This is a genomic window from Rouxiella sp. WC2420 (genome assembly GCF_041200025.1).
GTDB lineage: Bacteria > Pseudomonadota > Gammaproteobacteria > Enterobacterales > Enterobacteriaceae > Rouxiella.
This window is the reverse complement of sequence record NZ_CP165628.1, coordinates 3,388,593-3,503,935: the sequence shown is the minus strand read 5'-3', so window position 1 is coordinate 3,503,935 and position 115,343 is coordinate 3,388,593. Positions and strand designations below refer to the sequence as shown.

The 115,343-nt window shown below is 49.6% G+C and carries 106 protein-coding genes, 2 tRNA genes, 1 other RNA gene and 1 other annotated feature (2 of these 110 cut by a window edge); of the genes, 57 read left to right on the top strand and 52 right to left on the bottom strand.

Annotation, left to right across the window (positions count from 1 at the left end; all coding sequences use genetic code 11):
* Positions 1 to 69, bottom strand: the beginning of a protein-coding gene (locus AB3G37_RS16160) for a Type 1 glutamine amidotransferase-like domain-containing protein (protein WP_369788467.1). It extends 648 nt beyond the left edge of the window; the window shows 69 of its 717 coding nt (coding positions 1-69); it begins with the start codon at positions 67 to 69; the stop codon falls past the left edge of the window.
* An 83-nt stretch (positions 70 to 152) separates the two neighbouring features.
* On the opposite strand from AB3G37_RS16160, the gene AB3G37_RS16155 reads away from it, so the two are divergent.
* Positions 153 to 851: an extensin family protein gene (locus tag AB3G37_RS16155; protein WP_369788466.1), complete on the top strand. Its 699-nt coding sequence runs from the start codon at positions 153 to 155 to the stop codon at positions 849 to 851.
* 11 nt (positions 852 to 862) lie between these two features.
* On the opposite strand, the gene AB3G37_RS16150 is transcribed toward AB3G37_RS16155, so the two are convergent.
* A complete protein-coding gene (locus AB3G37_RS16150; protein WP_369788465.1) occupies positions 863 to 2,041 on the bottom strand; it encodes a M20 aminoacylase family protein in 1,179 nt (392 codons plus the stop codon).
* A gap of 480 nt (positions 2,042 to 2,521) precedes the next feature.
* Between AB3G37_RS16150 and AB3G37_RS16145 the strand changes: the two genes are divergently transcribed.
* The 4 genes from AB3G37_RS16145 (at position 2,522) to AB3G37_RS16130 (ending at position 9,388) form a co-directional block, all read left to right on the top strand.
* On the top strand, positions 2,522 to 5,296 hold the full coding sequence (locus AB3G37_RS16145; protein WP_369788464.1) for a WG repeat-containing protein: 2,775 nt from the start codon (positions 2,522 to 2,524) through the stop codon (positions 5,294 to 5,296).
* Positions 5,293 to 8,193, top strand: a complete 2,901-nt coding sequence (locus tag AB3G37_RS16140) for a WG repeat-containing protein (RefSeq protein ID WP_369788463.1) — start codon at positions 5,293 to 5,295, stop codon at positions 8,191 to 8,193. Before AB3G37_RS16145 ends, AB3G37_RS16140 begins: the two co-directional genes overlap by 4 nt.
* A 67-nt stretch (positions 8,194 to 8,260) precedes the next feature.
* Positions 8,261 to 8,653: an ASCH domain-containing protein gene (locus AB3G37_RS16135; protein WP_009635851.1), complete on the top strand. Its 393-nt coding sequence runs from the start codon at positions 8,261 to 8,263 to the stop codon at positions 8,651 to 8,653.
* A gap of 57 nt (positions 8,654 to 8,710) precedes the next feature.
* Positions 8,711 to 9,388, top strand: coding sequence for a hypothetical protein (locus tag AB3G37_RS16130; RefSeq protein WP_369788462.1), 678 nt, complete (start codon positions 8,711 to 8,713; stop codon positions 9,386 to 9,388).
* On the opposite strand, the gene AB3G37_RS16125 is transcribed toward AB3G37_RS16130, so the two are convergent.
* The 3 genes from AB3G37_RS16125 to yebS form a co-directional block, all read right to left on the bottom strand.
* Positions 9,372 to 9,614, bottom strand: coding sequence for a DUF1480 family protein (locus AB3G37_RS16125; RefSeq protein ID WP_009635853.1), 243 nt, complete (start codon positions 9,612 to 9,614; stop codon positions 9,372 to 9,374). The genes AB3G37_RS16130 and AB3G37_RS16125 overlap by 17 nt on opposite strands.
* A gap of 259 nt (positions 9,615 to 9,873) precedes the next feature.
* On the bottom strand, positions 9,874 to 12,507 hold the full coding sequence (locus AB3G37_RS16120; RefSeq protein ID WP_369788461.1) for an MlaD family protein: 2,634 nt from the start codon (positions 12,505 to 12,507) through the stop codon (positions 9,874 to 9,876).
* The gene (gene yebS / locus AB3G37_RS16115; protein ID WP_369788460.1) at positions 12,473 to 13,723 is read right to left on the bottom strand and encodes a membrane integrity lipid transport subunit YebS; all 1,251 of its coding nucleotides are present in this window, start codon (positions 13,721 to 13,723) and stop codon (positions 12,473 to 12,475) included. The genes AB3G37_RS16120 and yebS overlap by 35 nt, the downstream gene beginning before the upstream one ends.
* Before the next feature lie 287 nt (positions 13,724 to 14,010).
* On the opposite strand from yebS, the gene AB3G37_RS16110 reads away from it, so the two are divergent.
* The 6 genes from AB3G37_RS16110 to htpX all read left to right on the top strand — a co-directional run bounded on the left by AB3G37_RS16110 (position 14,011) and on the right by htpX (position 19,730).
* Positions 14,011 to 14,508 carry a GAF domain-containing protein gene (locus AB3G37_RS16110; protein ID WP_369788459.1) on the top strand — a complete coding sequence of 166 codons (498 nt, stop codon included), beginning with the start codon at positions 14,011 to 14,013 and terminating at the stop codon, positions 14,506 to 14,508.
* A 95-nt stretch (positions 14,509 to 14,603) separates the two neighbouring features.
* Positions 14,604 to 15,293, top strand: coding sequence for an RNA chaperone ProQ (gene proQ, locus AB3G37_RS16105; protein ID WP_009635857.1), 690 nt, complete (start codon positions 14,604 to 14,606; stop codon positions 15,291 to 15,293).
* Between the two features lie 19 nt (positions 15,294 to 15,312).
* The gene (gene prc / locus AB3G37_RS16100; RefSeq protein ID WP_009635858.1) at positions 15,313 to 17,364 is read left to right on the top strand and encodes a carboxy terminal-processing peptidase; all 2,052 of its coding nucleotides are present in this window, start codon (positions 15,313 to 15,315) and stop codon (positions 17,362 to 17,364) included.
* 250 nt (positions 17,365 to 17,614) lie between these two features.
* A complete protein-coding gene (locus AB3G37_RS16095) occupies positions 17,615 to 17,839 on the top strand; it encodes an RHS repeat-associated core domain-containing protein (RefSeq protein ID WP_369788458.1) in 225 nt (74 codons plus the stop codon).
* Between the two features lie 59 nt (positions 17,840 to 17,898).
* Positions 17,899 to 18,537, top strand: a complete 639-nt coding sequence (locus AB3G37_RS16090) for a hypothetical protein (RefSeq protein WP_369788457.1) — start codon at positions 17,899 to 17,901, stop codon at positions 18,535 to 18,537.
* A gap of 311 nt (positions 18,538 to 18,848) precedes the next feature.
* Positions 18,849 to 19,730, top strand: a complete 882-nt coding sequence (gene htpX, locus AB3G37_RS16085) for a protease HtpX (RefSeq protein ID WP_369788456.1) — start codon at positions 18,849 to 18,851, stop codon at positions 19,728 to 19,730.
* Positions 19,731 to 19,800: 70 nt separating this feature from the next.
* Here htpX and AB3G37_RS16080 read toward each other — a convergent pair whose 3' ends face one another.
* On the bottom strand, positions 19,801 to 21,183 hold the full coding sequence (locus tag AB3G37_RS16080) for an MFS transporter (RefSeq protein ID WP_369788455.1): 1,383 nt from the start codon (positions 21,181 to 21,183) through the stop codon (positions 19,801 to 19,803).
* A 243-nt stretch (positions 21,184 to 21,426) separates the two neighbouring features.
* On the opposite strand from AB3G37_RS16080, the gene kdgR reads away from it, so the two are divergent.
* Entirely contained in the window at positions 21,427 to 22,218 is a 792-nt protein-coding gene (gene kdgR, locus AB3G37_RS16075; RefSeq protein ID WP_369788454.1) for a DNA-binding transcriptional regulator KdgR, read from the top strand.
* 70 nt (positions 22,219 to 22,288) lie between these two features.
* Here the strand turns inward: kdgR and AB3G37_RS16070 are convergent, their stop codons facing one another.
* From AB3G37_RS16070 to hxpB, 5 genes are all read right to left on the bottom strand, one after another.
* The gene (locus tag AB3G37_RS16070; RefSeq protein WP_369788453.1) at positions 22,289 to 23,680 is read right to left on the bottom strand and encodes an L-cystine transporter; all 1,392 of its coding nucleotides are present in this window, start codon (positions 23,678 to 23,680) and stop codon (positions 22,289 to 22,291) included.
* 382 nt (positions 23,681 to 24,062) lie between these two features.
* Positions 24,063 to 24,620 (bottom strand): metal-dependent hydrolase, encoded by a 558-nt coding sequence (locus AB3G37_RS16065; protein WP_369788452.1) that lies wholly within the window; start codon positions 24,618 to 24,620, stop codon positions 24,063 to 24,065.
* 149 nt (positions 24,621 to 24,769) lie between these two features.
* Complete coding sequence (kduD, locus tag AB3G37_RS16060; protein WP_369788451.1) at positions 24,770 to 25,531, bottom strand: 2-dehydro-3-deoxy-D-gluconate 5-dehydrogenase KduD; 762 nt, start codon at positions 25,529 to 25,531, stop codon at positions 24,770 to 24,772.
* Positions 25,532 to 25,566: 35 nt separating this feature from the next.
* Positions 25,567 to 26,403: a 5-dehydro-4-deoxy-D-glucuronate isomerase gene (gene kduI / locus AB3G37_RS16055; RefSeq protein WP_009635869.1), complete on the bottom strand. Its 837-nt coding sequence runs from the start codon at positions 26,401 to 26,403 to the stop codon at positions 25,567 to 25,569.
* 217 nt (positions 26,404 to 26,620) lie between these two features.
* A complete protein-coding gene (gene hxpB, locus AB3G37_RS16050; protein ID WP_369788450.1) occupies positions 26,621 to 27,289 on the bottom strand; it encodes a hexitol phosphatase HxpB in 669 nt (222 codons plus the stop codon).
* A 179-nt stretch (positions 27,290 to 27,468) separates the two neighbouring features.
* Between hxpB and AB3G37_RS16045 the strand changes: the two genes are divergently transcribed.
* A complete protein-coding gene (locus tag AB3G37_RS16045) occupies positions 27,469 to 28,020 on the top strand; it encodes a YniB family protein (protein WP_369788449.1) in 552 nt (183 codons plus the stop codon).
* Between the two features lie 108 nt (positions 28,021 to 28,128).
* Here the strand turns inward: AB3G37_RS16045 and AB3G37_RS16040 are convergent, their stop codons facing one another.
* Positions 28,129 to 28,992: a fructosamine kinase family protein gene (locus AB3G37_RS16040; protein ID WP_369788448.1), complete on the bottom strand. Its 864-nt coding sequence runs from the start codon at positions 28,990 to 28,992 to the stop codon at positions 28,129 to 28,131.
* A 322-nt stretch (positions 28,993 to 29,314) separates the two neighbouring features.
* Here AB3G37_RS16040 and AB3G37_RS16035 point away from each other — a divergent pair, with 322 nt between their 5' ends.
* From AB3G37_RS16035 to ihfA, 9 genes are all read left to right on the top strand, one after another.
* Positions 29,315 to 29,947: a transglycosylase SLT domain-containing protein gene (locus tag AB3G37_RS16035; RefSeq protein WP_083836214.1), complete on the top strand. Its 633-nt coding sequence runs from the start codon at positions 29,315 to 29,317 to the stop codon at positions 29,945 to 29,947.
* A gap of 359 nt (positions 29,948 to 30,306) precedes the next feature.
* The gene (gene thrS / locus AB3G37_RS16030) at positions 30,307 to 32,235 is read left to right on the top strand and encodes a threonine--tRNA ligase (RefSeq protein WP_369788447.1); all 1,929 of its coding nucleotides are present in this window, start codon (positions 30,307 to 30,309) and stop codon (positions 32,233 to 32,235) included.
* Between the two features lie 3 nt (positions 32,236 to 32,238).
* A complete protein-coding gene (infC, locus tag AB3G37_RS16025; RefSeq protein ID WP_071988410.1) occupies positions 32,239 to 32,790 on the top strand; it encodes a translation initiation factor IF-3 in 552 nt (183 codons plus the stop codon).
* A 100-nt stretch (positions 32,791 to 32,890) separates the two neighbouring features.
* Positions 32,891 to 33,088 (top strand): 50S ribosomal protein L35, encoded by a 198-nt coding sequence (gene rpmI / locus AB3G37_RS16020; RefSeq protein ID WP_055770082.1) that lies wholly within the window; start codon positions 32,891 to 32,893, stop codon positions 33,086 to 33,088.
* A 59-nt stretch (positions 33,089 to 33,147) separates the two neighbouring features.
* Positions 33,148 to 33,504 (top strand): 50S ribosomal protein L20, encoded by a 357-nt coding sequence (rplT, locus tag AB3G37_RS16015; protein ID WP_009635878.1) that lies wholly within the window; start codon positions 33,148 to 33,150, stop codon positions 33,502 to 33,504.
* Between the two features lie 88 nt (positions 33,505 to 33,592).
* Positions 33,593 to 33,717: a sequence feature (Phe leader region), on the top strand.
* Positions 33,598 to 33,642 (top strand): pheST operon leader peptide PheM, encoded by a 45-nt coding sequence (gene pheM / locus AB3G37_RS16010; RefSeq protein WP_106120997.1) that lies wholly within the window; start codon positions 33,598 to 33,600, stop codon positions 33,640 to 33,642. Its footprint overlaps the feature before it by 45 nt.
* A 77-nt stretch (positions 33,718 to 33,794) precedes the next feature.
* A complete protein-coding gene (pheS, locus tag AB3G37_RS16005; RefSeq protein WP_009635879.1) occupies positions 33,795 to 34,778 on the top strand; it encodes a phenylalanine--tRNA ligase subunit alpha in 984 nt (327 codons plus the stop codon).
* A 14-nt stretch (positions 34,779 to 34,792) separates the two neighbouring features.
* Positions 34,793 to 37,180: a phenylalanine--tRNA ligase subunit beta gene (pheT, locus tag AB3G37_RS16000; protein WP_369788446.1), complete on the top strand. Its 2,388-nt coding sequence runs from the start codon at positions 34,793 to 34,795 to the stop codon at positions 37,178 to 37,180.
* Between the two features lie 4 nt (positions 37,181 to 37,184).
* Positions 37,185 to 37,481: an integration host factor subunit alpha gene (ihfA, locus tag AB3G37_RS15995; RefSeq protein ID WP_004717732.1), complete on the top strand. Its 297-nt coding sequence runs from the start codon at positions 37,185 to 37,187 to the stop codon at positions 37,479 to 37,481.
* A gap of 411 nt (positions 37,482 to 37,892) precedes the next feature.
* Here the strand turns inward: ihfA and AB3G37_RS15990 are convergent, their stop codons facing one another.
* Complete coding sequence (locus AB3G37_RS15990) at positions 37,893 to 38,045, bottom strand: hypothetical protein (protein ID WP_009635881.1); 153 nt, start codon at positions 38,043 to 38,045, stop codon at positions 37,893 to 37,895.
* 284 nt (positions 38,046 to 38,329) lie between these two features.
* Between AB3G37_RS15990 and AB3G37_RS15985 the strand changes: the two genes are divergently transcribed.
* The 13 genes from AB3G37_RS15985 (at position 38,330) to AB3G37_RS15925 (ending at position 50,878) form a co-directional block, all read left to right on the top strand.
* A complete protein-coding gene (locus AB3G37_RS15985; RefSeq protein ID WP_369788445.1) occupies positions 38,330 to 38,719 on the top strand; it encodes a DUF2502 domain-containing protein in 390 nt (129 codons plus the stop codon).
* 165 nt (positions 38,720 to 38,884) lie between these two features.
* Positions 38,885 to 39,892 carry a vitamin B12 ABC transporter permease BtuC gene (gene btuC, locus AB3G37_RS15980; RefSeq protein ID WP_009635883.1) on the top strand — a complete coding sequence of 336 codons (1,008 nt, stop codon included), beginning with the start codon at positions 38,885 to 38,887 and terminating at the stop codon, positions 39,890 to 39,892.
* Positions 39,893 to 39,966: 74 nt separating this feature from the next.
* Complete coding sequence (locus AB3G37_RS15975) at positions 39,967 to 40,518, top strand: glutathione peroxidase (protein WP_369788444.1); 552 nt, start codon at positions 39,967 to 39,969, stop codon at positions 40,516 to 40,518.
* Positions 40,519 to 40,606: 88 nt separating this feature from the next.
* Positions 40,607 to 41,356 (top strand): vitamin B12 ABC transporter ATP-binding protein BtuD, encoded by a 750-nt coding sequence (gene btuD / locus AB3G37_RS15970; RefSeq protein ID WP_369788443.1) that lies wholly within the window; start codon positions 40,607 to 40,609, stop codon positions 41,354 to 41,356.
* Between the two features lie 364 nt (positions 41,357 to 41,720).
* Positions 41,721 to 42,863, top strand: a complete 1,143-nt coding sequence (arnB, locus tag AB3G37_RS15965; RefSeq protein ID WP_369788442.1) for a UDP-4-amino-4-deoxy-L-arabinose aminotransferase — start codon at positions 41,721 to 41,723, stop codon at positions 42,861 to 42,863.
* Positions 42,863 to 43,849 carry an undecaprenyl-phosphate 4-deoxy-4-formamido-L-arabinose transferase gene (gene arnC, locus AB3G37_RS15960; protein WP_009635887.1) on the top strand — a complete coding sequence of 329 codons (987 nt, stop codon included), beginning with the start codon at positions 42,863 to 42,865 and terminating at the stop codon, positions 43,847 to 43,849. The genes arnB and arnC overlap by 1 nt, the downstream gene beginning before the upstream one ends.
* Entirely contained in the window at positions 43,849 to 45,831 is a 1,983-nt protein-coding gene (arnA, locus tag AB3G37_RS15955) for a bifunctional UDP-4-amino-4-deoxy-L-arabinose formyltransferase/UDP-glucuronic acid oxidase ArnA (protein ID WP_369788441.1), read from the top strand. The genes arnC and arnA overlap by 1 nt, the downstream gene beginning before the upstream one ends.
* Before the next feature lie 13 nt (positions 45,832 to 45,844).
* Complete coding sequence (gene arnD / locus AB3G37_RS15950; RefSeq protein WP_369790977.1) at positions 45,845 to 46,744, top strand: 4-deoxy-4-formamido-L-arabinose-phosphoundecaprenol deformylase; 900 nt, start codon at positions 45,845 to 45,847, stop codon at positions 46,742 to 46,744.
* Positions 46,745 to 48,412, top strand: a complete 1,668-nt coding sequence (gene arnT / locus AB3G37_RS15945; protein ID WP_369788440.1) for a lipid IV(A) 4-amino-4-deoxy-L-arabinosyltransferase — start codon at positions 46,745 to 46,747, stop codon at positions 48,410 to 48,412.
* A complete protein-coding gene (gene arnE / locus AB3G37_RS15940) occupies positions 48,409 to 48,753 on the top strand; it encodes a 4-amino-4-deoxy-L-arabinose-phosphoundecaprenol flippase subunit ArnE (protein WP_369788439.1) in 345 nt (114 codons plus the stop codon). Before arnT ends, arnE begins: the two co-directional genes overlap by 4 nt.
* Positions 48,750 to 49,142 (top strand): 4-amino-4-deoxy-L-arabinose-phosphoundecaprenol flippase subunit ArnF, encoded by a 393-nt coding sequence (gene arnF / locus AB3G37_RS15935; RefSeq protein WP_369788438.1) that lies wholly within the window; start codon positions 48,750 to 48,752, stop codon positions 49,140 to 49,142. Before arnE ends, arnF begins: the two co-directional genes overlap by 4 nt.
* 184 nt (positions 49,143 to 49,326) lie before the next feature.
* Positions 49,327 to 49,806 (top strand): NlpC/P60 family protein, encoded by a 480-nt coding sequence (locus AB3G37_RS15930; RefSeq protein ID WP_009635893.1) that lies wholly within the window; start codon positions 49,327 to 49,329, stop codon positions 49,804 to 49,806.
* Positions 49,807 to 50,350: 544 nt separating this feature from the next.
* On the top strand, positions 50,351 to 50,878 hold the full coding sequence (locus tag AB3G37_RS15925) for a dihydrofolate reductase (protein WP_369788437.1): 528 nt from the start codon (positions 50,351 to 50,353) through the stop codon (positions 50,876 to 50,878).
* Positions 50,879 to 50,924: 46 nt separating this feature from the next.
* Here the strand turns inward: AB3G37_RS15925 and AB3G37_RS15920 are convergent, their stop codons facing one another.
* The 4 genes from AB3G37_RS15920 to AB3G37_RS15905 form a co-directional block, all read right to left on the bottom strand.
* Positions 50,925 to 51,146 (bottom strand): superinfection immunity protein, encoded by a 222-nt coding sequence (locus tag AB3G37_RS15920; protein WP_369788436.1) that lies wholly within the window; start codon positions 51,144 to 51,146, stop codon positions 50,925 to 50,927.
* Positions 51,147 to 51,326: 180 nt separating this feature from the next.
* A complete protein-coding gene (locus AB3G37_RS15915; RefSeq protein ID WP_369788435.1) occupies positions 51,327 to 52,733 on the bottom strand; it encodes an efflux transporter outer membrane subunit in 1,407 nt (468 codons plus the stop codon).
* Between the two features lie 6 nt (positions 52,734 to 52,739).
* Positions 52,740 to 54,299 carry a DHA2 family efflux MFS transporter permease subunit gene (locus tag AB3G37_RS15910; protein WP_369788434.1) on the bottom strand — a complete coding sequence of 520 codons (1,560 nt, stop codon included), beginning with the start codon at positions 54,297 to 54,299 and terminating at the stop codon, positions 52,740 to 52,742.
* A complete protein-coding gene (locus AB3G37_RS15905; protein WP_369788433.1) occupies positions 54,296 to 55,408 on the bottom strand; it encodes an HlyD family secretion protein in 1,113 nt (370 codons plus the stop codon). The genes AB3G37_RS15910 and AB3G37_RS15905 overlap by 4 nt, the downstream gene beginning before the upstream one ends.
* A gap of 132 nt (positions 55,409 to 55,540) precedes the next feature.
* On the opposite strand from AB3G37_RS15905, the gene AB3G37_RS15900 reads away from it, so the two are divergent.
* A complete protein-coding gene (locus AB3G37_RS15900; protein ID WP_009635899.1) occupies positions 55,541 to 56,242 on the top strand; it encodes a CerR family C-terminal domain-containing protein in 702 nt (233 codons plus the stop codon).
* Between the two features lie 10 nt (positions 56,243 to 56,252).
* Positions 56,253 to 57,695 carry a protein adenylyltransferase SelO gene (locus tag AB3G37_RS15895; protein WP_369788432.1) on the top strand — a complete coding sequence of 481 codons (1,443 nt, stop codon included), beginning with the start codon at positions 56,253 to 56,255 and terminating at the stop codon, positions 57,693 to 57,695.
* A gap of 92 nt (positions 57,696 to 57,787) precedes the next feature.
* Here the strand turns inward: AB3G37_RS15895 and AB3G37_RS15890 are convergent, their stop codons facing one another.
* From AB3G37_RS15890 to AB3G37_RS15865, 6 genes are all read right to left on the bottom strand, one after another.
* Positions 57,788 to 58,603 carry a heme ABC transporter ATP-binding protein gene (locus tag AB3G37_RS15890; protein ID WP_369788431.1) on the bottom strand — a complete coding sequence of 272 codons (816 nt, stop codon included), beginning with the start codon at positions 58,601 to 58,603 and terminating at the stop codon, positions 57,788 to 57,790.
* Positions 58,596 to 59,531 (bottom strand): iron ABC transporter permease, encoded by a 936-nt coding sequence (locus AB3G37_RS15885; RefSeq protein WP_237712986.1) that lies wholly within the window; start codon positions 59,529 to 59,531, stop codon positions 58,596 to 58,598. Before AB3G37_RS15885 ends, AB3G37_RS15890 begins: the two co-directional genes overlap by 8 nt.
* An 89-nt stretch (positions 59,532 to 59,620) precedes the next feature.
* Complete coding sequence (locus AB3G37_RS15880) at positions 59,621 to 60,451, bottom strand: hemin ABC transporter substrate-binding protein (protein ID WP_369788430.1); 831 nt, start codon at positions 60,449 to 60,451, stop codon at positions 59,621 to 59,623.
* On the bottom strand, positions 60,448 to 61,479 hold the full coding sequence (locus AB3G37_RS15875) for a hemin-degrading factor (RefSeq protein ID WP_369788429.1): 1,032 nt from the start codon (positions 61,477 to 61,479) through the stop codon (positions 60,448 to 60,450). Before AB3G37_RS15875 ends, AB3G37_RS15880 begins: the two co-directional genes overlap by 4 nt.
* Before the next feature lie 256 nt (positions 61,480 to 61,735).
* Positions 61,736 to 62,782 (bottom strand): 3-deoxy-7-phosphoheptulonate synthase, encoded by a 1,047-nt coding sequence (locus tag AB3G37_RS15870; RefSeq protein ID WP_369788428.1) that lies wholly within the window; start codon positions 62,780 to 62,782, stop codon positions 61,736 to 61,738.
* Between the two features lie 171 nt (positions 62,783 to 62,953).
* On the bottom strand, positions 62,954 to 63,775 hold the full coding sequence (locus tag AB3G37_RS15865; RefSeq protein WP_369788427.1) for a pyruvate, water dikinase regulatory protein: 822 nt from the start codon (positions 63,773 to 63,775) through the stop codon (positions 62,954 to 62,956).
* 555 nt (positions 63,776 to 64,330) lie between these two features.
* Here AB3G37_RS15865 and ppsA point away from each other — a divergent pair.
* Positions 64,331 to 66,709: a phosphoenolpyruvate synthase gene (gene ppsA / locus AB3G37_RS15860; RefSeq protein WP_369788426.1), complete on the top strand. Its 2,379-nt coding sequence runs from the start codon at positions 64,331 to 64,333 to the stop codon at positions 66,707 to 66,709.
* Positions 66,710 to 66,975: 266 nt separating this feature from the next.
* On the opposite strand, the gene rprA is transcribed toward ppsA, so the two are convergent.
* Both rprA and ydiK read right to left on the bottom strand, forming a co-directional pair.
* Positions 66,976 to 67,085, bottom strand: an RNA gene (rprA, locus tag AB3G37_RS15855) — antisense sRNA RprA.
* A 247-nt stretch (positions 67,086 to 67,332) separates the two neighbouring features.
* Positions 67,333 to 68,430 (bottom strand): AI-2E family transporter YdiK, encoded by a 1,098-nt coding sequence (gene ydiK / locus AB3G37_RS15850; protein WP_009635908.1) that lies wholly within the window; start codon positions 68,428 to 68,430, stop codon positions 67,333 to 67,335.
* 278 nt (positions 68,431 to 68,708) lie between these two features.
* Between ydiK and AB3G37_RS15845 the strand changes: the two genes are divergently transcribed.
* Together AB3G37_RS15845 and AB3G37_RS15840 are read left to right on the top strand one after the other, a co-directional pair.
* Positions 68,709 to 71,762 (top strand): FAD-binding and (Fe-S)-binding domain-containing protein, encoded by a 3,054-nt coding sequence (locus AB3G37_RS15845; protein ID WP_369788425.1) that lies wholly within the window; start codon positions 68,709 to 68,711, stop codon positions 71,760 to 71,762.
* Positions 71,763 to 71,847: 85 nt separating this feature from the next.
* Positions 71,848 to 72,207, top strand: a complete 360-nt coding sequence (locus tag AB3G37_RS15840) for a hotdog fold thioesterase (protein WP_369790976.1) — start codon at positions 71,848 to 71,850, stop codon at positions 72,205 to 72,207.
* Between the two features lie 187 nt (positions 72,208 to 72,394).
* Here AB3G37_RS15840 and AB3G37_RS15835 read toward each other — a convergent pair whose 3' ends face one another.
* Positions 72,395 to 72,799 (bottom strand): hypothetical protein, encoded by a 405-nt coding sequence (locus AB3G37_RS15835; protein WP_369788424.1) that lies wholly within the window; start codon positions 72,797 to 72,799, stop codon positions 72,395 to 72,397.
* Positions 72,800 to 73,257: 458 nt separating this feature from the next.
* Here AB3G37_RS15835 and sufA point away from each other — a divergent pair, with 458 nt between their 5' ends.
* From sufA to AB3G37_RS15800, 7 genes are all read left to right on the top strand, one after another.
* Positions 73,258 to 73,629 (top strand): Fe-S cluster assembly scaffold SufA, encoded by a 372-nt coding sequence (sufA, locus tag AB3G37_RS15830; protein ID WP_009635912.1) that lies wholly within the window; start codon positions 73,258 to 73,260, stop codon positions 73,627 to 73,629.
* Between the two features lie 30 nt (positions 73,630 to 73,659).
* A complete protein-coding gene (sufB, locus tag AB3G37_RS15825) occupies positions 73,660 to 75,180 on the top strand; it encodes a Fe-S cluster assembly protein SufB (RefSeq protein WP_369788423.1) in 1,521 nt (506 codons plus the stop codon).
* A gap of 96 nt (positions 75,181 to 75,276) precedes the next feature.
* The gene (gene sufC, locus AB3G37_RS15820; protein WP_009635914.1) at positions 75,277 to 76,023 is read left to right on the top strand and encodes a Fe-S cluster assembly ATPase SufC; all 747 of its coding nucleotides are present in this window, start codon (positions 75,277 to 75,279) and stop codon (positions 76,021 to 76,023) included.
* Positions 75,998 to 77,299 (top strand): Fe-S cluster assembly protein SufD, encoded by a 1,302-nt coding sequence (sufD, locus tag AB3G37_RS15815; RefSeq protein WP_369788422.1) that lies wholly within the window; start codon positions 75,998 to 76,000, stop codon positions 77,297 to 77,299. Before sufC ends, sufD begins: the two co-directional genes overlap by 26 nt.
* Positions 77,299 to 78,519, top strand: coding sequence for a cysteine desulfurase SufS (gene sufS / locus AB3G37_RS15810; RefSeq protein ID WP_369788421.1), 1,221 nt, complete (start codon positions 77,299 to 77,301; stop codon positions 78,517 to 78,519). The genes sufD and sufS overlap by 1 nt, the downstream gene beginning before the upstream one ends.
* A gap of 28 nt (positions 78,520 to 78,547) precedes the next feature.
* Entirely contained in the window at positions 78,548 to 78,964 is a 417-nt protein-coding gene (gene sufE, locus AB3G37_RS15805; RefSeq protein ID WP_009635917.1) for a cysteine desulfuration protein SufE, read from the top strand.
* A gap of 147 nt (positions 78,965 to 79,111) precedes the next feature.
* Entirely contained in the window at positions 79,112 to 80,089 is a 978-nt protein-coding gene (locus AB3G37_RS15800; RefSeq protein ID WP_369788420.1) for a L,D-transpeptidase family protein, read from the top strand.
* 263 nt (positions 80,090 to 80,352) lie between these two features.
* On the opposite strand, the gene AB3G37_RS15795 is transcribed toward AB3G37_RS15800, so the two are convergent.
* The 5 genes from AB3G37_RS15795 to AB3G37_RS15775 form a co-directional block, all read right to left on the bottom strand.
* Entirely contained in the window at positions 80,353 to 80,589 is a 237-nt protein-coding gene (locus AB3G37_RS15795; protein WP_009635919.1) for a major outer membrane lipoprotein, read from the bottom strand.
* Positions 80,590 to 80,882: 293 nt separating this feature from the next.
* Positions 80,883 to 82,295, bottom strand: coding sequence for a pyruvate kinase PykF (pykF, locus tag AB3G37_RS15790; RefSeq protein WP_009635920.1), 1,413 nt, complete (start codon positions 82,293 to 82,295; stop codon positions 80,883 to 80,885).
* A gap of 581 nt (positions 82,296 to 82,876) precedes the next feature.
* Positions 82,877 to 82,953, bottom strand: a tRNA-Val gene (locus AB3G37_RS15785).
* A 60-nt stretch (positions 82,954 to 83,013) separates the two neighbouring features.
* Positions 83,014 to 83,090, bottom strand: a tRNA-Val gene (locus tag AB3G37_RS15780).
* Between the two features lie 190 nt (positions 83,091 to 83,280).
* The gene (locus tag AB3G37_RS15775; RefSeq protein ID WP_369788419.1) at positions 83,281 to 84,654 is read right to left on the bottom strand and encodes an MATE family efflux transporter; all 1,374 of its coding nucleotides are present in this window, start codon (positions 84,652 to 84,654) and stop codon (positions 83,281 to 83,283) included.
* 304 nt (positions 84,655 to 84,958) lie between these two features.
* On the opposite strand from AB3G37_RS15775, the gene AB3G37_RS15770 reads away from it, so the two are divergent.
* Positions 84,959 to 85,627, top strand: a complete 669-nt coding sequence (locus tag AB3G37_RS15770) for a riboflavin synthase subunit alpha (RefSeq protein ID WP_369788418.1) — start codon at positions 84,959 to 84,961, stop codon at positions 85,625 to 85,627.
* A gap of 101 nt (positions 85,628 to 85,728) precedes the next feature.
* Here AB3G37_RS15770 and cfa read toward each other — a convergent pair whose 3' ends face one another.
* Positions 85,729 to 86,880: a cyclopropane fatty acyl phospholipid synthase gene (gene cfa, locus AB3G37_RS15765; RefSeq protein ID WP_009635923.1), complete on the bottom strand. Its 1,152-nt coding sequence runs from the start codon at positions 86,878 to 86,880 to the stop codon at positions 85,729 to 85,731.
* Positions 86,881 to 87,225: 345 nt separating this feature from the next.
* Entirely contained in the window at positions 87,226 to 88,425 is a 1,200-nt protein-coding gene (gene punC, locus AB3G37_RS15760; RefSeq protein WP_369788417.1) for a purine nucleoside transporter PunC, read from the bottom strand.
* A gap of 169 nt (positions 88,426 to 88,594) precedes the next feature.
* Between punC and punR the strand changes: the two genes are divergently transcribed.
* Positions 88,595 to 89,497, top strand: a complete 903-nt coding sequence (gene punR / locus AB3G37_RS15755) for a DNA-binding transcriptional activator PunR (protein WP_369788416.1) — start codon at positions 88,595 to 88,597, stop codon at positions 89,495 to 89,497.
* 45 nt (positions 89,498 to 89,542) lie between these two features.
* On the opposite strand, the gene purR is transcribed toward punR, so the two are convergent.
* Positions 89,543 to 90,568 (bottom strand): HTH-type transcriptional repressor PurR, encoded by a 1,026-nt coding sequence (gene purR / locus AB3G37_RS15750; RefSeq protein WP_009635926.1) that lies wholly within the window; start codon positions 90,566 to 90,568, stop codon positions 89,543 to 89,545.
* A 388-nt stretch (positions 90,569 to 90,956) separates the two neighbouring features.
* On the bottom strand, positions 90,957 to 91,868 hold the full coding sequence (locus AB3G37_RS15745; RefSeq protein WP_369788415.1) for a C40 family peptidase: 912 nt from the start codon (positions 91,866 to 91,868) through the stop codon (positions 90,957 to 90,959).
* Positions 91,869 to 92,285: 417 nt separating this feature from the next.
* Between AB3G37_RS15745 and AB3G37_RS15740 the strand changes: the two genes are divergently transcribed.
* Positions 92,286 to 92,633, top strand: a complete 348-nt coding sequence (locus AB3G37_RS15740; RefSeq protein WP_009635928.1) for a Grx4 family monothiol glutaredoxin — start codon at positions 92,286 to 92,288, stop codon at positions 92,631 to 92,633.
* A 190-nt stretch (positions 92,634 to 92,823) separates the two neighbouring features.
* On the opposite strand, the gene rnt is transcribed toward AB3G37_RS15740, so the two are convergent.
* The 3 genes from rnt to AB3G37_RS15725 all read right to left on the bottom strand — a co-directional run bounded on the left by rnt (position 92,824) and on the right by AB3G37_RS15725 (position 95,261).
* Positions 92,824 to 93,486, bottom strand: coding sequence for a ribonuclease T (rnt, locus tag AB3G37_RS15735; RefSeq protein WP_009635929.1), 663 nt, complete (start codon positions 93,484 to 93,486; stop codon positions 92,824 to 92,826).
* Positions 93,487 to 93,611: 125 nt separating this feature from the next.
* The gene (gene gloA / locus AB3G37_RS15730) at positions 93,612 to 94,019 is read right to left on the bottom strand and encodes a lactoylglutathione lyase (RefSeq protein WP_009635930.1); all 408 of its coding nucleotides are present in this window, start codon (positions 94,017 to 94,019) and stop codon (positions 93,612 to 93,614) included.
* A gap of 150 nt (positions 94,020 to 94,169) precedes the next feature.
* Positions 94,170 to 95,261, bottom strand: coding sequence for an alkene reductase (locus AB3G37_RS15725; protein WP_369788414.1), 1,092 nt, complete (start codon positions 95,259 to 95,261; stop codon positions 94,170 to 94,172).
* A 204-nt stretch (positions 95,262 to 95,465) separates the two neighbouring features.
* On the opposite strand from AB3G37_RS15725, the gene AB3G37_RS15720 reads away from it, so the two are divergent.
* Entirely contained in the window at positions 95,466 to 95,705 is a 240-nt protein-coding gene (locus tag AB3G37_RS15720; protein WP_009635932.1) for a DUF1289 domain-containing protein, read from the top strand.
* A gap of 2 nt (positions 95,706 to 95,707) precedes the next feature.
* Here AB3G37_RS15720 and AB3G37_RS15715 read toward each other — a convergent pair whose 3' ends face one another.
* From AB3G37_RS15715 to AB3G37_RS15705, 3 genes are read right to left on the bottom strand one after another with little or no spacing between them, the layout of a single operon-like run.
* Entirely contained in the window at positions 95,708 to 97,753 is a 2,046-nt protein-coding gene (locus AB3G37_RS15715; RefSeq protein WP_369788413.1) for an FUSC family protein, read from the bottom strand.
* A 9-nt stretch (positions 97,754 to 97,762) separates the two neighbouring features.
* Positions 97,763 to 98,620 carry an efflux RND transporter periplasmic adaptor subunit gene (locus AB3G37_RS15710; protein WP_369788412.1) on the bottom strand — a complete coding sequence of 286 codons (858 nt, stop codon included), beginning with the start codon at positions 98,618 to 98,620 and terminating at the stop codon, positions 97,763 to 97,765.
* Between the two features lie 5 nt (positions 98,621 to 98,625).
* A complete protein-coding gene (locus AB3G37_RS15705; protein ID WP_009635935.1) occupies positions 98,626 to 98,862 on the bottom strand; it encodes a DUF1656 domain-containing protein in 237 nt (78 codons plus the stop codon).
* Positions 98,863 to 99,054: 192 nt separating this feature from the next.
* On the opposite strand from AB3G37_RS15705, the gene slyA reads away from it, so the two are divergent.
* Entirely contained in the window at positions 99,055 to 99,489 is a 435-nt protein-coding gene (gene slyA / locus AB3G37_RS15700) for a transcriptional regulator SlyA (protein WP_009635936.1), read from the top strand.
* A 140-nt stretch (positions 99,490 to 99,629) separates the two neighbouring features.
* Here the strand turns inward: slyA and AB3G37_RS15695 are convergent, their stop codons facing one another.
* Positions 99,630 to 100,100: a glycine zipper 2TM domain-containing protein gene (locus AB3G37_RS15695; protein ID WP_009635937.1), complete on the bottom strand. Its 471-nt coding sequence runs from the start codon at positions 100,098 to 100,100 to the stop codon at positions 99,630 to 99,632.
* A 356-nt stretch (positions 100,101 to 100,456) separates the two neighbouring features.
* On the opposite strand from AB3G37_RS15695, the gene anmK reads away from it, so the two are divergent.
* From anmK to pdxY, 5 genes are all read left to right on the top strand, one after another.
* Complete coding sequence (gene anmK / locus AB3G37_RS15690; protein ID WP_369790975.1) at positions 100,457 to 101,581, top strand: anhydro-N-acetylmuramic acid kinase; 1,125 nt, start codon at positions 100,457 to 100,459, stop codon at positions 101,579 to 101,581.
* Between the two features lie 39 nt (positions 101,582 to 101,620).
* A complete protein-coding gene (locus AB3G37_RS15685) occupies positions 101,621 to 101,950 on the top strand; it encodes an MliC family protein (RefSeq protein ID WP_009635939.1) in 330 nt (109 codons plus the stop codon).
* A gap of 142 nt (positions 101,951 to 102,092) precedes the next feature.
* A complete protein-coding gene (pdxH, locus tag AB3G37_RS15680; RefSeq protein WP_009635940.1) occupies positions 102,093 to 102,770 on the top strand; it encodes a pyridoxamine 5'-phosphate oxidase in 678 nt (225 codons plus the stop codon).
* Positions 102,771 to 102,923: 153 nt separating this feature from the next.
* Positions 102,924 to 104,198 carry a tyrosine--tRNA ligase gene (tyrS, locus tag AB3G37_RS15675; protein ID WP_009635941.1) on the top strand — a complete coding sequence of 425 codons (1,275 nt, stop codon included), beginning with the start codon at positions 102,924 to 102,926 and terminating at the stop codon, positions 104,196 to 104,198.
* 98 nt (positions 104,199 to 104,296) lie between these two features.
* Positions 104,297 to 105,157 carry a pyridoxal kinase PdxY gene (gene pdxY / locus AB3G37_RS15670; protein WP_369790974.1) on the top strand — a complete coding sequence of 287 codons (861 nt, stop codon included), beginning with the start codon at positions 104,297 to 104,299 and terminating at the stop codon, positions 105,155 to 105,157.
* A gap of 95 nt (positions 105,158 to 105,252) precedes the next feature.
* On the opposite strand, the gene gstA is transcribed toward pdxY, so the two are convergent.
* The 10 genes from gstA to sapB all read right to left on the bottom strand — a co-directional run.
* Entirely contained in the window at positions 105,253 to 105,858 is a 606-nt protein-coding gene (gene gstA, locus AB3G37_RS15665; protein WP_369788411.1) for a glutathione transferase GstA, read from the bottom strand.
* Positions 105,859 to 105,954: 96 nt separating this feature from the next.
* On the bottom strand, positions 105,955 to 106,821 hold the full coding sequence (dapA, locus tag AB3G37_RS15660) for a 4-hydroxy-tetrahydrodipicolinate synthase (protein WP_369788410.1): 867 nt from the start codon (positions 106,819 to 106,821) through the stop codon (positions 105,955 to 105,957).
* Positions 106,822 to 107,082: 261 nt separating this feature from the next.
* Complete coding sequence (locus tag AB3G37_RS15655) at positions 107,083 to 107,379, bottom strand: hypothetical protein (protein ID WP_369788409.1); 297 nt, start codon at positions 107,377 to 107,379, stop codon at positions 107,083 to 107,085.
* A gap of 331 nt (positions 107,380 to 107,710) precedes the next feature.
* Complete coding sequence (gene fabV, locus AB3G37_RS15650) at positions 107,711 to 108,910, bottom strand: enoyl-ACP reductase FabV (protein ID WP_009635946.1); 1,200 nt, start codon at positions 108,908 to 108,910, stop codon at positions 107,711 to 107,713.
* A gap of 242 nt (positions 108,911 to 109,152) precedes the next feature.
* Positions 109,153 to 110,631: a dipeptide/tripeptide permease DtpA gene (gene dtpA, locus AB3G37_RS15645; protein WP_369790973.1), complete on the bottom strand. Its 1,479-nt coding sequence runs from the start codon at positions 110,629 to 110,631 to the stop codon at positions 109,153 to 109,155.
* 602 nt (positions 110,632 to 111,233) lie between these two features.
* Positions 111,234 to 112,412, bottom strand: coding sequence for a CMD domain-containing protein (locus AB3G37_RS15640; protein ID WP_369788408.1), 1,179 nt, complete (start codon positions 112,410 to 112,412; stop codon positions 111,234 to 111,236).
* 193 nt (positions 112,413 to 112,605) lie between these two features.
* Positions 112,606 to 113,418, bottom strand: coding sequence for a putrescine export ABC transporter ATP-binding protein SapF (gene sapF, locus AB3G37_RS15635; protein WP_369788407.1), 813 nt, complete (start codon positions 113,416 to 113,418; stop codon positions 112,606 to 112,608).
* On the bottom strand, positions 113,418 to 114,410 hold the full coding sequence (gene sapD, locus AB3G37_RS15630; RefSeq protein WP_009635950.1) for a putrescine export ABC transporter ATP-binding protein SapD: 993 nt from the start codon (positions 114,408 to 114,410) through the stop codon (positions 113,418 to 113,420). Before sapD ends, sapF begins: the two co-directional genes overlap by 1 nt.
* Positions 114,410 to 115,300, bottom strand: coding sequence for a putrescine export ABC transporter permease SapC (sapC, locus tag AB3G37_RS15625; RefSeq protein WP_009635951.1), 891 nt, complete (start codon positions 115,298 to 115,300; stop codon positions 114,410 to 114,412). The genes sapD and sapC overlap by 1 nt, the downstream gene beginning before the upstream one ends.
* A protein-coding gene (gene sapB, locus AB3G37_RS15620) for a putrescine export ABC transporter permease SapB (protein ID WP_009635952.1) crosses the window boundary here: on the bottom strand, positions 115,287 to 115,343 show its final stretch. 909 nt of this gene lie beyond the right edge of the window; only the last 57 of its 966 coding nucleotides appear in the window; the start codon falls outside the window, past its right edge; the stop codon is at positions 115,287 to 115,289. Before sapB ends, sapC begins: the two co-directional genes overlap by 14 nt.

The following is a 115,343-nucleotide window of genomic DNA, read 5'->3' as shown; positions in this document are numbered from 1 at the left end:
CTCAGTTTCACCGCCGATGGCCACAATGTTTGCCTGAATGGCTACAGCATTTTCAGAGTTTGCTTCCATCTTGACCTCTTTTAAAGTAAATCGCATATCCTTCACTATAATAGAAAATTCGGAATTCTATTGTCGCCAGAGGAGCAAAGAGTATGCGCTATATCCTCTTCGCGTTAATTATATTGACTGCAGGAGTCGTGTTTTTCCCCAGACTCTCGCAACAATTGCCTCCGCAATACAATCCTTTCACGCCGTTATCCGTTACTGATCCCCCCGGGCTGATTACTCAGTATAAACTCAGACGATTAAGTAAAAATCCTGACGCCTGTCTAGCCGTTCTCAACCGGGCGCAGTCTGATGGATTCCTGAGTTTTCAAACTGTCGGTGATACTTCTGGGCAGTGTCCGCTGACGGGCGCAGTGCGCATTCGCAATTTTGGTAAAGTCTCACTTAGTTCAAGCTTTCTGGCCAGTTGTCCATTAGCAGTTAGCACCACCATGTTTGTTGCCCAGGCGGCAGCGCCGCTTGCCGATAGCCTGCTGGGGCAAAAACTGGTACGTCTCGATCATCTTGGAAGTTTTGCCTGTCGCAATGTTTACCATCGAGCACAGGGCCGGTTGAGTGAGCATGCCACCGCTGATGCATTAGACCTCGCGGGATTTAAAATGTCTGCAGGAGAAACTATTGGCGTTGCCAGAGGCTGGAAAAAAGAGGGAAAAGAGTCGAGTTATTTGCATCAGGTATTCAGCGAGGGCTGCCCGTTTTTTGGCAACATCATCGGGCCTGACTATAACGCAGCGCATGCCAATCATTTTCATCTCGGCATGCACTGGTTTGGTTTTTGTCGCTGAGTTAATGAAACTTACTTGGCCAGATAGCGTTCGACTAAACGGGTCCAGTAAGCCACGCCAAACGGCAAGCTTTCATCATTAAAGTTGTAGGCCGGGTTGTGCAGTACCGCACTGTTACCGTTACCCAGGCGCAAGAAACAGCCCGGTTTCTGTTGCAGGAAATAGGCAAAGTCTTCGCTGCCAGAAATCGGTGGCAGGTCGGCGACGACATTCTCTTCACCCAGTAATTCCTGAGCAACCAGCGTAGCGAATTCAGTTTCCTGCTGGTGGTTGACCAATACAGGGTAACCAGGAACATAGTCAATCTCTGCGCGAGCGCCGTAACCTTCAGCGTGACTGGTTACCAGCGACTTGATGCGGTCTTCCAGAATCTTGCGCACGCCGGGTTCAAACGAGCGCACGCTCATTTCCAGACGAGCCGAATCAGGAATAACATTGGCCGCGAACCCTGAATGCAGGGAACCAATGGTGATGACCGCAGTCTCATTAGGGTCAATATTGCGCGAGATTATGCTTTGCAGCGCCACGACCAGGCTGCTGGCGACCAAAATGGGGTCAACCGTCATGTGTGGACGAGCCGCATGGCCGCCTTTGCCGTGGATTGTGATGTTAACGGTGTCGCAGGCCGCCATAAACGGACCGGGGCGGAACATCATCTTACCCACCGGATAACCCGGATGGTTGTGAAGGCCATACACCGCGTCGCATGGGAAGCGGTCAAACAGGCCTTCAGCCAACATGCGTTCAGCGCCGCTGTTGAAACCGATTTCTTCAGCCGGTTGGAAAATCAGATGCACGGTACCGGAAAAGTTACGGCTGCGTGCCAGCTGTTCAGCCGCGCCCAACAACATCGTGGTGTGGCCATCATGGCCGCAGGCGTGCATTTTCCCGCTGTTCTGGCTGGCGTAGGCCAAACCGGTTTGCTCGTCGATAGGTAACGCATCCATATCGGCACGAATGCCGATGCTGCGGGTGCCGCTGCCTACTTTTAGTGAGCCGACCACGCCGTAGCCGCCGAGGCCAGTCGTGACTTCGAAGCCCAGCTGGTGAAGCTTTTTAGCCACCAGTTCGGCAGTTTTGGCCTCTTCGTTAGACAGTTCTGGATTTTGGTGCAGGTGTTGGCGAATTTCACGCAGGCCTGGTTCTAAATCGGCTACGTCAGCAAGGGTGCAAAGGTTTTTAGTCGTCATGTCTGGTGTCTTTCTCTTTATAAGAGGATTAGCCCGGTACTGCCGGGTAGGGGCGTGATGCATAACACAGAATGCAATGTCTCTGCGCCGTTGGCAATGCCTGTGGGTGCTGGAATCGCAGGACGGATAATCACCCTGCGTCTGCTATAAATTTAAGAAGAGAATATTGTGAAATGGCGCTGCAGGCGCAGCCTGTGGGGTGGTCGCCAAAACTTGGAAAACAGATCATACGTTATTGAACATTTAAAAGCTTAAAATGTCGGTTTTTTACACGATTATAACGTTATAAAGTGTATTGATTGGTTACCAGCTAATAAATTAGCTGCTTTTTCTTTCGCAAGCTGACACCCTATAAGAAACAGCGGACAACAATCCATTGAAGTTGATTATTATCGTATTTTCGCTGCCTGCTGTGCCTTGTGAATCTACTTGGGTTCCAGCGTCAAACTTTTCATCATTTTTCAGTCAAAAGGGAATCGGATGATTTATTCCGAAACACTAAAACACGTCATGAATTTCAGTGCATTGGCACTGGTTCTGGGTTCTGCATTTTCTGTGCCGGCCCACGCCGATGAGGCCTGGTTAAAAGCCTGCGCCAATGCAAAAACTGCCGACAGCTGTCAGCAACCCTTTCAGCAGGGGCTGGCACCGGTCTTGATGGGCACAGGCCGCGAGCAACAAGGGCTATGGGGGTACATTGATACCTCTGGCAAGATGGCAATCGAGCCTGCTTATCGTCAGGCCCGTGGTTTTGTCAACGGACTGGCCGCCGTCAAGAAAGATGATCTGTTTGGCTATATAGATGCAAAAGGTAACCTGGCTATACCCGCGCGTTTTACCCGCGCGACTGACTTTAATGCCAAAGGTACGGCGCTGGTGGTAACTGACGATCGTTTGGCGCTGATTGACAGCAAAGGGGCGGTAATAAAAACGCTGCCGTTTGCGGCGTCGCTCGACTCGGAAGGCTTTAAACAGGGCCAACCACTGGCAAGCGTGCAAATGCAAGTTTCTCCGGCACTTTGGAACGCGGCAACAGGCCGCTCGGTTTCACTTCCCGATGACGTGATGAACCTCGATGAGCCGCAGTCTGGCCTGATCCCGGCCCAGCAGCGCGATGCGGCGCAAAGTGGCTATTGGGGTTATCTGGACGATAACGGCGAGTGGGCGATTGATCCGATGAAGCTAAAAACTCGCAATGAGCCGTTGCTCAACGGTGATGTTGTCGCGGTTAAAGGTAAAACCACCTGGAGCTTCCTCGATCGTTCGGGTGTGAGTCTGAGCAAGGAACAATATAAGTCGGTCAAGCCGCTGGCTTCTGGCAGTTGGCTGGTAGTGGATGCCAACAATACTCAGCAATTACTCAACAATAAATTAGAAAAAACTCAGGAAATTCCCGCAGAGCAGGCGGAGGATTATCAAACTTGGGGCAGTTGGCTGATTGGCAAAGGCAGTAAAGGCGTAGTGATGATCGGTCCTGACAATCGGGTAATCGACGTAAAAGCCAATAAGCCGCAATGGCTAAAACAGAACGGTAAATTGCTGATTCTGCAGGCCGATAGCCGCAGCGGCGAAACCAAAACTCCACAGCTGGTACAGATTTTTGACAGTAATGGCGTAGGTCTGCTGACTCAGGCCACGCTGACTGCTTTAAACGAATTCAAACTTCAGCCACTCAATACTCGCAGCATTGATGATAATTCAGCCGCACCATCCAGTGATCTGCCTGCCGCGTTACTGACACCGGTTGATAAAAAGAAAACTCCAGCGATTTTGACTGCTCAAGGTGAAATTTTCACCGATCCGCAGTGGTCTGGGCTGATTGCCCCGGGCCGCGGTGCGCCGCTGGTGGTGAAAACCGAAAATGGTCAAATGGGTGCGGTAAACGGCAATGGTCAGTGGGTGATCCAACCCAAATTTAAACAAATTGATGCGTTTAATGGCAACTATACCTGGGCAACCGTAGTTGATGACAAGAACGCCGAAAGTCGCAAAATTATTGATGCGCAAGGTAATGTTATTGATGTGCCAACTCGTGTGCTGCAAAGCGCGCAGGGTATTTCTGGCGAGAGTCTGCTGTACACCGAAGGGGCCGATAACGCTCGCCGCTGGGGCATTTGGGATCTTGCCAGCAACAGCGCCAAAATTCCGGCTCGCTTTACCCAGCTTGAATCTTTCCAGGATGGCTATGCGCTGGCGAAGGTTGATGCTGGTTGGGGCGTAATCAACGAGAAAGGACAGTGGGCGATAGCCCCCGATGCTTCTCGTAGCGGCAAGCCGCAGCCGGTCGGAGATAACATTTTCGAGGTGGCCGATGGCGATCAGCCCGGTGAACACAGTAACACCCGTTACAGCCTTTATAGCGCGGTTACTGGTTTGTTATTGGCCGGTGATCTGCAGAGCAACCCGCAAAAAATTGGCGACGATCACTGGCTGATTCAGCCTGCCAGCGGCGGCGTGGCGCTAATGGATGACGACGGCCGCTCGGTTGTCAGTAAAGAGATTATCCCCCAGACGATTCGCATTGACGCAGACTGGGCGTTACTGAGCTTTAGCCCGCACTTTGGTGCCATCGATAGCCAGGGTGACTGGCAGATTGCTCCTATTTACTCCGCGCCGCTAAACTTTGTCACGCCACAGAACTGGGCCAGCGCGTTGAGCGACAAACGTATCTCGCTTATCGATGCCAACGGCGTGGAGCCAATGGCAGACAAAGACAGCGCATTGCCATTGGCCTCAATGGATCGCGCGGTGATGAACGATGATTCCACCGGCGAGACGGTGCTGTTTGATACACAGGGCAACGAAATCCAGCGTTATCCGGGCCTCAATAGCATTGACGCCAGCGCCTCCAGCGAGGGCATGGTGCCGGTTCGCGCTGCCAACGGTCTATATGGTTTTATCGATGACAGCGGCAAGCAGCTGATTGGCTCTTACTTTACTCAGGTCGGCCCGATGAAAGACACCCGAGCCAGAGCCGTCAAGCAGGACACCTACGGGGCACAAATTGGCTATATCAACGGCGCGGGCAGTTTTACCATCTTGCCGAAATTCGAGTGGGCCACTGACTTCAGCGAGCAGCGCGCGTGGGTGGCGGCCAAAGGTCTGGTGCAACTGATTAATACCGACGGTGCCGTGCAGGCACAGTTGCCATTACGCTGTAATCAGCGGGTAATCCTTGATGCCAAAGGCAAGCAAATCTGGCCTGCCAAAGCGGTAAATTGCGCCAATCCAGCTCAAACCGGAGGCGCACAATGAAGCCGATGAAATCATGCAAAAGCAAAATGAAGCCGTTATCGCGCGCGGTTTTCCAGGTTTTGGCCGTTGGCGGCACGCTGAGTATGCTGGCAGTCTCTCTGCCAACCGCAGCCGCCGATGCTGATTATTCCTGCTATGGACCCTCGATTATTACTGATGATGCTCAGCGTGCGGAACTGGCGCAGCCAGCCACGCAAAACCTGTGTATTCGCCCAGTGCGTGAAAGCCGGGCGGCGGTTTTTCTGCCTAACGCCGAGCAGGCGATTGATGACGTCGCGTTAGCCAAAGATATGAGCGGACACCGTTGGGGATTCCTCGATAACCGCGGGCAGCTGGTCATCAAGCCAGTATTCGAGCAGGTAGGCGACTTCCATTATGGTCTCGCCGCCGCGAAGCTTAAAGGCAAATGGGGTTATATCGATATCGCCGGGAAATGGGCGATACAGCCGACCTTCGATAAGGCCGCTGACTTTACTCAGGTAGAGCTTGCGGTCGTGAGCAACGCCGGTAAGAACGAAATAATTAATCGCAAAGGGCAAACAGTCGGCAAGCCTCTGGACGCGCTGGTGGATGATGTACAGCTTAGCGATGGTAATCCGGCGCGGTTGTCACTGAGCTATAAAACGGTTCTTTTGTCGCCGGACGAACAGCGTCACGTTGCCAACGACAAGATGGAAGTCGTGCAGCCTTTCGGCCAAAGTGATCTGTTTATCGCCCGTGATGCTGATAAAGGCTTTGGTATTGCCAGTCAAAATCTAGACTGGCGCATTAATCCACAATTTAGTGCGATCACCGTCAGTGACAACAACAGTGCGCTGGCGCAGGCAAAAGTGCAGGCCGGCGTTCAGCTGATCCGCTCGGACGGTACCCTGGTCGAACCGATTTATCAGACAGTCAAGGCACTCAACGATCAGTTCTGGCTGGCTAAAAGCGCCGATGCTACCCACTTGCTCGACAACAACGGTAACTCGCTGGCTACTTTAAGTGACGACGCGGTGAGCGCCCTGACGGTTCAGGCCGAATTCTTGCTCGACAACAGCGCGAAAGAGAGCGTTTTAGTTTACGTTCCCGGTAAGAAACAGCCTATCGCCCTGCCAAAAGGCAGTGTACCGCTAGACCAGCCAACCGGACGTTTCCTGCTAACTACGCGTGGCGAACAGAACAAAGTTAATGCGATTATCTCACCTGATGGCACCTTGATTGGGGGCAACCAGCCGGTAAGCTGGTTAGCGCAGGTTAATAATGCAGAGGTAATCAATGGCCGTCTGTGGCTGCATGACGATCAGGGGCAACTGCTCAATATTATCGACAGCAATGGCAAAACGCTGCTGGGCACGAAAAACGCCGCACTGCTTAACGATTACCGCATTCAGCCACTAAATCAGCCGTCGGGTGAGGGTAACTCTCCGCTGGCGCTGGTCAGGCCGGATCCTGACGACAGCAAGCCAGGGGCTGGATTTATCCGTGCCGACGGGAGTGTTCAGCTTGAGAACAAATGGCAGGATATTCAACCGGCTGACAGCAGCGAATCGGCGCAGGGCGGCATGGCGCAGCAGTTTATCGTCAAAACAGCGCAGGGCACCGGCGTAATTGATGCGCAAGGCAAAACGCTTATTCCGCTTACCGAAGACAATATCGCGCCATTCGTCAACGGCTACGCCTTCGACTATCAGGATGGCAAACTCACCACAATTGATGCCAGCGGTAAACATTTTGCACTGCCTGACGCCTTCGAGTTGCAGTCAGTGGGCAATGGTTGGTTCCGTTTCCGCCAAACCGCTGCTGAAGGCGCGCAGTGGGGCATTTATGACGTCATTAATCACAGGCAGATAGCCGCTCCGGGCTACCAGTCAGTGGGAACCTATGCCAACGGATTGGCAGACGTTCAGTTGCCTAACGGTCAATGGGGGATTATCGACAGCAGCGGCAAGCAGCTGGTTCCCGCAGAGTATGCCAGCGTTCGTCGCATCAACGATGCATTGTGGCAGTTAACTCCGCCGCCAGAGTCTTCGGATGAGCCGGTTTCTTCACAACAGTCGAAAATTATTGCCAATAATGGTCAGGTTCGTATTGACCTGACCAACGAGCTCACCGTCAATCAGTTCAACGATGGTCGTATTCTGGCAACCTCGGCGGAAGGCCAGTCATGGTTGTTCAACGCCCGGGGTGACATTGAGCTGCACGAACAACAGACCAAAATTTCGGCGGTAGGCGACTGGGTTAAACTCTCTCGCCAGCCGCAGGTGGGTTATCTCAACGCGCAGGGCATTTGGCAGATTCAGCCACAGATTGTGCCAAGCTCCGCCTTTGTCAATTCCCGCGCGCTACGAGTGCAGCCACAGGGTACTGAACTTATTGATGAAAAAGGTGTGCGAGTTGCCGCGATGCCTGAGGGGGACTGGGCCTTGCCGCCAAACAGTGATATGTCAGTGTCTTACGATGCTGATGAAGGCAACGCAACCACGCGCTATGTTGATGCTACCGGCAAGCTTGCGATCACTGCTTCCGGCATAGGCAGTCTGATGCAGGGCAGTCAGGCAGTACTGACTAAACCTGACGGCATGAAAACCTGGATTGACGCACAGGGGCATCCTGCCGCCGAAGTAAATTTCACTGATTTAGGCTTGATTTCCGAAGGGCTGGCTTTTGCCCGCGTTGGTCAAGATTATGGCTACGTTAACGCGCAGGGCAACTTTGTTATCCCTCCTGTGTTTGCAGCAGTTTCGGCGTTTAACAGTGGTGTGGGAATTGTCTCGACGGCCAAAATGTCGATGATGCTGGATTCCACCGGTAAACCACTGGCCCGCGTGACTCACCAGTGCGGCGTACAGGTGCTTTTTAACAGCGGCAGTACGCGTCAATGGCCGCAGACTATGCCAGTGAAGTGTTCGCAATAAAGGGTAGATTTTCGTGCTAATGTTTACAGGGTAGGCCCGTAGACTGACTCAATAAAAAGGATAAATTATGCTCCCTCAAATTCCGCAAAAGTACAAGGCCGCAGAGCGTTGGTCTTTTGGTGACAACGAGGCGCTGGCTGATGAATTGGCAAAAAAGGTTATCGATGGAGTGAAAACCGCGACCTGTGCCAATCTTGACGACGAAGGCACGCCGGAAGTTGGCGAAGTATTCGTAGTGGTCGACGGGCGTAACAACCCGGTTTGTGCCGTGAAACTCACTGAAGTGAAGCAGGTGCCTTTCGACCTGGTACCAGAAGAACACGCGTTTGCCGAAGGCGAGGGCGATCGTACTCTGGCCTCCTGGCGCGCCGATCAGCAGCGTTTTTTTGAGGCTTACGACATGTTTGCCCCGGATATGCCACTGTTGCTGATGAAATTCACGCTGGTTGAAACGTTCTGATAGACCTTACCGGCTGGCCTGCAAGGGTTGGCCGGTTTTTCCAGGAGAATAAGCCTGATGTTGACCGCTGCCAATACTCTTTTACCCGATATTTACTCTCTCGAAATAACCACTCCACTCGTTATACCTTATTTCAGCCAATGGGAATCCCCGAGTTCTGCGCCGGAAATTCTTAGCGGTAAAAAGACCTTGCAGGAGATTGAAAACTGGCCCCAGTCGGGTGCTCAAACTCAGGAAGAGTATATTGAATGGGCGAATCACGTATGTGGAATGTGCTGCCTGAAAATGGCATTGGCTGCCACCACGGGTGAAATAGTGCCGATCCTTGAATTGACGCGACGCAGCTTGCCTTACGGCGCTTATGTACAGGAAGGGGATAACATTCGCGGGCTTATCTACGCGCCTTTTGTCGAGTTTCTTAAGCAGGAATTAAATATTGGCGGACAAGTCAGAGTGGAAATGACCGCAGAGGATATTGCGGCTGAGCTGGATAAAAATCATTTCTTTATTGCCTCGGTACACCCCGGCATTCGTCATCCTGAAATTGCGCCGCCTCGAACCGGTGGACATCTGGTGCTGGTCACCGCCGTCGAGCAGGAAACCCTCACCTTTCATAATCCATCGGGCCACAACGAGGCCACGCAGTCTTACGTAAAAATGCCCGTAAGCCAATTTGCCCAATTTTTCGCCGGGCGAGGTGTGGCAATGATACCGCGCATTATTCAAGACGCATAATCCACTCGTCTTCCTGACTGTCGTATTTTTCTTTGTACAACACAGACTGTCGGCCATCAACTACGGCAGGAACGCTGACGGTTTCATCCCAGGCATCAAGCTGCATGCATAAATCAGGGTCGGATTTACAAGGAATGCGTACCTTGTCTCCACCCTGACCATCCGGTGATGTACGCTGTGCGTCATCTATCTCAAAACTGCCGATTCGTATGCTGGATTTCCCCATCGTATTCTCCTCGTCCTGTCTTTTGCCTGGAAATAAACCTTTGCATCTCATTAAATGCACAGAGGTAAGACCAGTAAGGTCAACTTTTAGAATAGATGATTGTGCAAAAAGTGCCATCGGAAAACTCTAACTGGCGCGGACTATATCTGTTGTCCAACAGGTTTTCGGAGGTAGGTAGTTGATGTACAAAGAAGAGATGAAAGCAGGCGGGCAGGCCCCAAACTGGAGACCTGCCCGCTTTTTAACTGCCATCAAGTTGTTAGTTTTTTGGAATTGCAGTTCCCCATTGCTGCCAGTCTTTAGGCTCTTCGGTCATCAACAGGAAATGACGTCCGGTAGAAGCTTTTGGCGCAATCGGCACGGTTGGCGGCGTAGCAAAGGCGATACCTCCACGAATAAACTGCTGGAAGGTCCCGCTTTTGAAGCTACCGCCAGTAAGGCCGAACTGCAGGTTATAGCCTGATGCTAACCAGAAGGTGGTGTTATCACGCACCAAGTATTGATATTTTTTACTGATCCGCAGTGAAACGTTAACCCTGTCGGCCATCACGCCGAGGTTAAATCCGGTTACTGTACCCACCTCGATACCTCTGAACAGCACTGGGGTACCAATCTGTAGGGAACCCACTTCGGCTGCATCAACCTCAATAGCCAGACCATCGGTATAGCGTGAATCGGTAATGGTCGAGGATTGCAGATCGAAGGTGCGATTAAGCGGCCCTTTCCCTGCTTCAACGTTGATATAAGGCTGCAGCAGGGTATCCAGATTCTGCACACCGGCTGCTGAAATTTCAGGCGAAACGATGGAAAAACGCGTACCCAGACGAGCGAAAGTATCGACATACTCAGGATAAAGCACCGCCTGAGCGGACACCTGATTAAGCTGTGGATTCAGTTTCAGGGATTCAACCTGACCGATGGTAATGCCCAAATATCGGATCGGCATTCCAGGGGAAATCTTGCTGGCATCATAAGTGTTCAGCGTGATCTGGCTACCTACCGCACGCGCTGCGGTTTCGTTTTCATAAAGTACGCGTTTACTGCCTTTGTTTAGCGTCACGCCTTCCAGATTATCAAAACTGATGGCGCCTTTTAACGCGCGATCCAGCGGCGAAGCCTGCACCGTCAGGCCGCTGCCGTTAAGCTGCACCTTAGCTCCGCCCTCGGCCCAGAAGATAGTTTTCGAGCTTAGCAGATTGCGATATTCGGGGCTGATGTAAACATCGACCTCAAAATCATTGGTTTTAGGACGCACATTGACGATTTCCCCGACCGGGAATTTGCGGTACAGCACAACCGAACCGGTCTGAATGTCCGGCAGGCTTTTGGCGGTCAAGGTCAGCGTAGTGGCAGGCTTATCACCTATGATCCCATCTGTGGCTTTTTCAGAATTGCTATACAGTGGATACTGGCCGGAAGGCGTACCTTTGGTGCCTGGCATCACGCGGATACCGCCGTCAATCCACTCCTGGGCGCTGGCACCGAGCACTTCCATGCCGTCGACACCCAGTTTCACATCCAGGCGGCTGTTGACCACAAACTTGCTGTCTTTATGCAACAGCTGCTTGTACTGCGATCGTACCGCGATATTAAACACAATACCGTCATCGGTGAGCGTGCGGTCTAATACCTGGCCAACCACCATGCCATTCAACAGCAGCGGTTGCCCGGCATCAATGCCGTAACTTTGTGGTGCAATAAGCTGTAATTTCATCACGCCGGGGTCTTGCAACATGCGCTGGCTGCTGTCGAGTACGGTAAAGTGATTCTGCGGCTGACCTTCGCCGGGGATCAACTCTAAAGTATTGCCGGTCAGCAGTTGGCTAAGTTTGGCATTGTTAAGACTGATTTTTGGGCTGTTCATCTCGATGCGCGAGCCGGTACGCATCAAGTCGATGACTGAAGGATCGACTGTCAGCTGGCCGGTAACTTTGCTATCCGGCTGCAGGTTTATCTGCGTCAATGTGCCGACTTGCAGACCCTGATACATCAGCGGCGTGTGCCCTTCACTCAAACCATCACCGCTTGGCAAATCCAGAGTGATATCCACGCCGCGGTGACTTTGTGCCAGATCGGGATAAAGCTCGTAAGACTGATCGGTTTTGGCCTGATTTCCGTCGGCGGGGGAGTCGAGCGCGATCGCGCCGTTGACCAATGCGGCCAGGCTTTCCATTTCAATCTTGGCGCCGCTAAGACTAAAATCGCCCTTGAAGCCAGAAACGTTCCAGAAACGGCTGTTATCTTTCACCAAATGCGCAAAACGTTTGTCGATCAGCACATCGATGGTCACGCCGTTATTGCCTGACTCAATATCGTAATCGTAGACCTTGCCGACTGGAATTTTGCGGTAGTAGACCAGTGAACCGGTGTTGAGTGAGCCGAGATCGCGTGAGTGCAGATGAATCATCAGTTCACCGGTGTTCAGGCGGTATTTCGGCTGGGTATCGAGGGCGGTGAAGTGACTCTGCTCCTTGCCCGTTCCCGGCATCATGCCGATATAGTTACCGCCGACCAGCGCATCGAGACCAGAAATACCCGCCAGCGAGGCTTTTGGCGTCACCAGCCAGAACTGAGTGCCTTCACGCAGGGAATCGGCCAGCTCGCTGCGAATGCTGACTTTAACCATAATAGTGCGCAAGTCCTTGCTCAGACTCAGCGATTGCACAGTGCCGACTTCAACCCCTTGATATCGAACAGGAGTTCGTCCCGCCACGATGCCTGCCGCGGATTGGAAGTCGATCGTTACCGTGGTGCCCTGTTCCTGATAATTGCTGTACACCAGCCAGCCAGCAATCAGCAAGGCGATGAACGGCAGCAGCCAGAAAGGTGAAATTCGGCGTCTGTTTTTGACCCGAGCTTCAATCGGTGTATTCGGTGTGTCTTGTTGTTGCATGTGCGTCCCAAATCAGGCGGCTGTCCAGCCATTCAACGGCAAGAATAGTCAGTATCACGGCAGAACCAAAGTAAAAGGCGGCCGGACCCATGGTAAAGGCGAGTAATTGGTCGCGGTTGACCAATGACATCATTAACGAAATAACGAACAAATCTAGCATTGACCAACGGCTAATCCAGGTGATCAGCCGCAAAAGTCGAATTCGGGTCTTTAGTCCCTGATGAGCCCTGAAATGGATGCTGAGCAACAGGGTCAGCAGAACAATCACTTTGGTAAAAGGCACCAGCACGCTGGCAATAAAAACGACTGCAGCTATGGGCGCATTGCCGGAAGTATATAGCGAAACGACGCCAGAAAAGATGGTGTCTTTCATTTGTTGGCCGTTGGTGTAAATCACTGAAATTGGCATCAGATTGGCCGGGAAAAGCAGCACCATTGCCGAAATCAGCGCGGCCCAGGTTTTTTGCAGACTATGCTTGTAACGCTTTGGCATCTGTAAATGGCAGCGTGGGCAGCGGCCTTTTAAATCCGGGTGACCCGTGAATTTGCAGGAAATACACAGTATCAGTGATTCAGGTACGCCTTTGGGGCGGGGCTGAGGATAAAATTCCTCCCAAAGTTGCCCGACATTGAGATTGATTTGGGTTAGAGTCACCAGAACTGTCATCGTAATATACGCAGCCAGAGCCGGGCCAATGTTGATATCGGCAAAGTCTTTAACTTTGATGCAGGCGACGCCCATGCCGATCAGGTAGATATCCAGCATGACCCAATCTTTCAACCGTTCCAGCATCAGCAGCACAGGTTTGAGGTTCATGCCCAGCTTGCTGCCAAAATGCAGATACAGAATCGAGCAGGCTAGAGTTAGCGGCGCGCCGACGGTGCAAAAAGCGACCATTGTGGCAGTGAGTGGCGAGCCTTGAATCGTCATTTGCCAAATCCCTTCAAAAAGGCTGGCATCGATGCGCGTTCCCAACAGGCGGATGCTGATGAGTGGCTCGGTATAAGCGAACGGCATCAGTAAAAGAATACAGACTGCGATGATCAACAGGCGAGGCAATGAGCACACTTTACCTTTTTCAACCTTGCTATTGCAGCGTGGGCAGTGAGCAGTTTGAGTTCTGCGCAACGCCGGCAGGGCGAAAAGATAGTCGCATTCGCTACAGCGCTGGTAGCGCGATGGCGGCAACGGGGCGGACATTGTTAATATTTTCATAGGACCTGTAAGCAAAATGACCTGTAGAAATCGTGACTGATTGTATCAAATACCGGACATTTTAATTATCTGGGCTCTTAAAGGCCAAGAAGGTCAGGATTTTTAGACAAAATAACGTATCATGCAAACGTCAGAACAACCATTTGTCTCTGGCGAAACATATATTGTAGGCCAGTCTTTTTGAAGTCACACAGGATTAACCTTGTCGAGATACGCATTTAATGCTTATTTTATAGAGGCTAAGCATGCAAAATAGCGGTCTACCCTTAGGTTCTAATGGTTACTAAATGACTAAAGAAGCATTCTACACGGAATTAAAACGTGACCTGAACGCGTTAATCGCCGGGGAAAACAATTTTATTGCCACACTGTCCAACGTCAGTGCCTTGCTTTATGAGCGTCTTGAGGGCGTCAACTGGGCAGGATTTTATCTGATGGATAGTTCCACGCTGGTACTGGGTCCGTTTCAGGGCAAAATCGCCTGTGTGCGCATTCCGGTTGGCAAAGGCGTATGCGGAACGGCGGTTGCCGAGAACGCGGTGCAGCGGGTGGGTGATGTGCATGCCTTCCCGGGACACATTGCCTGTGACGCAGCCAGCAACGCAGAAATTGTCTTGCCCATTACCGTTGCAGGTCAGGTAATAGGTGTTTTAGATATCGATAGCACTATTTATCAACGCTTCGACGAAGTGGATGAACAGGGGCTAACAGAATTGGTAGCCGGGCTTTGTAAGTACCTGGAAAACAGTGACGCTGCAAAATATGTCAATTTGATCGCAAGTTGATCGACGGATAACGTAGCATTTACGGACGGGGTCATTATAATGTCGCCTGTTCATGCCTGCGCCGGTTGGCAAACCCGTTGTAATCAGGAAATTTCATGGAAAATCAACCTAAGTTGAACAGTAGTAAAGAAGTCATCGCCTTTTTGGCAGAGCGTTTCCCGCTTTGCTTCAGCGCCGAAGGTGAAGCGCGCCCATTAAAGATCGGTATCTTTCAGGATCTGGTAGAGCGCGTTCAGGGTGAAGAGAATTTGAGCAAGACACAATTGCGCTCTGCTCTGCGTCTGTATACCTCAAGTTGGCGTTATCTGTATGGCGTTAAAGTTGGCGCTCAACGCGTTGACCTTGACGGCAATGCTTGTGGTGTTCTCGAAGAACAGCACGTCGAGCACGCCCGTAAACAATTGGAAGAAGCAAAAGCCCGCGTTCAGGCACAACGTGCCGAGCAACAGGCCAAGCGTCGCGAAGCCAACGGTGAAAATGCCGAGCCGCGTCGCCCACGTCCGGCAGCAAAAAAACCTGCTCCGCGTCGTGAAAATGCGCCTGCCGCTGTTTCTGGTCAAGAAAATCGCAAACCGCGCACTCCACGTCCAGTACGTGAAGTGAGCCAACCGCGTCAGGTGCCAGTTACAGATATCACAAAACTGCAAATTGGTCAGGAAATCAAAGTCAGAGCAGGTAAGAGTGCTATGGACGCTACCGTTTTGGAAATTGCAAAAGACGGCGTTCGTGTGCAGCTCTCTTCGGGTCTGGCGATGATCGTACGCGCAGAACACTTGCAGTTCTGATACGGAGGCCAACTCAGGCATGAACAAATTTGTCAGATTAAGCGTAATTGCGGGTCTGCTACTTACGGGAACAGGTCTGGTTAACACCAGCTTTGCGAATGACAGTGCACCGGTCACTATCAGTCAGCTCCCGCAATTAGCACAAGAGCCTCAAGACGCAACGGTTAGTGAGCGTGTAACTGCACGCTTCACCCGTTCGCACTATCGTCAATTCGATCTTAATGCGGACTTCTCAGGTAAAATTTTCGATCGTTACCTGAACATGCTCGACAACGGTCATAACGTGCTTATGGCTTCCGATGTCGCCCAGTTTGCCGATAAACGCGGCACCTTGGGTGAAGAGTTGAAATCCGGTCAATTGGTCACGCCTTACGCTTTGTATAATCTGGCGCAGAAACGTCGTTTCGAACGCTACGAATATGCTTTGTCCGTGCTTGAGCGGCCAATGAATTTCACCGGTAATGATTCAATTACCCTCGATCGCACCAAGGCTCCGTGGCCGAAAGACTCCACCGAGCTTGATGAGCTTTGGGACCAGAAAGTCAAATATGACGAACTGAACCTGAAGCTGACCGGTAAAAACGATCAGGAAATTCGCGATATTCTCGGTAAACGCTATCGTTTCGCAATGAAGCGTCTGACGCAAAGCAACAGCGAAGACGTCTTCCAGCTGATCATGAACGCGTTTGCGCACGAAATCGATCCCCATACCAACTATTTGTCTCCGCGCAGCACCGATCAGTTCAACACCGAAATGAGCCTTTCTCTGGAAGGTATTGGTGCGGTTCTGCAGGGCGACGATGACTATACCGTAATCAACTCGATGGTAGCAGGCGGCCCGGCGGCCAAGAGCAAAACTATTGCTGTCGGTGACCGTATTGTCGGCGTTGGCCAGACAGGTAAACCGATTGTCGATGTGATCGGTTGGCGTCTTGATGACGTCGTTGCTTTAATCAAAGGTCCAAAAGGCAGCAAGGTTCGTCTGGAAGTGTTGCCGGCGGGCAAGGGTACCAAGACTCGGACTATCACCTTAACGCGTGAGAAAATCCGTCTTGAAGACCGTGCCGTTAAAATGACCATCAAGAAAGTCGGCAATGAAAAAGTTGCCGTGATGGACATTCCAGGCTTCTACGTCGGTCTGACCGATGACGTGAAAGTCCAGCTGCAAAAAATGGCCAAGCAGAACGTCAACAGCCTGGTTATCGACCTGCGTACAAACGGCGGCGGCGCTCTGACCGAGGCAGTTTCACTTTCTGGCCTGTTCATTCCAAGCGGCCCGGTAGTGCAGGTTCGTGATAACAACGGTCGTATTCGTCAAGACAGCGATAACGACGGCGTTGAGTACTATAAAGGTCCGCTGGTAGTGCTGGTCGACCGTTACAGCGCTTCTGCTTCTGAAATCTTTGCTGCTGCGATGCAGGATTACGGCCGCGCTCTGATTGTCGGTGAACCGACCTTCGGTAAAGGTACCGTTCAGCAATATCGTTCTCTGAATCGTATTTACGATCAGATGCTGCGTCCTGAATGGCCAGCGCTGGGCTCTGTGCAATACACTATCCAGAAATTCTATCGAATCAATGGTGGTAGCACGCAGCGTAAAGGTGTCACGCCAGATATCGTTATGCCAACCGGTATGATCGACAATGACGTGGGCGAACGATTTGAAGATAACGCCATGCCTTGGGACAGCATCAAAGCTGCGACCTATACCAAGACGGGTGATCTTGCGCCGTTGGTCCCTGAACTGCTGAAAGAGCACGATGCACGCATCGCGCAGGATCCAGAGTTCCAGTACATCGAGCAGGATATTGCCAAGTTTAAAGCCAATAAAGACAAGCAGAACGTGGTTTCTTTGAATTACGCTCAGCGTGACAAAGAAGACAAAGAAGATGATGCTACGCGTCTGACTCGTCTGAACGAGCGTTTTAAACGTGAAGGCAAGAAGCCAATCAAGTCTCTCGACGATTTGCCGAAAGATTATGTAGCTCCAGATCCTTATCTGGATGAGGCTGATAATATTGCTGTCGACCTGTCGAAGCTTGAAAAAACACAGGACAGCCAGTCTAAATAAGTCTGCTGTTACCGTGTAATAAGAATAAAGGGCTGCCTCTTGGAGGTGGCCCTTTTTTTATGGCTGTGATGGGTCCTAAATAACGATGCCTATTTCTGGTTCAAAATAACCCAATCCCAAACCCTAATTTTTGATCGTTACCTCATTCCCGCGTTTTGCTGATTTTTATGATGATTAATGATTTCTTCTATTTTGGTGATGCTGCTAATACATCTGGCAACTCAATGGCATCAATTATCAGGAAGGAACCATGAATAATTCAACTCTAGGATTTAACGGCGAACGGCGTGACCTCATCAGCGAGGCAGCGCATCTTGGCAATGGTTATCGGGCTTATAATCCGATATTAATGCGTTTTAACTCTCCTGATAGCTGGAGTCCATTTGGTGAGGGAGGATTAACCCCTACGCTTATTGTGACGGCGACCCGATTAATCGCAGCGATCCTTCGGGGCACATGGGCTGGCAATCGATAGTAGGTATTGTTACCAGTACATTGGCGATAACACTCATTCCATTTACGATGGGGTCCTCTATGGCAGCCAGCACCTGCGTGATCGCCGGTTTGGCACTGGCTGCTGATGTGGCGAGTATTGCCAGTGCGTCACTGGAGGATCAACATCCGCAAGCCTCGGCGATTCTTGGATGGACCTCGATGGCTTTGGGCGTAGTTTCATTAGGCATGAGTACGGCGGCGGCGGTGCAGGGATTTCGTTCCGCGCTAAAGACAAGGGCGCTGGCGAGCAGCGTCGCCGATGTCGGGGCGAGTCGCCAGGCGGGAGTTGGCGTAGCGCATGCCGAACCCCGTTTAGCATTCTCGGTGCCGGGGCAGCAGCCGCAGTCTTTGCGTTCGTTAGCCATGGCTGCTGCTACAGACGATTCTCGTATTCGCGCTAAAATTAGTTTAGGTACAGGTGAATTGCCGACTTCTCTGGCGAAAGAAGCCGTATTCAGGCGGCTGGGAAATCTAGTTAACTATCACCTTAGCGGTGGCAATCATATTGACGACATACAAGACTGCTTTATACAGTTGTTAAAAAGTTTCACGAACAAAGCCAATGGCTATCAAAGGAAAATGGTGGTAGAGAATTTTGAACGCATTTATCAGGCTAAATTTCCAGAACCTCGATTAAACACTTTTTTATTACATTTTTTTCAGAATAATACGGTATAGGCTTTGGATGGGATCCTTCTCATCCTCTTTATGAAGCTTCAGATATAGTTAACCAGGCGATGCCGTTAAACTCCATTGGCAGAGATTTGTATAATCAGTTCATTTTTAAATTCTGGCCCTAGAAGCAGCTTGCAATAGTCTGGTGTTATCTACAAAAAGCTTCAAAATGTAAAGTATTGTGAATTACGACCTCTACCATGTCCTGACACTTGAATCCTGTGGGAAAGCCCATAGGATCAAGGTATCCCGCTGTTTGAATCTCGGGATAATCTGTTCGACAACGAAAACAACAATGAGGAAGTATTAATTTTATGATGCGTATAGCGTTGTTCCTGATGACTAACCTGGCAGTCATGGTGGTTTTCGGGCTGGTACTCAGCCTGACAGGCATTCGTTCTAGCAGCGTAATGGGGCTGATGATCATGGCTGGTCTTTTCGGCTTTGGTGGTGCGTTTGTTTCTTTGCTGATGTCAAAATGGATGGCGTTGCGCTCGGTAGGTGGGGAAGTGATTGAGCAGCCGCGTAACGAAACCGAACGCTGGTTGATGAATGTAGTAAGCCGCCAGTCCCAGCAGGCAGGGATCAAGATGCCGCAGGTTGCGATTTATCATGCTCCCGACATTAACGCCTTTGCCACCGGCGCGCGCCGCGATGCGTCACTGGTTGCGGTCAGCACCGGCCTTTTGCAAAGCATGAGTCAGGACGAGGCAGAAGCCGTTATCGCCCACGAAATCAGCCACATTTCCAACGGGGATATGGTGACCATGACCCTGATTCAGGGTATTGTGAACACCTTTGTGATCTTTATTTCACGTATTCTCGCGCAGATCGCCGCCGGTTTTATGTCTGGCGATCGTGAAGGCGAAAACAACAGCAACGGTAATCCGCTGGTTTATTTTGCAGTTTCAATGGTGCTTGAACTGGTGTTCGGTATTGTTGCCAGTATCATCACTATGTGGTTCTCTCGTCATCGCGAGTTTTACGCTGATGCCGGTTCTGCCAAGTTGGTCGGACGCGAGAAGATGATCGCCGCGTTGCAACGACTGAAAACCAGTCATGAACCGCAGGAAGCGGGCAGTATGATGGCCCTGTGCATTAACGGTAAATCTAAAACCTTTAGCGAACTGTTTATGTCACACCCGCCGCTTGATAAACGCATTGAAGCACTGCGTAGTGGGGAATACATTAAATAATCGCTGTTTAAAATTACAAAGGCCCGGCATTGATTGCCGGGCCTTTTTGCTGCTGACTATCAAACGAAAATTAAGCTTTTTGCTGTTCGACCAGTTTTTGTGTCATCCGCAGCATGCTGACAACCGCACCGGCCAACGCCAACGTACCGGCCAGGATTAGCGAGGCGTGTGTCCCGCTGGCGCTAAACAGGTTAAACATCAGCGCAACCATGGCTGCACCGGTAGTTTGTCCCAACAGTCTGGCAGTACCAAGCATCCCGCTGGCACCGCCGCTGCGGCTGCGCGGGGCAGAAGAAACAATGGTGTGGTTATTAGGCGACTGAAACAGGCCAAAGCCCGCTCCGCACACTATCATCCGCCAGATAATATTCAGATGAGAAGGGTGTTCAGGCAGCAAGGCCAGAGAATACAGGCCGATTGAGAAAACGACCAGTCCTACGCCGCCCAGAATTCCCGGATGGAAACGCTCAACTAAACGCCCGGAAATAGGTGCCATCACCATGGTCGCCAGCGGCCATGGCGTCAGCAAGAGACCCGTGGAAACCGCGTCTAGCCCCAGAGTGTTTTGCAAAAAGAATGGCAGCGAAACGAATGCCAGCATTTGCGCTGCAAAAGAACACATTGAGGTGCAGATAGACATAGTGAAAATCGGAATACGCAGCAAGTCGACCGGCAGCAGCGGCGAGCTTTTGGTTAGCTGACGACGAATAAAGAACCAGCCGATAACTACCAAGGCAACCACCTCGCCAAGGATCAGCCGGTGATCAAGGCCTTGTGCATAGCCACTTATTGCGCTGATTAACAGCCCGAAAGTCAGGGCATTCATCATGCTGCTGATAAAATCGAATTTGCGGCCAATGGCTTTCGAACTATTGCCCGGCAAAAACTTCAGGCCCATACAAAAGGCAATCAGGCCGATTGGCAGGTTGATTGCGAACAGCCATGGCCAGTTGGCGAAAGAAAGGATAGCCGCGGCGACAGTAGGGCCGGCAGCAGAAGACACGGCCACAATCAGCGCGTTGATGCCCATTCCGCGTCCGAGAAAGCGTTGTGGATAAATGATTCTCACCAGCGCTACATTGACGCTCATGATACAAGCCGCACCAAACCCCTGTAATACCCTCGCCACCGTTAGCGTCATCAGTGAGTCAGACATCGCGCAGGCCAAAGAGGTAAAACTAAATAGCACCAGCCCAATCATATAGATACGGCGATAACCGAATATCTCGCCCAGTGATGAAAGCGAAAGCAGCGAAATGGTAATCGCCAATTGGTAGGCGTTGACTATCCAAATCGAGGAAGCAGGGCTAGCGTGAAGATCTTGTGCAATCGTGGGAAGCGCCACATTTGCAATGGCCCCGTCGAGCACCGAAACAGTGATCCCCAATGCAATAGTAAGGATTGCCCCATAGCGTTGAGGTATAGGAAGTCCGTCAATAACCGTGGTTGTCATGTTTGATTGTCAGCATTGTGCTTATAAGAGTGGGTAATATTATCACGCTAACTAGTCTGCGTCTGAAGCGCGGCGGCGTGTAACAACTTAATTAATTGTAACAGGAGTTAACATTTTTATCACAAACCCCTTTTGCATGGTTCATTCTCATAGAAATGCTGTTCCATTTTTTATGAAACAAAAAAAGTATCTGCCCATTATTTATGAAATAATGCATAAAACAATCTCATGACAGGTAAAACTATGGCTATCGCAGACCTTGATAAGCAGCCCGATTCTGTCTCATCGGTGTTGAAAGTGTTTGGTATTTTGCAGGCTTTGGGCGACGAGCGCGAGATAGGCATCACCGAGCTTTCGCAGCGCGTAATGATGTCGAAAAGCACTGTTTATCGTTTCCTGCAGACGATGAAGTCATTAGGTTATGTCGATCAGGAAGGGGAGTCAGAGAAGTATACCCTGACGCTGAAACTGTTTGAGCTGGGTGCCAAGGCGTTGCAAAACGTCGATCTGATCCGCAGCGCCGATATTCAGATGCGTGAGATTTCGCGTTTAACGCGCGAGACCATTCACCTTGGCGCGTTGGACGAAGACGGCATTGTTTACATCCATAAAATTGACTCGATGTATAACCTGCGCATGCATTCGCGCATTGGTCGCCGTAATCCATTGCACAGCACTGCAATTGGCAAGGTCCTGCTGGCATGGGGTGAACATAATGATGTTGAGGCACTGTTAGCCGGGATTCAGTTCACACGCAGCACCGATAATACTATTGCCGATGCGCCGAGCCTGGTCAAAGTGTTGGAGAAAGTCCGCGAGCAAGGTTATGGCGAGGATATTGAAGAGCAAGAGCAAGGATTGCGCTGTATCGCCGTTCCGGTTTTTGACCGTTTTGGCGTAGTGATTGCCGGGCTGAGTATTTCTTTCCCTACTATTCGTTTTTCTGAAGAAAGTAAGAAAGATTATGTAGCGATGCTGCACACTGCCGCGCGTAATATTTCCGAACAGATGGGCTTTCATCAGTACCCGTTCTGACTTTCAGCTTGATATATAAAGAAAGGCGAAGCCCATCAGCTTCGCCTTTTTTGCATTTCCGGGGATGATATTAGCGGTGTGCCAGTTCGGCGTGCTCTTCTTCATCCATCACTTTTTTATCGGTGAGTTTAAGCAGTTGACTGGTAATAGTGCCAGCGGTCATTGAACCGCTAACGTTTAGCGCGGTGCGCCCCATGTCGATCAAGGGTTCGATGGAAATCAGCAACGCGACCAGCGTAACCGGTAGACCCATGGCGGGCAGAACAATCAGCGCAGCAAAGGTTGCACCGCCGCCTACGCCTGCCACGCCAGCAGAGCTAAGAGTGACAATGCCAACCAGCGTTGCAATCCACATTGGCTCAAACGGATTGATGCCCACGGTAGGAGCAACCATTACCGCCAGCATGGTCGGATAAAGACCGGCACAGCCGTTTTGGCCGATGGTGGCGCCAAACGAAGCCGCGAAACTTGCGATTGATTCAGGAATACCTAAACGACGAGTTTGCGCTTCTACGCTTAGCGGGATAGTGGCCGCGCTGGAACGGCTGGTGAAGGCAAAAGACAACACCGGCCAAACCTTGCGGAAGAACTTGGCAGGATTCACACCGGTAAACGACAGCAGCAGGGCGTGAACCGCAAACATAATCGCCAGTCCGAGGTATGACGCCACAACGAAACTGCCCAGCTTGATGATGTCGTGGATATTCGAACCAGCAACCACTTTGGTCATCAGCGCCATCACGCCGTAAGGGGTTAACTTCATGACCAGGCGTACCAGCTTCATCACCCAAGATTGCATAATCTCGATAAAGGCCAGAACTTTAGGTCCTTTTTCGGCGTCATCCTTCACCAGCTGCAGCGCCGCTACGCCCACAAAAGCAGAGAAAATCACCACGCTAATGATCGACGTCGGGCTTGCGCCGGTCAAATCTGCAAACGGATTTTTCGGAATAAATGACAGCACCATTTGCGGTACGGTCAAATCGGCAACTTTGCCCACGTAGTTGGTTTGCAGAGCCGCCAGACGCGCGGTTTCCTGGGTGCCTTGTACCAGTCCTTCAGCCGTCAGGCCGAACAGTTTGGTCACGAATACACCCACTAAAGCGGCAATCAGCGTGGTAAACAGCAGTGTACCAATCGTCAGGAAACTGATTTTACCCAATGAAGACGCATTATGCAGACGAGCAACGGCGCTAAGAATTGACACAAACACCAGCGGCATCACAATCATTTGCAATAGCTGGACATAGCCGTTACCAACAATATTGAACCACGGGATAGAGTTCTTCAAAACAGCGCTGTCGGGACCATAGATTAGCTGTAATGCCAGACCGAAGACTACGCCGACCAACAGGCCTACGAGAACCTTCTTTGCCAAACTCCATTGCGAACGGCTTGATTTAGCCAACAGCAAAAGGAGGGCAACAAAAACCACCACGTTTAATACCAGCGGAAGATTCATACCCAAAGCTCCAGAGAAAACTTATGAAAAATGTTTTGATGATGCCGCGCAAAGAGCAACATTTCAGGATGTAACGATGGGCGTAGAATAGCAGACTGCAAAGGTGCAACATTATAACCAAAAAGAATTCATTATTTCTTTTGGTTATATGCAACCAATTGATTGGTAGGCACAATGTATTGGAGAAGTTTTATTGGACAGGCTCTACTGCGGAAATTCAGGCTATGCATGAATCCCGGCTGCGAAAACAGCTGTTCTTGTCGATTACCGCGACTATCACTGATGGAGGTTGCATGCTTTTTAATTTAGTCCAAACGGGATTAATAAGCGTGTCCATAAACTTGGCCGGAATTTTTGGCGGACTTAATTTAAATTCTTCAATTTAAGTTAAATACTTCAAAATAAAACTTAGGCCATGCGGGTTGATTGCATCAATGATGGGCGACCAGTTAGGCCAAAACAGCGTCAGTCCAACCATAATCAGACAAAACATTCGTTCCAGCTGGTTGCCTTTTTGGCTGCTAATCAATGGTAGACGAAAGCGCCATCGGCAGGGCCACAGCAGCGGAACGCCGGCCGGTGTGAGCATGTCAGCCAAAATATGGCTTAAATAGCCGATCACCATCCCGTGCAGTGCATCAATCGGAATTACCCAGTCGTGGGGAAGACGCGTTTTAAGCAGAAACACTCCGGCGGCAACTGCCAAAAGACTGTGAGTAAATCCACGATGACCAAACATGCGTGCTATGGGTTGTGAAATCCATCGCAGCCGTTGCCCTAACAGAGATTTAGGATGATCGATATCCGGAAGTAGTGAGGTCAGCAGCGAAGCCGGGATAATATGCCACCAGTCACCATGAGCAAGCTCTGGCGATAGCTGGGCCTTTTTGGCGAACACTGCGCAAGCAATGGAAAAAATGAGATGACCTTCCGCAGTCATAATGCATCCGAACTGAATAACTGTTATTTTATCCAGTATAGATGAAAGCGATTTTCTGCGGAAGGTGTTACCCTGTAACTATTTGTCAATTAATTGATAACTAAGGTAAAAATAGTTGCGTTGTGACAGTGTAATGTGACGTTTTGTCACTATCTGGCCAGCCAGCCGCCATCAACGGCTAGAGTGTAGCCATTGACATAGTCGGAGGCTGCCGAGGCCAGAAACACCACAGGCCCCATGATATCCTGCTGTTCGCCCCAGCGCCCGGCCGGAATACGGTCCAGAATAGCCTGGCTACGATCCTCATCGGCGCGCAGTTGCTCGGTGTTGTTGGTGACCATATAACCGGGCGCAATCGCATTCACATTGATTTTATGCTTGGCCCATTCATTGGCCAGCAGGCGGGTAATACCCATCACCGCGCTTTTCGAAGCAGTATAAGAGGGTACGCGGATCCCGCCCTGGAAAGACAGCATTGAGGCGATGTTAATGATTTTTCCACCACTGCCTTGCTTGATAAACTGTCGAGCAACGGCCTGAGCCATAAAAAACAGCGTCTTGCTGTTGACGTTCATCACGTCATCCCAGTCTTGCTCCGAAAAATTCAACGCATCTTCGCGGCGAATAATTCCAGCGTTATTGACCAGAATATTTATTTGCCCCATCTCACCGATCGCGGTCTCAAGCAGGCGCGGTATGGCTTCTATACTGGTCAGATCGGCTCGTAAATCAAGAAATCTACGGCCCAGAGCATGTATTTTATCCATAGTTTCAATGGGTTGTGAGCGATTCACTCCGACTATGTCACAACCGGCCTGCGCTAGACCGATTGCCATGGCTTGTCCTAGCCCAGTATTGCAGCCGGTGACGATCGCCACCTTTCCCTGAAGATCAAAGCTGTTCAGCACCATAGCGGTATCCTGTCTGACGTTGCTTAATAAAAGGTTTATCTGAGCGCGTTAACGGCAACGTGGTCCATATCATCAAACACCTGATTTTCGCCAACCATGCCCCAGATAAAGGTGTAACGCTTGGTGCCTACGCCCGAGTGAATCGACCAGCTTGGAGAAATCACCGCCTGTTCGTTGTGGACCAGCAAATGACGCGTTTCCTGTGGCTGCCCCATCATGTGGAACACGGCGGTATCGTCATCCATATCAAAATAGAAATATACTTCCATGCGGCGATCGTGGGTGTGGCAAGGCATAGTGTTCCACAGGCTGCCTTCCTCGAGCTTGGTTAGCCCCATGGTTAACTGGCAAGTTTCGAGTACATCGGGAACGATAAATTTATTGATAGTGCGGCGATTGCTGGTACTGGCGTCGCCCAGAGTTTGAGGCGAAGCTTCTGCCAGCGTTATTTTCTTGTCCGGGAAACGAGTGTGTGCAGGCGCACTGTTGTAATAGAACTTGGCCGGGCGTGCCGCATCAATGCTGCTGAACTCAACCTGTCGGGCACCTTTGCCTACATACAGCGCCTCTTGGTTGCCAATTTCATAGGTTTTTCCGTCGACCTTTATAAGTCCGGGTCCGCCAATATTGATCACTCCCAGTTCACGACGTTCAAGGAAGTAGCTAACGCCGAGTTGTTTACCGACTTCATCTCCGACCGTCACGGCCTTTTGAACCGGCATTACACCGCCGATGATAATGCGGTCAATATGACTGTAAGTCAGGGTGTAAGCATCTTTCTCAAAGATTTTCTCGATCAAAAACTCGCGGCGTAATCCTGCGGTATCGAGCTGTTTGGCGTGATCGCTGTGAATACTTTGGCGGACTTGCATAGCGGAACCTCTTCATCGTAACCAATGGGGAATTAATCGCAGCAGTAACCACTGCTTGATTTCGTCGATGAGAGAAGCATAGAAGTATTGGTATGTGAATTCAATAAAAATGAAATGATGTTTTATTTTTATTGGTTGCGATTCTTAAGTTTGTGATGCAGGTCAAAAAAATAGCGGACTCAAGAGGCCGCCATGATAGAAATACGGTTTTCAAAACCTACAAGCCCAAATGCGCTGACGTCAGTTGTTCTAATGATGAAAGCTTTGCATCGGCCAGCGCCCAGCGCGGGTCCGCGGCATGTTGCTTGTCAGGAACGACAATCGAGCGCATTCGTGCCGCTTTGGTCGCGATCATGCCGTTAAAGGAATCTTCCAGAGTGACGCAATCCAGTGGATCAATACCTAATTCAGCAGCGGCCAGCAAATAAACTTCTGGATGTGGCTTGCTGTAAGCCAGATATTCTGCCGATTGTCGCGTCTCGAAATACGATTGAAGATTAAACATATCCAGCACCTGATTAATCATGTGCAGCGGCGATGCCGAGGCGATACCAATTTTCAAACCCTGGGACTGACAGAGTTTCAAAGCGTGTTCTACACCGGGCAGCAGAGGGCGGGTCGCTGCAACCTTTTCAACGGTAGTGGCGATAATTCGTGCCGTTACCTCGGCTTCGCTGGGGCCTTGCCACGGCAGAACGCGTGCCCACATGCGAACCGTCTGGTCGATTCGTAACCCTAATGTACTGGGAACAAGATGTTTTTTGGAAATATCGACACCGATACTGGCGAAAACCTCCAACTCGGACTCCATCCAGAAAGGCTCTGAATCAATCAGAAGTCCATCCATGTCAAAAATTGCGGCCTGAACGGGTTTTACATGACTCATTTTTAAAACTCCCAGTTACACTGAATTAGCTTGATGATAAAAAGAGCATAACACACCCAAACTCTGTGCTCAGCGCCGAAATAATGAGCCATTCAAAGATGTTAACTAAAATTTTGGGCGTGTTTCGATAACTATGGTTAAACTGACGCTTCTAAGAGACGTCCTAACAAGGGGAATTCATGACGTATCAACAAGCAGGCCGTGTAGCCGTCTTAAAACGGATCCTGGGATGGGTCATTTTCATCCCAGCTTTGCTATCGACGGTTATTTCGATGCTTAATTTCTTTTATGCGCAAGCCAAAGGCGAGAAGGGCATTAATGCGGTGATGGTTGATTTCGTCCACGTCATGGTGGATATGGCCAAGTTTAACACCCCGTTTCTGAATGCATTCTGGTATAACGCGCCGCAGCCGGTATTAGGGCAGGGCATCACCAGCGCCAATCTGATGTTTATCGTAATTTACTGGCTGATTTTTGTTGGATTGGCTCTGCAGGCCAGCGGCGCGCGGATGTCCCGTCAGGTGCGTCACATCCGTGAGGGCGTGCAGGATCAGCTGATTCTGGAACAGACTCGTGCAAGCGAAGCCAGAACACAGCAGCAAATTGAAGAGAAGATTGTTATTCCTCGACACACCATCTTCCTGCAGATTTTCCCGCTATATATTCTGCCGCTAATTATTGCAGTTATTGCCTATTTCGTTTTGAAATTATTAGGTTTACTGGGGCAATAAACACCACGCGTTAATCTCGGTAAGTTAAGCATTCTAAATAGAATAAAGCCTGAGCATAAGGATATGTTCAGGCTTTATTTTTCCTCTGGAAATTGCCCATTATTGCCATTATTTATCGTGTAATAATCTCTCAATGGCGCGTTGCGCGACCACTTCATGCTGTCCGCCAAACAGGTTACTGCGATTCAATAGATAATAAAGCTGATACACCGTTTGACGATCAATATAGCCAGCTGGAAGCGGGGTAATACTTTGATAACCATCAATAACCTGATTAGGAATATTCGGATATAGCGGCAACATAGATAAATCACATTCCCGGTCTCCCCAATAGCATGCCGGGTCGAATAATATCGGGCCGTGTTCAGACTGGCCGCAGTTATGTGGCCATAAGTCGCCATGTAACAGCGAAGGTTGTGGCTGATGGTTTTGTAGCTTTGAACGTACTCGCTCGATAATCAGCTCGGTATCGCCGAAATTCATGCCTTTTTCAGCCGCAAGTTGCAACTGCCAACCGATGCGCTGTTGAGAGAAAAAGGTCGACCACTTGCGTTGCCAGGCATTAGGTTGCGGCACGGTGGCGAGCTCGTTATCAAAATCCAGGCCAAATTCCAGCTGTTCGCTCCACTGATGCAGTGCGGCTAGCTGCTGCCCCAAAAGGTAGGCGTTATCGACATCAAGCGAGATAAGTGGCAGATATTCCAGTAACAGAAAACTGTAATCACGGTCACTGCCGACGCCATAAACCTCTGGTACGCGTACCGTTTTACTTTTGGCAAGCATGTCCAACTGGTCTGCTTCGGCAGCGAACAACGGCAACAGTTCTCGTGAGTTACATTTTACGAACACTTCTTTATCCCCGTAGCTCAAGCGCCAGGCAGCATGGATTTCTCCTCCCGGTAGCTCGACACGTTCACGGATTTCTGCACTTCTAAGATGTTCACTCAACAGACGATTAACGGCTTGCCACATGGTATCACCCCTTCGGACTGGCCAGATAATTCATTAAGTTAGCGGTTTTGTTGCCGGAAAACCCCGATCGAGCGCACAGCGCGACTGGCTGATGTCGATTATTTAACGCCCACGAATTAGGACTTTCATTAATCTTGAACAGGTCAACGATATTATTAAATGCTTTATGAGTATAAACAGACATTAATACAGGAATTATCCGATCGACTAATTCCTTAGATTCTTGTTTCATCTACCATTCTCAATAATAGCCGAAAAAAATATTCTCGTGTTCAAAAAATGTGTATATGCTGGCTTTCGTCCAAGTCGCGAGAGATCTCAAGTGAAACTCAAATTTCTATATTTGATGACTGCGCTATTTTTGGCGGGGTGCGCAAAACAAACCCCAATACAAACAAGTAAATTGATTACCCAACCCAGTGTTCAGGAAGAGCCATCGTTAATGCATCAAGGCCCTTACGGCACGGTGATTAAACAGGCTGCGAGTACTTACGGTGTTGACGAAACACTGGTTAAAGCGATTATTCAGGTCGAATCAGGATTTAACCCAGGGGCAGTCAGCAGATCCAACGCAGTGGGTTTGATGCAGCTTAAAGCTTCCACCGCCGGGCGCGATGCCTACCGGTTGAAAGGGCGAGATGGGCAACCGACCACGCACGAACTTAAAGATCCACGAGTTAACATAGATTTGGGTACTGCTTACCTAAGCATGTTGCAGCAGCAATTGGCCGGGATTAACAATCCAGAGACCCTGCGCTATGCCACTACGGTTGCTTATGTAAACGGAGCTGGAGCACTGTTGAGAACCTTCTCGAAAGACCGGGTTTATGCGGTGGCACAAATCAATCAGCTAACACCTGAACAGTTCTACAAACATATACAAAAAAACCATCCAGCTGCTCAGGCACCACGTTATCTGTGGAAAGTTAACAACGCCTATCTGGCGATGCGTTAAGCCAAATATAACAAGTATCTATTCTGAACGCTCCGCAGTGTATCTCTCGCTGCGGAGCGTTTGATCTTTCTGTGCTGACTGTAATCTCACGATTTACCGCCATGACTGGCTTTGCGGCATACCGCGGGTCATTTCATGAAAAAAGCCACGTAAGTTGCTGGAAAAATGCGCTTTACGGGTGATACACTCTGCCTCAGTTCTTTGCGTCACACCCTGTGTTCTACCGTTTTTAGAATCCAAGCGTGTATATATTTGGCAAGGTAAAGTCGAATAGCGCAATCAACCAAATGAATTCAAATACAAATATTTTTCTATATGTGCTCTGTCGTGTGGGGCACCACTGTAGATGAGGAAAGATCATGCCTGTTATTACTCTCCCTGATGGTAGTCAGCGTCAGTTTGACCATCCTGTTTCTCCTTATGATGTTGCACTGGATATCGGCCCAGGTCTGGCGAAAGCCTGTATCGCTGGTCGTGTAAACGGTGAGCTGGTCGATGCCGGCGATCTTATCGAGAACGATGCTCAATTAGCCATTATCACCGCAAAAGATGATGCCGGTTTAGAAATTCTCCGTCACTCCTGTGCGCACCTGCTGGGTCACGCTATCAAGCAGCTTTGGCCTAACACCAAGATGGCTATCGGTCCTACAATCGACAACGGTTTTTACTACGATGTAGACTTGGACCACACGCTGACTCAGGAAGATATCGATCTGCTTGAAAAGCGCATGCACGAACTGGCTGAAAAGAATTACGACGTTATTAAAAAGAAAGTCAGCTGGCAGGAAGCGCGCGATACCTTTGAAGGTCGCGGCGAGCAGTACAAGATTGCCATTCTTGATGAAAATATCAGCCACGACGATCGTCCAGGCCTGTATCATCATGAAGAATACGTTGATATGTGTCGTGGTCCACACGTGCCAAACATGCGTTTCTGCCACCATTTCAAGCTGCAGAAAACGTCTGGTGCTTACTGGCGTGGTGACAGCGACAATAAAATGTTGCAGCGTATTTACGGCACTGCCTGGGCTGATAAAAAGCAGTTGAATTCCTACCTGCAGCGTCTTGAAGAAGCGGGCAAGCGTGACCACCGTAAAATCGGTAAAGCCCTTGACCTCTATCATATGCAGGAAGAAGCGCCTGGTATGGTGTTCTGGCACAATGACGGCTGGACTATCTTCCGCGAGCTGGAAGCCTTCGTGCGTATGAAGCTGAAGTCTTATCAGTATCAGGAAGTCAAAGGCCCGTTCATGATGGACCGTGTGCTGTGGGAAAAAACCGGCCATTGGGACAACTATAAAGATGCGATGTTCACTACCTCTTCCGAGAACCGTGAATACTGTATCAAGCCAATGAACTGCCCGGGTCACGTACAGATTTTCAACCAAGGGTTGAAGTCTTATCGCGATCTGCCACTGCGTATGGCCGAATTTGGTAGCTGCCACCGTAACGAGCCGTCAGGTGCCTTGCACGGTTTGATGCGCGTTCGTGGTTTCACTCAGGACGATGCCCATATCTTCTGTACTGAAGAACAGGTTCGTGATGAAGTGAATAGCTGCATCAAAATGGTCTACGATGTGTACAGCACTTTCGGTTTTGAAAAGGTTGTGGTCAAGCTGTCGACCCGTCCTGCCAAGCGTATCGGCACAGACGAAACCTGGGATCGCGCAGAAGCCGACCTCGCCGCTGCATTAGTCGAAAATAACATCGCTTTCGAATATCAGCCGGGTGAAGGGGCGTTCTATGGTCCTAAAATTGAATTTACCTTGCATGATTGTTTGGATCGTGCGTGGCAGTGTGGTACCGTGCAGCTCGACTTTTCATTACCTGAGCGTTTAGACGCAACTTACATCGGCGAAAGCAACGATCGTAAAACCCCGGTAATGATTCACCGAGCAATTTTGGGTTCAATGGAACGCTTCATTGGTATTCTGACCGAAGAATACGCGGGCTTTTTCCCAACCTGGATTGCACCGGTACAGGCAGTTGTGATGAATATTACTGATTCACAAGCGCCTTACGTCGAAGAATTGACAAAAAAACTGCAAGATGCAGGTATTCGCGTTAAAGCCGACTTGAGAAATGAGAAGATTGGCTTTAAAATCCGCGAGCACACGCTGCGTCGTGTTCCCTACATGTTAGTTTGTGGCGATAAAGAGGTCGAATCAGGCAAAGTTGCCGTTCGTACTCGCCGTGGCAAAGACTTGGGAAGCATCGACGTTAGCGAAGTCGTAGACAAACTGTTGGCGGAGATCCGCAGCAGAAGTCTTCATCAACTGGAGGAATAAAGTATTAAAGGCGGAAAACGAGTTCAACCGGCGCGTCCAAATCGCATTAACAGAGAAATTCGCGCGCAAGAAGTTCGCCTCACAGGTATCGATGGCGAACCCCTTGGGATTGTGAGTCTGAATGAAGCTCTTGAAAAAGCTGAGGAAGCTGGTGTTGATTTAGTAGAAATCAGTCCGAATGCCGAGCCGCCGGTTTGCCGAATCATGGATTACGGCAAGTTCCTCTACGAGAAGAGCAAATCGACCAAAGAACAGAAAAAGAAACAAAAAGTTATTCAGGTTAAGGAAATTAAATTCCGACCTGGTACCGATGATGGCGACTATCAGGTCAAACTACGCAACCTGATTCGCTTTCTGGAAGATGGCGATAAAGCCAAAATCACACTGCGTTTCCGCGGTCGTGAAATGGCGCACCAGCAGATCGGTATGGAAGTGCTTAACCGCGTCCGTAAAGACCTGTGTGAAGATATTGATCTGGCAGTGGTCGAATCCTTCCCTACGAAGATCGAAGGCCGTCAGATGATTATGGTGCTCGCACCCAAGAAGAAACAATAAGGCTCTACAAGTAGCCTGACCCACAGTGTGCTTGCACGCTGTGGGTCATGTTCGCCTTACTGATTCATGTTATTAACAATGCGAAGTGGAATTATTAATAATGCCAAAGATCAAAACAGTACGCGGCGCCGCTAAACGCTTCAAAAAGACTGCCAATGGCGGTTTTAAGCGTAAGCACGCTAACCTGCGTCACATTCTGACCAAAAAATCGACTAAGCGTAAACGTCACCTGCGTCCAAAAGGCATGGTATCCAAGAACGATTTGGGTCTCGTTGCTGCATGTTTGCCGTACGCTTAAAAATATATCTTTAAAGATATATCACTTTTTTTAATCAAGAATAAAACTCAGGAGAGCATATGGCTCGCGTAAAACGTGGTGTGATTGCACGTGCACGTCACAAGAAAATTTTAAAGCAGGCGAAAGGTTACTACGGTGCCCGTTCGCGCGTATATCGTGTTGCATTCCAGGCTGTTATCAAAGCTGGTCAATACGCTTACCGTGACCGTCGTCAAAAGAAACGTCAGTTCCGTCAGCTGTGGATCGCGCGTATCAACGCAGCAGCTCGTCAGAACGACATGTCTTACAGCAAATTCATCAATGGCTTGAAAAAAGCTTCTATTGAAATTGACCGTAAGATTTTGGCTGATATCGCAGTATTCGATAAAGTGGCATTCTCTGCACTGGTCGAAAAAGCGAGAGCAGCTCTGGCGTAAGTCAGGTGAAAGAGGGAGCTTGCTCCCTCTTTTATATTGCGTTGATAACATTATTACGTCGATAACATCGTAAATATTTAAGGTAATGCAAGCATGAATGCTGCTATTTTCCGCTTCTTTTTTTACTTTAGCGCCTGACTCAGGAAGGCTTTCGCGCGTAAGAGAAGAAACGGAAACTAGCGCTAAAGCCTCCCCTGTGGAGGCTTTTTTTTTGCTATTACCTTTCGAAAATCAGTTACTCATACTTTTATTTCACATCGGGTCACATCGGCCAGAAGAAGAGGAAAGCAATGTCACATCTCGCAGAACTGGTTGCCAACGCCAAGGCCGCCGTAGAGAGTGCCCAGGACGTCGCCGCGCTGGATTTAGTGCGCGTCGAGTATTTAGGTAAAAAAGGGCATTTGACCCTTCAGATGACTTCACTGCGCGAACTGCCAGCGGAAGAACGTCCAGCAGCCGGTGCAGTAATCAACCAGGCCAAGCAGGAAGTTCAGGATGCGCTGAATGCCCGCAAACACGACCTGGAGTCTTCCGCGCTGAATGCTCGACTGGCTGAAGAGACTATCGATGTCTCACTGCCTGGCCGCCGTATCGAAAATGGTGGTTTACATCCGGTGACTCGCACCATCGACCGCATTGAGACTTTCTTCGGCGAATTAGGTTTCTCTGTTGAGACCGGTCCGGAAATTGAAGATGACTATCACAACTTTGATGCGCTGAATATTCCTGGCCATCATCCGGCGCGTGCCGATCACGATACCTTCTGGTTTGATGCCACCCGTTTGCTGCGCACCCAAACTTCTGGCGTGCAGATTCGTACCATGAAAGAGCAGCAGCCGCCTATTCGCATCATTGCACCGGGCCGCGTTTATCGTAACGATTACGACCAGACTCACACCCCGATGTTCCATCAGATGGAAGGCCTGATCGTTGATAAAAATATCAGCTTCAGCAATCTGAAAGGTACGCTGCACGATTTCCTGAATAACTTCTTTGAAGCTGATTTGCAGATTCGTTTCCGCCCTTCATATTTCCCGTTCACCGAACCTTCTGCAGAAGTCGATGTAATGGGCAAGAACGGCAAATGGCTCGAGGTACTGGGCTGTGGCATGGTGCACCCAAACGTGTTGCGTAATGTGGGTATCGATCCTGAGATCTACTCCGGTTTTGCGTTCGGCATGGGCATGGAGCGTCTGACCATGCTGCGTTACGGCGTGACCGATTTGCGTGCGTTCTTCGAAAACGATCTGCGTTTCCTCAAACAGTTTAAGTAAGGCGGGAATATCACATGAAATTCAGTGAACTCTGGTTGCGTGAGTGGGTAAACCCAGCCATCAACAGCGAAGCATTATCCGAACAAATTACTATGGCCGGTCTGGAAGTTGACGGCGTTGAAGCAGTGGCCGGTGCCTTCCACGGCGTGGTGGTGGGTGAAGTGGTCGAATGCGGCCAGCACCCAAATGCCGATAAGCTGCGCGTAACTAAAATAAACGTGGGTGGCGATCGCCTGCTAGACATCGTTTGCGGCGCACCAAACTGCCGTCAAGGCTTAAAAGTGGCCGTGGCGACCGTGGGTGCTGTTCTGCCGGGCGATTTTAAAATCAAGGCAGCCAAACTTCGCGGCGAACCTTCAGAAGGCATGCTGTGCTCGTTCTCAGAATTGGGTATCGATGTCGAAAGTGAAGGCATTATCGAACTGCCGCTGGATGCGCCAATTGGCACTGATATCCGCGAATTCTTGCAGCTTGATGACAACACTATTGAAATCAGCGTCACGCCTAACCGCGCTGATTGTCTTGGTATCATCGGTATTGCCCGTGATGTTGCTGTTGTAAGCCAGCTGCCACTGACCGAGCCAGACATGTCACCGGTTGCTGCGACCATTACCGATACGCTGCCAATCGATGTTCAGGCGAGTGACGCCTGTCCGCGCTATTTGGGCCGTGTGGTTAAAGGGATTAACGTTGCTGCCGCGACTCCGCTGTGGATGACCGAAAAACTGCGCCGCTGCGGGATTCGTTCTATCGATCCGGTTGTCGATGTCACCAACTATGTGCTGCTCGAACTGGGCCAACCCATGCACGCTTTCGATCTGAATCGCATTGAAGGCGGCATCGTAGTGCGTCTGGCGCAGAAAGACGAAACTCTGACTCTGCTCGATGGTACCACTGCCAAGCTGAACGACGACGTGCTGGTCATTGCCGACCATAAGAAAGCGCTGGCAATGGGCGGTATTTTCGGCGGCGAGCATTCCGGCGTCAATGAACAGACTCAAGACGTGTTGCTGGAGTGTGCTTTCTTCAATCCGCTGTCAATCACCGGTCGCGCTCGCCGTCAGGGCCTGCACACGGATGCTTCACATCGCTACGAACGCGGTGTTGACTCACAGCTGCAATATAAAGCCATGGAACGTGCTACCGCGTTGTTACTGGAAATTTGCGGCGGCCAGGCTGGTCCGGTAATTGATGCAAGCAATGAAGCGACACTGCCGAAAGCGGCCAAAATCACTCTGCGCCGTGAAAAGCTGGATCGTGTGATTGGTCACCACGTTGAAGATGCTCAGGTCACTGATATCTTGCAACGTCTGGGCTGTGAAGTCGACGTTAAGGCTGATACCTGGATAGCTGTTGCGCCAAGCTGGCGTTTCGATATGCAAATCGAAGAAGATTTGATTGAAGAAGTCGCACGCGTATACGGCTACAACAATATTCCAGATGTGCCGGTCAAAGCGAATCTGGAAATGACTCAGCATCGTGAGGCCGATCTTTCGCTGAAACGTGTGAAAAATCTTTTAGTTGATCGCGGTTTCCAGGAAGCGATCACCTACAGCTTTGTCGATCCTAAGGTTCAGCAATTGCTGCATCCGGGTGAAGAAGTGCTAATGCTGCCAAGTCCAATCTCGGTAGAAATGTCAGCGATGCGCCTGTCACTGTGGACTGGCTTGCTCTCATCAGTGGTTTACAACCAGAATCGCCAGCAAAGTCGTGTGCGCCTGTTCGAAAGCGGCCTGCGTTTTGTACCTGATTCCGCAGCATATTTGGGTATCCGTCAGGATGTCATGCTGTCTGGTGTGATCTCGGGTCATCGCAGCGAGGAACACTGGGATCTGGCGCGCAATGCGGTTGACTACTACGATTTGAAGGGTGATCTTGAAGCGATTCTAGAACTTACCGGCAAATTGGATCATATCCAATTCAAGGCCGAAGCTAACCCGGCGTTGCATCCAGGACAAAGTGCTGCAATTTATTTACACGGCGAACGCATTGGTTTCATTGGGGTAGTGCATCCGGAACTCGAACGTAAGCTTGACCTCAATGGCCGAACTGTAGTGTTCGAAATGTTGTGGAACAAGCTCGCAGACCGCGTCCTGCCTGACGCGCGCGAGATTTCACGCTTCCCGGCGAACCGTCGCGACATCGCTGTTGTGGTCCCTGAAAACGTCGCTGCAGAAGATATTTTGGTAGAGTGTAAGAAAGTTGGCGCAAATCAGGTAGTTGGCGTAAACTTATTTGACGTGTACCGTGGCAGGGGCGTAGCGGAAGGTTTTAAAAGCCTGGCTATTAGTCTGGTATTGCAGGATACCGCTCGTACACTGGAAGAAGAGGAGATCGCCGCTACTGTTGCAAGATGTGTAGAGGCTCTAAAACAGCGATTCCAAGCATCCTTGAGGGATTGAACCTATGGCGCTTACTAAAGCTGAAATGTCAGAACACCTGTTTGAAAAGCTCGGGCTGAGCAAACGGGATGCCAAAGACCTGGTTGAGCTATTTTTTGAAGAGGTACGTCGTGCTTTGGAAAATGGTGAACAAGTTAAATTGTCTGGCTTTGGCAATTTTGATCTGCGTGACAAAAACCAACGTCCGGGGCGTAACCCGAAAACTGGCGAGGACATTCCTATTACGGCGCGCCGTGTGGTGACCTTCCGTCCAGGACAGAAGTTGAAAAGCAGAGTGGAAAATGCCACTCCGAAAGAGTAAATCAGTGTGATAAAAAGGCCGCGAATGCGGCCTTTTTTTTTTGCTTTAAATTTGGCCGGTAACCTGGGATAAAAGCGAGGTGAAATATGACAGAAATATGTCTAATGAAAAGGATTTACTAGAAGTGAAAAGATAACGTTAAAGCAGTGGGATCTTCAAGATTAGTCTGATAGATTAAATTTCTCAGCGAAAGAAAGAGTTTTATTATTTGGGTGGTAATTTAATATTTACTCTTTATAATTCGCTAGCATTATTAACAACTACAGGTGACAGTTTCTGTCTGTAAGAAGTTTTTAGTGGTAATAAAAAAGGGACCGAAGTCCCTTAGTATAAAGTTAGATAGCGTTTTAACTTAAGCCAAATAATATCTCGTCGAATAAGTAATATTTGAAAAGTTAAATCAGATCGCTATTAACGAGGGCCACCACCGTGCCAGCCACCGCCGCCACCGCCATGATAACCACCACCACCGCCGCCACCTGGGCCCCAGAACGGTGGGAATAAGCAGCCGCTTAGGCTACAGGCGACCAGAGCTACGGTAACAAATGCCAATATACGACGCATAATTATTCCTTGGTTTGATTAAACGTTCCAATTATAAATAAAACAAAAATTAACTGTTGTCAGACTAACGTTAAGAGTTGTTAGCGTAGTTATGAAAACTGAATGTTATTTACGCACAATTCTGCTGAGTTATTTCAGGTGGGATACATTTGTATGTTTATTGTAATCATGCTGCAATTTCAGCGAAAGCCAGCATTATTCTTATAGTCTGCTATCATTTTATTGAGGTCATATATTATTTATCGGATAGTAAACTTTTAGAAATTAATACTAAGGTGGACGTTGTGAAGAAAACTCATTTAATGCTGTGCGTTGCATTGGTTCTGCCTGCTATCGCACAAGTAAACTTTGTGCAGGCTGCTTCTATAAATGTGAATGCTCCAGGTGTCTCTGTGCACATTGGTGACAAGGACCGTCATGGTAACTACTGGGATGGTTATGACTGGCGTTCACCGCAGTGGTGGCGTGAACATCACAATCAACGTATTGGCGAGCGTAACAATCGCGGGCAATACTGGCACGGCGATCGCTGGGATGCAGCACCACCTCCTAAGCACAATAATGGCGGCCGTCCACAGCCGCACGGTCAGGGCGATCGTCCCGACCAGGGGAATGGCACCCACGGTATCAATGGTAGTGCGCCGATCCCACCAACCAGCGGTCCACACAGCTAACATTGCCGTTTTAAATTCAGTTTTCAAAAAACCGTCGCACTCAACTGTGGCGGTTTTTTTTATCTCTTTTTATCATCGTATGGCATTAAACATTCAAATGTGGCGTTAACTGTTTAATATAGGGAACATAATCACCGAGAAGTCTCAGGAGCCTGTCCCCAAAACATGTCATCTTCTCCTAACTTGACCGAGCTTGTGCGCCAGCAAAAGCGCCGTGACTGGCAGCGGCTTTGGCTATTGGCACTGCTACTGGCTGTGGTGCTGGTTCTCAGCCTGTGTGCTGGCGATCGCTGGTTTTGGCCAGATCAATGGTTAACTTCTTCCGCTAAACTCTTTGTCTGGCAAATTCGATTGCCTCGAGCGCTAGCCGTGATTTTGGTTGGGGCAGGGCTGGCCGTTTCCGGTGCAGTAATGCAATCGCTGTTCGAGAATTCATTGGCTGAGCCAGGTTTGCTTGGCGTCGCAAGTGGCGCAGGCGTGGCTTTGGTAATTTCTGTGATGCTGGGGCACGGTCTGTTACCGTCATGGGCTATAAGCTTAAGCGCTATTTCAGGCGCGCTGGCGGTGACCTTTCTCCTAATGCATTTCGCCCGCCGCCGACTTTTTGCGCATTCCCGCCTGCTGCTGGTTGGCGTGGCCATCGGCATTATCTGTAGCGCAGCCATGACCTGGGCCGTGTATTTTAGTTCGAGCCTGGATGTGCGCCAGCTAATGTACTGGATGATGGGCGGTTTTGGCGGTATCGACTGGCGTCAGTCCTGGCTGGGCCTGCTGCTTTTGCCGGTAGTGTTGTGGCTTTGTTTTCAGGGCCGCCCCCTTAATTTGTTGGCGCTGGGCATTAGTCAGGCGCAACAGCTCGGTTTACCCGTGGTGGTCTGGCGCAATGTGCTGGTTCTGGCGATAGGCTGGACAGTGGGTATCAGCGTCGCGCTTGCCGGGGTGATTGGCTTTGTTGGCTTGATAATCCCACACTTACTGCGGCTGATAGGGATAACCGACCAGCGTCGTTTGCTCCCGGCCTGCGCACTGGCGGGCGGAGGTATATTGCTGCTGGCTGATGTCACCGCACGTGTTGCCCTTTATTCGGCTGAGCTGCCGGTTGGCGTCGTCACTGCCGTACTGGGTGCGCCGCTGTTTATCTGGCTTTTATCCCGGGCAGAAAAGCATGATTAACTGAAGCAGCAGCTGTTTCGGCTTTAATAAACATCCCTCACAGTTGTTACATTCCACAAAAAAGGAAATGACTTATGAGTAACGCAATTTATGATACCTCGCTTACCACTATTGATGGCAAAGCGACAAAGCTGGGTGCTTTTGAAGGCGAAGTTTTGCTAATAGTAAATGTTGCCTCGCAGTGCGGTCTGACAAAGCAGTACGAGGGGCTTGAAAGCCTTTATCAGACCTGGCATGACAAGGGTTTTGAAGTGCTGGGATTCCCTTGCAATGAGTTTGGTGCTCAGGAGCCTGGCACTGAAGAAGAGATTCAGACCTTTTGCAGCACGCAGTTTGGCGTCAAGTTTCCGATGTTCAGTAAAATTGAAGTCAACGGCGAGGGGCGTCATCCCTTATATAAGTCACTGATTACGGCCCAGCCAAAGGCTATATTGCCAGAAGGGAGCGAATTTTATCAGCTTCTGGCGAGCAAAGGGCGCGAACCTGTGAAACCAGAAAATATTTTGTGGAACTTCGAGAAGTTTTTGGTAGGTCGTGATGGTAAGGTTATCCAACGCTTTGCACCTGATTTGACGCCGGAAGACCCGCTGTTGGTCGATGCTGTCAAAAAAGCTCTGGAAAAATAATTCTGAGTAATGAAATGGGCGGGTTCCTGCCGCCCGGTAATTCCGAGACTGCTCAATTTCTGTCAGATCTGATTATGATGGTTAAAACATGCTGGAAATAAATCATCTTGCCGTAATTTCACGCTTATTACCCTTTAGCGCAAAGGTCAAACGTGGAGACCGCGTGCATATTATTGGCCCAAATGGCGCAGGAAAGAGCAGCCTGTTAGCCGCGATTGCCGGAATGCTAAAAGCGGAAGGTGAGGTTGTTATTGCCGGAAACAGGATTACTGAATTATCAGGCAGGGAGCTTTCTCGTTACCGTAGTTATTTATGCCAGCAATATTTACCGCTGTCGGCCATGCCAGTATATCAATATTTATCTTTGCACCAAATAGCAGGCAGCAGCGCGGAAGCAGTGGATAAAACATTAACCCAACTCTGTAATCTGCTGCATCTCAATGACAAACTCGCACACAAAATAACCCAGCTTTCCGGTGGTGAATGGCAGCGAGTGAGGCTTGTTGCAACACTGTTACAGGTCTGGCCATCGGTGAATCCTCAGGGCTGCCTGCTACTGCTGGATGAGCCTGCCAACAGTCTGGATATTGCACATCAGCAGGCATTGGATTTGATTATTAACGAGTTTTGTAGTGAAGGGGGGATAGCTATTATTAGCGATCATGATCTTAATCACACCCTGCAGCATGCCTGTCGAGTGTGGATGCTTTCACGGGGAGAAGTGATAGCCAATGGCCTGACAGCCGAGGTTATGCAGCCTGAACCGTTATCTCTTAATTATGGCGTTTTTTTTAAATTGCATCATTTTGAAGGCCGGTCGTGGATTATGACCGTTTAATTTAAGCCTTATTAAGAACAAATAAATTTTTACTCTGTGAGCAAATCATTGCTCATTGATATTAATACAAGATTTATATTCCTTTATGAATTTTTTTAGATACTGTTCTAGACTCTCCAAAAGGAAGGGAGTCAGAGATGTTTTTCACCTCATTTTTCGATGTAAAATCGCAATCTTTTAATTGCCAACAAACACTTGTTTTTACTTGTCAAATACTTGAATTTCCTTAATGTTAAATTAAGATTAAACAAGGATAATTGAGACAACTTTTCTTCTATACGTTTACTCGTTGTTAAACAACTAACATATACAGTTTGGCTCAACTAATGCCCTTTTGCGGTCCTTAAATTACAGGATATGCTCCATGGAAAATTTTTTGCCGTTTTCCCGCCCATCAATGGGTGATGAAGAAATCAACGCCGTTGAACAAGTTCTAAGATCAGGCTGGATTACCACCGGTCCGCAAACCCATCAGCTCGAACAGGATTTTTCTGCGGCATTTGGCTGTAAACACGCAATAGCGGTAAGTTCGGCAACCGGTGGAATGCATGTCACGCTGCTGGCGCTAGGCATTGGACCCGGCGACGAAGTCATTACCCCTTCGCAAACCTGGGTCTCCACGCTGAACATGATTGTCCTGCTCGGCGCCGAGCCAGTAATGATCGACGTCGACCCAAATACTCTCATGGTCAGTGCCGAAGCCATCGAAGCAGCGATTACACCAAAAACCAAAGCCATTATTCCGGTGCATTATGCTGGTGCTTCGTTAGATCTCGACCCAATCTACGCCGTGGCAAATCGCCACAATATTACGGTTATTGAAGACGCTGCCCATGCGGCAGGCACTCAATACCGCGATCGCTGGATTGGCGCACAGGGCACCGCCATTTTTTCATTCCACGCCATTAAAAACATGACCTGTGCCGAAGGTGGATTAATCGCAACCGATGACGACGCGCTGGCTGCCAAGGTTCGCGCGCTGAAATTCCACGGTCTGGCGGTTGATGCTTTCGACAGGCAAGTGCAGGGCCGTCGTCCGCAGGCGGAAGTGATTGAACCAGGCTTCAAATATAACCTCTCAGATATTCACGCCTCGATTGCCGTGGTGCAGCTGAAACGTCTGGCGGCAATGAATGCCCGCCGTGCAGCTCTGGCTCGGCTTTATCTTGAAAAACTGGAAGGCACGCCGTTCCTGCCTATGCATGTGCCGGCTTATCCGCATTTGCATACTTGGCATCTGTTTATGATCCGCGTAGATGAAGAGCGCTGTGGGCTTAACCGCGACACGCTGATGGAACGTTTGAAAGAGCTGGGGATCGGCACCGGCCTGCATTTCCGTGCTGCCCATACGCAAAAATACTATCGCGAGCGTTATCCAGACCTCTCATTACCCCACAGTGAGTGGAATACCGCACGCCTGTGCAGTTTACCTATGTTCCCTGATATGCAGGACAGCGATGTTGACCGTGTAGTCGATGCGCTTAAATCCCTGGTGGAGAAGCAGTAGTGGCTCAGTTTGAAGAAATAAATAAAGTTTCAGTGGTTATTCCCGTATTCAATGAAGAAGAGAGCCTGCCTGTTCTGCTGTCACGCACGATTGCCGCCTGCCGCCAACTGACCATGCCTTTCGAAATCGTGCTGATTGATGACGGCAGTACCGACAACTCGGCAGAGCTGCTTACACAGGCCGCCGAGCAGCCAGAAAACTGCGTCGTTGCCGTATTGCTAAACCGAAACTACGGCCAACATTCGGCGATCATGGCTGGCTTCAATCAGGTCAGTGGCGATCTGGTGATTACTCTGGATGCTGATTTACAAAACCCGCCGGAAGAGATCCCGCGCCTGGTTGCCAAGGCTCAGGAAGGTTATGACGTCGTGGGTACTGTACGCTCGAATCGTCAGGATTCCTGGTTCCGTAAAAATGCTTCGAAAATCATCAATATGATGATTCAGCGCGCTACCGGCAAGTCGATGGGGGACTACGGCTGCATGCTGCGTGCCTACCGCCGACACATTGTTCAGGCGATGCTCAACTGTCACGAGCGCAGCACCTTTATTCCTATCCTCGCCAATACGTTTGCGCGCAAGACTGCTGAAATTCCAGTTTTGCACGCAGAACGCGAGTTTGGTGACTCAAAATACAGTCTGATGAAACTCATCAACCTGATGTTTGATCTGATCACCTGTTTGACCACCACTCCGCTGCGTATGCTCAGCGTGGTGGGCAGTTTTATTGCTCTATTCGGCTTTTTACTGGCGCTGGTATTGATTCTTATGCGCTTGATACTTGGCCCTGAATGGGCTGCGGAAGGCGTGTTTACGCTGTTCGCTCTGCTGTTTATGTTTATCGGAGCGCAATTTGTCGGCATGGGGCTGCTGGGTGAATACATCGGCCGCATCTATACCGACGTGCGTGCACGCCCACGTTATTTCGTTCAAAAAGTCATTGGCGCCATAGCCGTAGATAACGATAAAGATCAGGAAATTAAATAATGAAAGCGATTGTTTTTGCTTACCATGACATTGGTTGTGTTGGCCTGAAGGCTCTGGTTGAGGCGGGTTATGATGTGCAGGCCGTATTTACCCATACCGACTCTCCTGAAGAAAATAATTTCTTTGCCTCGGTCGCCCGTACTGGTGCCGAATTGAATTTGCCGGTGTATGCCCCGGAAGATGTTAACCACCCGCTGTGGGTAAGCCGTATCCGCGAACTGCAGCCAGACGTTATTTTCTCGTTCTACTATCGCAACATGCTGAGTGAAGAGATCCTTTCACTGGCACCAAACGGCGGATTTAACCTGCACGGCTCGCTTTTGCCACGCTATCGTGGCCGTGCGCCGGTTAATTGGGCGCTGCTTAACGGAGAAACCGAAACCGGCGTGACGTTGCACAAGATGGTGAAACGCCCAGATGCCGGCGATATTGTGGATCAGCAGGTGGTCAGCATCACCCCACAAGACACCGCGCTAACGCTGCATGGCAAAGTACGCGATGCCGCTCAGGCACTGTTGCAACATTATCTGCCTGTTATGAAGAAGGGTGAAATCACTCTGACGCCGCAGGATGAGTCGCAGGCCAGCTACTTTGGCCGTCGCACCGCCGCTGACGGCGAGATCCACTGGCATAAATCTGCCACCGAGATTAATAACCTGATCCGTGCCGTGACTGAGCCTTATCCTGGGGCATTCACCTATCTCGGCCAGCGAAAAATGACCGTCTGGCGTGCAAACATTCTTGATAAACAGCACGATAAACAGCCTGGTACAGTTATCTCAGCAGAGCCGCTAGTGATCGCCTGCGGTGAAGGCGCGCTGGAAATTGTTGCCGGTCAGAACGAATCTGGTCTGTATGTTCACGGCACGCGTCTGGCGCTGGAAATGGGGATTATGCCTGATGTCCGCCTGACTGGTCGACCAAATGCGGCTTTAAAACGCCGGACACGCGTGCTGATCCTCGGGGTTAACGGCTTTATCGGTAATCATCTCAGCGAGCGACTGCTTCGCGACGGTAAATACGAAATCTACGGTCTGGATATCAGTTCTGACGCGATCAGCCGTTTTATGGATAACCCGAACTTCCACTTTGTTGAAGGCGATATCAGTATTCACTCCGAGTGGATCGAGTATCACATCAAGAAATGTGATGTTGTGTTGCCGCTGGTGGCTATCGCCACGCCTATCGAATACACCCGCAATCCGCTGCGCGTGTTCGAGCTGGATTTTGAAGAGAATCTTAAAATCGTTCGCGATTGCGTGAAATACAAAAAACGCATTATTTTCCCTTCAACCTCTGAAGTTTACGGCATGTGTGATGACAAAGAGTTTGATGAAGATACTTCAAATCTGATCGTCGGCCCTATCAACAAACAGCGTTGGATCTATTCTGTTTCCAAGCAGCTGCTTGACCGCGTTATTTGGGCCTATGGTGCCAAAGAAGGGCTGCGTTTCACGTTATTCCGTCCGTTTAACTGGATGGGCCCGCGTCTGGACAACCTTGATGCTGCGCGTGTCGGCAGTTCTCGTGCCATTACCCAGCTGATCCTCAACCTGGTTGAAGGTTCGCCGATCAAGCTGATTGACGGCGGAGAGCAGAAACGCTGCTTTACCGATATCAACGATGGGATCGAAGCGCTGTTCCGCATCATTGAAAACCGTGACAATCTTTGCGATGGCGAGATTATCAATATCGGTAATCCAACCAACGAGGCAAGCATCCGCGAGCTGGCAGAAATGCTGCTCAAGAGCTTTGATGCACATCCGCTACGCGACCAGTTCCCACCGTTTGCCGGTATGAAGCTCATCGAAAGCAGCAGCTATTACGGTAAAGGCTATCAAGACGTTGCTCACCGTACGCCGAGCATCAAAAATGCCCGCAAGCTGCTGAACTGGACACCGGAAGTAAAAATGGACAAGACCATTGATGCGACTCTGGACTTCTTCCTGCGCTCGGTAGAATTGCCTGCTAACAAAGGATAATGCCTTGAGCGGAATGAAAAAAGTAGGCTTGAGAATTGATGTCGATACCTGGAGTGGCACCCGCAAGGGTGTCCCCGAGTTGTTAAGACTTTTGGATAAACACCAAATCAAGGGCAGTTTCTTTTTCAGCGTTGGGCCGGACAACATGGGGCGCCATTTATGGCGCCTTTTGCGTCCCAAATTTCTATGGAAAATGCTGCGATCCAACGCTGCTTCACTGTATGGGCTGGATATTCTGGTGGCCGGCACGGCGTGGCCAGGCAAGATAATCGCTAAAGATTTCGGCCCGTTGATGAGAAAAACCGCCGATGCCGGACACGAAATCGGTTTGCATGCCTGGGATCATCAGGGCTGGCAGGCGAAAGTTGAAAAATGGACCCCTGAACAGCTCGAACAGCAGGTGCGCAAAGGGTTAGTGGCGCTGGAAAACAGTATTGGTCGCCCGATTGATTGTTCTGCTGTTGCAGGCTGGCGCGGCGATCAGCGCGTCATCGATGTTAAAGAGAAATTTAATTTCCGCTACAACAGCGACTGCCGCGGGGTGGCAATCTTTCGTCCTCTGCTCAGCAGCGGGCAGCTTGGCACAGTGCAAATACCGGTGACTTTGCCGACCTACGACGAGGTTATTGGCACCGAGGTTAAGGTAGAAGGTTTTAACGATTTTATTCTTGATGCAATAGCCCGGGATAACGATCTGTCGGTTTACACCATACATGCCGAAGTGGAAGGTATGTCACTGTCCGCCATGTTTGATGAATTACTGACGCGCGCGGCAAAAGCGGGCATTGAGTTTTGCCCGCTGGGAAGCTTACTGCCCGCCGATCAGCAAACGCTGCCCGTGGGGCGAGTTGTCCGTGCGCCGTTCCCCGGTAGGGAAGGATGGTTGGGTTGTCAGGAAATGGGATTGAATTAAATGCAAAACACCATTAAACGCGCCTGCGGCTTTATGCTGCTGGTGTTTTTTGCACTGGTTTATCTAATACCGTTAAATTTACGTGCGTTATGGATGCCCGATGAGACTCGCTATGCAGAAATTAGTCGTGAAATGCTGCAACGCGGAGACTGGATAGTTCCACATTTTTTAGGTTTAAGATATTTCGAAAAACCGGATGCAGGTTATTGGATCAACAATATTAGCCAGATGATATTTGGACATTCAAACTTCGCAGTGCGATTTGGATCCGTATTTTCTACCGCTATGAGCGCACTACTGGTGCTGTGGCTGGCTAACCTGATGTGGCGTAACCGCCAAAAGTCCTATACGGCCGTGCTGATTTACCTTTCATGCACCTTAGTATTCAGTATCGGCACCTACAGCGTTCTCGATCCGATGATTACGCTGTGGGTGAATGCTGCAATGCTGTGCTCTTATTTCTGTTTGCGAGTCAGTGGAAATCGTCAGAAAGCCTTGAGCTGGATTGCGCTGGGCCTTGCCTGCGGCATGGGTTTCATGACCAAAGGTTTTCTCGCGCTCGCCGTACCCGTGATTGCCGTATTGCCGATAGTCTGGCAAGAGAAGCGTTTCAAGACCCTGCTAGGCTGGGGGCCATTGGCAATTGTCAGCGCATTGTTGCTGAGCCTGCCATGGGTGATTGCCATCGGCGAGCGGGAACCTGACTTTTGGCGCTACTTCTTCTGGGTTGAGCATATTCAGCGCTTTGCTGAAAAAAATGCGCAACACAGCGCACCTTTTTGGTTTTACATACCGGTATTGTGTCTGGGCGTGTTGCCGTGGCTGGGATTATTGCCAGGTTCATTGGTAGCCGGATGGAAGAAAAGGGCACTGCGACCAGAGCTGTTCTTCCTGCTAAGCTGGGCCATTATGCCGCTGATTTTCTTTAGTATTGCCAAGGGAAAACTGCCAACTTATATTTTGCCATGCTTCGCACCATTGGCATTGCTGATGGCTGATTATTTCGAGCAGGTGCGTCAGTCAGCCAACCCGCGCGCGCTTAAAATAAATGGCATAATCAATATCATTTTTGGATCGCTGGTGGTGATCGCATTGGTGGTGATTTCCGGTATTTTGCCTACTCATCTCAAACCGGTTTTTGCCCAGAATGAATTGTATAAGGTCCTGATTGCTATTGTCTGTTTCGCCGCCTGGGCACTGGCGGGGGCATTAAGCCTGACTTTGCCGCGTCGCTGGTATTGGTCCGCTGCGTGTCCGCTGGTCTTGGCACTTTTGGTCGGACAGGCGATTCCGCAAAAAATCATCGATTCAAAACAACCGCAGGAATTTATTCAGCAAAACTTTTCGCTGTTGAAACAAAGTCGATTTGTGCTCAGCGATGATGTTGGTATTGCCGCCGGATTGGGCTGGGAACTAAAACGCAGCGATATTATGATGTTTGATGAAAAAGGCGAGCTCGAATACGGGCTTGACTATCCCGATGCCGAGGGGCGTTTTATCAATACCCAAGGGTTCGCCAAATGGTTGAGCAACGCCCGTCAGCAAGGCGATGTCTCAATGGTATTGAAAGTCAGAAACGATGCACAAAGCTTTGCCGATCTCCCAGCGCCGGACAACCAGGTCAGGGGAAAACGCCTGATATTACTGTTCTATAAAAAACTGCCATGATGGGTTACTTATTGGTGCTGATAGTCAGCATTCTGACCTGCGCGGGGCAACTTTGCCAAAAAAAAGCCGCGCAGGCAGGCGCACACCAGGTTGCTAGTAATCTGGGGTCGATTTTACGCTGGATGATAGCAGCCGTGTTTTTTATGGGCTGTGGGCTGCTGCTCTGGCTGCGCGTATTGCAAATTTTACCTCTGAGTATTGCCTATCCCATGCTCAGCATGAATTTTGTGTTAATCACCTTTAGCGCGCGCTGGTTTTTTGATGAGTTTATCGATCGCCGCCATTGGCTGGGCGTAGGGTTTATCATGTTAGGAATACTATTAATGGGAATTAGCCGTTGAAGGGCTATGCCTGGGGGGTTGCTAGCCTAATGCTGGTTAGCGCGGCGCAGCTGCTGATGAAATGGGGCATGAGTCAAATGCCGACGCTTTCACTGGATGCCCTGCTTTACTCTTTAATAATGAACCATTTAGTAGCGGTATTCATCGTCTGTTGTGGCATTGCCGGTTATGCACTGTCGATGGTGTGCTGGTTTTTCGCCTTACGTGAACTGCCGTTGAATCGTGCCTATAGTCTGCTAAGCCTGAGCTATGCAGTGGTTTATCTCGCCGCTGTGTGGTTACCGTGGTTCCACGAAAACATGCATCCATTGAAGTCGTTAGGTGCTTTGTCGATCCTTTTGGGCGTGTGGCTTATCAACAGCAAGTCGGGAAAGGCGGCGATAAAATAGCCGCTGCGCTTGCCGTTTTTATTATTAACTTTCAATTTTCTTTCGTAAACCAAGTCGATTTTTGTTGGATGGCAGATAAAATAGCGCTAGATTCTTTTAATCCTTAGATAACGGCAAGTTATCCTATCCGGCGAGTTTTGCGCACGCGGGAACATTTCAGGATGTCAGCCAGGGAACGAAAGTAATGCAAAAATACTCCAGATTTTTTTATTCTCTGTTGGTATTAACAACATTGATCCTCAGCGGTTGTAGTAGCCATGCACCGATGCCAAGCGGAAACTTGTCAGATTCCCGTGTTGTTAAGGCACAGCTAAACTATCAGCTTAGTGAATGGCACGGCACGCCTTATCGCTACGGTGGCTTGGCACGCAGCGGTATCGACTGCTCTGGCTTTGTCTTCCGCACCTTCCGCGACAGATTTGGCGTTATTCTTCCTCGCTCAACCGCTGAACAGACTGAAATTGGTACCCGAGTTTCCCGCAAGGAGTTATTACCTGGAGATTTAGTGTTCTTCAAAACGGGGGCCGGTGAAAATGGCCTGCATGTCGGTATCTACGACAGTGGGGATGAGTTTATCCATGCTTCGACTTCTCGCGGTGTGATCCGCTCTTCTCTGGATAACGCTTATTGGCGTAAAACTTATTGGCAAGCACGACGAATCTAATTTCATTGTGATAACTAAATAAAAATCAATGAGTTAAATTATTTTCAATAACGAATCATCAATGTTAAGTGATAATTATGTTAATAATAACTAAATGGAGTTTATTTATTTAGTTATTATTAACATTGTGCTTTGGCTCGATAAATAGCAGCCAAGTTATAGTAATTAATTGATAATAAATATATTTCAATAGTATCCCCTCGGATGGATCTCACTGTTCCCCAAAGCTATTTAAATAATTATTCTATTAATTTCAATATCCTAACTCGTATTCCTCGCCAAACGCGCCGAGTTTATCTTATTATCATACATTCCTATTTTTCTGATTTTACATTAAATTTTCAGTCCCAATTTTAACTATTAACTATAATTTGATAATTATGAGCCTATTTATCTGGCCCGTTATTGGGAGGCGGCGTAAATCACCCTATTTATCTAAAGCTGTATCCACGAACAACAAAAAACAAAGTGCAGCATTGGAAAGCCGTACTTATACAGGCCGGGGGAGTAAGGCTAAAAATAAATAAACTTTAAGAGACTTTTTATGACTTTAATTTCAATGATTTACGCTACATCACAAGACAATGTTCTCGGCCTGAAAAATAGTATTCCCTGGCATGTAAAAGGTGAGCAGGAGCGTTTCAAGGCCGTCACCAATAACAAACTCGTTGTCGTGGGCCGCCAGACCTATGAAATCCTACCTTGCTCTCTCCCTCTAAAAGACATTATCGTTTTAAGTTCTAATCCACTAAAAGATACTAATGTTCGCAGAGTCTCATCGTTGGAAGAAGCGATACAAATAGCTCAGCATGAGGGGCGATTAGAGCTGGTTATAGCTGGAGGGGCGAAACTTTTTGAGCAAGCAATAGATATTTGCCACGTGATATATAAATCGACGGTGTTGGTTAATGCAATCGGCGATGTTTTCGGTCCCAAAATACCCACGTCTCGATATAAGCTGGTTTGGGTCAAAAATATTAAAGAATCACCTTCTTATTCTTACCAAACCTTTGTGGTGAAAGAACTTGAAAATAAAAAAATCACCCCTGATTTTGGCTTACTCATCCTCTAGGCAGGGGAGTTTGTGAATCTTGATATGTTGACGATTAAGAGAGTTATCAGGACTCTTCGGAACAGGCAGGAGAGGGTTGCGGATTGTTGGAAACAGCCCAGAAAAGTGCAGCAATCCAACCAATGACTGTCCAGCCAAGAACCAGATTCAGCCCGAAAATGGCCGGTAAGTTTTTATGTTTTTTATGATCGGCAATCAAGAAAGGCAGGAAATATCCCGCACACGCCAAAATTACGGCAACCGGGATTAGCATTTGGCCAGTAGTCATGAGTAATTCACTGAAAATAATGTGGTAATGCGGCTACTTTAAAATTCTTATTGATGGATTTCAATGGCTAACGCATTTGCTGACAAAATTGTTTATTTTCATCATGCTCACTGAATTAGCGGAAAATTTTGTACAATCAGGGTAAAACTAGTGTTTTACCCTGTTGCCTATTTCAGTGTCTCAAGACTGCCAGCCGAGACCCAAACTTTTCTGTAATGCGACATAATCCAGCGCCAGATCGGTCTGTGACTGGATCCTGTTTTGACTGGCAGTCAGCTCGGTGCGCTGCGTATCCAGCACATCAATCAGGCTGGCAACCCCTGCGCTATAGCGCTGTTGCATCAACTTCTGGTCCCTGCCTGCCGTTTGTTCAACGTTAAGATAGTTAGCCAAGGTTTGCCGCTGTTCGCCGTAGCGTGACAGTGAGCTATTTGCATCGCGCAACGCATCCAGCACGGTTTTATGCCACTGAGCTTCCGCTTCATCGCGCTGCGCCTTGGCGACGTTGATTTGTGAACGAATGCGCCCAAAATCGAGAATATTCCACTGTAACATCGGGATCAGCAACCACGACTGATTGGCGTGATCGAATACCTGACTGCTGCTGTCACTGCTGAATCCAAGGATCCCGCGCAGGGTGACTTTAGGATAAAGGTCGGCTACGTGTTCTCCCACCGTTGCGGTACTGGCTGCCAGTTTCCGCTCCGCGTTGCGGACATCTGGGCGACGGCGCAGTAAATCCAGCGGATCGCCTACATCGACCTTTTCAGGTTGTGCAGGCAGCTGAACGGCTCCTGACAATAGCTTATCCAGACTGCCCGGCGTTAAGCCGGATAAAAATGCCAGCTGGTCTTTATAGCCATTGATTTCAGCCCGTTGATTAGGAATTTCCGCCTGACTGTTTTCGAATTGAGTTTCGAGTCGATTCACATCGCTATCGTTTGACGCACCACGAGCTTGACGCTGGCGTGTCAAGGTTAGCATCTGCTGCTGAAGCTCGAGGTTTTGTTGCAGATTGGCTAGCTTTTCCTGAGCACCGCAGAGCTGCAAATAATTATTTGCAACCTCTGCTGCTATGGCCACCTGAGTGTCTGCCAGGCTGGCCTCGCTCGCCTGTTGCTGTGCCTGTCCCGCCTCAGTGGTGCGTCGCTGCTGGCCAAATAAATCCAGCTCCCAGCTGGCGTCCAGGCCGCTACTGTAAAGATTTATTGGGTTATCCGTCGATAATCCGGCGCTGTCCGGCAATTTGGCGCGGACCAGAGCGCCGCTGGCATCCAGTTTTGGCAGCTGCTGCGCACGGTCACCGGCCAGAGAGGCCCGGGATTCCAGTAAACGAGCACGAGCGATATCCAAGTCGGGGTTGTGCTCCATCGCTTTCGTAATCAACTGATTAAGGCGATCGTCATTGAAAGCTAGCCACCAGTGCGATTGAACCTGCCCGGTGCTGACGCCAGTATTTGGCAGACGGGCAAATTTGGCGCTTACCGGAAGGGGCGGGGCACCGTGATAGTCGGGGCCAACGCTACAGCCCGCCAGCAGCAACGCCAGGCAGCTTAAAGGCGCGTAATGCATTAATTTGTTGTTCATTATCTGTCACTTATTAGTTAAACGTGGCGCGCGCAGCAGCAGCGCCAGTGGAATACAACACACCAGCGCAAGTCCCAGGACATAAAAAGCTTCTGAATAGGTCATCACCAGTGCCTGCTGGGAGATTTCATTTGCCAATTGCCCCATGGCCTGCATTTTTGCATGTACCAGGTCGCCACTTTGACTGAAAAACTGCCCGGTACTGGCCGATATTCGGCTTTCTGCCAGTGGAGAATTTGCGGTCACTGATTCTCTGATCACGTCGTCATGCATTTTTCGCTGTCGATCGATAAAGATCCCCAACACGGCCAGCCCAACCGAGCCACCGAGGTTACGCATCATGTTATAAATGCCCGCTGCATCGGCGACCTCATCGTCGTTGACCGCGGCCATCGACGCCTGATTCAGTGGCATCATCGCCATGATTTGGCCCGCGCCGCGCAGCAGCTGTGACCAGAAGAAATCGTCACCAGTGCTTTGCGCCGTCAGTGAGATATCGAGGAAACAGCTGACGGCAAAAAGGACTACCCCGGCGATGACCAGAAAACGGGTGTCAACGCTGCGCAACATTCGCGGCAGGATCGGCATCATTAACAGGCTGGGGATGCCGGAAACCAGCAACACCATACCCGACTGCTGCGCGTTGTAACCGGCGACTCCGCTCAGGAACTGCGGCAGCAGATACAACACACAGTAAAGCCCCATGCCGACTACAAAGACGATCACCAATACGCTGACATATCGCGGGTTGCGCAGCAGTGAGAGTCTGATGACCGGTTTTTTTACGGTAATTTGCGCGATGCCAAGCAAGATAAATCCCATTACCATGGCGATGGTAAGCCAGATAATCAGTGTCGAATCAAACCAGTTGTCGCGCTGGCCTTCTTCCAGCACCACAGTCAGGCAGCTCAGACCCACGCTGAGCCCGATAATGCCCAGCCAGTCGGCTTCGCGGAAGCCTTCCCAATGAGGTTTCTCTTTCGGTAATCCAGTTAGCAGCAAAGCTATCAGGCCGATGCCGACCGGTAAATTGAGGAAGAAACACCAGTTCCAGCTGACGTTTTCGGCGAGCCACCCGCCCAGAACCGGGCCCATAACCGGCCCGAGGATCACGATAACGCCAAATATCGACATCCCGAGGGGGAGTTGTCGTCGCGGCAGACGAGTACGAATAATCATCTGAGCTGTAGGAATCATCGCGCCTCCGGCAAAACCTTGGCCGACGCGGCCAATAATCATCTGGGTCAGGCTGTCTGAAATACCGCAGATCACCGAAAATACGATAAACATCAAGGCGCACCACAGCAGGAAATTTCGCAGTCCCAGCAAGCGGCTAAGCCATGCTGCCAGCGGGATCATCACAATTTCCGACAGCAGATAGCCGGTTGAAATCCAGGTGCCTTCCGTACCCGTCGCGCCAATTTCCCCTTGAATTTGCGGCAGCGCCGAGTTGGTAATGGAAATATCCAGCGTTGCCATCAGCGCTCCCAGCGCGCCGGCAAATACCGCAATCCAGTCCGTTACCGAGGCACTGGCCTGAGTTTCGGGTACAGTTGTGGTGCTCATGGCTGTGCCTGAGTCTGATCAGGATGAGTGTTTACGTCTACCGTGACCGACATTCCTGCCAGCAGGCGTTTTACCTGATTGCTGTGATCGGTAATGCGGATTCGCACCGGGACGCGCTGCACGATTTTGGTAAAGTTGCCAGTGGCGTTATCAGGTGGCAGCAGGGCGAACAGTGAACCGGTGCCCGGCGCGAAGCTGTCTACCACGCCGCTGAAATCGTGGCCCGGGAATGCATCAACGTGCAGCGTCGCGCTCTGGCCGGGAAGCATGTGGGTCAGCTGTGTTTCTTTGAAATTGGCAACGAGATACAAGTCGTTCTCAGGGACTACGGTCAGCAATCGAGTGCCGGGCTGAACGTATTGACCCACGCGAACCGCGCGGTCGCCAACTCTGCCCTCCAGCGTGCTGTAAATCACGGTGCCGCGATAGTCGATAGCCGACTGCGCGCGATTGGCCTGTGCAGAAGCGAGCTGGGCTTTAGCCTGCTCAATTTGCGCATGCATTGAAAGGATTTGTGCCGAAGCTGATTTTACCGCAGCGACATTGGCGTCGAAATCGGCCTGAGCCTGATCGCGGCTGCGGCGCAGTTCGGCCAGTTTTTCCTGATTTTCTGCACCGCTGGCTGCCAGCGGCAGATAGCGTTGATATTCATGATTTGAATAATTGAGCTGCACCTGAGCCGATCGCTGCTGCGCCTGCGCCTGTTCAATCTGCGCATTCTGGCGGTTAATCTCGGCATTTGCCTGATCGATGGCTGCCTGGTCAGCCAAAATATTGGCCGTTGCCTGATTGACCCGAGCCTGATACTGGTCGTCTTCAAGCTGCACCACCGGCTCGCCGGCTTTTACCCACTGGTTGTCTTTAACCAGTACTTTTGTCACATAGCCCGAAACTTTTGGAGCCAGCGTCACACTATCGGCCTGAATGTAGGCATCATCTGTGGATTCGTTAAAGCGGGCGATAAAAAACCAATATAAAAAAGCCAGCAGTAATACCACAGCAACGCCGATGGCCAGTCGCACCAAAATGCGACGTTTTTTACTGGACTGAGGTTGAACATTTACTGCGGGCGCGGCCTCGGAGGACGCCGTCATGGAGGCTAGTAGCACTGAGTGAACCTTGTGAGTGAAATTATTCCGATTGATATATTTATTCCGAATGAGACATTTATGTCAAGTGATATACTTTTATTATGCAATTTGACTGTTATAATTCGCATGTTTTGCTATTGGAAGAGAGCCATGACTGATAACGCCCTAACTAAACAGCTGCGCCATCCTGATTCCGGGGGCTATGCCCGTGGTGATGAAACGCGGCAACGTATTATCGACAGTGCGATTGTCCTGTTTGGCGAGTTGGGTTTTGAAGGCGCTTCAACCCGCGCTATTGCCAAACATGCAGGGGTCAACACTCCGGCATTGCAGTATTATTTTGAAAATAAAGAAGGGTTGTATGTCACTTGTGCAGAGTTTCTGGCGGATGAGAGCTATGAATGGTTTGAGCCGCTGCTGGAGCGGATGGCGCAAGTTAAAAATCCTGAACCAGAAGCCTGTATCGAGATGTTTTGCCTAATGCTGGATACCGTTCTTGAACGGGTATTGAACAATAATACTGCGCACCAGCGTCGCCTGTTTCACGTGCGAATCAAGATGGGGCAGGGGCCGGAAAAAGCAGCCAGCCGTTTCAACGAAAAATTAATCTGCCACATCCATGATGCGGGTGCCAGACTGGTCGCTCGCATCTCGGACACCTCGGTCGATGATGAGCGCACGCAAATCAGATCGCTTTCTCTGTTTGGCCTGGCGACCACGTTTTATACAATGAAACATCCGGTCTACAGCCCAGCCGAAGATGCGAGCCAGTTTCCTGCCGCAAGAATGGCATTGATTAAAAGTACCGTCCGCGAACAGTGTCAGGTTTTGATGCGCAGTTGGATGGTCTAAAGAGGGCGCTATGCCGCAATTCGAACACCAGTATTTCGACCAGTTACCCGGTTTTTATACCGAACTTCAACCAACGCCGTTGCAGGGCGCACGTTTGCTGTATCACAGCGCGCCGCTGGCCGAAGAATTGGGACTTGAATCTTCTCTGTTTACCGTCGAAAACTCGGCTTACTGGAGCGGGGAAAAACTTTTCCCGGGTATGAGGCCGCTAGCGCAGGTCTACAGCGGCCATCAGTTTGGTCAATGGGCCGGGCAACTCGGTGACGGTCGCGGTTTATTATTGGGTGAGCAAAAACTGGCTGACGGCAGTTCTCTTGACTGGCATCTCAAGGGCGCCGGACTGACACCGTATTCGCGCATGGGCGATGGCCGAGCCGTATTACGTTCTGTAGTTCGTGAATTTCTGGCCTCTGAAGCCCTGCATTATCTCGGTGTGCCAACCACTCGTGCGCTGAGCATTGTGACCAGCAATGAGCCGGTTTATCGCGAGCAGGCTGAGCGCGGTGCCATGCTTGTTCGCGTCGCGCCGAGCCATATCCGTTTTGGTCATTTTGAGCATTTTTACTATCGCAAGCAGCCCGAACAGGTGGCGATGCTGGCTGACTATTGTATTGAACATTTTTGGCCGCAGCTGCGCGATGGCGCTGACCGCTATCTGCAATGGTTTACCGATGTCGTGGAACGCACTGCAAGGCTAATGGCTCAATGGCAAAGCGTGGGCTTTGCTCACGGGGTCATGAATACCGACAATATGTCGATTCTTGGCCTGACCATCGATTACGGCCCTTACGGTTTTCTCGATGACTATAAGCCGGATTTTATCTGTAATCATACCGACAGTCAGGGGCGCTACAGCTTTGATAATCAGCCTTCAGTGGCCTATTGGAATTTGCATCGGTTGGCACAATCGCTTTCCGGGCTGCTGTCTACAGAAGAATTACAACAGGCTCTGGCTGCCTATGAACCGGCGCTAATGATCGAATACGGTAAAATGATGCGTGCCAAGCTGGGCTTCTTTACCGAGAACAAGCAAGACAATAGCGTGCTGACCGGGCTTTTGAGCCTGATGGCCAACGAAGGTCGTGATTACACCCGCACCTTCCGCCTGTTAAGCGAAATTAGGCGTGATGAAGAACGCAGTGCAATGCGCGATGAATTTATCGACCGCGAGGCGTTTGACCTTTGGTATCAAAGTTATCGCCAGCGGTTGCTGTTGGAACAGCAGGATGATGCGACTCGCCAACAGGCGATGAAAAAGAGTAATCCGCGTATTATCCTGCGAAATTATTTGGCTCAGCAGGCAATTGAAGGGGCCGAGGCTGACGATATCAACCGTTTGCAGGCGTTGCATCAGGCGTTGCAAGATCCATACAGCGACGACAGCCGTTTTGATGAGTTTGCAGCGCTGCCGCCGGATTGGGGTAAACATCTCGAGGTTTCCTGTTCCAGCTAAGCTAGTTAGAATCAGCCCAGTTGTTCTAATTCAGGGCAAAAGGGCTGATTGAAACCTGATTATTATCTGATTTTTTCCTGAACTTCTGCGTCTTAATGGCGTAAAAAAACCTGTGGGACGGGGCTTTCAGGATGGGTATTTACGCCAAGGTCGGCACGATACCAGCGCTGTAAAATATCCGCCCGCAGTACTTCTTTGGGCGTTCCCGCCGCAACCAGCTCACCTTGGTGCAACAGTAAGATCCGGTCGGCATAAAGCGCGGCAAGATTAAGGTCGTGCAACACACAGCAAACTGCCAGCGGCGACTGGCGTGTCAACTGATGTAGCAGGCGTAGACTGTGTTGCTGGTGGTAAAGGTCTAAAGCCGAAGTGGGTTCATCGAGAAACAGCCAGCGTGGTACAGGTTGAGTGCTCCACAGTTGAATCAACACGCGTGCAAGCTGCACCCGTTGTTGTTCACCGCCGGAGAGTTGGCGATAATCGCGGTCGGCCAACGTCAGGCAGTCAGTCTGTTCAAGTACCTGCTGCAACGCGTGTTGTAGCTGGGCATTGTTGTGCGCGGAACGACCCAGGCTGATAACTTCTTTGACGCTGTAACCAAAGGCCAGTTCACTGTTTTGCCTCATCACCGCCCTGGTGCGGGCCAGCTCAAGCGGTTCCCAGCTCTGCAATGGTCGCCCCTGCAGATGGCAGCCGCCTGACTCCGTGGTTAAATACCCGGTAAGTAGCCTGAGCAACGTTGATTTGCCTGCTCCGTTAGGGCCGATTAGCGCCACCAATTCACCGCTTTTAAGTTGTAGCGAAATATCATTAATCAGCTTTTTATTGCCCACCGAGTAACTGAGATTATTGGCCTGAAGCAAATTTTTTGTTTGTACTTCGGTGAAATCTGATGCGCTGTCAGTCACGGCGTTGCCCTCCAGCGCATAAAATCAACCACAGGAAGTAAGGTCCACCGAGTAAAGCAGTCAACAATCCCACAGGCATTTCCGCTGGCGCAACCAGCGTTCTCGCTAACGTATCGGCCAGCAGCAAAAGGCACGCACCGCCGAGAGCTGAACCGGGCAACAGCCAGCGGTGGTCGGCACCAATCTGCATCCGCAACAGGTGGGGGATAACCAGCCCAATGAAACCAATAATCCCGCAAACTGCCACACAAGCACCAACCAGCAGGGCACTCAGCAATAAAAGTATGCGCTGAGTCTGGCGAACGTTGACGCCAAGATAATGGGCATCTTCATCGCCAAGCTGCAACAGGTTAAGTTTACGGGCTAAAAACTGAGTCGCAATGCTGGCGGGAACGATAACCGATGCGGCTACCGTTACAGTCGGCCATTGTGCCTGACCCAATGTGCCCATGCTCCAGAGGGAAAACTGGCGCAGCTGGCTGTCGTTGCTGAGATAGGTCAGCACACCGACGGCGGCTCCGCAGATGGCGTTAATGGCAATACCGGCCAGCAATAGCCTCGAAAGTCCGTTATGCCCCATGCGACTAAGCAGGAAAACAATGAAAGAGATTGCCAGACTGCCACAGAACGCGCCAAGCATCTGGCTATACAGCATTAGAAAATTGGGAAGAGAAAACGGAAAGACAATCATCAGCGCGACGAACAATGCTGCGCCGCTGCTAATTCCCAGCAGGCCGGGATCGGCCAGTGGATTGCGAAAAACTCCCTGCATTACCGTGCCAGAGCAGGCCAGCCCACAGCCTACGATGACAGCCAGTAAAACTCGCGGCAAGCGAATGGTGAGCCAAATTTGCCATAATTGCCGATCAAAGGGCTGGTGTAGCAACGTTGTGATAGACAAGGAGACAGCGCCGCTATTGGCGGCCATCAGACTCAATATTACAAGCAGCGCCGTCAGAGCAAGCAAAGTCCAGACTTGAACCGGAATACGCTGATAAGCGGGCGTGCTTAGGCTACTCATTTTACTTGTTCCGCTGCCTGACGAAGTTTTGCCAAAGCCATAGGCGTTTCCAGACCGAATCCCAGAAGCGCCATATCATCGACCACCAACACACGTTTGCTACGCCCGGCAGGAGTCATGGCAAGACCCGGAAGTTTCCAGACATTATCAATGCCGCCAAGCGTTTTAACTCCATCGGTTGTTAATAGCAAAAGATCCGGAGCCGCTGCCACGATGCCTTCCTGCGACAGTGGCCGATAGCGGCTAAATCCCTGCATCGCATTTTGCGTTCCGGCAGAGGTCATAATTGCGTCGGCGGCGGTGTTTTGCCCCGCGGCCATCGAGCTCATACCGCCGTGACTCATGATAAACAGCACTTTGACATGCAGCAGCGGACCTTTTACTGCGCCAAGCTGGCTAAGATAATCGGCAATTAACTTTTCGCCCTGTGCCTGACGATTTAATGCTGTAGCGATGACTTCAATCTTTTGCACCACGGTATCAAGAGTAGGATTACCCGGCACGCGCACGACTTTGACATTCGTCTGCGCGACCTGTTGCAGCGCCAGAGAGGGCTGCGCTAAATCAGAACTCAGGACCAGCGTCGGTTTGGTAGATAAGATTCCCTCGGCATTCAGCATGCGCATATAGCCAACATCGGGTAATTTCATCGCCTGGACAGGATGAGTGCTGGTGCTATCGCGCGCCACTAACTCATCTCCTGCGCCGAGAGCGTAGACAATTTCGGTCACGTCACCGCCGATGCTGACCACTCGCTCGGCCGCCTGTGCCGAGAAAAATGTGGCCAGACAAAGAGCCGCAATCAGGGGCTTTAGAGCGGTTTTCATGCAGCCACGCCTTGTGCAATCAAAGCAGAGATCTGTTCACGCCAGGTGCTTTGCTCAGGCTGACCTTCAGTTCGTTGGCCAAATAATTGTGCAATTTGGCTGCCGTCAGCGGCAAAAAGCTCGAGGCTAGTGACAAAGCCGTCTTTAGTCGGTTTGCGAGTTACCCAACTTTCAGCAATGGCCGGTTCGACCACATGCAGCGTGAAGCGTGAATTAAATACATTGATCCATTCGTCGTGCGGCAGCACCTTTTCAATTTGACCGGTAAAAATTTGTACACAGCCTTTGTTGCTGACAAAAATCATGATTTCATTTTTGTCTTCGCTGGCGGTATTTAAAATTTTGGCCAGCGCACCATTATCAACCCGATAGGCCAGATCATCATCCACCGCGCGAAACGCTTGCTGACGCGTCAGGTTGCGACGGCGCAAAATTTGAAAGAACTGATGAACGTCGGTCATTTTTCGCCATTCAGCGTCTAATCCCTCGGTATCGGCAACTGTCTGAGTGACAGCGTCAGCCGGTGTTATTTGCAGCGCGATTGGCGTTTTTGCCGAATATTGTTCGACCAGCGCCACCCATTTTTCGAGAATAGTTTCTTCAGTTGCGTAGATTTTATGCACCGCATAACCCTGCGCGTCAAAGAATTGCAGGCTGTGGCGAGGGCCTTTCGGTGACTGTTCTGTCAGGGCATAAACTGTTTGCCACTGACTAAGGAACAGGCGCAGATCGAGAGCTCGCGGATTGAGAACCAGTCCGGCATGGCCATTGAGATGCTGATTTTTGTACTCCCCCTGCTGCTCGTGAACCGCGTATTCATTGCGGGTAATCGATTTAGTACCACCCAGGTGTTCAAGCTGAGCGAGCAGGGTGCGCGCGTCAACATCGAGGCGAATCGCATCATGGGACAGGCGCGCTTCGGTCAATTCGGCTTCACTGACACCCAGAATACCGGCTAAATCCCGGGCATATTTTCCTGGGTTTTGTTGTTTAGCTTGCAGATAAGTTTCATAGCTGACTTGGGTCATGAGGGCTCTCGCGAAGAAATAATAGGCACAAAGCCTTTGATGTTAATGGTAATTAATATCACTTTGATAATCATTATCAAATGAATGTCGAGTTACGGCAAGCGATTTTTAATAACATTACGCACTGACAAGTCGCGGCAATAAACGCCCGTGACTCACAGTGACTAAATTATCAGAATATAAAAATACAAAAAGGGGCCACGAGGCCCCTTATATCCGAACACTCTACGATGACCATAGAGGCTGCATTTATGCATCAGAAACGACTGCGCGTTGCCTCGTCCAGCATCGCCAGAAGAGTTTCAGTATCTTTCCAGCTCAGGCAAGGGTCAGTGATAGATTTACCGTAAACCAGAGGTTCTCCGCTGACAATCTTCTGCGTACCTTCTTCAATAAAGCTTTCCGCCATAATCCCGGCGATACCTGTGCCACCGTGGCGAATTTGCTGGCAAATATCTTCCGCGACCAGTAACTGGCGACGATGCTGCTTCTGACAGTTGCCGTGACTGAAATCCACCACCAGGCGCTGCGGCAAGTCAAACTCGGCAAGGTTTTCGCAAGCCTGAGCGATATCGGCAGCATGATAGTTAGGCGTTTTTCCGCCGCGCATAATTACGTGGCCATAAGGGTTACCCGAGGTGCGGTAAACCGTCATCTGACCGTCTTTGTCTGGTGACAGGAACATGTGGCTGACCCGCGAGGCTCGAATGGCATCGATAGCGATTTGGGTGTTGCCGTCGGTACCGTTTTTAAATCCGACTGGGCAGGAGAGTGCAGAAGCCATCTCACGGTGGATTTGGCTTTCTGTTGTCCGTGCACCAATCGCTCCCCAGCTAATCAAGTCGGCAAAATACTGGCCGATGACCATATCGAGGAACTCGGTTGCGGTTGGCAATCCGATTTCGTTGATAGCCAGCAGTACTTTACGAGCAAGCTCAATCCCGTGATTAACTCGATAGCTGCCGTTGAGATCCGGATCGGAGATTAGGCCTTTCCAGCCAACGACGGTGCGTGGCTTCTCAAAATAGGTGCGCATGACAATCTCTAGACTGTCTTTATACTTCTCGCGCAAAACGTTGAGCTTACCTGCATAATCGATAGCGGCTTCAATATCGTGAATCGAACATGGCCCGACGACAACCAGCAGGCGTTTATCTTCGCCGCTGATAATTTTCTCAATGCGTTGACGTGATTCGGTGACATTAGCTGCAACGGCTGCGGAAACCGGCAATTTTTCAGCCAGCGCCTTTGGTGTTATCAGACTGCTAACACGGGTGGTGCGCAGTTCATCTGTTTGTGACATGTGAATCTCTAAAATTTTGTTCTTCGCAACGGCAGGAGTACCGGGAAGTGATGAATGTCACAATAACGCAAAATCTGATCAATTCAACCGTCGTTGCGAGTTAATCTGGCTTATCTCAATAAATTCCCGCATAAATTGATAATGGTTAATATATTCATCGCCTAAATAACCCTAGAACATGCGGCGACTCATGCCGAAACTGTCGAGGATTTTTGCTGAAATTTCTTCGACAGAGTAGTTAGTACTGTTCAGATAGCGAATTTGGTTTTTACGAAACAGTGCTTCAACCTCTGACACCTCTACCCGGCACTGCCTTAATGATGCATAGCGGCTATTTTCAACCCGTTCCTGACGAATTGCCGCCAGTCGTTCAGGGTCAATAGTCAGGCCAAAAAGCTTTTGCATGTGAGGCTTAAGTGCTGCAGGTAGCTGAATGTTGTCCATGTCGTCGGCAGTAAAAGGGTAGTTAGCCGCGCGAATGCCAAACTGTAACGCCAGATATAGGCTCGTCGGTGTTTTACCGCAGCGAGACACGCCGAGTAGTATCACCTGTGCCTGTTCAAGGTTTCGCAATGAAATACCATCATCGTGGGCCAGAGTATAGTCGATAGCCGCAATTCGCGCGTCGTATTTACTGATGTTGCTGGCGGTCAGGCCGTGAGTGCGATTGGCAATCGGCGAGGGTTCGACCCCTAATTCGTTTTGCAGCGGGGCGACCAGTGCCTGAACAATGTCCTGACAAAATCCCTGACTGCTGGCGATGATGTCGCGCACCTCAATGGAGATAATCGAATAAAAGACCAATGGCCGGACACCGGTCTTTTCAAAAATATCATTAATTTGCTGGCACACTGCTTTTGCACGACCTTCATTTTCCACGAAAGGCAGTGAAAAGGTGGTGGCATTGACCGGAAACTGAGACAGCACGGCGTGGCCTAGCACCTCTGCGGTAATGGCGGTGCCGTCTGAAATATAAAATACGCATCTGTCCATGAATCCCCCGAATGCTTGGTCTTTCACTATACTTTTATTCACCATCCTGGCCCTTAGCTCTATTTAAAAAATGGAGTGGGCTAAATTTGCCGAATGTGAAATCTTGCGAATACTCTTTATCAGGATTTTATTATTAACGTGTTTACGCTTAATAAAAAAGCAATGTCAGACATTATTATTGTATTTTCGAGACCTGCCACAAATCCCGTGCAAGAAGTGAAATGATATTTCAAATTTTACGAGAATCCTCGAAGCGTTGGAGCTTGCTTCAGCAGGCTTTCAGCAAACAGTGTAGGGTTAATATGTTCGAGGCTTTAACGTCACTGACAGGCTGATTTTCAACAAATTTTCATATTTTTGTGATCTGTATTGAAAATGGGTGGGTGATTATTCCTAAAGCCAAAAATATTGATTGGCTGGATCGATTCACCCCTCTTATGGATATGGATCATTATGCTAGTCTGAATTGCTTGGGTATATTTTGCCCTAAATTTAATGCATTTGTCTTATGACACTTACTCTCTAATTTACGCCCTAAAAAGAAAGGATTGTTTCATGGCCAATCTCGATTCTGATTTGCGCAATGTTATCTGGTATAACCAGTTGGGGATGCACGACGTTGATAAAGTTGGAGGTAAAAATGCCTCTCTGGGTGAAATGATTACCAACTTAACTGACTTGGGTGTTTCTGTGCCCAATGGTTTTGCTACTTCCTCCCAGGCATTCAACGATTTCCTTGATCAAAGTGGCGTTAACAAGCGCATCTATGACTTGCTGGATCAAACCGACGTCGATGACATTACTCAGCTGGCCAAGGCCGGTTCACAGATTAGACAATGGATTGTCGAAACACCTTTCCTGCCTGAAATGGAAAAAGATCTTCGTGCCGCCTATCAGCAGCTTTCTGAAGGTGAGCCCGATGCCTCTTTTGCCGTTCGCTCTTCCGCAACAGCAGAAGATATGCCAGATGCTTCCTTTGCCGGACAGCAAGAAACCTTCCTGAATGTGCACGGGTTTGAGGCGGTATTGACTGCGGTTAAACACGTTTACGCCTCCCTGTTTAACGATCGAGCTATTTCTTATCGTGTTCATCAGGGCTATGACCATCGCGGCGTGGCGCTATCGGCTGGTGTACAACGCATGGTTCGCTCTGACCTGGCCGCAGCGGGAGTAATGTTCACCATTGATACTGAATCTGGATTTGACCAGGTTGTATTTATAACCTCGGCTTATGGTCTAGGGGAAATGGTGGTGCAGGGCGCGGTGAATCCTGACGAGTTCTATGTGCATAAACCGACGCTGGCGAAAAATAAGCCATCAATCGTGCGACGCACCATGGGATCGAAAAAAATCCGCATGGTCTATGCCGACAGCCAGGAGCATGGCGAACAGGTGCAAATAGAAGACGTGCCTGAAGAGTTGAGCCAGAAATTCTCACTTACAGATCAGGAAATCCAGGATTTGGCCCGCCAGGCGCTGTTGATTGAACAACACTATCAGCGGCCAATGGATATCGAATGGGCGAAAGACGGCCATAATGGCAAGCTATACATTGTCCAGGCGCGTCCTGAAACTGTTCGTTCCAACGGTCAGGTTATGGAACGCTACCAACTTAATGGCAAAAGCAAAGTGCTGGTGGAAGGTCGTGCAATTGGGCATCGCATCGGTGCCGGGCCGGTTAAAATTATCCACAACGTCAGCGAAATGCATCATGTTAAAGCAGGCGATGTTTTAGTAACCGACATGACGGATCCTGATTGGGAGCCCATCATGAAAAAAGCGTCGGCCATTGTTACCAATCGCGGTGGGCGTACTTGCCATGCGGCAATTATTGCCCGTGAGCTGGGCATTCCTGCGGTAGTGGGCTGCGGTGATGCCACCGAGCGTCTGGCTGAAAATCAGAAAGTCACGGTCTCTTGTTCAGAGGGGGATACTGGCTACGTTTATCAAGACCAGCTCGATTTCAGCATCCAGAGCTCTGAAGTCAATGAGCTTCCTGAGTTGCGGTTAAAAATAATGATGAACATCGGTAACCCGGACCGGGCTTTCGATTTCGCCTGTCTGCCTAATGAAGGCGTGGGACTGGCACGTTTGGAATTTATTATCAATCGCATGATTGGTGTGCACCCGAAAGCTTTGCTGGAGTTCGACAAGCAGGAACCGGCGCTACAGCAAGAAATTAATAAACTTATTCAGGGCTATGACAGCCCGGTAGAATACTATGTTGCTCGTTTGACTGAAGGGATCGCGACACTCGGAGCTGCATTCTGGCCGAAACGCGTGATTGTTCGTTTGTCAGACTTCAAGTCCAATGAATACGCCAATTTGGTCGGTGGAGAAAAATACGAGCCGCATGAGGAAAACCCGATGTTGGGCTTCCGTGGGGCTGGCCGCTATGTTTCCGAAAGCTTCCGGGACTGTTTTGCGCTCGAATGCGAAGCGGTGAAGCGTGTGCGTAATGATATGGATCTGACCAACGTAGAAATTATGATTCCATTTGTGCGCACCGTTGCACAGGCTGAGGCTGTGGTGACCGAATTAGCGAACCAGGGTTTAAAACGTGGAGAAAATGGTCTTAAAGTCATTATGATGTGTGAAATTCCTTCAAACGCATTGTTGGCTGACCAGTTCCTTGAGCATTTCGACGGATTCTCCATTGGTTCTAATGATATGACTCAGCTCGCTCTCGGACTTGATCGCGATTCTGGCGTGGTTTCTGAACTGTTTGATGAGCGCAATGAGGCCGTTAAAATGCTGCTTTCCATGGCGATAAAAGCAGCAAAACGCCAAGGTAAGTATGTGGGTATCTGTGGTCAGGGTCCATCTGATCATCAGGACTTTGCCCAATGGTTGATGGAGGAAGGCATTGATAGCCTGTCGCTTAATCCAGATACTGTAGTTCAAACCTGGTTAGCACTGGGCGAGAAATCTTAATCTCTTAATTATGCAATTTTAAAATTGTAAAGTAGAAATATTGGCCGCAATCATAAATACGATTGCGGCTTTTTTATTCTCTTTTAAATGGGAATGTTTAAATAAATTTATCAATAATATTTCTTCAAAATTCAGAAATTACTACTTAAAAGAGGGAGTTAATTAAAGTGTAGCGATATTTATTTTAAATTTTGAAATAATATTGTTATTTCGCACTGTTAATGTGCAAACAACTAATTGTATAGAGAGGGGAAAGGCAGAGGTTAGAAAAAAAAGGCCCGTCTTAAAAGACAGGCAAAGACTACACACAGCAATTCTTTGGGATGTATGCTTTATAAAAAAAGCCTACATATAAATCATGAGGTTGAAATTACAACTGTCATCAATACTAAGATCCCATACCAACTTAGTCTCTAAGAATTATCTTAATAGGATGGTTCAAGTCACTCTGTCAGGAAGGTTTTTTAATTATTATGGCTGTATGTTGTTATATATAACGGATTAATTTATAGCTATAAAATTTAATTTGATAAAAATATTTCAAGCTATGAGTTTTCGGATTTTTATTATTACTGCCCGCTTTGGCGATTTAATTACCAGCGGGCAGGCTAAAAGAGAAAAAATTACTCCCCAAGCAGCTTATTTACTTCCTCTAAATCCTCTTCAGGTTCAGGTGCTTCATTAACCCACAGAGAAATCAGACGATATGACACGGCTAACACGACAGGTCCAATAAATAACCCAATCATGCCAAACGCCACTAACCCGCCGATAACGCCAGAAAGTATCAATAATATTGGCAGGTCCGCTCCCATGTGGATGAGCATTGGACGTAATACGCTATCAAGCGAGGCAACTACGCAGCTCCAAACCAGCAAAACGGTAGCCCAAGTGTTATCACCGGTCCAATAGAGCCAAATGATGGCCGGTATCAGCACCAATAGAGGACCAATCTGCGCCACGCAGCAGACAAACATCACCACGGTTAATAAAGTGGCATATTGAACACCCACCACGGCCAAGCCAATTCCCCCAAGCACCGATTGTACAATGGCGGTGACAACTACCCCCAGAGCCACGGCGCGAATAGCCTGACCGGCTAAAATTACGGCCGCATCGCCTCGCCCACCTGCTAGGCGAATGGCAAAATGACGAATGCCCATGCCGACGTGTTCACCACGGCTATAAAGCAGGGCGCTGAACAGCAACATTAAAGAACAGTGTAAGAAGAAGCGGCCAATATTTGCAGCCTGTGAAACGAACCAACTGGCAGTCTGGCCGACATAAGGTTGTACTTTTGCTGCCAGCGCACTGCCGCCGCTGTTAATCAGTGTGTGCCATCCGTTATAGGTACTTTTGCCGACAAACGGTATTTCACGCAGCCAGGCAAAGTCGGGCAAGTGAAGTTGAGAAGGATTGCTTGCCAGTCTGGCCAAGGGGGCACTGTTTTCAACTGCGCTGGAAATCAGTAAGGCAATCGGCAAGACAAACAGCAGGATCAATAGGAGCGTCATCACAATGACTGCCAGAATGCGTTTTCCCCATAATAAATTCTGCAGGCGAATCATTACCGGCCAAGTGGCAATGACTATCATCCCGGCCCAGGCAAAACCAAGTATAAAAGGCTTTACCACCCATATACTGGCAATAGTCATCAAGGCTATAAAAAGCACGCCAAACATGATTTGCGGCAAATCATAATTTTTGTTCGGGAGATTCATCAATCATTCATTCTCGTATAAGAAAGCAAAGCAACATGGCCTGATTCAGGCATCAAAAGTTCCTTCTAAGCATGAGGTATTAGCCGAAAATTTCCTATAGGAGCAATGGAATTTTAATTGCACTACGTGCCAAAGTTTATGTTTTATGACAAGCAGACGGAGCGCAGGAAAACGAAGTATGTTAGTTTTTAGGTTGCTTTAGACAGGGTGGATGCGTTTTACGGATCCAGCGGCCGCCTACAGGCCTGCAAACAACAACAAAGACAGAGTCGTAATCAATGATCCCACAAATTTCTCAGGCACCCGGAGTCATTCAGCTGGTGCTCGACTTTTTGGAAGCGTTAAAGAAAGACGGTTTCACGGGCGACATGGCAACAAGCTACGCCGATCGTCTAACTATGGCGACTGACAACAGCGTTTACCAGCTTTTACCTGATGCCGTATTATTCCCGCGAGCCACCTCTGATGTTGCATTACTGGCAAGATTGGCCGGTCAGGAAAGATTCAAATCTCTGGTCTTTACTCCGCGCGGTGGTGGCACAGGAACGAATGGCCAGTCGCTTAATCGCGGGATAGTCGTTGATATGTCGCGACATATGAACCGCATTCTCGATATCGATACTGATGCTGGCTGGGTCAAAGTCGAAGCCGGCGTTATTAAAGACCAGCTTAACGACTTCCTGCGGCCGCTGGGGTATTTCTTCTCGCCAGAATTATCGACCAGTAACCGCGCAACCCTTGGCGGTATGATTAACACTGACGCCTCTGGGCAAGGCTCTCTGGTTTATGGCAAAACCTCCGATCACGTGTTGGGTATCCGCGCAGTGGTGTTGGGCGGCGAGCTGCTGGACACCAAGGCGATCCCGACAGGGCTTGCAGAACAGCTGGGGGAAGAGAACTCCATTATCGGACAAATTTATCGCACCGTGCTGCAAAGCTGTCGCGATAATCGCCAATTAGTGATTGATAAGTTCCCTAAACTCAACCGTTTCCTCACCGGTTATGACCTGCGCCACGTGCTTAGCGACGATCTCAATACTTTCGATTTAACCCGCATCCTGACCGGTTCCGAAGGGACATTAGCCTTTATAACCGAAGCGCGTCTGAATATTACACCAATCCCTAAAGTCAGACGTTTGGTCAATATAAAGTACGATTCGTTTAACTCGGCATTACGCAATGCGCCTTTGATGGTCGAAGCGAAAGCGCTGTCGGTAGAAACTGTCGATTCCAAGGTGCTAAACCTGGCGCGTGAAGACATCGTTTGGCACACCGTCAGTGAATACATTAACGACGTGCCAGGCAAAGACATGCAAGGGCTGAATATTGTCGAGTTTGCCGGTGATGATCAGGCTTTGATCGAAAAGCAGGTCGAATCTTTGTGCGAGCGCCTTGATGGCTTGATACACGAAGAGCAGGGCGGGGTAATTGGCTATCAGATTTGTGCTGACCTCGGCGGCATTGAACGTATCTATAATATGCGCAAGAAATCCGTTGGCCTGTTGGGTAATACCAAAGGCGCGGCAAAACCGTTGCCGTTTGCCGAAGATACCTGCGTGCCACCAGAGCATCTCGCCGACTATATTGTTGAGTTTCGCGCACTGCTTGATAGCCATAATCTCAGCTATGGCATGTTCGGCCACGTTGATGCTGGCGTTTTACATGTGCGCCCCGCGCTGGACATGTGTGACCCGCAACAGGAGATGCTGCTAAAGAAAATTTCCGATGAAGTTGTTGCTTTGACAGCGAAATACGGCGGATTGCTTTGGGGCGAGCATGGTAAAGGTTTCCGCGCCGAATACAGCCCGGCTTTCTTTGGTGAGACCTTGTTCCACGAGCTGCGTCGCATTAAAACCGCTTTTGATCCGGCAAACCGCCTTAATCCCGGTAAGATTTGTTCCGCACTCGACAGCGACGAGCCGATGATGAAGGTGGATGCTGCCAAGCGCGGCACCCTCGATCGTCGAATTCCGGTTGAAGTTCGCACCGCGTTTCGTGGCGCAATGGAGTGTAACGGTAACGGGCTATGCTTTAACTTTGATGTCAAAAGCCCGATGTGCCCGTCTTTTAAAATTACTGGCAGTCGCATTCATTCACCAAAAGGCCGTGCCGGAATGGTACGCGAATGGCTGAGATTACTTTCAGAGCAGGGCGTCGAACCTTTGGCGCTGGAGCAGGCGTTGCCGCAACAGGCGATGAGCTTCAGAACCCTGATTGAGAAAACGCGGAACAGCTGGTATGCCAGCAAAGGCGAGTACGATTTCTCACATGAAGTGAAAGACGCGATGTCGGGCTGTCTGGCCTGTAAGGCCTGTTCCACACAGTGTCCGATAAAAATTGATGTTCCCGGCTTCCGTTCGCGTTTCTTGCAGCTTTATCACACCCGCTATCTGCGCCCTGCCAGCGATTATGTTGTTGCCAGTGTCGAAAGCTATGCCCCGCTGATGTCGCGCGCGCCAAAAGTGTTTAATTTCTTCTTTAAACAGCCTTGGGTGCGCGAGCTGAGCCGCAAAAGCGTTGGCATGGTGGATTTGCCGTTGCTGTCTTCTCCGTCTTTGCGTGAGCAACTTTCAGGGCACAGTGCCGCAACTATGACGCTGGAACAGCTTGAGAGCATTGCTCCGGCGGATCGCAGTCAGTACGTGTTAATCGTACAAGATCCGTTTACCAGCTATTACGATGCAAAAGTAGTGGCTGATTTCGTGCGCTTGGTCGAGAAGCTCAACCTCAAACCGGTGTTGCTGCCGTTTTCGCCAAACGGTAAAGCTCAGCATGTCAAAGGCTTCCTGCAACGTTTTGCTAAGACCGCGAAAAAGACCTCTCTGTTTCTGAATCGGGTTTCACAGCTCGGCATGCCAATGGTCGGCGTTGATCCTGCGCTGGTTCTTTGCTATCGCGATGAATATAAAGAAATTCTTGGCGAGTCGCGCGGTTCTTTCCAGGTGCAGCTAGTTCATGAATGGTTGATAACTTTGCTGGCCGACAAACCGGAGATGCAGCAGAGCGGCGAATCCTGGTATCTGTTTGGACACTGTACGGAAAGCACCGCGCTGCCGACCAGCGGCAAACAGTGGGGCGACATCTTTGCTCGCTTTGGCGCAAAACTGGAGAGCATCAGCGTCGGTTGCTGTGGGATGGCAGGAACTTATGGTCATGAAGCGAAAAATATTCAGAACTCATTGGGCATTTATGAGCTTTCCTGGCATCAGTCTTTGCAACGCCTTCCACGCCAACGCTGTCTGGCAACCGGTTATTCCTGCCGCAGTCAGGTCAAACGAATCGAAGGTAATGGATTGCGTCACCCGCTGCAGGCGTTGGTTGAACTGATATAATTTTACCAGAACAGGGGAGATTACCGTGGCACTCTGGAAACGCAAAACCACACTCGATGAACTCAATAAATCCAGCCAGGGATGCATGGTCGGACATATTGGCATCAAGTTTACCTTGCTGGCCGATGACCGGCTGGAGGCGACTATGCCAGTCGACTCACGTACCACACAGCCTTTCAAGCTATTGCACGGTGGCGCATCGGTGGTGTTGGCTGAATCTCTTGGCTCAATGGCGGGATATTTATGCACTCACGGTGACCAGCAAATCGTCGGTATCGAGGTAAATGCCAATCATCTTAAAGCCGCACACAGTGGTTATGTGACCGGAGTTTGCCGCCCCTTACACGTTGGACGACGTAATCAGGTATGGGAAATCAAAATATTCGATGAAAATGAGCAGCTTTGCTGTATTTCCCGGTTGACCACAGCGGTTATCGAACTTTAGAAGTGTTTTAGTGCTAAAATAATAACCAGGGGTGAAGGAAGTAACAGCCTTCACCCTTATTGTTTATAAGGTTAATTGTTTATTTGTAATATCCACAAATAACCGCTGAGGTTATTTCAATTAGATTCATATAAATAATAACCTGATAAACAATAAGCTTATTCCTATGGGGAGGCTTATATGTCTCTCATAGTTGAAAGGGAACGCGCTTAACAAAGTCAGTTTGAAAGGCTGTGGCTTTTTCCCAGATGCCTAACATGGCATAATACTGGCAAATCAGCTTTAAGGTGTGACGGGCGAATTGATAGCTTTGTACGTGAAACAAATCATTGCGTTCTGGGTTATTAATTTCCAAAATCAATCGGTTATGTAGTTTACTCAGCGCGTGAAGATAGCTGTGATCGTCGCCATTTTGCAGGCAGAGATTTGCCATGTCCAGGCACAGGCTGTTGTAGCTTTTTAGCTGACTAATATCGGCTTCAGGCCTGTTTAATGCCGCGTCAGCTAAATAAAAGTCAACGGTAGCATCGCGCACACTGAATTTATATTCGTCGATTTTAGACTGAAGCCATGCATTTACCGAGTGAGCCATGAGCACATTCCGATTTGAATGATAACTATTATCATAATTAAATTAATAATATTGGCAAAATTGCCACGAATCAATGTTTTCTGAGAGATTTTTTATCCCTGTTATTTGTAGGGCTATGAGGCAAAAAGAGCCTTATTTGGCGATAGGGCAGGGGAAATACATAAATAGGTATTTCCGATGAATGTTTTGTCGTAGTAAAACATATTGGTAAAAATGCCTGCAAGAAGACGAAAGTTAGCGCTTTTTAACAAAAAATTGACAACTTATTCAATTAGTTGATGAGGTGCCTTTTAAAAGGCCTAAAATGGCGGCATCTCAGTTATGGACGTGTAGACAGCAGTTTGTCGTCCAATATCGCTATACCCTCTTAAAACAAGAGGTTGAAGTGATAGATGTAATCACTAAAATAGAGACCATAGGGTTGTCTATTAATAACCAGTTATTTACGAGGTAGACATATGCAAACTGAAAATGTCGGCACGTTCTCACTTGATGACAACGTATGGCAAGGTGTGACGCTGACTGATTCCGCTGCCAGGCAGGTCAAGACATTAGTGACTCAGGACCCGGAAGTGAAAGGGTTGCAGCTTTCAGTTAAGCAGTCCGGCTGCGCCGGTTTTGCCTATGTGCTTGATTTAACAAAGAAACCAGCCAGCGATGACTTGGTCTTTGAGCGCGATGGCGCACAGATTTTCATTCCGCTGAAAGCCATGCCTTTCATCGATGGAACTGAAGTTGATTTTGTTCGTGAAGGACTGAACCAGATCTTCAAGTTCAACAATCCAAAAGCTCAGCATGCCTGCGGGTGTGGCGAAAGTTTTGGCCTGTAATTTTCATGTAATCAAAGCGATGTAACTATTATGTCAAGAAGCAACGTAGAAGTTCCAGACAACGTGCAGTCTTGGGCTGGCGAAAAAAATAACTACAAAGAAGGTTTTTTCACCGCGCTTGAAACCGATGAACTCGCATCCGGCATCAACGAAGATGTCGTCCGTGCCATTTCCGCTAAGCGTGATGAGCCAGAGTGGATGCTTGAGTTCCGTCTGAAGGCTTTCCGTGCTTGGCTCAAAATGGATGAACCACACTGGCTTAAAGGCAAGTACACGCCTCTGGATTACCAGGATTACAGCTACTATTCTGCGCCTTCCTGTGGCAGCTGTGATGATGCCTGCGGATCTCAACCAGGTGCTACTCAGCAGTCTACTGCCGATGCACTGGCAATGCCTGCGCTCGATAAAAACTACCTGACCAGCGAAGTTGAAAAAGCTTTCGACCAGCTAGGTATCCCGGTACGTGAAGGCAAAGAAGTGGCGGTTGATGCCATTTTTGACTCCGTTTCGGTTTCTACAACCTATCGTGACAAGCTGGCGGAATCGGGTGTTATTTTCTGTTCGTTTGGTGAAGCGATTCACGACTATCCAGAGCTGGTTCAACAGTACCTTGGTACCGTAGTTCCGCCAGAAGATAACTTCTTTGCAGCGTTGAACGCGGCGGTTGCCTCTGACGGCACCTTTGTATACATCCCGAAAGGCGTTCGCTGTCCGATGGAGCTGTCCACTTATTTCCGTATCAACGCGGCAAAAACCGGTCAGTTCGAACGTACCATTCTGATTGCCGATGAAGGCAGCTACGTTAGCTACATCGAAGGCTGTTCCGCTCCAGTGCGTGACACTTATCAGCTGCACGCCGCGGTGGTTGAAGTCATTATCCTCAAAGATGCAGAAGTGAAATATTCTACCGTGCAAAACTGGTTCTCAGGCAGTGAAGAGAGCAGCGGCGGTATTCTGAACTTCGTGACCAAACGCGCTATTTGCGAAGGGTCCGGCTCCAAAATGTCCTGGACCCAGTCTGAAACCGGCTCAGCGATTACCTGGAAGTATCCGAGCGTTATCCTTAAAGGTGATAACTCTGTGGGTGAATTCTTCTCTGTAGCGTTGACCAGCGGTAAACAGCAGGCGGATACCGGCACCAAAATGATTCACATTGGTAAAAATACCAAGTCGACCATCATTGCCAAAGGTATCTCGGCTGGGCGCAGTCAAAACAGTTATCGCGGCCTGGTGAAAATTCTGCCATCTGCCGAGAATGCCCGTAACTTCACCCAATGTGACTCCATGCTGATTGGTGCAGAATGCGGTGCGCACACTTTCCCGTACATCGAAGTGCGCAATAACACTGCCCAGCTGGAACACGAAGCGACGACCTCGAAAATCGGTGAAGATCAGCTTTTCTACTGCCTGCAACGCGGGATCAGCGAAGACGATGCTATCTCAATGATCGTCAACGGTTTCTGTAAAGATGTCTTCTCAGAGTTGCCACTGGAATTCGCAGTTGAAGCGCAGAAGCTGCTGGCCATCAGTCTGGAACACAGTGTGGGTTAAAAACCTTTTCGTAGTTAAGGTTATATAAATCCTGTACTTGAAGAACAACAGAATTAGTAGAAACACGAGCGCACAGACGCACAATCAAGGATACACATGTTAAGCATTAAGAATTTGAAGGTCCGTGTTGAAGAAAAGGAAATTCTTAAAGGGCTCGATCTCGAGATCAAGCCTGGGGAAGTGCACGCGATTATGGGACCAAACGGTTCGGGTAAAAGTACACTTTCCGCTACACTTGCTGGCCGCGAAGATTATGAAGTGACTGACGGTACTGTCGAGTTCAACGGTAAAGATCTTCTGGAGCTGGATCCTGAAGACCGCGCTGGCGAAGGCGTATTTATGGCGTTTCAATACCCGGTTGAAATCCCTGGCGTCACCAACAACTTTTTCCTGCAAACTGCGGTAAACGCAGTGCGTAAATATCGTGAACAGCCTCCGATGGACCGTTTTGATTTCGCCGATTTCATGGACGAAAAAATCGAGTTGCTGAAAATGCCTGCCGACTTGCTTACTCGTTCTGTGAACGTTGGCTTCTCCGGTGGTGAGAAAAAGCGTAACGATATTCTGCAGATGGCGGCTCTGGAGCCAAGCCTGTGTATTCTCGATGAAACAGACTCCGGTCTGGACATCGATGCTTTGAAAACCGTTGCCAACGGCGTTAACGCTCTGCGCGATGGCAAACGTGCATTTATCATTGTGACCCACTACCAGCGTATTCTCGACTATATCAAACCTGATTTCGTCCATGTGCTGTCTCAGGGCCGCATCGTAAAATCTGGCGATTTCAGTTTGGTTAAACAGTTAGAGGAGCAGGGCTATGGCTGGCTTACCGACGAAGAGTAATGCACCCGCAGCCGGTAGCTCGCATGCTATGCAGCAGTTTTACCGTCTGTTTGAAAGCCTGGGTGGCGAGCAGTCTTCCCATGCCCACAACCACTGGCAGCAAGTTTTGCGCCTCGGTTTTCCGCATGCAAAAATGGAAGACTGGAAATACACACCGGTTGCTCCGTTATTAGGCAATCAGTTCTTCTTACCGGAAGAGCAGGACCTGTCCGCCGAGGCTCTGAAAGAGCTGGCATTGCCGATTGATGCCTATCGACTGGTGTTTATTGACGGACGTTTCAGCCCGCAGCTGAGTGACTCTGCAACTGGCGATTTCGAGGTTGAAAAGCTGACACCGGCTATTCAGCAAACGCTTCCAGAAGCTATCGAATCAGAAGTCTTCCTGCATCTGACCGAAAGTCTGGCCCAGCACGGTCTTAAGATCCGCCTGCCGAAGGGCAAGCAGGCCGAGAAGGCGCTATATTTGCTGCACATCAGCAGCGGTCGCGACAAGTCTCGTGAAATCAATACCGTACATCACCGCTATCATCTCGAAATTGAGAGCGGTGCCAACGCTGAAGTTATTGAGCATTACGTTAGCCTGAACGAGCTGGGGCATTTTACCGGTGCACGTTTGACGGCGAACATTGGCGATAACGCCACACTAAGCCACTATAAGCTGTCATTCGAAAGTCAGGCAAGTTATCACTTTGCCCACAATGACCTGACTATCGGTCGTGATGCCAATGTGACCAGCAACAGCTTCCTGTTGGGCGCCGGGCTAACTCGTCATCACACCAGTGCTCGTCACAATGGTGAAGGCAGTAACCTGAACATGAACAGCCTGCTGCTGCCAATGGATTCAGAACTGGCTGACACCCGTACTTATCTCGAGCACAACAAAGGCTATTGCAACAGTCATCAGTTGCACAAGGTTATCGTTAACGACAAAGCCAAAGCGGTGTTCAACGGTATGATTTACGTCGCGAAAGACGCAATCAAGACCGATGGCAAGATGACTAACAACAATTTGCTGCTCAGTGACAAGGCAGAAGTTGACACCAAGCCGCAGCTGGTTATCTGGGCTGACGATGTCAAATGCGGTCACGGTGCGACTATCGGTCGTATGGATGAAGAGCAACTGTTCTATCTGCGCGCCCGTGGGATTAACGCTTTTGACGCACGTAACATGATCATTTTTGCTTTTGCTGCAGAACTTACAGAAGCGATTGCAAATGAAACATTGCGCAAAATCGTCATTGCACGCATTGCAGGCCGATTGAATCGAGGTGAGTAATGAGTTTTCCACTGGAACGAGTGCGTAAAGATTTCCCTCTGCTGAGCCGTGAAGTTAACGGCCAGCCTCTGGCTTACCTGGACAGCGCCGCTAGCGCGCAAAAACCACGTCAAGTCATTGAGCGCGAGAGCGAATTCTATCAGCACGACTATGCCGCCGTGCACCGTGGAATTCATACTCTCAGCGTTGAAGCCACCGAGCAGATGGAAAACGTTCGCAAGCAGGCAGCCGCATTTATTAATGCGGCATCTGCCGAAGAAATCGTGTTTGTGAAAGGCACGACGGAAGCGATCAATCTGGTTGCCAACACTTTTGGCCGCACCAAGCTTTTTGCGGGCGATCGCATCATTATTACCGAGATGGAGCATCACGCCAACATCGTGCCATGGCAGATGATTGCCCAGGAGCGCGGGCTGCATATCGATATCTGGCACCTGACGCCGGAAGGCGAGCTGGATATGGCTCAGTTCGCGTCACTGTTGACTCCACAAACCAAGCTATTGGCGTTGGCGCACGTTTCCAATGTTTTAGGCACGCGCAACCCTATTGAAACAATTATTCCTCAGGCGAAAGCCGCAGGTTTATATGTGCTGGTAGATGGCGCGCAGGCGGTAATGCATCACAAGGTTGATGTGCAGGCGCTGGATTGCGACTTTTATGTCTTCTCGGGCCATAAGCTTTATGGACCAACCGGAATCGGCATTCTCTACGGCAAAGCTGCACTGCTTGATGAAATGCCACCGTGGGAAGGCGGCGGTTCGATGATCAAACATGTTAGCCTGACCGAAGGCACCACCTATGTGAAAGCGCCTTGGCGTTTTGAAGCGGGTTCACCGAACACGGGTGGCATGATTGGTCTGGGCGCGGCGTTTGACTATGTCAATGAGCTGGGTCTGGATGCCATTCATGAGTACGAGTCGGCGCTAATGAGTTACGCGCTTGAGGCGATGGCCGATATCCCGGATATCCATATCTATGGTCCGGCCATTCGTTCTGGCGTAATTGCGTTTAATCTCGGCAAGCATCACGCTTATGATGTAGGCAGCTTTCTCGACCAGTATGGCATTGCTATCCGCACCGGACACCACTGCGCTATGCCACTGATGTCATTCTTTGGCGTACCGGCAATGTGCCGTGCTTCTCTTGCTATGTATAACACTCGCGAAGAAGTTGACCGCTTGGTTGCAGGGCTAAAACGTATTAGTCTGCTGCTGGGTTAACGATACGCAAAAAGCAGGATGGTTTTTTATGGCAAATTTGCCAGACAAGCAAAAGTTAGTGAAAAATTTTTCCCGGTGCCCGAACTGGGAAGAGAAATATCTATACGTGATCGAGCTTGGCGCGCTGTTAGCGCCGTTAAGCGATGAAAATCGACAGGCGCAGAATCTGATCTCTGGCTGTCAAAGCCAGGTATGGATTGTGATGCACGCCGCTGAAAATGGCCAGGTGGAGTTTGCCGGTGACAGCGATGCTGCAATCGTCAAAGGCTTGCTGGCAATAGTGTTTAGCCTGTATCACGGCTTGACGGCTGAAGAAATTGTTGCGCTCGACGTTCGTCCATTCTTTGGCGAGCTTGAGCTTAGCCAGCATCTGACTCCATCCCGTTCGCAGGGACTGGAAGCGATGATCCGCGCTATCCGTGCCAAAGCAACGGTCATGGGCTAAGCCTGTCTGACCTCTGTGATAGCTCGGTTCATTAGGAATGTTCTGCTAATGAGTCGGGCTAGTTCTTGATGCTTTCCTATTCTCGCAAAATAAACGACCCTTGAGACGATAACTTTGGGTTAATAATCGAGAAGAACAGGAACTAGCATGAAACTAACTTTGTCCCTGATGGGAATACTTTTCGCTACTACGCTTACTGCCGGAATCAGCGCCGCTCACGCCGCCGAATACCCTCTCCCGCCTGACAATAGCCGCCTGATTGGCGAAAATACCACATATGTTGTGCCTAATGATGGCAAGCCGCTCGAAGCCGTCGCCGCCAAATATCAAATTGGACTGATTGCGATGCTTGAGGCAAATCCGGGTGTCGATCCGCTGTTACCAAAGCCTGGTACCGTATTAACTATCCCCAGTCAGATGCTTTTGCCCGCGACAAAACGCGAAGGTATTGTGATCAATCTTGCTGAACTACGCCTTTACTATTACCCGAAGGGTGAAAATAAGGTGGTGGTTTACCCTATTGGTATTGGCCAGTTGGGGCGTAATACGCCGGAAATGGTAACCTCCGTCAGCCAGAAAATTCCAAATCCAACGTGGACACCGACGCCGAATATACGCAAAATCTACCTTAAAGAGCAGGGCATTACCTTACCTGGCGTTGTCCCTGCCGGGCCGGAAAATCCAATGGGTCTTTTCGCGATGCGTCTCGCTGCGGGTCAGGGGCATTACTTGATCCATGGCACCAATGCCAATTTCGGGATTGGCATGCGCGTTAGCTCTGGCTGCATTCGCCTGCGTCCGGATGATATCGAAGCGCTGTTTGAAAGCGTACCGAAAGGCACCCGTGTTCAGGTGATCAATCAGCCGATTAAGTTTGATGTTGAGCCCGACGGCAAACGCTATGTCGAGGTACATCAGCCGTTATCTCACACCGAGAAAGACGATCCGCAGACCATGCCGATTGCGTTGAACGCGGCATTAAAAAAATTTAAAGCCGATCACGCAACCAATAAAGATGTGCTGACTGACGCGATTACGCGCCGTTCTGGAATGCCGGTGATTGTGAACCAGGGTTCAGCGGATGTGAACAAGCCGCCTGAAGCAGAGTCGATCTCATCTCTTTAAGGCTTTTAGCGTGTTTTTATAAACCAGTAAGACGCTGATAAGCGATTTATAAGACATTAATGTCCTCTAAACGCCACCAAAACGATTTGGTGGCGTTTTTATTTGAAAGTGCAAGCGACAGTGACTGGGGGATTTAAGTGGTTTAAGAAGCGATATAGAGACGTTAAGGCGTTTTAATGAAAACGGGAAGGCAGAATAAATCGGGGAATGTACAAGTAAAAAAATGGCGCACAATGTGCGCCATTTCACTATGAGAAGTAATATTACTTCTTGTAAGCGTGAGCTTGGTTGTCAAGACGTTGGTTAGCGCGTGCTGCGTCGTCTTTAGCTGCTTGGGTGTCAGCTTTAACTGCTGCAACGTCGTTGCTCAACTGATCAACTTTAGAGTTCAAAGTTGAAACGTCAGAAGACAGTTGGTCGATTTTTGCATTGCTTGAACAACCAGCCAGCAAAGTAGAACCCAGGATTACTGCGCCCAGTACCAGTTTAGTGCGATTCATTATAAAACCCTCTAGATTAAGTTAATCTCCATGTAGCGATACAAGTATTACACAAACCTTTTTCTAATGAGAATAAATTTTTACCCCCAAATGCTTTATTTTGTTCATTCGCTCAAAGAAGCATCTTTTTTTACATAAAAGTTGAAAAACGTTATCTAAAACAGGCTGATTCCATGAGACTTGTCCCATTTTCAGAACATCGTATTTGACAAGGTTTTCTTAAAATTTCTGAAAAAAGATAAAAAAAAACGCCACATCAGGTGGCGTTTTTTAATTACTTAACGATATATCTGTTACAGCGTATGCACAGAAGAGGTGTTTGTAGTGCCGCTTGGAACCAAAGCACCAGAAACCATAACCACTTTGTCGCCTTTTTGCGCCAGGCCACTTTCGAGTGCAGCTTCTTTACCAATGCGGTAGAAATCGTCAGTTGACGCGATTTCTTTAACCAGTTGGGTGATTACACCCTTGGTCAGGATCAACTGACGAGCAGTCACTTCATTGGTGGTCAGTGCGAGGATCAGCGCGTTAGGGAAGTACTTACGCACGGCAATGGCTGATTTACCGCCATTGGTCGCTACGACGATCAGTGGAGCGTCCAGCTTTTCGGCCATTTCTACTGCACCGCGGCAAACAGCTTCGGTGATGCGCAGTTTACGGCTGTCGTTCTGACCATCGATACGGCTCGGCATTACGCGATCGGTACGTTCGCAAATGGTTGCCATGATAGTAACGGCTTCCAGCGGATACTTACCTTTGGCGCTTTCACCTGACAGCATCACGGCGTCAGTGCCGTCGATGATGGCGTTAGCCACGTCACCAGCTTCTGCACGGGTAGGGCGCGGGTTTTTGATCATAGAATCGAGCATTTGCGTCGCGGTAATAACCACTTTGCGCGCACGGTTACATTTCTCGATCATCATTTTCTGCGCGAAAATAACTTCTTCAACCGGGATTTCAACGCCCAGGTCGCCACGAGCAACCATGATGCCGTCTGAAGCTTCGAGAATTTCATCGAAGTTGTTCAGACCTTCCTGGTTTTCGATTTTAGAGATAATCTGAATGTGCTCGCCACCGTGCGTTTTCAGATGCTCACGAATTTCGATAACGTCAGAACGTTTGCGAATGAAAGAAGCAGCAACGAAATCGACGCCCTGTTCACAACCGAAAATCAGGTCGCGTTTGTCTTTCTCGGCCAGTGCAGGCAGAGCGATAGAAACGCCCGGCAGGTTAACGCCTTTGTTTTCGCCCAGGTCGCCGTTGTTCAGGACTTTACAGGTTACTTCATTATCAGTGACGTGGGTGACTTCCATACCGATCAGACCATCGTCTACCAGTACGGTATTGCCAACTTTCAGGTCGGCTGCAAAACCACTGTAGGTAACGGCAACGCGTTCGTTATTACCGATTACGCTCTGGTCAGTGGTGAAAACGAAAGTCTGACCGGCAACCAGAGAGGCGTCTTTGCCGCCTTCAAGCTTGATGGTGCGGATTTCCGGGCCTTTGGTATCCAGCAGGATGCCTGCTTTCTTGCCGGTTTTTTCCATGACGTTGCGGATATTCTTGATGCGCTGACCGTGCTCTTCATAATCACCGTGAGAAAAGTTTAAACGCATGACGTTCATACCTGCATCAAGCAGTTTAGTCAGCATCTCTTCGGATTCAGTTTTTGGTCCGATAGTACAAACAATTTTAGTCTTTTTCATGACGATTTTTTCTACAAGTTGTGATGGATAGGATAAGAGTGCGCATGGCGGCAAGACGGTCACCGTCCGCGCTGAATGGATTTACGACCTGGTTTTGGAAACGCTTCAGTTTGAATAAAACATTACTAAGAATAGGCGAGTACGGCAGAAATGTTGTGTAAAGTTCGACGGGCACAAAGATATCTGGACGAGTTTTAATCGTTTCAGTAGTTAAAACACCTGTTTTATGACGATATCGATAGATCAAGGGGCTGAATCCATTCAATCTAAGAAACTGTGCCAGTTTTTGTTACTGCTAGTATAGAGGGTAGGAGGGGGGTAAACCAAACAAAAATTCGCAGGATGCGCAATAAAGCGAGTTTGACTGCGCCTTTGTTGCGCAATTAATCAGAAATAATAGGCGTTCGCTTATAAGCTGTTTTCAGGCATTAACAAATGGAAATTGGCGGTAACATTGGGCGCGAATTTAAACCAGGTAAGGATGTGAAAATTATTGAACGAAAGGCTGAAAGTTTCGGTTGGGGTGATAGGAGAGACGAGTGACTTGGAAAAGTGATGAAGAACTGCCTGGAAGTTTGCTTTGGTGCGTCCGAGTGAACTCGAATCACCGACCCCCACCATGTCAAGGTGGTGCTCTAACCAACTGAGCTACGGACGCACATCAAAATGCAAATTACAACGTAGATTCAAGACTGCGATAGCCTGGATTCTGCAGATTTGGTGCGTCCGAGTGAACTCGAATCACCGACCCCCACCATGTCAAGGTGGTGCTCTAACCAACTGAGCTACGGACGCATCGTTATCTCTGCCTGCCAGTGTGGCAGCGGGGACGAATATTAACGACCTACCGGATTACTGGCAAGGGAAAAAATGCATTTTATTGACATAATGCGTTTGATTGGTGAGCTAACGCTCATTGCGTTGATTTTTTGCACATTAACGGCGGCGCGCTGCCTAAAAACAGCGCACCGTGTTGAATTGAAAACTAGCGCCCTGCGCGTTGTAATATCGAAAACGATGACTGTTTTTGTATCCAACGCATCCGTAATGACATCATGGTGGCAGCAAAAGTCAGGCCGATAATAAATCCGCACCAAAATCCGCTTGGCCCCATGGCGGGAACCAGATAATCCGTTAATGCCAACAGGTAGCCAATCGGCAAGCCCAGAATCCAGTAGGCGGTGAAAGTAATATAGAAAATAGATCGCGTGTCTTTATAGCCGCGCAACACGCCGCTGCTTATCACCTGTACTGCATCTGAAATCTGGAAAATGGCTGCAAACAGCATCAGGTGAGAGGCTAAGCTGATCACTTCGGGGTTATCGTTGTACAGCCGCGCGATGTGGACGCGAAACACTACGGCGGCGCTGGCAATGAAACACGCCATCACAATACCCGTGGCGATGCTGGTGTAAGCCGAAACTTTTGCCGCTGCAGGATTGGACTCTCCAAGCCGTGATCCGACGCGAATAGTTGCTGACACTCCCAACGATAGCGGCACGACAAACATCAGCGAGCCGACATTAAGCGCAATTTGATGGCTTGCCACCGCTACAATGCCCAGTGGGGAAACCAGCAGGGCAACTACGGCAAATAGCGTCACCTCGAAAAATAGCGCCAACGCTACCGGTAAACCCAGCTGTGCCAGACGTTTTAACACCGTCCAGTCAGGTTTGGCGAAAGATTTTGTGGCGACGATATCTTTCATCCAATAGGCACGTTTGGTATAGATGCGCATCATGATGAACATCACCCAATACACCGTCCCCGTTGCCACACCACAGCCTACTCCGCCGAGCGCTGGGGCACCAAACTTGCCGTAAATAAAAATATAGTTAACAGGAATATTAACCAGCAGTCCGATAAACCCGAACACCATGCCCGGTTTGGTTTTTGACAGACCTTCGCACTGATCGCGCAACACCTGGAAGAACAGGTAGCCTGGCGCGCCCCACATAATGGCGCGCAGATAGCCGATGGCTTTTTCTTTCAGCAGCGGATCGATATTGTGCATCAGGCCAATAATGTGGTCACAGTGATAAATGACTACCATGACCAGCAGTGAAACGGCGGCGGCCAGCCAAAAGCCCTGCTGCACCTGATCGCCAATCTTTTCACGACGGCCCGCGCCGTTCAGATGTGCCACGGTTGGGGTTAAAGATAATAAAAGTCCGTGACCAAACAATATGGCAGGAAGCCATATTGATGTGCCGACGGCAACTGCAGCCATATCGGTTGCGCTGACCGAGCCTGCCATGATGGTGTCGACAACACCCATCGCGGTTTGTGCAATTTGAGCCAGGATAACGGGGATCGCGAGAGCCAATAAACTACGCGCTTCTGTAAGGTACTTCTGCACGCATTACACCTTTTTATAATGTTGAATAAACCAAAAACGCCACCCGAGGGTGACGATAATATAGTGAGAAATTGCTGAAAGATTGTACCTTGTCAGGTTTTTTTAGCAAATTGCATGGTTAAATTTTGAGAACTATCAATCAGCTGAGATAAGTCTCTATTGATTTTTTATGAACGCCGCGGCAGTGCCGAAGGTGTGCAGATGTGCTGTGAAGCCTGATTAGAGTTTGGTTTTCCTAAGGATCTACGGCAAACTTATCAATATTATGAATTGCGATAAATTTTAAATTTGCGAGGCGCGCCTAATGTTTACCGGAATAGTGCAGGGCAGAGGCACAGTGGTGTCAATTGATGAAAAACCTAATTTCAGAACTCACGTGGTGCAAATGCCCGTGGAAATGCTGCCTAACCTGGCGTTGGGGGCTTCAGTAGCTCATAACGGCTGCTGCCTGACGGTAACAAAAGTAGAGGGCTCCCTGGTAAGTTTTGATCTGATTAAAGAAACCCTGCGCTTGACCAATCTCGGCGATCTGAAAGAGGGGGACGAGGTCAATCTGGAGCGCGCTGCAAGCTTTAATGATGAAATTGGCGGCCATTTGATGTCCGGCCATATTGTTTGTACTGCAGAAGTGCAAAAGATCCTGTTGTCGGAAAATAATCGCCAAATCTGGTTCCGCATGCCTCACCCGGAATACATGAAATATATTCTGCACAAAGGTTATATCGGCATCGACGGCATCAGCCTGACGGTGGGCGAGGTGACACCTACTCGCTTCTGCGTGCACCTGATCCCCGAGACGCTGGAGCGCACTACGCTGGGCACCAAACGCTTGGGCGATAAAATCAATATTGAGATTGACCCGCAAACCCAGGCGATCGTCGACACCGTTGAGCGCGTACTTGCCAGCCGTGAAGCTGCACAGGCAGCCGCTGCGGCATTAGCTGAACAGCGGCCGAAAGAAGATTTTCTGTGAGATAAGCTATCTGAACAGCAGTGAAATATAGCTATTAAAAAAGCCGGAAACAGTTCACCTGTTTTCGGCTTTTTAGCATATAAACTTTGTCGTCACAGCGCTTATCGCGGCACGCGAATACCGCCGTCAACGCCATTCGGGCTAAGAACCACTTGCCACAGCTGAATATCACGCGCGCGGAATGCACCGGCGCAGGCATTCAGATAATAGCTGAACATACGGTGGAAACGGCCGGTATAGTTATCGGCAATAGTCGGCCAAGCCTGCAGGAAACGTTCATACCACGCCATCAGAGTGCGATCATAGTCCGCCCCGATATTGTGCCAGTCTTCCATTACGAACAGCCCTTCAGTGTGTTGGGCAATATGTTTTACCGATGGCAGGCAGCCATTCGGGAAAATATATTTATCAATCCACGGATCGACGTTCAGATCAGTTTTATTGGCACCGATGGTGTGCAGCAGGAAGAGACCTTCCGGTTTGAGATTGCGTTTTACCACGTTGAAATAGGTCTGGTAGTTTTTAGGCCCAACGTGTTCGAACATCCCGACCGAGACAATGCGGTCAAATTGGTCATTGAGATCACGATAGTCTTGCAGCAAAATAGTCACGTCAAGGCCTTCGCAACGCTGCTGAGCCATCTTTTGCTGTTCTGCCGAGATAGTGACGCCAAATACACTAACGCCATAATGCCGGGCAGCATATTCCGCCAGACCACCCCATCCACAGCCAATATCAAGCAGGCGTTGCCCCGGCTGAAGCTGAAGTTTATCGCAGATCATTTTCAATTTGGCTTCTTGAGCCTGTTCAAGCGTCGTGGCGTCTTTCCAGTATCCGCAAGAATATTGCATATACGGGTCAAGCATTTTGCTGAACAGGTCGTTGCCGAGGTCATAATGTTCTTTACCGACGATCCAGGCGCGTTTTCTGGATTGCAGGTTAGTCAGTCTTGCCGCAGCAATGCGCAGCGTGTCCTTCAAATGATGCGGAAGCTTGCTTTCCAGCCCGGCGGCGACAACACGCTGGAAGAAAATGTCGAGTCGTTCACATTCCCACCAACCGTCCATGTAACTTTCGCCGAGACCGAGAGAACCTTCCTGCAGGACGCGCTTAAAGAAATCGGGATTTTTAACGGTAATGTCAAAAGGGCGGGTTCCATTAACCTCAATGCCAGCCATAGTTAACATTTCGCTCGCGATTCGGTACCACTGATTATCTTGAATACTCAGGTCTTCTACACACGATGAACTCATAGCTTCTCCATCACTTTCTCTTCTGACTTATTAACCTGCTTAAAAAGCGTCGGCTATCGGCAGGTCTAATGAGAACAGACGGGTAACCCGCCTTATCTGATATATGACTATGAACAGAGGAAAATACAGAGGACACCTGACGAATATTCGCCGCGGTGAAACATCCTTGCACTATTAAATGTGACGCGTTACCCGCGCCCAAAAGTTACTTGTGATAAAAGTTTTGTAAAAGTGTTATTTTGTTATGTTGAATTGAGTATAAGCTCGACAGCGCCCATTCTCAATATTAAATCGTAACAGGCGCATATATTGTTCAAGTTATTGTAACGCAGGGTATTATTTCAATCAGTTAGCATGCTTTGCTTCTGGATGTCCAGACTTCTGTTCTTTGGCTGAACGCGCCACCAACCAATAACCTATTCCAACCAAAATTACCGTTGTCAGCATTACCGTGACTGTGGAAACCAATGGCTGTTCGATAAAAGTCGAAACCAGCATGCTCGATAAAAAACACAATCCCAACTGCATGGTATTCTGCAACGCAGCTGCCTTTCCTGTATTGGCATGAAATGTCATTAATGCATTGGCAACGACAATTGGGTAACTGGCGCCATTAACCAAAGCCATAAAGCAGAATGGAATAAGTAATCCCGTTAGCGTCGCCTGCGTTAATGTTGCAATTAAATATAGTGAAATAACGCTAAAAGCATAGCCGAATAAAAGCCAGGGTAGTAGTCGAGAGCCATCAATTTTGGCGATCAACATACGGCAGCCGTAACCACCGAATAAAAATGCAATGGTTTGAGGCACATAGCTGAGCCCTATTGCCGATGGGCCATACCCCATATTGCTTAAAATAAACGGCGAACCGGTGAGCCAGGCAAAAAATCCAGCCGAACTTGCTGCATAAATCAGTACGTTACCGCTATACACTGGCGATGTGAGCATTGCCGCAAGCCCGCTTTGTGGCTGAGATTGCTGTGCAGCCGTTTTGCGCGATTCTTTTAATGTCAAAGTAAAGAACAGCAGCAGCGCGCCGATCACCAGCAGCAAGGCAAATATAACCCGCCAATTGAAATGATTAAGCACATAGGCGCCGACTAGCGGGGCCAAAGCTGGAGAGAGCGCCACCAGCGGCATGATGCTGGCAAAGGTGCGCTTGGCTACCTCAGAAGAGTAGCGATCTACGACGAGAGCCTGCCAGCTTACCGCCGCTGCACAAACGCCGACTGCCTGTAAAAAACGCAGCACCAGTAACAGTTCGCTACTCTGTACCCAAATCATCCCCAGACAGCTCATTGAGAACAGGCCCAGCCCGCTCAGCAAGATCGGGCGGCGGCCAAAACGATCCGACAACGGGCCCCAAAACAGCTGAGCGACGGCAAAACCGCCAAGGAAAATGCTCAGGCTTGAGCTTATGGCGCTGGCTGAGGTCGCCAGGTTTTCCTGCATGCTGCCAAATGCGGGCAAATACATATCGGTGGCTAAAAAGCCAAGCATGCTCAAGCCGGCAAGATAAAGTAAAAATCCAAATGAGGGTTTCATGATGTTCTCTTATTAATCTAAAAAGCAGTCAAAAGTATCGTAGGGTACTTGAAGCACGGGAGTGTATCTGCTTGGCTTAGTGGTTGTGAAACGTTAATATTTGCACTATGCGATTAAAAAATTTGAAAGCAGAAGGGTGAAGTGATGTGCAAGCAGAAAGGAGGGCGGCATGTGGTCTGAATATTCACTGGAAGTGGTGGACGCCGTTGCCAGAAATGGCAGCTTTACTGCCGCCGCGCAGGAGCTTAACCGAGTTCCATCGGCTATTAGTTATCAAGTGCGGCAGTTGGAGGAATGGCTGGCCGTGCCTCTGTTTCACAGACGCCATCGTGATGTAGAGTTGACACCTGCGGGTCGGCTTTTTGTTGATGAAGCTCGCATACTTATCAAAAAAATGCTATCCACCAGGCGTCAATGCCAGCAGGTGGCCAATGGCTGGAGCGGGCAGCTGCGGGTTGCCGTTGACCGTATCGTCAAGCCGCGCCGAGTCAGGCAGCTGGTGGTCGATTTCTATCGCGCTTTTCCCGATACAGAACTGCAGATTCAGGGCGAAGTATTTAACGGGGTTTGGGACGCGCTGGCAGACGATCGTGCGGACGTCGCTATTGGAGCCACTAGCGCAGTGCCGGTTGGCGGCCGTTTCAGTTTCCGCGACATGGGGACACTGCCGTGGCACTGTGTGGTCAGCGCAAAACATCCTTTGGCCGAGCAGCAGCAGGCTCTGGACGACGAAGCATTAAGACCTTACCCTGCGCTATGTATTGAAGATACCTCAAGAAACTTGCCTAAACGCGATACCTGGACACTGGACAATCAGCGGCGGCTAGTGGTGCCTGACTGGACCTGTGCGATTGACTGCTTATGCGAGGGGCTGTGTGTCGGCATGCTGCCAGTGCACATGGTAGAAAGGGAAATCACCGAGAACAAGCTGGCGGTGTTGAAATTGGCTAACAGTTTCCCCGAGAGCCCTTGCTGCCTGACTTGGGACCAGAAAAATCACTCGCCTGCGCTGGACTGGCTGCTCAATTATTTAGGTGACAGTGAAACGTTGAATCAGGAGTGGTTGAGGTAAAAACACGCCTGTAAGAGCAGACGTGTTTTAATTGCAGGGCAGAAATTAACGGCGATAGTCGCGGAATGGACCATCGGCAACCGAGCGCCTTTCAACCAGTTTCGGTTTGACTTCGATAGTCTGCTGAACTTCGCGTTTGCTGATAATGCGGTCGAGCAGCATAGTAAAGGCCATTTCGCCCAGACGCTCTTTCGGCTGATGAACCGTAGTCAGTGCCGGAGAGAAATAACGCGCGTTTCGCAGGTTATCGTAACCCATCACCGAGATATCTTGCGGAACGCGCAGGCCCATTTCATCGGCAGCGCAGATTGCGCCCATCGCCATTACGTCACCGCCGCAGAATACGGCAGTAGGTCGCTGTTTCTGATTGAGAATCTGTTGCATTGCCTGATAGCCAGATTCTGGTTCAAAATCACCCTGCACGACCCATTCATCGCGAACTGGAATATTCGCTTCGCTCAATGCTTTCAAGAAACCACGATAACGACCGCCGCCGGTGTTGCGGTTCAGTTGTCCCGGGATCGCGCCAATGTCACGATGACCGCGTTCGATAAGATAGCGGCCAGCAAGATACCCCCCCGCAAAGGCGTTATCGATAATTGAGTCAGTGAAGTCATTCTGTGCTTCGCCCCAGTCCATAACGACCATCGGGATCGAGCGGTACTCTTCTAACATTGCCAGCAGTTCATCCGGGTATTCAGCACACATTACCAGCAGGCCATCGACGCGCTTTTGCGCCAGCATCTGTAGATAGGCTTTCTGTTTTTCCAGATCATTGTGCGAATTACATAAGATAAGCGTATAGCCTTTGGCGAAGCAGCTGTTCTCTACAGCCTCAATAACTTCTGCAAAGTAGGGCGCTTCGCTTGAGGTCGCCAGCAGTCCAATGGTTTTTGTATTATTAACCTTCAGACTGCGCGCTACGGCACTCGGGGAATAGTGCAAATCTTTAATGGCTGCGCGGACTGCAGCTTTGGTTTCTTCGGCGACGAAACGGGTTTTATTGATGACGTGCGACACGGTTGTAGTCGAAACACCTGCGCGCTTAGCGACATCTTTGATCGTGGCCATGTAAAAATCACTCCTGAACTAACCCTTTCCAGCACGTTAGTTTTTTGTTAATCGTTTGCCTGCGTGCATTCAACTGCGTAAATCATTTTATGCAGTCAAATCGTTGGATGGTTCCAGGAGGGCCTGAAAGAAGCGTCGGTCAACTACGGCCGGGCACACAGCGTGGTAACCGCTAATTTTCTCTTATATCTTAAAAAAGGGGAAGCCAAATTTGTGTTTTCGCCTTAACTCAGCGCATTGAATGGCTTAAATGAGGGAATGAGGAAACAAAAAGGGCGATTTCTTATCGCAGAAATCGCCCTTGACTATTTTATCTATTCCGCCGACGGCGTTAAATTTAAACCATTCGTTAAATGCTATTCACAGGTGTTAAGCGAGAAATCATTATTTAACGAATCGTTTTTGGCGTCATTACGCGGCGTGCACCTACATAGTGATCTTGCCAGTAGTTATCTGCCAGATAACTGATTTTGATGTCTTCTCCGGTACGCGGTGACTGAATAAACTTACCGTTTCCGAGATAAACACCTACGTGATCTGCTGCGCCGCGTTTGGTAATTCTGAAGAACACCAGATCGCCTGACTCAAGCTCACCACGTTGTATCGGGGCCGCGTCGCGCAAATGGTACATTTCATTGGCGGTGCGAGGCATTTTAATGCGCATCAAATCTTTGTAGGCATAATAAACCAGGCCACTACAGTCGAAACCGGTACTCGGTGAGGTTCCACCCCAGCGATAAGGTTTGCCAACTTGGTGCATCAGCTTGTTCATCGCGGTTTCTTTGGCATGTAGATACTTTTTCTTGTGTGCCGCGCTTAGTGTAAGGGGGGCGCAAGTATCGGCTTTTGCCTGGTGCTTACGATGTCGCCCGTAAGCTTTTTTTCCGTCTTTCGCACAAACCACATTAGATGTGGTGGCAAGAGAACGGGTAATTGATGTTATTTCTTTTTTCGGCTTTTCAGTTTTGTGACTTGCAAGTCGGGCTGCTACCGGTTTTTCGTTCTTTCGTCGCACCAACTTAGTGCTGGTAGGGTGCTTGTGCTCAACCGCGGCTTTGGCATGAACAGGTTCTTTGGTCTTGCTATGTTCTTTGGCTTTTGATTGTTCTTTGACCGGAACAATTTTTGACTTTTTATTGCTTCTGGCTACAACTTTTCGCTTTCGTCGCTCATCAGGTTTTGCCTGACTAACGTGCTTTTCTGCCTGTTGAGCAGAAACACGATTCGTTGGCGAAGCATGCGCCAAATTCAAAAAAAGCTGGGTAAACAGCAGCACAAAAAGCGTAAACATTAAACGCATGGCGTCGCTACCAATATTAGGCCGAAGTTAAACATCTAAAGATGTCCCAGTATTCCCCAAAAGCGGGAGACAAAACAGCACGAATTGCTTCGATTCTAATTCATATTGTGAGTAAAAGTTAATAACTTTTTTTCAGCGCGTTTTTTAAGCTATGGCGCTGTAAAATTAACCAATATTCATAGGGTTAAACTCACATCATTCAAAAGATCCTTAAATGATCGAGTGGGTTAAAGTCACAGAACAAAAATGTTATTCTATATGCATCTTTATTTTTGCACTGTTTTAACAATCAGGGATACTATCACTGACATTAGAGCGATGCATCCGTTTAAGACATAAAAACCCTATAAAAATTGGTGTTTTTATTAAATAAGTAATGACCGTGACAGCCAATTACTGGCTTGAGGAAGCAATAAAATGACCACTACTATTGAAAAGATCCAACAGCAAGTTTCCGAGAACCCAATTCTTCTTTATATGAAGGGCTCTCCAAAACTGCCAAGCTGCGGTTTCTCTGCTCAGGCCGTGCAGGCACTTTCTGCCTGTGGTGAGCGTTTCGCATATGTTGATATTCTGCTAAATCCGGATATCCGTGCCGAGATGCCAAAATTTGCCAACTGGCCTACTTTCCCACAGCTGTGGGTTGACGGTGAGCTGGTCGGCGGTTGTGATATCGTGATTGAAATGTATCAGCGTGGCGAATTGCAGCAGCTGATCAAAGAAACGGCTGAAAAATATAAGTCTCAGGAAGAACAGCCTGAGTAATGGCTTGATTATACGTCGAGGCTAGTTCTACCCTGCGTAGATTCTCTCCGGGCTAAAGTAGTTTACATCGGCGTGTAGTTTACATCGGCGTGTAGTTTAGTTTTAATCGGCGTATAAAGATAAATAGAAAGAGCGGCTCAGTTAGCCGCTCTTTTTTTATGTCAGTTGCCTCCTAAAACGGCAGTAATGCTTATTTTGACTCTTCGTTCTCATCTTCGGCAATAGGCAAAGGCCAGCCGCCCAGACGTTTCCAACGATTCACCAATTCACAAAACAGATGTGCCGTTTGCTCGGTATCATACAGTGCCGAGTGCGCCTGTGAGCTGTCAAAGGTCATCCCGGCGCTGATACACGCTTTCGCCAACACCGTTTGACCAAGCACCAGCCCGCTCAGCGCGGCAGTATCGAACGTGGCGAACGGATGGAACGGGTTACGCTTGAGGCCTGCACGCTCTGCCGCCGCCATCATAAAACTGTGATCGAAATTAGCATTGTGCGCAACGATAATGGCTCGGTTGCAATCCTGTTCTTTCATCCCCTTGCGAATCGCCTTAAAAATGGCATGTAGCGCGTCATATTCGCTGACAGCGCCGCGCAGGGGGTTGGTCGGATCAATACCGTTGAACGCCAGCGCTTCCGGATGAAGTATCGATCCCTCAAACGGTTCGACGTGAAAATGCAGCGTTTCATCGTTTTGCAGCCAACCATCTTCATCCATTTTCAATGTCACGGCTGCGATTTCAAGCAGGGCGTCGGTCTGGGCATTAAATCCGGCGGTTTCTACATCTATTACCACGGGGTAAAACCCACGGAAACGACCTTTCAGGGCGTTAATGTCACTTTTGTCAGCCATTGGTATCTTATCTTTAAACGAATTCAGCGCGCATTATGGCAAATTTTCAGGCCAGATGCAGGAAAGGAGTATGAAATGAAAAAAGGGCGCAACCTTCGCGCCCTTGATAGCTGTCTCCGGCGGGATTAATTACCCAGGCCCTGACCAGCGTGTTTTGATTCGATTAACTCGATTTTATAACCATCTGGATCTTCAACGAAGGCAATAATAGTCGTGCCGCCTTTAACCGGGCCAGCTTCGCGCACTACGCTACCACCGGCTTTGCGGATGTCTTCGCAAGTTTGTGCCACGTTATCGACGCCCAGCGCCAGATGACCAAAAGCGGTGCCGTGGTCATAACTGTCAACGCCGTAGTTATAGGTCAGTTCAATGACAGCGCCTTTGCTTTCATCTTCATAGCCAACGAAAGCCAGATCGTATTTGTACTCAGTATTTTGGCTGGTACGCAGCACTCGCATGCCCAGTACTTCAGTATAAAATTTAATGGAGCGCTGCATATCGCCAACGCGGATCATGGTATGGAGTAAACGCATAATTCCCTCTGATTGCCAGTTAAATACTATTGCCAGTTAAATACTATCGAACAAGTAGACTAACGTAATACAGCCGTTTTGTCTGTAATAGACGCCACGACTGTACACTCGTTAAACACTGTCTAATCTAAAGTCTGGATTAACGATAATTTACAGTGTTGGGTAATCGGTATAGCCCTTGGCACCGCCGCCGTAGAAGGTTTCTGGCTGTGGGGCGTTTAGTGGCGCGTGGCTTTTCAGGCGCTCGACCAGATCCGGGTTGGCAATGTAGCTACGACCAAAGGCGACGGCATCAATGTAGCCTTTGGCAATCAATTCTTCGCCTTTCTCGGCACTGTAAGCGCCTGCGCCAACTATCACGCCCTGATAATGCTGGCGAATAATTTTACGGAATTTTTCGCTGTAAGGCTGGCCGCCGGCCCAGTCTGGCTCGGAGATGTGCAGGTATGCCAGATTGCGTTTGTTCAATTCATCGAGTAGATAAACCGCTGCAGCTTCCTGATCTTCACCGTTGTCCAGACCATTGAACGGACCAAGCGGAGAGATGCGAATACCCACACGATCGGCACCGATTTCTGCCACCGTCGCATCTACCACCTCAAGTGTCAGGCGAGTGCGATTTTCAACAGTGCCGCCGTACTGGTCGTCACGCACGTTTGATGCCGGAGACATGAACTGGTGTAGCAAGTATCCGTGCGCGGCATGCAACTCAATGTAGTCAAAGTCTGCTTCGCGGGAATGGGCTGCCGCCAGGCGGAAATCGTTAACGATGCCCGAAATTTCATGAGTTTCCAGCGCGCGAGGCGTTGAAGTTTCTTCACGAATGGCATTGCCGTTTTCGTCACGCAGGCTAGTACGAGTGCCTGCAGCAATGGCTGAAGGAGCCACTGGCGCCAGATTGTCAGGCTGCAAACTGGAGTGTGAGATACGGCCAGTGTGCCACAGCTGAACGGCGATATAACCTTCTTTGGCGTGAACACCGGCAACGATTTTTTTCCAGGCTGCGGTTTGCTCTGGCGTATGCAGTCCCGGCGCACCGGCGTAGCCTTTTGCCTGGAAGGAAATTTGCGTCGCCTCAGTGATAATCAGACCTGAACTGTGGCGCTGTGCATAATATTCGCCCATCAGCGGAGTAGGAATATCGCCAGGTTCAATGCTGCGCAGGCGAGTTAACGGAGCCATAAAAACGCGGTTTGGTAAAGTTTTTTTACCTACGACGATGGGTGTAAAAAGTTTTGACATGTTCGGCGATCCCTAATGATTAATGGACTAATTGTTCGTCAATTTCTGTCACTACGGTAATAGACCGATCAGTCTAGGTCAACCGGCCCAAGATACTGAAAGCTCATTCTGCTTAGTTAAAAGGCGGGATTATTGAATTTTTAGTCTAAAATATCACCAGATTTGGCCGGTGCAGGCAGATAACCTGATTTATGTGGAGTGGATGTGGCAGAGCAACTCGAGTTTTTTGATATTCCCAGCCCTTGCCGAGGGGTTTGTGAATCAGGCCCTAACGGCTTTTGTCGTGGTTGCTTTCGCAGCCGCGAGGAACGCTTCGGCTGGATAAACATGAGCGACGTTGAAAAACGCCACGTTCTGCGTTTGTGCCATCAACGCTTCCTGCGGCTAAAACGAGCGGGCCCCTCCATTGACGATCCCGCTCCGGAACAACCTTCGCTGTTTTAACTTCAGGCCGGTTTACCTTCCGTTGGCGTTGCTGCAACATCTTCAATATTAATAGAAGACTGCAACTGAGATAGCGAACAGTACAGTCGCCAAATAACCCCGGCCAGCTCTCGGGCCGATTCGTCAGGGTGGTGCGAAAGCGCTTCACTGATGCGCTGCAACTCGGTCAGGCTAGCTTCCAGTCTAGGATGACTGACTCCGCGTTCGGTCATAATCCCTTTCAGGCAGTGGATGCATACATCACGCACCTTCGACAGCGGATTTGACCGCGATTCCCATTGGCGCAGCTGCCAGACAATATGACTACAGTTCAGCAATACCACGCCCCAGCGCAGTAGCCAGTTGCGCGAAGTTTGATCTTTACTCTGGTTTAGCTGATTGACGCGATAGTAAATCAGCGATTCAAACTGCAAATGTGAAAGCTGTGGTTTACGGCTCAGCTGGTCGATAAACTCGCGGCGCAGCGCGCGAATCTGGCGTCGGCTTTTACGGCTGTCGGAGCTGGGGCGCAGTACCTGGAAGAACAGGCCTGCCAGCATCACGCCAGCAATCTTGCCGAGTCCATCATTGAAAAAAGATTGATAGTCATAGCTCGGTGGGTTGGTTACCGCTAAAAAAGATCCACTAAAGACGATCAGTTGCCCCCAAAGCGCGGCATAGCGTTTGTACTGCAGTTTAGACAGTTGCATGGTACAAAGCAGCGGCAGCAGGAATGAGCAAAATAGCCAGAAGTCATTAATCTGCACCATCACGCCAAACTTGATGATAAAGCAGCCAAAAAACAGCCAAATCAGCGACTTTGTCAGCAGTGTGACGCTGTTGATAGGGGAGGGCGTCGATGAGTAAAGTACGCAACCAATCGCGGCTAATGTTACCCCGGCAGCGCCGGAATCCCACTGTGTGTTGATCCAGTAAGCACAGGCAATCACGATGCATAAAAAAGTACGCACTCCGCTGTAAACTGCCTCGGTGTTATCGGCATGGCGAGTCAATCGGCTAACGCGCGGTGCCTCGATCCGGTCGACCGCCACTAGATTGGCGTTTTCGACCTTTTGCAAAAGCCGTTCATTACGCAGGTACAACCAGCAAAAATCGCGCATTCGTAGCCAAAATGCCTGCTGCCGATAATCGCTGGTATCAGCCGGTTTAAGCATCAACAACGTTTTTGCCAACCGGTATTTATTCATTTCCGGGTCACGTAATTGTTCTAGCAGAGTGGCAAGTTGCTGATTGAGATTTTCAGGCTGATTAGGCCAGTTGAGCATCATTCTTCGCAGGCTGGAGATGTAACTGGTCAACTGTAATTGCTGATGCAACAGATAGTTAAGCAAATTATTTTGCTGACGCAGGCGGTAATGGCTCCAGAAGGCCTGAATGCGCAGCAGGTTCAATGTCAGGATCTGGTTGATCACCCCTTCATGCGAGACGCGGATCTGGTTGGTGACTTCGCTGCGCCACAGCAATTGCGCATGCTCCAACAACTGAGTGTGCATTTTTCGCAGCGAAGTAAGCAGCGCATCGCCGTCAGAAGTGCTGGGCAACACCATCATCATAAACGCACCACACAAAATTCCGGTGATCACCTCGCAAACCCTGGCTTGCGCGATATCAAAGATACTCGTGGTATCGGTAATGTTAACGGTCGAAAAAACAATAATTGCCGCAGTGTAGCCTGCCAGCGCAAAGGCGTAAGAAACGTTGTTTTGATAAAGGTTGGAAGCGTAAGTACACAATCCCAGCCAGGCGGCGATAGACAATGTGAACAACCACGGGTCGTTCAGCGTATGCCCGGCAATGAGTACTGCGGCGGTGGCGCCGAGCAGGCTGCCAAATACGCGACCAATACTTTTGCTGATGACTCCACCAACGGTCGGAAAACTGACCACCGCCGCCGAAGTCAGCGCCCAATAAGGCTCGTCAAGCTCCAGTACAAAGGCAATCCACAGTGCCAGACACATCGCGATGGAGTTACGCAGCGCATAACGCCACTGGGCCGCGCTAGACTTCCCCCAAAGGGTGTTTTTCCATTCCAGCCATGAGAAATTCACACGCTGTCCTTAATAATGAATGGAGATCGTGCAGGTTGTGCCAGCGACCAGCACCAGCTGGTCAGGCACGTTTTCAATTTTGATCCTCACCGGCACGCGCTGCGCCAGCCTTACCCAAGGTACATTGGGTTTCACGTCGAGCAGCAGACCATTGGAACTTTCCACGCTTTGGTCATAAATGGCCCTGCCAATGCTTTCTACCTGGCCTTTCAGTGGCACATTGCCGTCATACAGCACGATATCAGCCTGGTTTCCGACGTTGATATGCTTCAGCTTGGTTTCTTCAAAATATCCCAGCACGTAGAAGGAGTGCGCGTCAACCAGCGCCACCAATGGTGTTCCGCTGGTGGCATAGTTGCCTTTTCGCGCCGAGAGGTTGGTGATGTAACCGTCGGTTGGGGCGAAGACTTTTGTCTTGCTTAAATTCCAGCGTGCCTGCTCCAGGTTAGCCTGATTGGCTTCGAGCGTGGCTTTCATGGATTTTGCCTCGAGGTTGGCCTGATCCAGTGATTCGGTGGAAATTACATCACGCCCCAGTTTTTGCCTGCGCTCGGCTTCGTGATTGGCCTTTTCAAGGTCTGCCTCAGCTTTGTCGACCGAGGCTTTGGCATTATCAACCGCAATCTGGAACGGCACCGGATCCAAAGTAAACAAAACCTCTCCCGCATGGACATACTGGTTGTCATGAACCGTAATATCGGTGATTCTGCCTGACACCTCCGGCGTAATATCGACTAATTCTGCGCGGACTTTGCCATCGCGGGTCCATGGGGACTGCATATAATAGTTCCACATCCACCAACCTGCACATAATGCGACCGCTAATACTGCCAGGGTTGAAAAATATTTAAGTGTTTTAAATTTCATCTTTTTTACTCATTCACAATCAGCAGCAGTGCAGCGCATATGGATATGACAAATATAGATAAATCCATCAAAGTTGGATGCCAGATTTCACCAGAGTAAATCCAGTCACGCACCAGGCGATGAATAATCAGCCAAATTAGGAGTCCAAGTAAAAATGCTTTAAAAATAGGAGGGAAATAAAGGGAAGCCCCCAGCACAAGATCTGGGAGAAAAGGACCAGAATGGAACATTTGGGCAATCACAATATTAATCTCTGCATCCGGTTGTGTTATAAATAATCGGGCTTCTGGGTGCGTTTTGCATTTGGGGCAACAGACTCAGATTAATTGTATTAGAGCTTACGCGTTTAGATTTATAATTTTAAGATTAAATTCACGAGAACTAAGCTAAACTCTGGGGAGTTATCTTAGCATGCTAATTATAAGGAGAGTGCATTGGAATCGAACCTAGGGTCAGATCTCGCACGATTAGTTCGCGTCTGGCGTGCGTTAATCGACGATCGTCTCAAGCCGCTGGAGCTGACGCAAACGCATTGGGTGACATTGCACAACATCAATATTTTGCCGCCTGAGCAGTCGCAAATCCAGCTGGCAAAAGCAATCGGTATTGAGCAACCTTCTCTGGTCAGGACGCTGGATCAGCTGGAAGAGAAAAAGTTGATCACCCGCCAGACTTGCGCCAGCGATCGTCGCGCCAAACGCATCAAACTGACCGAAGAAGCGGCCCCGATCATTAATCAGATGGAAACAGTGATTGATGATACCCGCAAAGAAATTTTATCGGGGATGTCTTCTACCGACATCAATTTGCTGCTGGAAATGCTGGCCAGATTAGAAAAGAACATCGCTTCGTTACAAAACAAACCATAACGACAACGCGCTTTACCTATTATTTTTTGTTGCCAGGAAAAAAAATCGGAACCGCTGCTAACAGGGATTCCGATTTTTTTATGCCAGCAGTTTAGGGCCGGCAGTTTTTATAGCAGTAATCGTAATTTGGCTGGGCGAGATTAGACGCCCGGAGAAACGGTGATATTGCTGCCGCTGCTCGCCAGGCTTACGCGTTGGCCCACATAGAATCTGGTTTTGCTGTCAACTTTCTGCACTACCTGAATCGTGTTGCCATCGTCTTTACGGATTTGCAGTTCGACACCGTTCGCCTTGTTCAAGCCGTTGGTTACTGCATTACCCGCAAGTCCACCCGCCACAGCGCCACCCGCAGTTGCCAGGCTACGACCCGCGCCGCCACCGATAGTATTACCCAGGAAACCACCCAGCACAGCACCACCGATTGCGCCAATGACGTTATTACCGTCATCACCCTGAATTTGCACCGGGCGGACTGAGACCAAAGTACCGTAAGTCACATTCTGGACCTGTTTGGCCTGCGAGGAAGAGTAAACATCGCCTGACAGTGAATCGTTTACACAGCCTGCAAGGGTAGAACCCATCATTGCGACGAGGAGAATACGCTTAATCATAAAAAGCTCCTGTTAATTACACATCGACGCCAAAGCGATTCGACGCTTGAAATCGGGACACAGTTCAACATCATTGTGGATAGTGTCAGCTACTATCATAACTCAAACTAGTGATTATCTTATAGACACGGTCATCAACTAATAATAAACGTTGGTTTATTTTTTAAAGATTAGCAAAAAAAATCCTAATCTGAATGACTGCTTTAGCCCAAATTTACTGCGAGTTGGGCTTATAAACAGGTTGCTTGGCCTTTGGGCTGATAAAAGAGAATGTAAAACATAGCGTTGGCTGGATAATTCTGTTTTATTTAGCTTTTCCTTTTTGTATTTACGAGGGAGTTCAAAAGATGCGTTCAATCAAGTCAGGCCGCTATATCGGCGTAATGTCGGGTACTAGCCTTGATGGGGTGGATGTCGTTCTTGCTGCCATAGACGACAGGATGGTGGCGCAACAGGCCAGCTATCTGCATCCTATGCCTGCGGAAATAAGGCAGGCGGTACTAGGAATGTGTCAGGGGCAAGCCGTAACTCTGGCGCAGGTTGGTGAATTGGACGCACAGCTGGGTAATCTTTTTGCCGAGGCGGTACTCGGCCTGCTTGAGAAAGCGGGTATTGAGGCTGAAGAGGTCACTGCTATTGGTTGCCACGGCCAGACGGTTTGGCATCAACCCAAAGGCGATACTCCTTTTTCGATGCAGCTCGGTGATAACAATCGCATTGCTGCCATGACCGGTATCACGACCATTGGCGATTTCCGCCGTCGTGATATGGCATGGGGAGGACAGGGCGCACCGCTGGTTCCTGCTTTTCACCAGGCGTTGCTGGCACATCCTACCGAACAGCGGATGATCCTCAATATTGGCGGCATCGCCAACCTCTCTCTGTTGCTGCCCGGTCAGCCCATTCGCGGCTATGATACTGGCCCGGGTAACATGCTGATGGACGCCTGGATAAGTCAGCATCAAGGGCTTGCCTATGACAAAGACGCTGCTTTTGCCAGTCAGGGGCGGGTAGACCTGACGCTATTACAGCACATGTTGTCCGATGCTTATTTTTCCGAACCAGCGCCAAAAAGCACTGGGCGCGAATATTTTAATCTGGCATGGCTGGAGCAGCAGTTGGCAAGCGTGCAGCCGCTGTTGGCCGAAGACGTGCAGGCAACGCTGGCGGAGCTCACGGCCACCACTATCGCGGATCAGGTTCAGTTGGCGGGCGGATGTGACCGCTTGCTGGTGTGCGGCGGCGGTGCGCGTAACCCGCTAGTCATGGCACGTCTGTCAGCCATGCTCGCCGGCACTGAAGTCAGCACCACTGATGCCTTTGGTGTTAGCGGTGACGACATGGAGGCTCTAGCATTTGCCTGGCTGGCATTTCGTACTTTATCAGGCCAGCCCGGCAATTTACCTTCAGTCACTGGTGCCAGTCGCGAAACGGTGCTCGGTGCCATTTATCCTGTTTTTTCGACCAATGACCGTCTTTAAGCCAAGATATTGAGTATTAAAAGAATGAGGATGATAACAATGAAAAAAGCGATCATGATTCTGGCAGGCATCGCGCTGTCAGGCTGTAGCATGACTACTCCCCCATTGACCAAAACTGCCAATACTCAGCTCCACTATGAATGCGGTACGACGCCACTGACAGTGACCCTCGATAAACCGGCGCATCAGGTAGATTTGATCCTCGATGGTATTCAACTGCATCTGCCGCAGGTTGAAGCCGCCTCTGGCACCAAATACAGCGATGGTCACTACACTTTCTGGTCGAAGGGTAATGCTGCTCTGGTGCAGCGCGGCGATGATGTCATCATTGACGATTGCCAACTTTCTCCTTCGTACCAGACACAATAGCTGCGTTGCCTTCTTTCGCTCACCTCATTATCTCACGAAACACTTTGCTTTAGCCCGAGAGACTTTGGAGATAGGGAGTTGTGAATTGACTGAGTCTGGCGCAAAATAACTTCATCTTTCAAATAAACTATGTTGGTCCTATATGGCTGAAAATAATGAGTTTGATGTTGCAGACTTGCGACGCGAATATATTCGTGGCGGTCTGCGTCGCAAGGATTTAAGCGCAGAGCCGCTACCGTTGTTCGAGCAATGGCTCAAGCAGGCGTGCGAGGCTAAATTACCGGACCCAACGGCCATGTGTGTCGCGACAGTGGATGAAAACGGTCAACCGTTCCAGCGCATTGTATTGCTCAAACACTTTGATGATAAAGGCATGGTGTTCTTTACCAACCTTGGCAGCCGCAAAGCGCAGCAGCTGGCGGTAAATCCGCGTATTAGCCTGTTGTTCCCTTGGCACATGCTTGATCGTCAGGTGATTTTCCTTGGTCAGGCCGAGCGTCTGCCGACGTTGGACGTGATGAAATACTTTACCAGCCGCCCAAAAGACAGTCAGATTGGAGCCTGGGTTTCCCAGCAATCCTCGCGTATTTCGGCGCGTGGCATACTTGAGAGCAAATTCCTCGAGCTAAAACAAAAATTCAGCCAGGGTGAAGTGCCGCTACCTAGTTTCTGGGGCGGTTTTCGCGTCAAATTTGATTCGGTCGAATTTTGGCAGGGCGGCGAGCATCGCCTGCACGACCGCTTTATCTACCAGCGTGAGACCTCTTCTGAAGACAATTCCACAACAACTGGTTGGAAAATCGACCGTCTGGCGCCGTAAGCCGCTAAAAGTTGTCTGAAAACCTAGCGCTTGCCTCGCGAGCGCTTTATTCTATGCAATCACCGATTTCGCAAGCGCGTTGACGAGGGTGTCGATGCGTTTTTTGCATGAACGATCCCGATAAACAATTTTCCAGAATTGATGGAGTTTTTGATGGCCAGCAGCAACTTGATTCAACAATTGCAGGAGCGGGGGCTAATTGCCCAGGTTACGGACGAAAAAGCGTTAGCAGAGCGACTGGCGCAAGGGCCAATTGCACTGTATTGCGGTTTCGATCCAACCGCCGATAGCCTGCACTTGGGCCATCTGGTGCCTTTGCTTTGCCTGAAACGCTTTCAATTGCACGGCCACAAGCCGGTTGCACTGGTGGGCGGCGCGACCGGTCTTATCGGCGATCCTAGCTTCAAGGCCGCAGAGCGCAAGCTGAACACCAGCGAAACTGTAAACGAGTGGGTCGAGAAAATCCGCACTCAGGTGTCTCCGTTCCTGGATTTCAACTGTGGCGAAAACAGCGCGATTACCGCCAACAACTACGACTGGTTTGGTGGCATGAATGTGCTGACTTTCCTGCGTGATATCGGCAAACACTTCTCTGTTAACCAGATGATTAACAAGGAAGCCGTCAAGCAGCGTCTGAATCGCGACGACAGCGGGATCTCTTTCACCGAGTTCTCTTATAATCTGCTGCAAGGTTACGATTTCTCTTCGCTGTACGACTTGCACAAGGTTGAACTGCAAATTGGTGGTTCTGACCAGTGGGGCAATATTACCTCGGGTATTGACCTTACCCGTCGTCTGCATCAGAAACAGGTGTTCGGTCTGACCGTGCCTCTGATCACCAAGGCAGACGGTACCAAGTTTGGAAAAACCGAAGGCGGCGCAGTGTGGCTGGATCCGAAAAAGACCAGTCCGTACAAGTTTTACCAGTTCTGGATCAACACCGCCGATGCTGACGTTTATCGCTTCCTGAAATTCTTCACCTTTATGAGCCTTGAAGATATCAACGCGCTGGAAGAAGAAGATAAAAACAGCGGTAAAGCTCCGCGCGCCCAATACGTTCTGGCCGAGCAAGTCACCGGCATGGTGCATGGCGAAGAAGGTTTGGCTGCTGCGCGTCGCATTACCGCCAGTCTGTTCTCGGGCGCCCTCAGCGACATGACTGAAGCTGACTTCGCTCAACTTGCGCAAGACGGCATGCCAACCATCGAGTTAGAAGGCGAGGTTGACCTGCAACAGGCGCTGGTCAATGCTGAGTTAGAGCCTTCTCGCGGACGTGCGCGCACGGCTATCTCTTCCAACGCCGTGGTGGTAAACGGTGAAAAGCAGGCCGATCCTGAATACAAATTCAGCGATAGCGATCGCCTGTTTGGCCGCTACACGTTGCTGCGCCGTGGCAAGAAGAACTATTGCCTGGCAGTCTGGAAATAATCTACCTTTGCCGGCCAGCGCTGTTTAATGCAGCGCTGGCCGGTTTGATAACTTACCCGTTGCGCCATTTTGTTGATGACGTCGGCATCGGACCTCGCATGAAAAATATTCTCTCGATTCAATCCCACACCGTTTTTGGTCACGCAGGCAACAGCGCGGCGGAATTTCCGATGCGTCGGATGGGCGCAAACGTTTGGCCGCTGAATACTGTGCAGTTTTCCAACCACACGCAATACGGGCGCTGGACGGGCTGTGTAATGCCCGCCAGCCACTTGACTGATATTGCGCGCGGCATTGCTGAAATCGATCGCCTCAAGGATTGTGACGCGGTGCTAAGCGGCTATATTGGTTCGGCGGAGCAGGGCGAACATATTCTGCAAATCGTCAGTCAGGTGAAAGCTGCCAATCCCGATGCCTGGTATTTTTGCGATCCGGTAATGGGTCACCCTGAAAAAGGCTGTATCGTTGCACCGGGCGTGGCGGAGTTTCACTGCAAGCAGGCTTTGGTGAACTGCGATATTATTGCCCCTAACCTGCTGGAGCTTGAAATGCTGTCAGGCCGCACGGTGAGTAATGTTGAAGAGTCGGTAGCAGCGGCGCGCGAGCTCATCGCCAAAGGTCCAAAAGTGGTGCTGATTAAGCACTTGAGCCGCGCCGGTTATCAAAGCGATCGTTTTGAAATGCTGCTGGTGACTGCCCAGGATGCGTGGCATATACATCGTCCGCTGGTGGATTTTGGCGTGCGTCAGCCAGTGGGCGTCGGGGATTTGACCAGCGGATTGCTGCTGGTGGATTTGTTAAAAGGCGAACAGCTGGATAAGGCGCTGGAGCACGTTACTGCGGCGGTTTACGAGGTGATGCTGGCGACTCATTCAATGGGTGAATATGAATTGCAGGTCGTGGCGGCACAGGATCAGATTGTTAAGCCTAATCATCATTTTCCGGCAGTTAAGCTGTAAATCAGGCCTGATTTAACTGACTCTCCCGCAGCTCGGGGGAGTCAGTAATGTAGAACATCGTTTGGCAGTGTGTTCTTTGTCCCGGCGACCAGAAACTATTTCAAACCTTCCGCAGTCAACGCCGCATCCACGGCCGGGCGCGCCGCAACTCGCTCAAAGTAACCGCTTAGCTCTTTGTACTGACTCAAATCAAACTTCAGCACTTTTGCCCAGGTCAACATGGTAAATAGGTAAGCATCGGCGACACTGAATCGTTGACCGAGTAAAAATTGCTTATTTTTCAGAGAATCATCCAGATAAGAGAATTTTTTGCTCATCGCTTCACGTTGCAGGGCTTTGTATTCATCAGGGATTTTGGCGTTGAAAAGCGGACTCAATCCACGTTGCATCTCGGTTGCAATATAGTTCAACCACTCCAGCGCCTCATAGCGCGCCAGCGAGCCCGGTTCAGGAAGCAGCTGGCGGTCAGGCTTTTGATCAGCGATGTACTGCACAATCACTGGGCCTTCTGTTAGCACTGTCCCATCGTCAAGCACCAGTGTCGGCACCTGTCCCTTGGGATTGAGCTGGTACAAACTCTCACCTTGTTCAGTTCTCTTGGTCACTAAATCGACTTTTGAGATGGTGAAATCCAGACCCGCTTCGCGCAAAACGATATGCGGGGAGAGTGAACAGGCTCCTGCTTTATAATAAAGTTTCATACAAACTCCAGCTAATACGTTGGCCCTTTCAGGCAATGGGCAGTGGGTTTTTAATGAAATTAACGTTAAAAAAAAGGCGACTGTTCACATTATAATCTATCTGCTGAATGTGTTGAGATAATCCTTAACAGCTTCTTCCACTTCAAGCGGTGCAGGCAGCAAGGGGGCGCGGACTTCATTTTTCATCATGCCATCGAGTGAAAGTGCATATTTAATCGCCGCCGGATTAGGTGCAGCAAACATCAGGCGAATGAGTGGCATCAACTGATAGAAATTTTTGCGCGCTGCGGCTAAATCCCCTTCTTCAACCTGTTTTACCAGCTCAACAAAACGATTAGGGAACAGATGGGCCGAGGCGGTGATTGCGCCGGTTCCACCCAGACATAGGGTAGTAAGAATTTGCCCGTCTTCGCCAGACATGACGTCAAGCTCTCCGTCGGCAATCAGCGCCAGAGTCAGGTCGTTGCTGCCGCCGCAGTCTTTGACCGCGACAATACGCGGATGCTTGGCCAAACGGCGCAGGGTTTCCAATTCAAGATGAATTCCACTGCGGTAAGGCACGTTGTAAACCACGATTGGGACATTGGAATTATCAGCCAGCTCGGTAAACCAGACTTCAAGAGCGGCCTGAGAAGGGCGAATGTAGTAGGGTGCGGGCAGTAAAATACCGGCAATCGGCCGTTTGGTGATGGCATTTTGCATCGCCAGCACGCTCGGCATATGGGTACCTGAAAGGCCCATCATCACTTTGTCGCCGGGAACCACTTCGAGCACGGCATCGAGCACCAGCAACTGTTCTTCTTTGCTCAGCATCGGTGCTTCGCCCGTAGTGCCGCAAACAACGACGCCGCTAACGCCCTGTTTCATCACGTAATGACAGAGTTTAGAGAGGGCGGGGAAGTCAATTTCGCCCTGATTGAAAGGCGTGACAAGGGGAACCCAAATACCAGAAAATGTAGACATAATTAACACGCATGACCCAGTGGTCATCCAAAAAAAGTGTAGGGAGGCGTTAAAACCTGCTCATTATTAGCGTTGTTTCAGCTTGTAATCAGTCTGCTGTAAAAATCAGGCGGCGGCTAATGGAATGATTTAATAAGGCCGCGAGCATTATTGATGTGGCTAATGATGATGCTTTTAACGTCGTTTTTGGCGGCTTATTCTGGGTGTTGGCGGTTAGGGTGCAGATAAATGTTGCGCGTATTGCGTGTTGCGCAGCCAGGCTTAAGACTCAGGCGGAGTAGGTGGTGTTGGCGGCGGTGAGGGTTTATCGTGCTTCTCGCGATATTCACGGCGATAACCTCGCGATTTTCTCCGGCCATCAAGCCATAAATAGGTGCAAACGAGGCAAACGGCGCCGGAAAAAACCACGTTGCGCATGTCGCGGTCATAAAAATAAACCAGCACACAGTCTAGCGCCGCAACAATGGCAAACCATTTATGCACGTGTGAAATTTTGCGCGTTTCCGCATTGAGGCGTTTTAACTGACGTCCTTCATCCAGGACTTTACGTTTTTCCATGCTGGCCTTCCTGGTGAACGAGAGTAATCAATTGAATATAACAAAACTGGCAAGCAAATACCGGGCCGCATTGAAAAACTTCCGCATTTTTTGTCAAAACCCCTTACAGAGAAGTTTCAAACAATTTCCGCTGGTCGATTAATCCGCTATGTTATTGATGAGCCTTGCATTGTGCCAGTTGCTGACAGGGGTAAAATACCGATAGCCGTGAGCAAAAGAAAGGCGGTAAAAACGGTGGGGGTTAATTGCAGTAAAGAATGAAAGGTAATAAAAAGGAGGAACATTGCGGTTCCCCCTTTTAAACATCAAACTTTTAGGCTAATTCAAACGATTAGACTAATTCGATCACGTCAAAGTTAGCTTCGGCGCTGACGTCGGCATCGTAATCAACGCCTTTCAGACCAAAACCAAACAGGCGCAGGAATTCGTCTTTGTAGCCCTGATAATCGGTCAGCTGATAGATGTTGTCATCAGTCAGCTGAGCCCAGATCACGCCGCAATTTTTCTGAACTTCGTCACGCAGTTCCCAGTCATCCAGGCGCAGACGGTTTTTGTCGTCAGTTTCTGGCACTGAGTCATTGTACAGTTTGGTAGCGAACAGACGTTGGATTTGCTCGATAGTGCCTTCGTGAATCCCTTGCTCTTTCATGATCTTGAAAGAGATAGCGATATACAGCGGCATTACCGGAATAGCTGCAGAAGCCTGAGTCACCACAGATTTCAGTACAGCAACGTTGGCAGAGCCGCCCTTGGCTTTCAGTTTCGCGTCGATAGCCTGAGCTGCACGATCCAGGTCTTCTTTAGCTTTGCCCAGCGTGCCGTGCCAGTAGATTGGCCAGGTCAGCTCGGTACCAATGTAAGAGTAGGCAACAGACTTGGCGTTGTCGGCCAGCACGCCAGCGTCGGCGAGGGCGTTCATCCACAGTTCCCAGTCCTGACCGCCCATGACTTGAATGGTATCGGCAATTTCTTGCTCATTGGCCGGCTCGACAACTGCGGTTACCAGCTTGTCTTTGTTGGTGTCCAATGCGGTTGATTCGTATGGGGCACCGATAGGTTTCAGCGCTGAACGCACCAGCTCACCTGATTCAGGCATTTTACGTACCGGCGAAGCCAGTGAATAAACTACCAGGTCGATTTGACCCAAGTCTTCTTTGATAAGTTTGATAACGGTATCGCGGCATTCGTTGGAGAATGCATCACCGTTAATGCTTTTTGAATACAAGCCTTCTTCTTTTGCGGCTTTATCGAAAGCGGCAGAGTTGTACCAGCCGGCTGAACCTGTTTTGCTTTCGCTGCCCGGTTTTTCGAAGAATACCCCAATGGTGGCAGCATCTGCACCAAAAGCGGCATTAATTCTTGAGGCAAGCCCATAACCAGTGGAGGCACCAATGACCAGGACACGTTTTGGTCCGTCTTTCAGTTTGCCCTGCGCTTTCACGTATGCAATTTGCTCACGCACGTTGGCTTCGCAGCCGATTGGGTGAGTGGTCGTACAGATAAATCCACGAATTTTAGGTTTGATAATCATGACAAGGCTTATCTTGTTGGTTATTAATGGACGGTAATATTACCTTATTTTCTCGACAAGCTTAAGACTCTGGTTTTGTATCAGAGCAAAATGTCAGAATTTAATTGTAGCGGGGAGTGTGCGATGGGTAAGAACAGACTGAAAATTAAGCATTTACTAATAATAGTGCGGCCCTATGAGACCGCGCTATTCTGCCTTCCCGATAGCGTTTTTAGCGCAGCGGGAAGGCAGGCATTCGTCAATTACGACTGAGAAGACAGCACGCGTTCCGCAGGCTTTTTCTCATCGGTTGGGCGTTCCAGAGTCATGCGATTCAGTTTAGAGGCGGTCAGCAGCATCAGAATGGCAATTACCCCGGTCGCGGCACCAATCTGCAAGAACACATGGCTATAGATAGCCAGAGAAGCGTGCGCATCGGTGATGTCGCCAGGCACGGCGGTCAGCACAGCCACTTTACCGGCAATGATCGCCGCCGCTGCCGTGGTCAGATACCATGAACCCATGATAAAGCCCATCAGGCGCTGTGGAACCAACTGTGCCACCATCGCCAGACCTAAGCCAGAAATCATCAGCTCACCGATACTTTGCAGCGCATAGCTCAGCACCAGCCAGTTAACAGAAACGATACCCGCGTCGTTGGCGAAGCTTGCGCCCCACGGCAGAACCAGGAAAGCCAGTGAACACAGCACCATGCCAATCGCAAACTTGTGCGGCATCGGCATGCTTTTGCCCAACTTGGCATAGATAGCGGCCAGAATCGGGCTTGCCAGCATAATCCAGAACGGGTTCAGCGCCTGATACTGCTCAGGCTGGAAGTCAATTCCCAGCAAGTGATTGTTAACGTTGTGAATGGCAAAGAAGTTCAGCGAGGTTGGCATCTGGCTGTACAGCACGAAAAAGACGATAGCTTCAAGCATCAGAATAAACGCGACGATCATTTTACGACGCGCCAGAGCCTGCAACGAGAAAGTCTCTTTCGCGAAGATGCAGATAATACCGACAGAAACCACGGCCAGTGCCCAGCGAGCGATCGACTGGTTATGCAGCAGGAAGCTGGAAATCGCCACCAGCGCGGCAACGCCGACCAGAACCATCAGCAGCTTGCCATAGTTCAACGGTTTGAAGTCTGGCTTGGAACCGTGATTTTTAACCCAGCGGCGGCAGAAGATAAAGTTCACCAGAGTGATCAGCATGCCGACCACGCTCAGAGAGAACGCAACGCCCCAGCCGTATTTGGCGGCCAGATAAGGCGTAGCCAGCATTGAGAAGAACGAACCGATGTTTACAGACATGTAGTACATGGTAAACGCGCCATCGAGACGCGGGTCGTCTTTTTCATAGCAAGTTGAAAGCAAAGAGGATGGATTTGCCTTAAACAAGCCACTGCCGACGGCGATAGTCGCCATGCCCATGTAAACCCAGAAAATATCATGACCGGAATAGGCAACCTGAGCATAACCCAGCGCCAGTACGATAGCCCCAAGCACGATCACGCGTTTGGAACCCAGCACTTTATCGCCCAGCCAGCCGCCGATGGCGACAAAGCCATAGACCAGAGCACTAAAGGAAGAGAACAGGGTGATGGAGTCGGCTTCGCTCAGGCCAAGCATCTTGACCAGATAAACCGCCATGATCCCTTGCAGGCCGTAGTAACCAAATCGCTCCCATAATTCGATGGAGAAAATAAGGTAGAACGCGCGAGGCTGTTTGAAGGCGTTCATGCTGACGCTTTCATTGGTTGGTGTTGAGTTTGTTTTTGACACTAAGACCTCTGTTTAATTCTGCTTATCCAAGGACAAGTAGCACATAAGTCGCGCAATCGCGCTCTTTGCATAGTTATTAGGATGTATGACGGCAAGTAATGTTCACTATCTTTGAGTATCAGGCAAGCTTTTTGTCATATCCTGTTACAGTTATCCTTCGGTGCCTGATTAAACCTTAATCGAATTGTTATGCAGGATTAAAATTTATGTTTAATTAGATTGTTGAATTTATATCCTGATTAAATATCAATCGTTTATCGGTTGGTGATTCACCCTGTTATCCGCTTCATTATCGGAGTTATGAGGATTAATTATAGGAATCGGCTGAGGGTAAATACTGCTGAATGGGTTTTTTGCAGGATTTTATAAATGAGTAATCTAGATGATTTTGCAAGTGTTTTTTAGACGACGATTGTAATGTGATATTCGTCACTATTTAACACTAAATTTTAGATAGGAATTAACAATAGAACCAGAACAAGCGGTAAGAGTCAGCAGGGACGGTTGAAAAAGCGTCATCGCCAGCTGATTAGACCTGCGATGAGCTTTTTGATGGTGTCTTATGCCAGGCGAGAGTCACCAAGAGTTTGAATCAGGCGATTCAACCAGTTATACAGCGCAGTGCTCAATAAAATATCGACAATTTGCGGATGTTGGTAGTCGGCATCCAGTAAAAGCTGCAGCGCAGCAGCATCGAATTTTTCTGGCGATTGGGTCAGCGTCTGTACCACTTTGACTAATGGGTCTACCGTTTTGTCCGAAGACTTGTTGGCTTGGATATCGTCAAACAGTTGGTCGATATGACTCGACTCTCCACCGGTTTCGAGATAATAGCGACCGTGAATGCCAGCGCAGAATAAACAACCATTAATGCGCGAGGTCGCGGCGGCGGCCCACTCTTTGGGAGAAGATTTCTGGTCGCCGGGCTGTTGCATAATGTGTGTAGTAATGGCTGACAGGGCTTCCAGCGTTGCCACGTCGTGCGCCAGCAACTTATAGAAAGAAGATTCGTGTGCGTCCGGGGCACAGAAGTCCAGCACGTCTAACTGCTGCTGGCTGGCCTTTTTCAAATCTACCTCGGGCAAATACGCGTGCCAACGGCGCAGCTCCAGCGAAAATCCTCGTTGGCTGTTCTCCTCCGCGCGGGGAAACCCTGGTAAAACGGTGGCCGGACGTCCTGCCAATGCATTAATCACAGCCAGCAAACGAGCCTGAAAACTGACAAAGCCAATCAGCTGAGTGAACAGCACGATGTCTTGAGTGCTCAACCCCACGTCGCTTAGCTGAGTCAGCATCGACGGGTTAATCAGCGTGGGTTGGGTGGCCAATAAACGGGCATATTGCGCGAGATGAGTTTGCCGAATATTGCTTTCTCGGGAGGCGTCAGGGCAATTTAGCGGGGCAAGGCGGGCAGCATAATGGCTGCAAAGCGGCTGAATACCCGTAACCTGTGCCACAGTCAGCGCGCTGCTCAGGCGATCATACAACGATAACGTCTGATGTCGCGAAACTGAAATTTCTTGAGGAAACAGCTTGTTATAGCAAGTCTGTGCCGCGAACAGCAAGCCGTTGCGCTGGGTAAGCAAGCGGCGTAGTGAAGGCTCTATCTTTTGTTCAAGTCCAAGCAGAAAACTGTCTGTGTCGTGGGTTTGACAGGGATCCAATGGGGTATGCCGCTGCTGGCTGGTCTGGGTTTCGTGATACCAGCCATCAATCGCGGCCCGGCGCTGATGTTCCATGATCGAGTCCTTTGCGTAAGGCTATTTCAGACTCTATCCTTGCCGATTGCTTACGCCAGATAAAATACTGTTAAGTGATAATTAATAGCTAAAAGGAATAGTAAAATTTGAAAAAGGACTATAAAAGGATAAGGGAAACGGTGAGAGAGACGCAGCGGATCAGCCGTAAGCGCTAATCCGCCAAACAACGTTGTCAGATTGTAGTATCGCGATGCCAGTCATCGGCGGTCAAGGCTTCGCCAAAGTGGCTGGAAATCAGTCTTTTGGTCAGCTCATGTTGCGGGGTCGCCAGCACCTCGGCCGTTGTGCCGCGCTCGACCACCTCGCCGTTATGCATGACCAACACCTGATCGCTAATGTGCTTCATCAGGCCGAGATGCTGGGTGACATAAATATATGAAATTTCATGTTTATCTTGTAGTTCCAGCATCATGTTGATGATCTGCGAACGCATCGACATATCCAGCGATGCCAGTGCCTCGTCGGCCACAATAACCTTGGGTTGCAGGATTAATGCCCGCGCAAGCGCCACGCGTTGCACCTGACCGGAAGCCAGCATGTGCGGATAATAATTGGCGTGATTGGGCAGTAAACCGACCTGACGCAGGGTCTGATTAATACGAGTCTCGCGTTCTGGCGCTTCCATGGTGCTGGTCAAACGAAGAGGAGCCTCGAGGATTTGTCCGATGCGCTGTCGCGGGTTCAACGAGGTTGTCGGATCCTGAAAAATCATACGGATCATCTGGCTGCGGTGGCGATAATCGCCAAACTTCAGACTTTCTTCATCAATAAGAATTTCACCGCTGGTGGGCTCGATCATCCCGGCGAGCATTTTTGCCAGCGTCGATTTACCCGAGCCGTTTTCACCAATAATCGCCAGCGTCTGCTGCGATTTCAGGGTGAAGTTAACCGGCTTTACCGCCTGCAAATTCATCTTGCGAAACAGTCCAGTACGGTAGCGGAACGTTTTGCACAGGTCTCTGACTTCAAGCAACGTCTCGGCCATTATTGCTCCTCCATGTTCAGCGGGAAGTGGCAGGCATAGGCGTGAGTCTTGGCCAGACGCAGGCGCGGTGTTTCAATACATTTTTTCTGCGCATAAGGACAGCGAGGCCCTAATCGGCAGCCAATCGGCAAATGTTCCAGCGACGGAATCGCACCTGGCAGAGTGTTCAGCCGGCTCTTGTGTGGCAGTGAGCGCCCGAAATCAGGCATTGCACGGATCAGCGCCTGAGTATAAGGGTGATGCGGCGCGGCCAGCAGGTCTTCCACCACCGCGCTTTCCACCGTTTGGCCGCAGTACAGCACATTTACCCGATTGGCCCATTTGCTCATCATCTGCAAATCATGGCTGATCAATAAAATTGTGGTGCCATTATTTTGATTGAGGCGAGCCAGCAGGCGGAAAATCTGCGCCTGCGTAGTAGGTTCCATGGCATTGGTCGGCTCGTCGGCGATCAGCAGGCGCGGCTGATTGGCCAGCGCGATAGCGATCATGACTTTCTGGCATTCCCCTTCGGTCAGTTCATAGGGGAAACTCGCCATGATATCTTTGTGATCTTTGATGCCGACGCGATGCAGCAGCTCGATAGCACGGCGTTTACGCCATCTAAACCGCTGATACCACAATCCTTTGTAGGTCCAGCCGGGGATCGCCTGGATAAGCTGTTTACCAATGCTTTCCGAGGGATCCAGACAGGATTGTGGTTCCTGAAAAATCATCGAAATATTGTGGCCTATCAGCTTGCGGCGCTCGCGAGGGCTGAGTTGCAGCAGGTCGATATCATCAAAGCGCATGCGGTCGGCGGTGATGCGCCAGTTGTCTTTAGTCACGCCGCAAATTGCCTTGGCAATCAGGCTTTTGCCCGACCCTGATTCGCCTACCAGTCCGCGAACCTCTCCGGCGGTCAGCGTCATACTGACCCGATCGACAGCCTTGACCGGTCCATCGGAGGTCATAAATTCAATGGTTAGATTGCGAATATCCAGTAAAGGCATTATTTCACCCCTGCAATAATCGCGCGACGCACACCATCGCCGAGAAGATTGATCAGCAAGACGCTAATCAGAATGGCAGCACCGGGTAACATTACGGTCCACGGCGCGGCGTAAACCAGCTCCAGCGAATCGCCGAGCATCGCTCCCCATTCTGGCGACGGCAGCTGTGCGCCTAAATCAAGGAAACCAAGCGCGGCAATATCCATAATTGCCATCGACAAACCGCGAGTAAATTCGGTGACCAGTACAACAATAATGTTCGGGAATACTGCGTAACGCAGGATTTGCAGCGTAGTCGCGCCGTCAAGTCTTACCGCAACCACATACTCTTTTTCCATTTCATCGTGCACGGCCACGTAAAGCGTGCGCGCCATGCGAGGGATAAGTGCCATCCACACCGCCAAATAAGCGTGCTCAAGTTTTGGACCGACAAATGCCACCACCACGATAGCCAGCAGCAGTGACGGAATCGACAGCAGCGTATCGAGAATATGGTTAAGCGCTGCTGAACGAAGGCCTCGTGTACAGCCAGCCAATACGCCGATGATTAATGCACAAAAGGCCGCGGCAATGGTGACCACAATCGCGCCACCAATGGTTGGAGCCGCACCGCTAAGAATGCGACTTAATAGATCGCGACCCAAATCATCGGTGCCAAGAAAGAATGACACATCGCCATAGCGTGACCATGAAGGTGGCAACAGTTGAAAACCCAAAAATTGTTGATCAAGCTGATAGGGCGCCAGCAGGCCGCCAAACAGGCAAAGGAAAGCCAGCCCAATCACGCCGTAGAAGCCAATCATCGACAGGCTGTCACGGTAGAAAATACGCCAGGTGTAACGCAGCGGACTGGGCACCTGTTTTTCGCGATAGATGTTATCGAAGGGCATACCATTCCTTATGTTTCAATGGATTCAACAATGCGCCCAAAAT

What these genes read in the sequence shown, in the direction of transcription:
- AB3G37_RS15795 (WP_009635919.1), bottom strand. Translation starts at nt 80,589, where the DNA reads ATGAATCGCACTAAACTGGTACTGGGCGCAGTAATCCTGGGTTCTACT.
- kduD (WP_369788451.1), bottom strand. Translation starts at nt 25,531, where the DNA reads ATGGTGCTGAACAGCTTTGATCTTCAGGGAAAGGTGGCGATCGTCACC.
- sufS (WP_369788421.1), top strand. Translation starts at nt 77,299, where the DNA reads ATGAGTTTTCCACTGGAACGAGTGCGTAAAGATTTCCCTCTGCTGAGC.
- AB3G37_RS15745 (WP_369788415.1), bottom strand. Translation starts at nt 91,868, where the DNA reads ATGCGTTTAATGTTTACGCTTTTTGTGCTGCTGTTTACCCAGCTTTTT.
- cfa (WP_009635923.1), bottom strand. Translation starts at nt 86,880, where the DNA reads ATGAGTTCATCGTGTGTAGAAGACCTGAGTATTCAAGATAATCAGTGG.
- yebS (WP_369788460.1), bottom strand. Translation starts at nt 13,723, where the DNA reads ATGAAAATATTAACAATGTCCGCCCCGTTGCCGCCATCGCGCTACCAG.
- AB3G37_RS15875 (WP_369788429.1), bottom strand. Translation starts at nt 61,479, where the DNA reads ATGACCCAAGTCAGCTATGAAACTTATCTGCAAGCTAAACAACAAAAC.
- AB3G37_RS16130 (WP_369788462.1), top strand. Translation starts at nt 8,711, where the DNA reads ATGTTGACCGCTGCCAATACTCTTTTACCCGATATTTACTCTCTCGAA.
- AB3G37_RS16125 (WP_009635853.1), bottom strand. Translation starts at nt 9,614, where the DNA reads ATGGGGAAATCCAGCATACGAATCGGCAGTTTTGAGATAGATGACGCA.
- dapA (WP_369788410.1), bottom strand. Translation starts at nt 106,821, where the DNA reads ATGTCTACATTTTCTGGTATTTGGGTTCCCCTTGTCACGCCTTTCAAT.
- AB3G37_RS15990 (WP_009635881.1), bottom strand. Translation starts at nt 38,045, where the DNA reads ATGCGTCGTATATTGGCATTTGTTACCGTAGCTCTGGTCGCCTGTAGC.
- AB3G37_RS16110 (WP_369788459.1), top strand. Translation starts at nt 14,011, where the DNA reads ATGACTAAAGAAGCATTCTACACGGAATTAAAACGTGACCTGAACGCG.
- sufD (WP_369788422.1), top strand. Translation starts at nt 75,998, where the DNA reads ATGGCTGGCTTACCGACGAAGAGTAATGCACCCGCAGCCGGTAGCTCG.
- punC (WP_369788417.1), bottom strand. Translation starts at nt 88,425, where the DNA reads ATGAAACCCTCATTTGGATTTTTACTTTATCTTGCCGGCTTGAGCATG.
- AB3G37_RS15930 (WP_009635893.1), top strand. Translation starts at nt 49,327, where the DNA reads ATGCAAAAATACTCCAGATTTTTTTATTCTCTGTTGGTATTAACAACA.
- pykF (WP_009635920.1), bottom strand. Translation starts at nt 82,295, where the DNA reads ATGAAAAAGACTAAAATTGTTTGTACTATCGGACCAAAAACTGAATCC.
- dtpA (WP_369790973.1), bottom strand. Translation starts at nt 110,631, where the DNA reads ATGAACGCCTTCAAACAGCCTCGCGCGTTCTACCTTATTTTCTCCATC.
- ppsA (WP_369788426.1), top strand. Translation starts at nt 64,331, where the DNA reads ATGGCCAATCTCGATTCTGATTTGCGCAATGTTATCTGGTATAACCAG.
- AB3G37_RS15845 (WP_369788425.1), top strand. Translation starts at nt 68,709, where the DNA reads ATGATCCCACAAATTTCTCAGGCACCCGGAGTCATTCAGCTGGTGCTC.
- rnt (WP_009635929.1), bottom strand. Translation starts at nt 93,486, where the DNA reads ATGGCTGACAAAAGTGACATTAACGCCCTGAAAGGTCGTTTCCGTGGG.
- pdxY (WP_369790974.1), top strand. Translation starts at nt 104,297, where the DNA reads ATGAAAAATATTCTCTCGATTCAATCCCACACCGTTTTTGGTCACGCA.
- arnE (WP_369788439.1), top strand. Translation starts at nt 48,409, where the DNA reads ATGATGGGTTACTTATTGGTGCTGATAGTCAGCATTCTGACCTGCGCG.
- pdxH (WP_009635940.1), top strand. Translation starts at nt 102,093, where the DNA reads ATGGCTGAAAATAATGAGTTTGATGTTGCAGACTTGCGACGCGAATAT.
- arnT (WP_369788440.1), top strand. Translation starts at nt 46,745, where the DNA reads ATGCAAAACACCATTAAACGCGCCTGCGGCTTTATGCTGCTGGTGTTT.
- AB3G37_RS16070 (WP_369788453.1), bottom strand. Translation starts at nt 23,680, where the DNA reads ATGAATCTTCCGCTGGTATTAAACGTGGTGGTTTTTGTTGCCCTCCTT.
- AB3G37_RS15770 (WP_369788418.1), top strand. Translation starts at nt 84,959, where the DNA reads ATGTTTACCGGAATAGTGCAGGGCAGAGGCACAGTGGTGTCAATTGAT.
- AB3G37_RS16065 (WP_369788452.1), bottom strand. Translation starts at nt 24,620, where the DNA reads ATGACTGCGGAAGGTCATCTCATTTTTTCCATTGCTTGCGCAGTGTTC.
- sufB (WP_369788423.1), top strand. Translation starts at nt 73,660, where the DNA reads ATGTCAAGAAGCAACGTAGAAGTTCCAGACAACGTGCAGTCTTGGGCT.
- AB3G37_RS16090 (WP_369788457.1), top strand. Translation starts at nt 17,899, where the DNA reads ATGGCAGCCAGCACCTGCGTGATCGCCGGTTTGGCACTGGCTGCTGAT.
- hxpB (WP_369788450.1), bottom strand. Translation starts at nt 27,289, where the DNA reads ATGAGTCATGTAAAACCCGTTCAGGCCGCAATTTTTGACATGGATGGA.
- htpX (WP_369788456.1), top strand. Translation starts at nt 18,849, where the DNA reads ATGATGCGTATAGCGTTGTTCCTGATGACTAACCTGGCAGTCATGGTG.
- AB3G37_RS15685 (WP_009635939.1), top strand. Translation starts at nt 101,621, where the DNA reads ATGAAAAAAGCGATCATGATTCTGGCAGGCATCGCGCTGTCAGGCTGT.
- AB3G37_RS15870 (WP_369788428.1), bottom strand. Translation starts at nt 62,782, where the DNA reads ATGTCACAAACAGATGAACTGCGCACCACCCGTGTTAGCAGTCTGATA.
- sufC (WP_009635914.1), top strand. Translation starts at nt 75,277, where the DNA reads ATGTTAAGCATTAAGAATTTGAAGGTCCGTGTTGAAGAAAAGGAAATT.
- AB3G37_RS15740 (WP_009635928.1), top strand. Translation starts at nt 92,286, where the DNA reads ATGACCACTACTATTGAAAAGATCCAACAGCAAGTTTCCGAGAACCCA.
- kduI (WP_009635869.1), bottom strand. Translation starts at nt 26,403, where the DNA reads ATGCAAGTCCGCCAAAGTATTCACAGCGATCACGCCAAACAGCTCGAT.
- AB3G37_RS16145 (WP_369788464.1), top strand. Translation starts at nt 2,522, where the DNA reads ATGATTTATTCCGAAACACTAAAACACGTCATGAATTTCAGTGCATTG.
- pheT (WP_369788446.1), top strand. Translation starts at nt 34,793, where the DNA reads ATGAAATTCAGTGAACTCTGGTTGCGTGAGTGGGTAAACCCAGCCATC.
- AB3G37_RS15910 (WP_369788434.1), bottom strand. Translation starts at nt 54,299, where the DNA reads ATGAGCACCACAACTGTACCCGAAACTCAGGCCAGTGCCTCGGTAACG.
- AB3G37_RS16045 (WP_369788449.1), top strand. Translation starts at nt 27,469, where the DNA reads ATGACGTATCAACAAGCAGGCCGTGTAGCCGTCTTAAAACGGATCCTG.
- AB3G37_RS15655 (WP_369788409.1), bottom strand. Translation starts at nt 107,379, where the DNA reads ATGGAAAAACGTAAAGTCCTGGATGAAGGACGTCAGTTAAAACGCCTC.
- sapF (WP_369788407.1), bottom strand. Translation starts at nt 113,418, where the DNA reads ATGGCCGAGACGTTGCTTGAAGTCAGAGACCTGTGCAAAACGTTCCGC.
- ydiK (WP_009635908.1), bottom strand. Translation starts at nt 68,430, where the DNA reads ATGAATCTCCCGAACAAAAATTATGATTTGCCGCAAATCATGTTTGGC.
- AB3G37_RS15710 (WP_369788412.1), bottom strand. Translation starts at nt 98,620, where the DNA reads ATGAAATTTAAAACACTTAAATATTTTTCAACCCTGGCAGTATTAGCG.
- AB3G37_RS15800 (WP_369788420.1), top strand. Translation starts at nt 79,112, where the DNA reads ATGAAACTAACTTTGTCCCTGATGGGAATACTTTTCGCTACTACGCTT.
- arnD (WP_369790977.1), top strand. Translation starts at nt 45,845, where the DNA reads ATGAAAAAAGTAGGCTTGAGAATTGATGTCGATACCTGGAGTGGCACC.
- arnB (WP_369788442.1), top strand. Translation starts at nt 41,721, where the DNA reads ATGGAAAATTTTTTGCCGTTTTCCCGCCCATCAATGGGTGATGAAGAA.
- sufA (WP_009635912.1), top strand. Translation starts at nt 73,258, where the DNA reads ATGCAAACTGAAAATGTCGGCACGTTCTCACTTGATGACAACGTATGG.
- btuC (WP_009635883.1), top strand. Translation starts at nt 38,885, where the DNA reads ATGTCATCTTCTCCTAACTTGACCGAGCTTGTGCGCCAGCAAAAGCGC.
- pheS (WP_009635879.1), top strand. Translation starts at nt 33,795, where the DNA reads ATGTCACATCTCGCAGAACTGGTTGCCAACGCCAAGGCCGCCGTAGAG.
- AB3G37_RS15695 (WP_009635937.1), bottom strand. Translation starts at nt 100,100, where the DNA reads ATGATTAAGCGTATTCTCCTCGTCGCAATGATGGGTTCTACCCTTGCA.
- AB3G37_RS15925 (WP_369788437.1), top strand. Translation starts at nt 50,351, where the DNA reads ATGACTTTAATTTCAATGATTTACGCTACATCACAAGACAATGTTCTC.
- punR (WP_369788416.1), top strand. Translation starts at nt 88,595, where the DNA reads ATGTGGTCTGAATATTCACTGGAAGTGGTGGACGCCGTTGCCAGAAAT.
- AB3G37_RS16155 (WP_369788466.1), top strand. Translation starts at nt 153, where the DNA reads ATGCGCTATATCCTCTTCGCGTTAATTATATTGACTGCAGGAGTCGTG.
- AB3G37_RS16040 (WP_369788448.1), bottom strand. Translation starts at nt 28,992, where the DNA reads ATGTGGCAAGCCGTTAATCGTCTGTTGAGTGAACATCTTAGAAGTGCA.
- AB3G37_RS15885 (WP_237712986.1), bottom strand. Translation starts at nt 59,531, where the DNA reads ATGGCCGCCAATAGCGGCGCTGTCTCCTTGTCTATCACAACGTTGCTA.
- AB3G37_RS16080 (WP_369788455.1), bottom strand. Translation starts at nt 21,183, where the DNA reads ATGACAACCACGGTTATTGACGGACTTCCTATACCTCAACGCTATGGG.
- AB3G37_RS16140 (WP_369788463.1), top strand. Translation starts at nt 5,293, where the DNA reads ATGAAGCCGATGAAATCATGCAAAAGCAAAATGAAGCCGTTATCGCGC.
- AB3G37_RS15725 (WP_369788414.1), bottom strand. Translation starts at nt 95,261, where the DNA reads ATGTCAAAACTTTTTACACCCATCGTCGTAGGTAAAAAAACTTTACCA.
- rpmI (WP_055770082.1), top strand. Translation starts at nt 32,891, where the DNA reads ATGCCAAAGATCAAAACAGTACGCGGCGCCGCTAAACGCTTCAAAAAG.
- AB3G37_RS15920 (WP_369788436.1), bottom strand. Translation starts at nt 51,146, where the DNA reads ATGACTACTGGCCAAATGCTAATCCCGGTTGCCGTAATTTTGGCGTGT.
- thrS (WP_369788447.1), top strand. Translation starts at nt 30,307, where the DNA reads ATGCCTGTTATTACTCTCCCTGATGGTAGTCAGCGTCAGTTTGACCAT.
- tyrS (WP_009635941.1), top strand. Translation starts at nt 102,924, where the DNA reads ATGGCCAGCAGCAACTTGATTCAACAATTGCAGGAGCGGGGGCTAATT.
- AB3G37_RS15975 (WP_369788444.1), top strand. Translation starts at nt 39,967, where the DNA reads ATGAGTAACGCAATTTATGATACCTCGCTTACCACTATTGATGGCAAA.
- AB3G37_RS15835 (WP_369788424.1), bottom strand. Translation starts at nt 72,799, where the DNA reads ATGGCTCACTCGGTAAATGCATGGCTTCAGTCTAAAATCGACGAATAT.
- AB3G37_RS16095 (WP_369788458.1), top strand. Translation starts at nt 17,615, where the DNA reads ATGAATAATTCAACTCTAGGATTTAACGGCGAACGGCGTGACCTCATC.
- kdgR (WP_369788454.1), top strand. Translation starts at nt 21,427, where the DNA reads ATGGCTATCGCAGACCTTGATAAGCAGCCCGATTCTGTCTCATCGGTG.
- gstA (WP_369788411.1), bottom strand. Translation starts at nt 105,858, where the DNA reads ATGAAACTTTATTATAAAGCAGGAGCCTGTTCACTCTCCCCGCATATC.
- sufE (WP_009635917.1), top strand. Translation starts at nt 78,548, where the DNA reads ATGGCAAATTTGCCAGACAAGCAAAAGTTAGTGAAAAATTTTTCCCGG.
- AB3G37_RS16150 (WP_369788465.1), bottom strand. Translation starts at nt 2,041, where the DNA reads ATGACGACTAAAAACCTTTGCACCCTTGCTGACGTAGCCGATTTAGAA.
- btuD (WP_369788443.1), top strand. Translation starts at nt 40,607, where the DNA reads ATGCTGGAAATAAATCATCTTGCCGTAATTTCACGCTTATTACCCTTT.
- AB3G37_RS15895 (WP_369788432.1), top strand. Translation starts at nt 56,253, where the DNA reads ATGCCGCAATTCGAACACCAGTATTTCGACCAGTTACCCGGTTTTTAT.
- sapC (WP_009635951.1), bottom strand. Translation starts at nt 115,300, where the DNA reads ATGCCCTTCGATAACATCTATCGCGAAAAACAGGTGCCCAGTCCGCTG.
- AB3G37_RS16120 (WP_369788461.1), bottom strand. Translation starts at nt 12,507, where the DNA reads ATGCAACAACAAGACACACCGAATACACCGATTGAAGCTCGGGTCAAA.
- rplT (WP_009635878.1), top strand. Translation starts at nt 33,148, where the DNA reads ATGGCTCGCGTAAAACGTGGTGTGATTGCACGTGCACGTCACAAGAAA.
- prc (WP_009635858.1), top strand. Translation starts at nt 15,313, where the DNA reads ATGAACAAATTTGTCAGATTAAGCGTAATTGCGGGTCTGCTACTTACG.
- purR (WP_009635926.1), bottom strand. Translation starts at nt 90,568, where the DNA reads ATGGCCACGATCAAAGATGTCGCTAAGCGCGCAGGTGTTTCGACTACA.
- AB3G37_RS15640 (WP_369788408.1), bottom strand. Translation starts at nt 112,412, where the DNA reads ATGGAACATCAGCGCCGGGCCGCGATTGATGGCTGGTATCACGAAACC.
- proQ (WP_009635857.1), top strand. Translation starts at nt 14,604, where the DNA reads ATGGAAAATCAACCTAAGTTGAACAGTAGTAAAGAAGTCATCGCCTTT.
- sapD (WP_009635950.1), bottom strand. Translation starts at nt 114,410, where the DNA reads ATGCCTTTACTGGATATTCGCAATCTAACCATTGAATTTATGACCTCC.
- arnA (WP_369788441.1), top strand. Translation starts at nt 43,849, where the DNA reads ATGAAAGCGATTGTTTTTGCTTACCATGACATTGGTTGTGTTGGCCTG.
- AB3G37_RS15880 (WP_369788430.1), bottom strand. Translation starts at nt 60,451, where the DNA reads ATGAAAACCGCTCTAAAGCCCCTGATTGCGGCTCTTTGTCTGGCCACA.
- ihfA (WP_004717732.1), top strand. Translation starts at nt 37,185, where the DNA reads ATGGCGCTTACTAAAGCTGAAATGTCAGAACACCTGTTTGAAAAGCTC.
- AB3G37_RS15865 (WP_369788427.1), bottom strand. Translation starts at nt 63,775, where the DNA reads ATGGACAGATGCGTATTTTATATTTCAGACGGCACCGCCATTACCGCA.
- AB3G37_RS15840 (WP_369790976.1), top strand. Translation starts at nt 71,848, where the DNA reads ATGGTCGGACATATTGGCATCAAGTTTACCTTGCTGGCCGATGACCGG.
- AB3G37_RS15915 (WP_369788435.1), bottom strand. Translation starts at nt 52,733, where the DNA reads ATGAACAACAAATTAATGCATTACGCGCCTTTAAGCTGCCTGGCGTTG.
- AB3G37_RS15900 (WP_009635899.1), top strand. Translation starts at nt 55,541, where the DNA reads ATGACTGATAACGCCCTAACTAAACAGCTGCGCCATCCTGATTCCGGG.
- gloA (WP_009635930.1), bottom strand. Translation starts at nt 94,019, where the DNA reads ATGCGTTTACTCCATACCATGATCCGCGTTGGCGATATGCAGCGCTCC.
- fabV (WP_009635946.1), bottom strand. Translation starts at nt 108,910, where the DNA reads ATGATTATCAAACCTAAAATTCGTGGATTTATCTGTACGACCACTCAC.
- AB3G37_RS16135 (WP_009635851.1), top strand. Translation starts at nt 8,261, where the DNA reads ATGCTCCCTCAAATTCCGCAAAAGTACAAGGCCGCAGAGCGTTGGTCT.